Here is a 114564-nt window from a genome sequence, read left to right as displayed (position 1 = left end):
TTCGGGCTGCTGTGGCGGGGGGCGCTGCTGTTTGTGGGGCTCACGCAGCTGCTCACGGCGGGGCTGGAGCTCACCCACATCGGGCACGACAATTACGCGGGCTGGTATCCGGTGGTGCGCAGCTTGGCTTCGGATGCGTTTCTGTACCTGCTGGTGGGCAGCGTGTATTTGCCGTTTCTGTACCAGCAGCACGCCGCCCAGGTGCGAGTGGAGGTGGAGCGGCTGGAGAAGGAAGCCACCCAGGCCCGCCTGCAGGCCCTGCAGCAGCACGTAGACCCGCATTTTCTGTTCAACAACCTCAACATCCTGGCCGCCCTCATCGAGTCCGCCAACTCCGCCGCCCACGACTACGTGGTGCACCTGGCCAACTTGTACCGATACCTGGTGCGCACCCGCCAGCAGGACGCCGTGCCCGTGGCCGAGGAGCTGGCGTTTCTGCGCGACTACCAGTTTCTGCTGCAGCGGCGCTTCGGGGCGGCCTACGTGTTTGAGGAAGACGTGCAGGTGCCAGCCGAGGAGCTGCAGCACCTGCTGGTACCGCCCGGGGTGGGGCAGGAGCTGCTCACCAATGCCCTCAAGCACAACCTGGGCAGCCGCGCCCGGCCCCTGCGCGTGCGTCTCACCCTCACGGCCGATAGTCTGCAGGTGAGCCACGCCCGCCAGCCCCGCCCCGTGCCGGCCCCCGGCGAGGGCAGCGGCCTGGCCGGCCTGCGTGCCCGCTTGGCCCTGCTCCACGACACCCCCGTGCGCATCGACGACACTGCCGAGCACTTCAGCGTCACGCTGCCCCTGGTGCGCCGCGCCCCGGTGCCAGAGTAGGATTTCCGCGACTAGGATTAGCAGCTAGTTCCCCTCCTTTCCAAGGAGGGGAACTAGCTGCTAATCCTAGCTTTGCAGTCCACGGCTTGAGCTATTCGAGCGTTACCACACAGAATGCCTCGGCAGCGCTTCTGCTTGATATTCATATTCCACTGAATATCAACGATTCAGCAAGCATTGCCATTCAATCCGCGTAGCCACTTCTCACTTCTCACTTCTCACTTCTCACTTCTCACTACTCACCCCGATGCTCCGCCTGCTGCTGATTGAAGACGAAGAACCGGCCCTGGACCAGCTGCGGCGTTTTGCGCTGCAGTACGCGCCGGCCGCCACCATTGTGGGGGAGTGCCAGCAGGTGAGCGAGGCCGCGGACTTTCTGCGCCAGCACCCGGCCCCCGATTTGATTCTGTCGGATATCGAGCTGCTGGATGGCAACGTGTTTCAGCTGTTCGGGCAGGTGGCCGTCAGTAGCCCGGTCATCTTCGTGACGGCCTACGACTCGTTTCTGGTGCAGGCCTTCGAGCAGAACGGCATTGCCTACGTGCTTAAGCCGGTGCAATACGCGCAGTTTGCCGCCGCCATGCAGAAGTTCGAGCGGCTGCGGCAGGCGTTTCAGGGGGCGGCGCTGCAGCAGCTGGCCGCCACGCTGGGCCAAACCGCGCCGGCCCCAACTTATAAGCAGCGCCTCGTGAGCAAATCCCGCCAGGGCCTGTACTTGCTCGACGTAGCCGATTTGGCCTACTTCCAGCTGCGCAACGGCGTCGCACACGCCATCGACGCCCAGGGTCGGGCCTACGTGCTCAGCGAAACCCTCAGCCAGCTCGAAGCCCAGCTCGACCCCGCCCGGTTTTTCCGCCTCAACCGCACCGAACTGGTGCAGCTTTCGGCCATCGAGCGGCTGGAGCCCTACTTCAACGATACGCTGGTAGTGCACCTGAAAGGCCACTCCACCACGCTCACCAGCAGTTCCCACCGCACCCCCGAGCTGCGCCGCTGGCTGGGCATGAAGTAAATCGAAACAGCCGCAAACCCGTCATGCAGAGGCGCAGCCGAAGCATCTCGCGTGCTGATGTTGCAGTAGTAAGTCAGCTATCAGCCCCGCATCCACCCACCAAAAAGCCCTCATCCCCGGTTTATCCGAGAATAAGGGCTTGGGCCGATGTCAACCAATACGGTGTTATTCCTCTCGGTTTACGGTGGCGGGGGAAAAGGCCGGCACGCATACCGACCAGTACTCGCACTCGGCATCAAAAGGGTTGGAGTAGCGCACCCGAGCGCCGGCCTTAATCAGCAACGATTCGCCCGCGCCCAATTCCACCACGTCGCCGTCGATTTCAAACCGTTTGCGGCCGCGCACCACAATGGTTACCTCATCGAACTCGGGGCGCTGGTGCGGCTCGCTCCATTGGGGCGGGGCTACCATGTGGGCCACGCTGTACTGGCCCGTGCCGGTGCTGGCCAGCCCGATGTGCTCTTCTATGAGCTTGCCATCGGTGGTGGGCACTACAAAAGGATTCTGTTGGCGGAAATAGCGTTTCTCTGACATACGAAAACGAAAAAACTAGGCGGCCCCCGGCCGCGGTGCAAGCTACATCAGTCGGCTTAAAACTTCGGGGCGGCTACTACTGGCCTGAGCCTGGGCAGGCGCCCTGTGTATAGGTTTTTACGCCCGCGTTGCTGGCCTGGCAGGCGTTGCTGTACGTCTGGTTATTGCAGCCGCACACGGGGGCGTACTCCATGGTGCACATGGCATCCTTGCGGATTTTACTGGGGTCGATGCAGTCAGTAGTAGGGGTGGCTTCGCGCTGGCAGGCCAGTAACAGCAAAGCCGGAGCGGCCCAGGAAAGAAGGCGAATCATGGCAGTGAAAAGTAATAGGTGAGTGGGGAATATACGGGGTCAGGAGAATATGAAGCCGGGTTTCACCCATGCAGTAGGAAGTCGCACCAGCGGGAATCAGTAATATTTTCCGTTGCTAATTTTTACCTTACCGCAAAACCTCGGCCCGCCGGCCGCGTATAGCAGCCCATAATCGGATGTCACTACTTATGGTGCGCCGGTTTTCCTTCTGAACCTATTTTCAACCCATTCTCTCCCCAAGAATCATGTCGTACCACGAAGAAGACAACTCCGGTAAAATTCTCCTCGCTGCTCTGGCTGGTGCCGGTGCTGGTATCATTGCCGGCCTGCTGATGGCCCCCGATAAAGGCAAAGCCACCCGTGAAAAAATCGGCAGCGCTGCTACCAAATACAGCGGCCAACTGGGCGAGCAGCTTTCAAAATACGGCGAAGACCTCGACTCGAAGTTCAAAGGCTATATTGAGAAGCTGGAAGATCTGGGTATCTCGGGCAGCGGTGCCAAACTGAAGCTGAAAGGCAACTGGGACGAGGCCAAAGGCAAGCTGAAGCAGCAATATGCGCAGCTGACCGACGACGACCTGGACTACGCTGAAGGCAAAGGCGACGAGCTGGTAGGCCGCCTGCAGAACAAGCTAGGCAAAGCCAAGCACGAAGTAGTAAAAATGCTGAACGACCTGTAGGTCTTTGCAACCCGTTAAAAAAGCCGCTCTTTCTTCGGAAGGAGTGGCTTTTTTATTTAACCCCCGGCCTAGGGCCTGCGTTATAGCAGCACCGGCCCATACCGGGCTGTATTTCGTCACGTTAACCCTTCTTGATCATGCAAGACACGAAAGGCAAAGTTATTCTTTCCCTGCTGGTAGGCGCTACGGCCGGAGCCGTGGCCGGCTTGCTGTTGGCACCCGAAACCGGCGACGAAACCCGGGCCGGCCTTAAAAAATCGGCATCCAAGCTCGGTGACGACCTCAGCAAGCTGCTGAAAGAAGGCAAGTCGCGCTTGGCTGCGTTGAAAGACCAGGCTCCCGCCGACTCCGAGCAGCGTACCTCTGACCGGGCTGCCGCCGATGATTTGCTCAACTCCCTGAACCAGCCTGCTTACAGCCGCGCCTCGTCCGCCGAATCTGTTGCTTCCGATCCTACGGATAATGACCCTGATTATGACGGCATTGGCGACGATACCCGGCATTTTCCTGGCTACAAAGCCTCCTGATTTTCTGCTGTTTTCGTAACCTATCCCTAATGGCTGCCGTTAAAGAATATACAATCGGCTTAAAAGAAGATTGGAGAAGTTACGGTAAGTAAAATTGCCGACCGTGGAGCTTCTAACAGGATCTGGTCAAACAACCTGCTAGTAAAATCACACGCTGTCCATCGCACGTTTCTTCCGTACACCCCATTTAGAAGGGTAACCCGATTGTGTATTAAGTAGGAAAGCCTCTCGTCCAGTATTTGACGGGAGGCTTTCTTGCTTTTGATGCGTACAGAAAAAACTCTTTATCCAGTAACCTTCTTGCGCAAGCCCCGTTTAAGAATACATAACCGACCAATGAGATGTTGAACGAGCATCTGTTGTAAAATTGCCGGTCGTGGAGCTTCTGCAGGAGAATGGTTAACAAGACCCGGCAGTAAAATCATACGTACCCATCGCAAGCTTCTTCAGAAAACCTCTGGTCAACGAAGTACCCCGGTTAGTTAAAAAGAAAGCCTCCTGCTACATTCAGCAGGAGGCTTTCTGATTTATAGCCAAGTTGGTTTATACTTCCGCGTCCGGTTTGGGGGCGTTTTCCGATTTGGTGTTTTCCGGCTTCATCTGCGGGAAGAACAGCACATCCTGAATGGAGTTGGAGTTAGTCATGATCATGCTCAGGCGGTCAATACCAATGCCCAGGCCGGCTGTAGGTGGCATGCCGTACTCCAAAGCCCGCAGGAAGTCCTCATCAAGCACCATAGCCTCGGTGTCACCGCGCTTACCCAACTCCAGTTGCTCCTCGAAACGGGCACGCTGGTCGATAGGGTCGTTCAACTCGGAGAAGGCGTTACAGATTTCCTTGCCGTTGCAGATGGCCTCGAACCGCTCCACCAGGCCCGGCTTGCTGCGGTGCTTTTTGGCCAGCGGCGACATTTCCACCGGGTAATCGGTGATGAAGGTGGGCTGGATCAGTTTGGGCTCCACATGCTCCCCGAAGATTTCGTCGATGATTTTGGCTTTGCCCATGCTGGGGTCGAGACCTACTTTCAACTCCTTGGCCGCGGCCCGCAGCTCGTCTTCGCTCTTGCCATCAATGTTGAAGCCGGTGAAGTGCTCAATAGATTCGGCCATGGTGAAGCGCTTCCAGGGGCGCTGGAAGTTGATGAGGTTTTCGCCCACCTGTACTTCGGTTTTGCCGTGCAGGGCCAGAGCCACCTTCTCCACCATCTCCTCCACCAGGTCCATCATCCAGTAGTAGTCTTTGTACGCCACGTACAGCTCCATCTGGGTGAACTCGGGGTTGTGGAACCGGCTCATGCCCTCGTTACGGAAGTCCTTGCTGAACTCGTACACCCCATCAAAACCACCCACAATCAGGCGCTTCAGGTACAGCTCGTTGGCAATGCGCAGGTACAGCGTCATGTCCAGCGTGTTGTGGTGCGTTTTGAAGGGGCGCGCGGCAGCACCACCGTATAGGGGCTGCAGGATGGGGGTTTCTACCTCCAGGTAGCCTTTGTTGTTGAGATAGTTGCGCATGGCCTGCACCAGCTGGGTGCGCTTGATGAAGGCCTCGCGCACGTGCGGGTTCACTACCAGGTCCACGTACCGCTGGCGGTAGCGCTGCTCGGGGTCGGAGAAGGCATCGTAGGTAGTTTTCTCGCCGGTGGCTTCATCCACACGCTCCTTCACCACGGGCAACGGACGCAGGCTTTTGCTCAGCACCGTGAGGCCGGTTACGTGAATGGAGGTTTCGCCTACCATCGTGTTGAACACGTAGCCTTTCACGCCCACGAAGTCGCCAAGGTCCAGCAGCTTCTTAAATACGGTGTTATAAAGCTCCTTATCCTCGCCGGGGCAGATTTCATCCCGGTTGATATAAAGCTGAATCCGGCCCGAAGCGTCCTGCAGCTCAGCGAAGGATGCCTTGCCCTTCACCCGGATAGACATCAAGCGTCCCGCCAGACTCACATCCTGGAAGTTGTTGAGCTCGGGGTGGTAGTTATCCTTGATTTCCTGGGCGTAGAAGTTCACGTCGAATAGCTCAGAAGGGTAGGGCTCAATGCCGAGTTTCTGAAGCTCTTCCAGTTTGTTCCGACGGATTATCTCCTGTTCGCTGAGGTGCTGCATGGTACGAAGTCTAAAACAAAGCCCGCTGGGGCCGGTAAAATCAAGCCGCAAAAATAGCGCGGCTTGCACACTTATTCGCATAAACCAGTGAATACTTAGTTAGTTGTCTGCCAACGAACCAGGATAAAGCAAAAAGCGCCGACCCAATGGGTCGGCGCTTACGTGTATATGGAGTGGGAACAAAAGAAGCGGGAAGTAACAGTAGTGCGTTAAGCAGCCATCTGCAGCATGGGCGTCTCGTCGCGTAATACTGGTTCAATGCGGGTACGGAGGCGCTCCTGCACAAAGGAGTTCTGCAGGTGTTTAGGCAGTTCCGCCACCAGCTGCTGGTACCGCTCCAATCCCATGGCCTTGGCCACGTAGGTTTCGTGTACTCCGTTGAGGTAGCTCACAATATTGAGCAGCGACTGATGGAAAAGCTGAAAGTCAATGTCGGCCTCCACAAAGCGTTCAATCTCCCGGCTGGTCTGCGAGATGCGCAGGCGGCCCAGCAAGTCGAAGATGGTGGTGTAGCCCAGCCGCCAGGTAATTTGCTGCCAGTGTGCGGCCGTCCATTTATCCAGCACCTTACCGGTTTTCTGGCTGCGAATGGCCGTGTTAGGATTGGCCTGCACCTGCTGGCGGGTGGACTGGGCCTTGATTTTGCGGGTGGTGCGCAGGAATTGACCAATCTGCGCTTGCGCGTCAATCTCCTTGCCGGCAATGTGCAGACCGGCTTTATAGCCCGCCAACGGTAGCCGATGAATGCTGAAGTCGCCGTAGGCACCGGCAGCGTAGAACGAAATCGGACGTGGATAGGCGTTACGCACCACCAAACGACCCACTTCCCGGCGAACTAACGAAGGATTGTTGCTACGCACCCCGGTAGTGTACAGGAATCCCTGCAGCCCGGCCATAATAGTATGGTAGGCCTGCGGGAACGTCCAGTGCAGCGCGTTGCGCAGGTATTCCTCGTCACCCAACTCGGCCGTAGCCCGCAGCGCGTACTCGGTGCTCCAACTGGCGTGCAGGAGCTTGGTTATGGCCTGCACATCGGCCTCCGTCAACTCAGCCTGATGCGCCCGGAAATAGGGCAGGTGCTGCAAGCCGCCCATAGCGTCGTCGGCCTGCTCAATATGGTAGTTGATGGCAAAGAAGTAGTTCAGGAACACCTGGGCCGGAATCGATTTGCGCCAGGTTTCGTCGGCTTGCTTCTGCTCGTCGGTAATCAGCGGAATGATGGTAGTTTCCATGTCGTTCGTTGTCATGCTTTATAAACCAAGATACTAAGTTTTTGGTTCTGATTTGCTAAAAATATTGTCATAATTATTAGGTATGTAAAATGCTTATTTACAGCGTTTTGAAGAGTTATTAATTTGGTTTTGTATGAGGGTTTTATTTGGGTTATTTGCTAATGAGGATGTAGGGCGCATTCAGGACAACAAAAAAGCCCCCCGCACCAAGTGCGGAGGGCTTCAAAGGAAAAACAAGCGTTAACGAAAAGACTAGATCTGGTCTTTCAGTACGGCTACGGCTTCACGCAGCGTAATATCCTTTTTAAGGGGCTTCACGAAGCGGGAGGCGCGGTTTACCTTCAACGTATCGGTACCCAGCTGGCGCAAATCAAAGGCCAGAGGTGCAATAGTCATCGGCTGAGCGGCATTTTGGATGGCTTCATATTTATCCGATTCAGCTTTGGCCTGTAACTGCTCAGCGCGGTAGTTGGCCAGTTTCAGCGACACTTTGGTGTCATCCTTACGCTTCACCATGCGCTGCACCATATCCGTCAGCTGCTTGAAGCTGGGGCTGGCATTTACGCGGGCCGTGCTGGCCTGCCGCAGTTTGTCGATGGCGGGAGCTCCGTTCCAGGCGCGGTACTTGGCGGGCGTGATTTCGTCCCACTTAAGCGGGTAATCAGTTTCCTTCTCGCCCTGGTCCAGGTAGCTATAGGCATCGGGCAGGATGATATCCGGAATTACACCTTTAAACTGCGTGGAACCACCGTTGATGCGGTAGAACTTCTGGGTAGTCAGCTTCAGCGAGCCGAAAGGCTTGATGCTGTTGAATTCGGCGGGCATGGCATCATCCAGGTCGAAGATGCGCTGCACGGTGCCTTTACCGTAGGTGCTGGCCGAACCCATAATCACGCCGCGCTTGTAGTCCTGAATGGCGGCTGCCAGAATCTCAGAAGCCGAGGCGCTGTACTTGTTCACAAGAATAACCAGCGGACCATTGTACTGCACGCGCGGGTCACGGTCATTGAGGATAGTCGCCGAACCCTGACCACCCCGTACCTGTACTACCGGGCCGCTATCAATGAACAGGCCGGCCATTTCCACGGCGTCCTGCAAAGAGCCGCCCCCGTTAAAGCGCAGGTCGAGCACTACGCCCTGTACATTCTCCTGCTTGAGTTTCTCCAGTTCCTTCTTCACATCAGCAGCCGAGCTGCGGCCACCATTGTCATTGAAGTCGGCGTAGAAGTTCGGTAATTTGATGTAGCCCAGCTTCTTGCCATTCTCATTGATAGTGGCCGATTGTGCGTACGTTTCCTCAATCACCACTACGTCGCGGATGATGGGAATAACCTTGGTGCTGTTGTCAGGCTTGCGAACCGTCAGACGCACTTCCGAGCCTTTCTTGCCCCGAATCAGGCCGATGGCCTTATCCAGGCGCCAGCCTTCCACCGAAACCGGTTCCTCGGCGCCCTGGGCTACCCGAATGATGGCATCACCGGCTTTCAGTTCGCCCTGGCGGTACGAAGCCGAGCCGGGTACGATGTCGGCTACTTTAATCTGGCCGTCTTTCTCCTGCAGCGTGGCACCAATACCTTCGAAACGGCCAGTCATGGCAATATCAAAGTTGTCTTTGTCGCGGGGGGCGAAGTACTCAGTGTGCGGGTCGTAGGTGTTGGCAATGACGTTGGCATACATAGCCAGCCGGTCATTAGCATCCGTCTGCGACAGGTCCTTGAAGTAATCATCAAAGTACTTTAGCACGCGCTTACGGGCCTCAACCTCCATTTGGGCCGGCGTGCGGGTAGGCTCGGAGGTGGTGGCGGCTGAAGGAGTAGCAGTGGTTGAAGCCAGTGGCTTATCCTTTTTCTTAGTCTGCTCATCCATCATTTCCGAAACCCGTACCAGCGTCTGGTACTTCAGAAATTTACGCCACTCCTCACGCTGGGCAGCAGCGTTGGCGGCAAAAGTTGCCTTGTCGGGCTCGGTTTCGAAGCTCTCCTCAGTAGTAAAATCGAATGGCTGAGCCAGAATCTCGCGGTACAGACCCTGCACGTCTTTCACGCGCTGCGTCATGATCTGTGTGCTTTTATCCAGAAACTCGTGCGTACCACGCTGCACCTCATCATCAATATCCTTCTGGTATTGCGAGAGGGCGGCAACATCCGTCTGGAGCAGAAATTTCTTGCTGCCATCCAGCCGCTTGAGATACAAATCGAAAACGCGCTTGGAAAAAGCATCGTCGATACGCTCGGGCTGATAATGCGCAGCACTCAGGCCCTGCAGCATGGCCTTGATGAGCACTTCGTCCTTTTGCGGGGAACTACCGTCGTTGCGCCGATACAGCTTGTAGGAAGCCAGCACAAACACCGCCAGCAACACCGAGGCGTACAAGCCTATTTTGAGTCGGGGGGAAGACATGAACTAACGGGGGGTGAAATGAATAAAACTCTGAACCAAGTGGCAGCCGTTCTGGTAGGCTACGAACACAAAGCGGTACCGGTTGTACTACTCAACGCTGCCACCAACGCAATAAGTGCCCCGAAATGGTAGTAAGCACTACGCTAAGGGCTGAAAACCGGCCGTCAGGTTGCATCCGGTGCATCGGCCGCGTTTCGTGAATATAGCGGTTCAGCAAATAACCGCCCAAAAATGAATAGCCGATGAGGAATATTCGGGTAATGCACAAAAAAAGGCTCTTCCCATTACAGGAAGAGCCTTTTTTAGAAACCCTTGAGGACGTGACTAGTAGCGACGTACTTTGTCGCCGCTGTGGCGACGGAATTCCTCTTCGAAATACTGAGCGTCTTCGGCATTGCGAGGACGTACGCCCATCACAATGTTGCCGTTTTTCACGTCCGATTCGTACTCAGCAGCATGTTCTTCGGGAATGCCCGAGCCTACCAAGGCACCCACCAGGCCGCCCGTGAGGCCACCGGCACCGGCACCGGCCAGAGCTGCAGCAATAGGACCAGCAATGATCAGGCCCAGACCGGGCAGGGCTACCGAAGTACCAATGGCGGCAATGGCACCGATTATAGCACCGGCAGTACCGCCAATGGCCGAACCTACACCAGCACCTTCCATAGCTTTATCGCCGAGGTCGGTATCGGGCGTATTATCACCGAAGTGCGCCTTGCGGGTATCATCCGACATCAGCAGGTTCACATCGTCTTTGGAGTATCCCCGCGACGACAGTGACTCATAAGCACGCTCAGCACTAGCACGGTCACGGAACGTACCGGTAGTGTAGTTGCTACCCGTACCATACGTATGATTCGAGCCGGTTACGGCACGGGCGGCATCACCAGCGGCGTTCTGAGCGGCATCAATACCGGAACCAACTGCAGCGCCTACTGACCCGGCTGCGGCAGCACCTTTCTGCGTGGCGCTGTAGTCGTGATGCGGGTTATTGTCAGTGGAAGAGTTGGTTGGGTAGCTGGGCGAAGTCGAGGAGGGGATGGACGAATCACCGGTGGAGGAGTTCCCCATATTACCGCTGGACGTCGTGTTGGCACCGGTGCCGTAGCCAGTACCAGCCGAGCCGGTACCATAGTTAGCGCCTGAACCAGTACCTGAATTGGTGGGGTTAATCGAATCGTTGGTGTTCATGGGGTGGGGGATTATTTTGAATGAAATAGGAGAGAGTTTCCGTCGGTAATTGGAAAGGAAAGGCCGACGGAGGTTTCGAGGTAGCTTAACGCAGCCCTGTATCAGAGGTTACGCAAAGCACATGGCTCTACTCCAATTTATTCACCCAATAAGCCCAATTTCAGGCCCCAAATGCTCTTTTTCGCTCACGCAAATTTTTCGAAGTTCTCTTCATTCTGCCAAAATGCCCGGCACTCGCGGCGCATGTTCTTCAAAAAATCTTCCTGCTGTTTCAACTCGCGCCACTCGCCCAAGCCCAGCCGCTCACACAACTTATAAAAGTTGTCGCCCTGGCCCTTGGAGCCTTCTACTTTTACCAAGCAGCTAAGGATAGGGCGGCCGGCTCGGTGCTCGTTTTCAGAAATTTCGGCCAGAATCTCATTCAGGCGCGCTTTTTCGTGCGAAATATCCAGGTTGAACCCAAGTTCAGCTTCCTGAACCAGATTCAGGTAGCTGGTAGTGCCTACCTGTGTGCGGGAAAAACGAATTAAATGGCTACGTACTCGGCCGGTCATGGGCAATAAGGATGGGAGATGAAAGCGGAATGTAACAAAAAAAGCCCGTCGTGTCGGCAGCTTTGCCAACACAACGGGCTTAGAAATTTCAAAAACTGTGCCGCTCAGCCAACTATCTTCTGAATTTTATACTTAGCGGGCTTTACGCCGATTCATTTCCTTCTGAATTAATAAAAACTCTCGGCTGGTCTGGCCCGCAATGGCGGTGTTTTCGTCAGCACGCCGCAGCAGGTAGGGCATCACCGAAGCCACCGGGCCATATGGTACATACTTGGCCGTATTATAGCCCGCATGAGCCAGGTTGTAGCTCAGGTTGTCACTCATACCGTAAAGCTGCGCAAACCAAATACGAGGGTCACCGGGCCGTATATCATACTCCTGCATCAGCTCCGTCAGTAGTTTGGAGCTGGCTTCATTGTGCGTGCCGGCGCAGATGCTGATACGATCAGCGTGCTGCACACAGTACCGGAGCGCCTCATTGTATAGGTCGTCGGTGGCGGGCTTGGTGGGGTTGATGGGGTTTTCGCGGCCTTGCTGCGCGGCCACTCGCGCTTCTTTCTCCATGTAAGCGCCCCGCACTAGCTTGCCACCCAGGTAATAACCGCCAGCTACGGCATCATTGTATGCTTTTTTAATGGCATCCAAACGGTCGTGGCGGTACAGCTGGTACGTGTTCCAGACAATAGCCGACTCCCGGTTATAGCGCTGCATCATCTCGTAGGCCAGCTGATCAATAGTGTCCTGAAACCAGCTTTCCTCGGCATCAATGAACACCCGTACTCCATACTGATGGGCGCGGGCGCAAATAGCATTGATGCGTTTTTTGGTTTTTTCGAAGCTGATCTGCTCGGCGGGAGTAAGTGCTTTGCCAGCCTGTACTTTCTCCAGAATGGCCGCGTCGCCAACGCCCGTCACCTTGAATACCGAAAACGGAATATGCTGGGAGCGGTGCGACAAATCAATAGTAGCCAGTATTTCGGTGGTAGTGGCGTCAAAGCTCTTGTCGTCACCTTCTCCTTCTACCGAGTAGTCTAGGATGGTGCCAATGTGGTAGCGGCCCAACTCCTGAATAACCGGCAGACATTCCTGAATGGTTTCGCCCCCGCAGAACTGCTCAAAAATCGATTTCTTGATCAGAAATTTCGTGCCGGGTAAGTGCCATTTTAAAGCCGTCTTCATGAGCCCGCCGCCAGTTTTCACCAGCGCGTTGTTGTTCATAGCGGCAAACAAGGCGTACATCTTACGCAATTCACCATCCGATTTGGAGGCAAAAGCAACGGCAGTGTCCTCAAAGGAGATGGGTGGGGCTTGGGTTACGGGCATAACGGGGGTGGTTGATCGGCAGAAGGGGGTGGCCGTTTACGGGCATAAAGATAGCCGGTAAACATTTTCTGCCAGACGATAGTTGCCTCGTGCCTGCATGCCTTATTGCACTGGGGCTATGTATAGCTCCCACCGAGTGCCACGGCAACCCTGCTAAAGCCGGTAGCTTGTCGCTAGTAGGTCTTATGTGTGGGTAGCTGCGCCGATACTTCAGTAACTACCCGAATATAAGTGTGTGCCAGTAACTTACCGTTGGTGTCCTGCAACTGCAGGCGGTTGCCAATAACCGAGTAGTATTGATTGTTCTGATACCCCCGATACATAATGATGTGCCGCGAAGGCTGTCCTAAGCCGCCCATGTCGCGACGTACTGAAAAAGCAGCGGCGCTGACCAGTGCTCCATCCTGGTAAAAGCGGGCCCGGCCCCGGCGGTCAAACTCCACCACAACCTTATGCCCGGTGTTATCCGGCGTCAACGCTGGTTTGCCATTGGTAGCTGTCTGCTGCCACTCCCAGCGGCCTACTAAGCCCTCTTCAAGAGTTGGCATTGAGTCTTTACTGCACGAGCCAAGGGTGCCGCATACCAGTAGCACTGCCATGACGTATATGCCACGAACAAAAGATTTCATAATCGAATAGAAGGTAAGTTGCGTTTCCATGATCGGAACCTGGGTAGAATAGTTGCATCAAAGCAAGCTATTTTTGTCTGATTTCTTGCAACCGTTTGTCGAAAAGTTTTCTAAAACTCATAATATTTTGAACGAAACGTTGTTTGTGGGCTCAGAAGCCTTGCCTGAACTAGCTAAAATTGCTGTTCGGCCCACTATCAGTCAGGTAATTGTGCTGGTTGATGCCAATACAGCACGGCAGTGTATGCCGCTGGTTGCGCCCTATCTGCCGGCTGGTTACCGGGTGGTGGAAATTCCGGCGGGGGAAGAATACAAGACCCTGCTGACCTGCGAAACACTATGGGCCGATTTGACCACTCACCACGCCGACCGGTATTCATTGGTGATTAACGTGGGAGGGGGCGTCGTAACTGACCTTGGCGGGTTTGCAGCAGCGCTCTATAAGCGAGGCATCGGTTTTGTGCAGGTACCCACTACGTTGCTGGCGCAGGTAGATGCCAGTGTAGGCGGCAAAACCGGAGTTGATTTCCAAGGCTTCAAAAATCAGCTGGGCGTGTTTCAGCAACCACTGGCCGTATGCATTGAGCCGCGCTTTCTGCAAACGCTTGACCCTCGCCAACTGAAGTCAGGCTATGCGGAGGTGGTGAAACACTGGCTGATTGCCGATGCGGAAGCCTTCACCCGTAACCGATACATTGGTGTGCTGGGCATCGATGACTGGACGCCGATTATTAAGGAGTCCGTAGCCCTGAAGCAACAGATTGTGGAGCAGGATCCGCTGGAAAGCGGCTTGCGGAAGCTGCTGAACTTCGGACACACCGTGGGGCACGCGCTGGAAAGCTACCTGCTACAGCAGCCCGGCCGCGAAATCCTGCACGGTGAAGCCGTAGCGGCCGGCATGGTATGCGAAGCTTGGCTGAGTTATCAGAAAGGCTTGCTGCAGGCCGAAGAGCTGGAGCAAATCGAATCCTTTCTGTTTTCGGTATTCGAGAAAGTGCAGTTTGTTGGCCTTGAAACCGAAGCAATTGCTGAGTTTGCACTGCAGGACAAGAAGAATGCCGGTTCGACTATCAACTGCACATTGCTGAACGGTATTGGCCAGGGTGTATATGATCAACCGGTTACTTTGGCGGAAATTGCGCAGGCATTGCAGTATTATCACCGCCTCTGATGCTCGTCGGCTGCCTGCGGCCCCTTTCTCAATTTTTTCAATCGGCGCACTCTGTTGATCTGCGCCTCGTAACCTGCTGTAGCCATCAATTCATCTATTCTCCTGACCGGACCTGTGGGACCAGTGCGCGGCACCGCGCAGGTGCCGGCCTCCAAAAGTGAAAGCAACCGCGCCCTCATCATTCGGGCGCTGGCGGGCGCTGGCGAGTTGCACAACCTCTCCGACGCCAACGATACGCAGCTGATGCAACGCCTGCTGCTCGACCCCACCGCAGCGGAATTCAACGCCGAGGACGCCGGCACCGTGATGCGGTTTCTGACCGCCTACCTGGTCATGACGGGCCGCCAGACGGAGCTGACGGGTACCGCCCGGATGCAGGAGCGGCCCATTCGGGTGCTGGTAGATGCGCTGCGGGAACTGGGGGCGCGTATTGAATACCAAGGGCAAGAAGGCTATCCGCCGCTCCAACTGCTGGGCCGTACACCTGCTCCCGCCACCGAGGAGTCGGCCGACTTTACAGAGTTGAAAGTGCGTGGCGACATCAGCAGCCAGTACATTTCGGCCCTGCTGATGGTGGGTCCCACGCTGCCCCACGGCCTGCGCATCTGGCTGACGGGCAAAGTCGGCTCCCGGCCGTATATCCGGATGACGCTGGCATTGATGCAGCACTTCGGGGCCGTGTGCCGGGATTTGGGCGAGGTGCTGGAAGTGCGCCCTCAGGCCTACACGCCCACCGACTACACGGTGGAAGGCGACTGGTCGGCGGCCAGCTACTGGTACGCGGTGGTGGCCCTGGCTCCCGATGGCTCCCACCTCACGCTGCCTACGCTGCGCCGCTATTCCTGGCAGGGCGACCAGGCTATTGTTGGCATTATGGCGCATTTGGGAGTACACACCGAGTTTCTGGCTGATGAGCAAGTGCGCCTGAGCAAAACAGCCGTCGGATCCGGATTTAGCCAGGATTTCACCGACTGCCCCGACCTCGCTCAAACCGTAGCCGTGGTGGCCGCCGCCTTAGGCGTACCCGTGCTGATGACGGGCCTGGAAAGCCTGCGCATCAAGGAAACCGACCGGATTGCCGCCCTGCAGACGGAGCTGGCTAAGTTTGGCGGCTTCCTGACTGATGAAGGCGATGAGCGTTTCCGGGTGTCGTCCACCGGCTTTCGTGTCAACGGGCAATCGGTGGCCACTTACCACGACCACCGCATGGCTATGGCATTTGCTCCGTTGGCCTTGTTAGGGCCGCTCACTATTGAGGACCCCAAAGTGGTACGCAAGTCATATCCGCAGTTCTGGCGGGAGCTGGAAAAAGCTGGCTTCAACACCGACCCTGCGCCGGCACCGGTGTTCTGATTATCCCCTTAAAACGAAAAGATGCCTGTCCGAAATAGACAGGCATCTTTTCGTTTTAAGGGGACAATATCGACAGAGTGGATTCGACGATAAGGGTAAACCTGTCGTTTTGGAAGTTAAATATCCTGCGTTTATTGGCAGATACATACACCATCCGCTATGACTATTACGCAAAAAATTCTGCTGCTTGGTGCAGTATGCATGTGGGGAATGAGTCAGGTTGGGTATGCCCAGCAGCCGGTGCCCAGTACACACGATGGGGGGGAGCCTATCTTCCTGCTCAATTCCACCACAATTATTAACGGCTTGGTTGCTGATTTCAACCCGGCGGATATTCAGCAAGTGCTAGTGTACCAACCCAGTCTGCGTTCGGCTACAGATTCGTTGCCTTCATGGCAAGCTACGTTGGGTACCGGTGTGATTGTGATTGAGTCGAAGCGACAGATACCGGCGGAGACCTTCCTGGCAATCGGGCAGCGGCTGCAACCGGCAGGACCGTTACAATTTGCACTGAATGGCCACTGGCTTAGCGCAGAAGCAACGGCAAGACTGCGCGTCGCATCCGGAGCTATAGCGCAGCTGTATGTGACCTACCCAACCGCCAGTCAACCCGCAACCCTTGTGGATGTCCGGCTGAAACAGATGCCCAAAAAGGAACATCCGCCCGGCTCAATTTTTATTCGTTAAGTCCGGAGTATCTACGCTACACTTACAGCTCCCGAAAATACGCCGCAGAGTAGCGGAGGCGGCTGCCGTACCAGCTGAACAGTTCCCCATTGACAATGCGGACTTGAGCTGCGGGGCAGATTTCCTGAAACTCGGCCACGTGCTTTTCGCCGAAGGGGTATGGCTCGGAGGAAAGCAGAATCTGCTGCGGAGCGGCCTGGCGGAGCTGGTCGGGCTTGATTTCGGGGTAGCGGCCCAGCTCACCGAACACGTTGCGGAAGCCGGCCCGCGCCAGCAACTCATCAATGAACGTGCCGCCGGCCGCCACCATGTAGGGTTTACGCCAGATAAAATAGGCTGCCGGCACGGGCTCGGCCACCCGCGGCAGGACCGAGAAAGAAGCCTCAATTTCGGCGGCTAGCACCTCAGCGGCTTCTGCGCGTTGCGTTAGCAGTCCTACCCGCCGGATCATACTGAGCGCCTCGGGCAGGGTGCTGATGTCGCTCATCCAGACCGGGTAGCGCTCCGCCAGCCGTTCAATACCTTCCTGGTAGTTTTCCTCCTTATTGCCAATGATGAGGTCGGGCTGCAGGGCGTCGATTTTGTCGAAATCGAAGTTTTTGGTGCCGCCGATGACGGTAGCCGACTGCCGGGCCTCGGTTGGGTGAATGCAGAACTTGGTCACGCCCACCACCCGCGTCCTCAGGCCCAGCGCAAACAGCAGCTCCGTCTGCGACGGTACCAGCGACACAATGCGCTGCGCCGGCAGCGGCACAGCCACCCGCCGCCCCATCTGGTCGGTTACGGAAAGCGGAATCACGGGTTCAAACGGATTCATGAAGGTGCACGAAAGGGTGATATTAAAGCCACAGAAGCCGCAGCAACCCGCTGCGGCTTCTTGGTACAGAGCGTACGAATTATGCGAAAAGACGCTTCTGCCTGATAGTAGTCAGATGGCAGGAGTCGTCCACGAAATCCGATTAATCCGTCTGATCCGAAAAATCCGTGATCAGCTGAAGTACCGGAAATCGTGTTTGTCCTCGATGCGCAGCAGCGTTTCGCAGATGAGCTGGATGACGTTCTGTACGTCATCCTTGTGCACGGTTTCAACGGTGGTGTGCATGTACTTGAGGGGCAGCGAAATCAGGGCTGAGGCCACTCCCGAGTGGGAGTAGGCGAAGGCGTCGGTGTCGGTGCCGGTGGCGCGGGTAGCGGCGGCGCGCTGGAAGGGAATTTCGGCATTCTGGGCCGTTTCAATGATCAGCTCCCGCAGGTTGTTCTGCACCGCCGGGCCGTAGGTAATCACGGGGCCTTTGCCGCAGAACAGGTCGCCGGAGGTTTTCTTCTCGTACATCGGCGACTGGGTGTCGTGAATCACGTCCGTCACGATGGCCACATCGGGTTTAATGCGGTGGGCAATCATTTCGGCCCCCCGAAGGCCAATTTCCTCCTGCACCGCATTCACAATGTAGAGGCCGAAGGGCAGCTTCTTTTTGTTCTCCTTCAGCATGCGGGCCACCTCGGCAATCATGAAGCCGCCGATGCGGTTGTCCAGCGCCCGGCCCACGTAGAACCGGTCGTTGAGCACCGTGAATTCGTCCTCAAACGTCACCACCGAGCCCACGTGAATGCCCATCTGCTCCACTTCCTCTTTGGACGAAGCGCCGCAGTCGAGGAACACGGTTTCGATGGTGGGAGCCTTGTCCTGCTCCACCTTGCGCACGTGAATGGCCGGCCAGCCGAACACCGCCTTCACAATGCCCTTCTTGGTATGGATATTCACCCGTTTGCTGGGAGCCACCAGCGGGTCGGAGCCGCCGTTTTTGCGCAGGTACAGAAAGCCGGATTCCGTGATGAAGTTCACGAAGTAGCTGATTTCGTCAGCGTGGGCTTCAATCACCACTTTGTAGTCGGCCTCCGGATTCACCACGCCCACCACCGTGCCGTAGGTATCCACGAAATACTCGTCGATGTAGGGCTTGAGGTAGTCCAGCCAGATTTTTTGGCCTTCCTTTTCGAAGCCAGTGGGAGAGGGGTTATTGAGGTACTTCTGCAGGAAGTCGAAAGATTCTTGACGCATAAAGCAAAGATTCAAAAAGATACACTACAAACGGGCCGCCAGATGGTTTTGGGCCGCATCCGGCCACTCAGGAGCGTGCCAGGCCATCGGAATATCGGCTTCCAGTCCCTGTGCACCGGCCACCCGGCCCTCAAAGCGGCCTTCCTGACGGAAGCCCAACTGATCGTACAACGCAATGGCGCGGGTGTTGCTTTCGCGCACCAGCAGCTCCACCCGGCGCACCTGCGGAAACTGGGTCTGGGCGCGGCTCAGCAGCTCGGTGAACAGCCGCCGCCCCAGTCCCTGGCCCTGCGCAGCGGGCACAATGGCCACCGTCAGGTCGCCGAGCACGTGGGCAAAAATCTGCAGGCCTGCTTGGTAGGCGTGAATTTCCGCCACCAGCTCACCCGCCTGTTCCGCCACCAGTCCGATGCCCTGGGCCAGGCTGCGCGTCAGGAAGTGCTGTACGTAGTCCTCGGTTATTTCCTCGGGCCGTCGGGCCAGCCCCCCGCTTTCCGCCGACACGCGCTGGTACAGCCGCCGAATGGCGGACGCATCGTGGAGCGTGGAGGGACGGATGGTGATGGACATAGCGGCAGACTACAGCGGAATGTTGCCGTGCTTTTTGCGGGGCAGCGTGTCCACTTTGTTTTCCAGCATCTTGAAGGCGCGGATCAGCTTCTGGCGCGTCTGCGAGGGCAGAATTACCTCGTCTACGAAGCCGCGGTGGGCGGCGCGGTAGGGCGTGGCAAACTTTTGCTGATACTCGTCCACTTTCTCCTGCAGCTTGGCTTCGGGGTCTTCGGCTTGGGCAATTTCGCGCTTGAAGATGATTTCAGCCGCGCCCTTCGCGCCCATTACGGCAATTTCGGCGGTGGGCCAGGCGTAATTCATATCTGCCCCGATGTGCTTGCTGTTCATCACGTCGTAGGCCCCGCCGTAGGCTTTGCGGGTGATGACGGTGATGCGCGGCACGGTGGCTTCGCAGAAGGCGTAGAGCAGTTTGGCCCCGTTGGTGATGATACCACGCCACTCCTGGTCGGTGCCGGGCAGGAAGCCGGGCACGTCTTCCAGCACCAGCAGCGGAATGTTGAACGAGTCGCAGAACCGCACGAAGCGGGCCGCTTTGGTGCTGGCATTGATGTCGAGCACGCCGGCCAGCACGGCTGGCTGGTTGCCCACAATACCGATGCTGCGGCCACCCAGGCGGGCAAAGCCCACCACGATGTTTTCGGCGAAGTTCTGGTGCACCTCCAGGAAGGAGCCGGCGTCGATGATGCCGTCAATCACTTCCCGGATGTCGTAGGGCTGGTTGGGGTTATCGGGGATGATGGTGTCGAGGGCGGCGCGGCTTTCGTCCTGGCCGGCCTCGTAGGGCACCATTGGGGCGGTTTCCTCGCAGTTCTGGGGCATATAGCTCAGCAGCTGCTTGAGGTGGGTGATGCAGGCCACTTCGTTGGCGCACGAAAAGTGCGTTACGCCGCTTTTGGCCGAGTGGGTGCTGGCTCCGCCCAGCTCCTCGCTGGTTACGTTTTCGTGGGTTACGGTTTTCACCACGTTGGGGCCGGTCACGAACATGTAGCTCGTGTCCTCCACCATCAGGATGAAGTCGGTAATGGCCGGCGAGTACACTGCGCCGCCCGCGCACGGCCCCATAATGGCCGACAGCTGCGGCACCACGCCCGAGGCCAGGGTGTTTTTGTAGAAGATATCGGCGTAGCCGCCCAGGCTCACCACGCCTTCCTGAATACGAGCCCCGCCCGAGTCGTTGAGGCCGATAACGGGGGCGCCGTTTTTCATGGCTAGGTCCATAATCTTCACGATTTTCTCGGCGTGGGTTTCGCTCAGCGAGCCGCCAAACACCGTGAAATCCTGCGAAAACGCGTACACCAGTCGGCCGTTTACGGTGCCGTAGCCGGTCACCACGCCGTCGCCGAGGTAATACTCCTTGTCCAGACCGAAGTCTTTGGAGCGGTGCATTACAAACTTGCCGATTTCCTCAAACGAGCCTTCGTCGAACAGCAAATCAATCCGCTCCCGGGCGGTGAGCTTGCCTTTTTTGTGCTGGGCATCAATGCGGGCCTGGCCGCCGCCGAGCAGTGCTTCGGCGTTTTTGCGGGCGAGAATTTCGGTTTTGCTTAGTTGGGCGTCAGCGTGCGGATCAGACATTGTGGGGTGGGAAAGAGTCAGGGTAGTTACTTCGGTAAGAGGTTCAAAGGTAACGCGTGGGTACAGAAAAGCCGCACCATAATTCTGAGGATGCTTTACGAGATTATAGTGTTATTTTACGAAAGATTGAGTCGCAAAAGGAATAGTCACTGTCTTTTGAAACCCGGCTTTTTTCTGAAAATATTCTTGATATCTAATGAGATACATATTCTGTTTGATTTTTTTGACTTTGACTTCTTGTCAAAGCTTGTGGCCTAGTGTTACTACTATGCCTTCAGTTAATCTGATGCCTGAAGAGATTTTTATTGATAGTGTAAGTATTGGAAGGAAGCGAGAAAATAGAATTGATATATTAAAATACAAAACTAGCGACAGTGTGTATGTTGTTATTAATTTCTATTCCAAAAGCAACAGTAAGTGGAAGTTGCTTAATAAGTATAAGTTTGAAAAAGATTATTTATCTGGAATTGACCCAGTAATTACTGATTTTAATGGTGACGGCCTAAATGATGTGACTTATGTTTCCGATGTTGCCGCTAGAGGCTCAAATGAAATTAGGCGTTTATTTATCTATAGAAGAGAAAGCCATGATCTGATGCTGGTGAAAAATTCTGAATTATATCCTAATATGCTATACAATAAAGAGTTAAAGTGTATTGATGCTCTCTTGTTGCACGGAGGATGTACAACAGTATTTCTGAAATTAGTTAACGACAGCTTAAAAGCAACTGCTAGTGTCGAGTTATCAGACAGCGTGTATGTAAAAACGTACGACGAGGGTGGTAGAGAGAAGAGTAAGGTCGTAAGGGCCGCAGGCGATGATGAATTTATAAGGTATAAAAATTTCAATCCTTTAGAAGAGTATCAATAATCTGGTGTAACAACAAAACCGGCCGGCTCCTCTACAGGAACCGGCCGGTTTCAGTTAACGCTCAGGCAAATTATTCGCCCTGCTTTTTCGAATCCGTGGATTCATCATTGTCAGGCTCGGGCGCTTCCTCCGGCCGCTCGTCGCTGGCCAGGTTGGGCGTTTCGCCGCTCTTGCTTACCGAGAAGGTCAGTTCCTCCGCACCGGCCGTATAATCGGCGGTGATGACGTCACCCTGGGCAATTTCGGCCTTCAGGATTTCCTCGGCAATCGGATCCTCGATGTACTTCTGGATGGCCCGGTTGAGCGGACGCGCGCCGTATTTGGGGTCGTAGCCCTTCTCGGCCACGAAGTCCTTGGCGGCTTCGGTCAGCTCCACGCGGTAGCCCAGCGTCTGGATGCGGCCCAGCAGCTTGCTGAGGCTGATGTCGATGATCTTGTGGATGTCCTTTTTCTCCAGGGAGTTGAACACCACCACGTCGTCCAGACGGTTCAGGAACTCGGGCGAGAAGGTTTTGCGCAGGGCGTTGGTGATGGTGCCCTTCGTCATCTCATCCATGTTCTCCTGCCGGGCCTTGGTGCCGAAACCGATACCGGCACCGAAGTCCTGCAGGTCACGCGCCCCGATGTTCGAGGTCATGATAATGATGGTGTTGCGGAAGTCCACCTTGCGGCCCAGGCCGTCGGTCAGGATACCGTCGTCCAGTACCTGCAGCAGCAGATTGTACACGTCCGGGTGTGCCTTCTCAATCTCGTCGAGCAGGATAACCGAGTACGGCTTGCGACGGATTTTCTCCGTCAACTGGCCGCCCTCTTCGTAGCCTACGTAGCCGGGAGGCGCGCCCACCAGGCGCGAGATGCTGAATTTCTCCATGTACTCCGACATGTCGATCCGCACCAGCGAATCTTCCTTGTCGAAGAGGTAGGTGGCCAGCACCTTCGCCAGCTCCGTCTTGCCTACGCCCGTGGGGCCCAGGAATACGAAGGAGCCAATGGGCTTCTTGGGGTCTTTCAGGCCGACGCGGGTCCGCTGGATGGCTTTCACCAGCTGCTGAATGGCCTTGTCCTGACCGATTACCTTGCCTTTCAGCTCTTCACCCATGTTCAGGAGCTTGGAGCTTTCCTTCTGGGCCACGCGCGAAACGGGAATACCGGTCATCATGGCAATAACCTCGGCCACGTTCTCCTCCTTTACGGTATAGCGCTTCTTCTTGGTCTCCTCTTCCCAGTCCTTCTTGGCCTGGTCGAGCTGATCAATGAGCTTCTTCTCCGTGTCGCGGAGCTTGGCGGCTTCCTCGTACTTCTGCGACTTCACCACGCGGTTCTTCTCGCCTTTGATGTTCTCAATCTGTTCTTCGAGCTTGAGAATATCCTCGGGCACCACGATGTTGTTGATGTGCACGCGGGCCCCGGCTTCATCGAGAATGTCGATGGCCTTATCGGGCAGGAACCGGTCCGACATATAGCGGTCCGACAGCTTCACGCAGGCCTCAATGGCTTTGTCGGTGTACACCACATGGTGGTGGTCCTGGTACTTGTCCTTGATGTTGTTCAGGATTTCAATCGTCTCCTCAGGCGTGGTGGGGTCCACCATCACCATCTGGAAACGACGGGCCAGCGCGCCGTCCTTCTCAATATACTGGCGGTACTCGTCGAGCGTAGTCGCGCCAATGCATTGGATTTCGCCGCGGGCCAGAGCCGGCTTGAACATGTTGGAAGCATCCAGCGAGCCGGAGGCACCGCCAGCGCCCACAATCGTGTGCAGCTCGTCGATGAACAGGATAACGTCGGGCGACTTCTCCAGCTCGTTCATCACAGCCTTCATGCGCTCCTCAAACTGGCCGCGGTACTTGGTACCGGCCACTAGCGAGGCAAGGTCGAGAGTAACCACGCGCTTGCCGAACAGCACCCGCGACACTTTCTTCTGGATGATGCGCAGAGCAAGACCTTCGGCAATGGCTGTTTTACCCACGCCGGGCTCACCGATGAGGATGGGGTTGTTCTTCTTGCGGCGCGAAAGGATCTGGGCTACGCGCTCAATCTCCTTCTCGCGGCCCACAATGGGGTCGAGCTTGTCCTCCTCGGCCAGCTTGGTCAGGTCGCGGCCGAAGTTGTCGAGCACCGGGGTGCGCGACTTTTCGTTGCCCTTCTTGGCAGCGGCACCGCTACTGCCTGCGCCGCCGCGGCCGGCTGAGCCCCCGAAGAGGCGGTCGTTGTCGTCGTCATCGGCCTCGGGGCCGGAGGTGGGGTTGTTCGCCGTGTTACCGTGGTAGTCCAGCGAATCACGTACGGATTCGTAGTTCACGTTGAATTTGCTCAGGATTTGGGACGAAATATTATCCTCATCACGCAGAATCGAGAGGAGCAGGTGCTCCGTGCCGATAATTTCGCTCTTGAAGATTTTGGCCTCGAGGTAGGTAATCTTGAGGACCTTCTCGGTCTGTTTGGTCAAAGGGATGGAGCCGGTGATACTCGTGCCCTGAGTGGCCGTATTACGGGTGGCCTGCTCGAGGGCGTATTTCAGCTCCTCCACCGATACGCCCAATTTCTTGAGCAGACCAATGGCGGTGCCTTCCCCTTCGCGGATCATACCCAGCAACAGGTGCTCCGTGCCGATATAGTCGTGCCCGAGCCGGATGGCCTCTTCCCGGCTCAGGGAGATGACCTCCTTGACTCTATTTGAGAATTTAGCTTCCATGCAGATAAGGTAGTGAAGAAAAACGGTACCCCGCAATGCCCCTGTAAGCTAGGGCTGCGGGTTGGGCCGATATAACCTGAAAACAGATTGAGTCGGGCGTTGGTTCGGGGGCGACAGGTACACTACGCAAGAAAACTGCCGGCGGCCGGACCCTGCATAAAGAGCAGGTCTAAGATGCTGAGTCCCGGTACAAAATCTTTACCAAAGCTCTGCGCATACGGCCGGCCGGACGTCCTGTCAGGTCCTACTGTTGTAGGAGCCTTTGGTGTCAGCCAGTCGCGGCGGTCAAGGAGTAGGGCAGAAGGATGAGAGTGTAAGAGGGTAGGCTTGTTGGCAGGTGGTAGGTATTCAGTGGTGAGGTGAATGGGTAGGCGCAGGCGCAGGCAGCGAAAGTAAAACTGCAGCAGCAGCAGGTTTAGCTCGAACAGGCGTTGGGGCTTCTGCAGGTAGATGTCGTGCAGATAATCAGCGTAATACTCAAAGTACGGCGTGCCGCTGTAGGCGGTTTGCAGGGTGCGCCAGTGGCGGTGCACCCAGTTCTGGCGGTAATCTATTTCAATTCCTGATGTAAGCACTTTTTCGCTGCGGTTGCCATCGACTACGGGCACGGTGAGGGCCTGTACGCCCTGCGCGGTGAGAATGAGGCAACGGTTGCGGTAGGTCTGCTTGTGGTAATGGTCGTGGGCTTCCAGCCACAGCGCTTCAGACCCCAGCAGCTCGGCAAAAAAAGCAATGGGCGGGTTATATTGGGATTCGAAAAGAATGGAGGGCATGCGACGGGCCTGGGGCAACAACTGAAAATACTCGGACAAATAAACGGGCTGCCACTTAATGTGTGCGTGTTACAACTGCTTTTTGGGTTTGGTGTTCCAAAAATGGTTGACCGAATTTTCAAAGTAGGATATCCGACATGTAACGCGCAGAGGGCGGGAGGTGTTAAACCCGGAATCAACTAAAAGCCCCACTTTTGCAGAGCTGCGGCTGAAAACTATCCACTGCCATTCGGTTTCGTTTTACCGCCAATCTGACACTATGTTGCTGTCTGCCCGACTTCTGCCCGTTGTTTTTGTGCTTTGCCTAGGTACCGCGCAGGCCCAAACGCATCAGCTGCAGCTGGATGCCGTCCGTTTCCGCAACGATGATGTAGCCATCAAAGGCGGGGTCGTGGAGGTATATGCCACCGTGGCTGGTAAACACCTGACCTATCTGAAGCGCGGACCCAAGATGTATCAGGCCGGCGCTGCTGTAACCCTGGAAGTTATTCGGCCCGATGGATCAGCCGCGTATCAGGAAACCGTAATGCTGCGGCCGCCGGTGCTACGTGACACTACGGCGGCCATCAAAAACCCCATCAGCTTTCAAAAGCGCCTGATTTTACCGGAAGGCCGCTATACCCTGCGTGGCCAGATGAAAGATCAGAACCGCGCCGGCTTCACCGATATTGTGGAGCAGCCGCTGGTAGTGGAGGCCAATACACCAAAACCTGCGCTCAGTGACGTGGTACTGCTGCTGAAACCAGCCAGCCGCTCCTCGGTGGAGGCCAATAACTTCATGCGGCAGGGCCTGAGTCTGACGCGGGCGGCGGGCGGCTTGTACGCCCGGGGACAGGATAAGCTGTTCTTCTACTCAGAGCTGTACAACGCCGCGCCGGGGCAGGCCTATACCGTGCGCTACCGGCTCCGGGCGGCCAAAGAGGCCAAGGATGCAGCCACCGGACAGGCTACCGTGCAGGGAGCCGAAGGGCGGCCCACAATACTGACCGGGGAGTTGGACTTAGCGAAAGTGCCCGCCGGAGCCTATACTTTGACGGTTGAAACCCGCACTGCTAAAAACCAGCTGCTTGCCACGCAAACCGCCACCGTACACCGCAACCCCGATGAATACGCCCCGGCCGGGGCCGTAATGCCCCGATGAGCAGAAGCCTGAACTATGCCTGGTACTATAAGCCGCTGGAGTGGCTGTTGATTGGCTTTTCCTTGCTGCCGCTGCCGGTGTTGTACGCTGTGGCGCGCGGCCTGTATGGGCTGATGGCTTACGGTATCCGTTACCGAGAGCGGGTAGTGCTGGAGAACATGCGCAACTCCTTCCCCGAAAAAACGGATGCCGAAATCCGGCAGTTGGCCAAGGGCTTCTATTGGCACTTCGCGCAGGTAATTGTCGAAATTCTGAAGCTGCGGACGATTTCCGCCACCGAGTTGCGGCGGCGTGTGACGTTTACGAACCCGGCGGTGCTGGGCCGGTTTTTTCCGGAAGGCAAGCAGGTGCTGACGCTGGGCTCGCACGCCGGCAACTGGGAGTGGATTTTGTCGGCGGCGGCGCTGGAATACCCGGGCAAAGCCGGCGGGGTGTACAAGCCGCTGATGAATCCGTTTTTCGAGCAGTTTATGCTTCGGCTACGCAGCCGACTGGGGGCGCACCTCGTGCCCATGCTCAGTACCCTGCGCGACTTAGTGGCGCACCGGGGCCAGGGCCGTACGCTCAGCCTGCTCTCCGACCAGGCTGCTGGCCCCGAAGACCATCCGTACTGGACTGACTTCCTGCATCAGGATACGCCTTTCTACACTGGAGCCGATAAGCTGGCGGCGCAGCTACAGTGCGCGGCTGTGTACGTGGGCATCCGGCGAGTGCGGCGGGGACACTACGCCATTACCTTCACCGAACTACACGACGGCCAGACCATCCTGCCGCCCGTCGAGCACCAGCTCACAGAAGCCTTTGCCCGCCAGTTGGAGCGGGATATTCAGGCCAGTCCTTCTGACTACCTCTGGAGCCACCGCCGCTGGAAGCATAAGCGGTGAAGTTTTGAAAGGATATTCAGTCCTTTCAAAACTTCACCGCTCACCCTTTCACCGTTGCTTACAGATACTGCTCGATGTCGCCGGCACCCTGGCGAATGATATCAAAGTCCTCATTCGTGCAGTCGACGACGGTACTGGCGGTGTTGTTGCCAAAGCCACCATCAATTACCAGGTCTACCAGCGGGCGGTATTTCTCGAAAATCAGGTCCGGGTCGGTGCTGTACTCCAGAATTTCGTCGTCGTCGCGGATAGAGGTGGTGACGATGGGGTTGCCCAGGCCCTGCACCAGCTGAATGCAGATCTGGTTATCGGGCACCCGGATGCCTACCGTTTTGCGCTTCACGCCGCCGTAGCGGGGCGCTTTGGTGCTGGCTTCAAAAATGAATGTGAACGGACCCGGCAGCGCCTTTTTCAGCACTTTATACACCGGCGTGGTAATGCCGTTTGCATAATCCGTAATGTGCGAGAGGTCGGAGCAGATAAAGGACAGGTTCGCCTTTTCGGGGTGTACGCCTTTGATGCGGCACAGCTTTTCCACCGCCTTGGCATTGTGAATGTCGCAGCCCAGCCCGTAAATGGTATCAGTAGGATAGATGATGACGCCTCCTTTGCGCAGCACGTCAACGGCTTGCTGAATGCGGTTTTGGGGCGGATTATTGGGATGAATGCGGAGCAGAGTGGCGGCCATAGCGGAAAGCGAAGGTTGAGTGAGCATTCGGCCCCGGCACCGGCGGGCGTCGGGGGGCGGTCAAGGTACAAGCTGCGGCTATACGGAGCTACTCTTTTCGGGAAAAAGCTGCCTGGGGTTGCCTGCGCTGGCAACTTATCAGTGAGAAGGGTATAAAAAAAAGCTCCGACCGTATGGCCGGAGCTTTCTTAGGAAGCCAAATGCGAATCCGCTTATTGCTTCACGAAGGAGCGGGTTACGCTGCCATCCTTGGTGGTCAGGCGCACAGAATATACACCTGCTTTCAGCGTATTTACATCAATGGCAGCTTCTTCCTGCGCTACGGTGGTAGTTTTTACACGCTGGCCTAGAGCATTGAAGATTTCAACGGAAGCACCGCGGCCCAGGCTGCCTACTACTACCGTGAGGCGGTTGGCGGCAGGGTTCGGATACAACACTACGGCCTTGGCAAATGCCGGCTCACGCTGCTTCAACGTTATATCGGCCAGGCTGCGGGGAGCAATCTGGTAGCCTTCCGTGTACGGCGAAGAGCTGTCGAACTGGCTGCCGATGCCGGTAACCGAGAACGGACCCGCCGGAGCCGGCGTGTTGTACAGCGTGGTACCTCTATAGATACGCAGCTGGTAGGCTACGCCACCCGGACCGGTTACGTCCACATTGTAGCCGGAAGCCGTGGAGGTCGTCGTCCACTGAGCCGGGTCAACCGACGTCAGCGGACCCGGAATGCGGATCAGCTCCGATTCTTCGGCTTCTGTGAGGGCTGTGGTAACGACGCGAGGCGTGTAGGTGCGACGGGCGCGGCCTTTGGGCGTGATGCCAGTGAGGTTGATCTGGGTGAGGCCGTTAAACTGGCCCAGCGTACCGGTTACTTCCACCGAGTCGCCTTCTACCAGCGTGTTGGTGCCGATGTTAGCCGAGGCAAACAGACCCACACCACCGGTGTTGTCGATGAGGGTAATCTGGTAGCCGGCCGTGCGCAGGTTGGTGCCATATACAGTACCTCGGGCTGATACCGTCTGGCCGTTCTGCAGCGGTACCCCGGCCGCGTCATTGGTCGTGAGCGTGGCAATGGGCGTAACGGGGGCTACGTCGTTATCGGTGATAGTGAGCGTGTAAGTACCGGCCCCAATGGTGGCGGCACCGCTGGGCTGCACGTTCTGCAGGCTCAGGATAACTGTTTCGGTGGGCTCAAACACGGCATCATCCACAATGGTGATGGTGGCGTTCTGCGTGGTGGTACCCGCCGGGAACGTCAGCGTCTGGGTGGTGAAGGTGTAGTCAGAAGGGGAGGTGGCCGTGCCGGCCGGCGTGCCCACGGCTACCTGTACAGTAACAGCCTGCGTGCTGGCGGCGCTCAGCGTCACTGGAATCTGCACGGTGCCAGCGTTTTCAGCTACCGTAGCGGTGGCGGAACCGAAGGACACAGTGGGCGCAGCCGGGGCCGTTGCAACGGACAGCGTGAAATCATCCAAAGCCAGCAGCGCATCGGCACCTCCATCGTTGGTATCTTTCCACCGAATCCAGATGGTGGAGTTGTTGGCCCAGCTAACAGGGAAAGTAGCCGTAATAGCGGCCGAGTTAGCGGCGGCGTTTCCATTCAGCGTGGCTGCTGCGGTAGCAGTAGTAGCCAGTTCCCTAATATCAAGTGCTGATACGGCCGTCCAAGTACCAGTGCTCAGACTGGTAGCGTCCGTGCTATATTCAAAAACCAGCGACTCATTTACCGTGGCCAATTCACCCGTACGCCATTGTTCGGCCCGGCCTGCAATAGTGAGTTGGGCAATGGCGGCACCGCTAGTATTGGTGAAAGCTGCCCCAAAAGCTGGAATAGTGCCCGCCGAGGAAAGGCTGCCTAATGCCCGGTCAGAATCACCGGTCGTACCCGCAAGCGGACCAGCGTTATATGCTGCCCCTGCGTTGGATGTCTCGATTTGTATTTGTGGGGTAAGAGTAGCGCCCAGTGGGGTGCTAGTGCCTGCAAAACGAATGGCCGACCAGCCTGCCGGGTACGTAGTGCCGGTAGTGGTGAAGCCGTCGAAATTCTGGGTGTATGCGGTGCCGGAAAATGGTACCGGCGTCTGGGCCTGCGCGGCAGTGCCAAGGCCGCCCAGCGCCGCCAGCAGCGCCATGCGTTGCCACCAGCAAGAGTAAGATTGTTTCATGGAAGGAAAAGTGAGATGATGAAAGGTGAATAAAGACGCAGCCCGAAGGAAAAGGTTGGTGCAGTGGCACAGCCACAGAATCCGCGTACTTTTGAGCTGCAAAGCTACCCGCAAATGTTGGCCCCAACCACGCCGGCATGCGTTGGCAATGTTACCGTTTTGTTACCACTTCCCGCCTCATGGCTAAAACCCGCATCGATTACAAGGCCAATGCCACCCGTCGCCGCAACCGCTTTGCCTACACGGTGGGCATTTTTGGGCTGCTGCTGATTACGTTTTCCTACTACTTCTATCAGGTTTTCTTCACACCAAACGTCGAAACCAAAGGCCGCCCTACCTACATAGTGGTACGGCGCGGCGAGTCGGCCAAAGCAGTGCTGGATTCCATTGATGCCACCGGCGTTATTGTGGATAAGCTCAGCCTGCGGTTCGTGGCCAAGCTGATGAAGTACGAGAAGCTGGTGAAGCCCGGCCGCTACGAGCTGAAGGATGGCTACACCAACCGCCAGCTCATCAACGACCTGCGCACCGGCAGCCACCGCCTTCCCCTGCGCCTCACGTTCCAGAACATCCGGCTGCGTGAGGATCTGGCCCGCAAGCTAGCCACTACCATTGATGCGCGCCCCGGTCAGTTCGACAGCCTGCTCAGCTCGCCTACTTATACCAAGAGCCTGGGCTTCGATACCACCAGCATCCTCACCATGTTCATCCCGAACACGTACGAGCTGCCCTGGAATGCCTCCGCCGAAAACGTAATGCAGCGGATGCAGAAGGAGTACGAGAAGTTCTGGACGCCCGCCCGCGACGCCAAGCGCAAAGCCCTGGGCCTCTCGCGGGCCGAGGTAAGTACGCTGGCCAGCATTGTGGAAGCCGAGCAGCAGCAGCACGCCGACGAGCGGCCCCGCGTGGCGGGCGTGTACCTTAACCGCCTCAAGCGCGGCATGAAGCTCCAGGCCGACCCCACCGTGGTGTACGCCAACCACGACTTCACCATCAAGCGGGTGCTCAACGTGCATCTGGCCAAGGATTCACCTTACAATACGTATAAGTACGCGGGCCTGCCGCCCGGCCCCATCAATCTGCCTAGTATTGCCAGCATTGATGCTGTGCTTAACCCCGAAAGCCACGACTATCTGTACTTCTGCGCCAAAGAGGATTTCAGCGGCTACCACGCCTTTGCCCGCAACGAGCAGGAGCATCTGGTGAATGCCCGCCGCTATCAGGCCGCCCTGAGCCGCGCCGGTATCATGAAGTAAGTTGTCAGTTGTTCGTTGTCGGTTGTTAGGCTGTTCTGTTAGATTTCAGCAACAATCAACTGGCAACCGGCACCTGAGAACTAATAACTGATAATGAGCAACTGACAACTCAACCCAATGTACTCTTCCGACACCCAGATCCGCGTGCGGTACGCCGAAACCGACCAGATGGGCTACGTGTACCACGGCAACTACGCGGCATATTTTGAAGTGTGCCGTACCGAGGCGTTTCGCCACCTGGGCATCAGCTATAAAGCCCTGGAGGCCGACGGCGTGGGCATGCCGGTAGGGGAGATACGCACCCGCTTCCGTCGCCCTGCCCGCTACGACGACCTATTGACGGTACGTCTGCTGTTGAAGCAGCCTACTGAGGGCTCCCGCATTCTGTTCGAGTACGAAATCTATAACGAGGCGCAGGAACTGCTTACTGAAGGCCATACGCTGATGGTGTTCGTGAGCATGGCCACCGGCCGGCCGGTACCGGTGCCGAAAGACATAGCCGCCAAACTGGCCCCCTATTTCACAGACGAGGAAACCGCCGGTCCTCTCACACCGCCCAAAGCCCCATCCGATGCCCCGGCTCCGGCGGCGTTTTTGAAATAAGGATACAGGAGTTGGGAGCCAAAAGGCAGGAGTTAAGTAAGTATCCCGTACGCGGAATGAACTCCTGACTTTTGGCTCCCAGCTCCTACAACTCCTGGCTCCTAACTCCTCCCGCATGCGTATTCCCGTTCGCCGGTATCATTTGCCCGATGTGCGCCGCCGCCGTAGTGTGCGTCGGGCCATTGTGTTCCTGAAGCAGCTGCGGTTTGCGGGGGGCAAGGCATCGGTGTACGATGTGGTGGACCGGCTGCTGCAGGAAATCAAGCTGGATGGTATTGCCAAGCGGGCCTCCTACATGGCCTTTAACCTGACTATTGCCATCTTTCCCACCATCATCTTTCTGTTCACGCTCATCCCGTACATCCGTATTCCTAATCTGAATCTGGACATCCTGCAGTTTCTCGCCGATTTGATTCCGCAGGAAATGTATGTAGCCATTTCCGACACCATCGAGGATATCGTGAATATTCCGCATGGGGGGCTGCTGTCGTTCGGTTTTGCTACTGCGTTGGTATTGAGTTCCAATGGCATAATGGCCCTACTCGATGCTTTTGAAAAGAAGTATCCGTCGTTCAAGAAGCGCACCTACCTTCGCAAGCGAGTAATTGCCACCGTGCTTACGGTAGTGCTGTCGTCAGTGCTATTGTTCGCCGTTATCGGTATTTTCTTCGGCACTTATATCATTGATGTATTGGTGTATCAGGAAATCGTGCCGGAATCCATGACCGAGCAGCTGACCAGCCTGCTGCGTTACGGGTCCGTTACCGGCCTGTTTCTGCTCACTACCTGCCTGGTGTACTATTACGTGCCGCCCGTGCACGACAAATGGCCCTTTATATCGGCCGGGGCGGTAGTGGCTACGCTGCTGATTTTTCTGGTTTCCTTCCTTTTTATTCTTTACGTCAAGATTTTCGACAGCTATAACCACTTCTATGGCTCCATTGGCACGTTGGTGGGCTTTATGGTGTGGCTGGATTTCGTATGCATGACGCTGATTCTGGGCTTTGAAGTGAATGTGAGCATTGATGCCGTTACGGGCCGGCTGAAGCGGCCGGCGGCACTGACCAAGGCGGTGGCCCAATAAGCTAGGAGCGAAGAATTTGTGCCTGAAAATGAGTGGCTAAGCCTGCCGCTCAAGAAATATTTGGCCGGGCTGCTTGTTCATTTCCGAATCGTCTCTACTTTTGCCATCCCAAACCACTCGTTTGGAACCTGTACAGAGAGGTGGCAGAGTGGTCGAATGCGACGGATTCGAAATCCGTTATACCTGCAAGGGTATCGGGGGTTCGAATCCCCCCCTCTCTGCAACTGGCTTTTTCAGTACGTGAAAAAGCCTTTTTTCTTGGCACTCAGAGCGGCAACGCACTTGAAACCTTCTTATATCCAGAGGAGTGGCAGAGTGGTCGATTGCGGCGGTCTTGAAAACCGTTGAGGGTTAAACCTCCGGGGGTTCGAATCCCTCCTCCTCTGCGATGCAGCTCTGGTGCACAGGAACTGAAAACGCCTTCCAAACTATTTGGAAGGCGTTTTTGTTTGCGTCCGGTACTGCTTCATATAAGCAGGCGCAGAAAAGGATGAACAGAAATCGGGGGCCGACCGTTATACCGTTAAGTCTGCTAGCTGGCGCATTATTTGCTTTCGTTGCCCGTTACCTTTGCCCGCATCTATGGCCGAATTACTGTTCGACGTGAACCTGCAACAACTGCCCGACGAGTTCCTGAATGGAAACTGGCGGGTAGCCGACCGAGTACTCAACCACACCGACCCTACCAGTATGCTGGCCTGCGCCGAGCTGTTTGCACTCCAGCCGGGCCGGGTAGAAGTGCAGGCCTCGCACGGGCAGGATGCCGGTCGGTGGCAGATTCAGCGGGATGAGTTGCTGAACCGCCCATATCTGGAGTTGATGCTGGGGCAGGAGAAAACCCGTGCGCTGGTAACTCGTCTGCGCCGCTCCCGTAATGGCGCCGAAAGCCAATTGAACTTATACTTTCAGTCAGGGATGGAAATGCACCTTACGCAACCGTAAGAGGCTATTCATTCACGTATCACTTGTTTTTCATATGGCCGCTGCCACCTCTGAAACTCCGGAATTCACCTCTTCCGCCACCAGCCGTTCCTCCGCCAGTGAAAGCGTGCTGCTGAGCGTTACGGATGCTGTGGGTACCACCTTATATGCCAGTCCGCAACTACTGCAATTCACGGGCTTGTCCTTGGACAGCCTGAATGCCGGGTGGCCCGAGCTGGTGCATCCGCAGGACGGGGCGCGGGTGATGGCGCAGGTAGAAAGTATGAATGAGTCGGCCCAGCAGTACCAGATTGAGTGGCGCATTCGTCGGCACGACGGGCAGTACCGCTGGGTTCGTACCACCGGCTACCCGCAGCTGGATGCCAGCGGGCAGGTGCAGCAGTGGATCATTGGGACTGTAGATATTGAGGAAGCACGCAGCAAGCAGGGCGTTTCCGGGGAGGATTTCAGCTTTCTGGCCGAGTTGATTCCGCAGCTGGTCTGGACGACGGACCCGACGGGCTTCCACACGTATTTCAACCAGCGCTGGACTGATTACACCGGCTACACCCTGGCTGACAGCGTAGGACCGGATATGTGGAACAACCTCCTGCACCCCGACGACCAGCAGCTGGCCCGCCGGGTGTGGGGCCACTCCCTGGCTACCGGCGACTTTTACGAAATTGAATACCGGTTTAAGTCGCGTGAAGGCGGGTACCGCTGGTTTCTGGGCCAGGCCCTGCCCGTGCGGAATGAGGCGGGGGAGATTGAAAAGTGGTTTGGCACCTGCACCGATATTCACGACCAGAAGATGCAGGAACTGGCCCTGCGCAAGCGGGAGCAGGATTTTACGACCCTGGCCAACGCCATTCCGCAGCTAGCCTGGATGGCCGATGAAACCGGCAGTATCTTCTGGTACAACGACCGGTGGTTCGGCTTTACGGGCACCACGCTGGAGGAAATGCAGGGCTGGGGCTGGCAGAAAGTGCATCATCCCGATTATGTAGATGCCGTGCGCGAGAAATTCCGGATGGCAATTGAGGCTGGCGAACTGTGGGAAGATACCTTCCCGCTGCGCCGCTATGACGGGGAATACCGTTGGTTTCTGAGCCGGGCCGTACCCGTGCGCGATGATGAAGGCCGTGTACTACGCTGGTGCGGCACCAACACCGATGTAACCGAGCAAAAGCAGCTGCAGGAGCAACTGGAGCGGGCCTACTCCGACCTGGAGGCCAAGGTGATGTTCCGGACGCTGGACCTGGAGCGTGAGGTGCAGGAACTGCGCCAGCAAATAGGAAAGAAATAGCTAAGCCGCTGGGCCGAATGCCCAGTGCAACCGGCATAGAAAAGCCCTTGGCAACCATTGCCAAGGGCTTTTCTGTGTGCTAGAGTGTTCGTAAAACTACACTTTGCTATTCCTCCGCGTCCTGACCTTTTTTGAGCTCCGCGTCCAGAAAGTATGCGCCCCGCTGCACCAAGTGAGTGGAGTCGGGGAGGGGTTCGAGCAGGCGCAGGGCTACGTCGCCGTTTTCGGTGGCTCCCGGTTTTACCTTGATGCGGCGGAATGTGTCGGGGGCCGTCCGGACGAAGATGTAGCTAAACTCTCCGGCCTGAATAATAGCTTCTTCGGGAAGCGTCCGTTGCCGGGCCGCACCGGTCTGGATGGCGGCGGCCACATACTGACCCGGAATCAGGTCGTCGCGCTCTGGCTCCAGGTGGGCATGCACGTTCACTGTGCGCTTTTCAGGGTCGAAGGACTTGCCCACCAGGTACACGTTGGCCGTCATATCGGAGCCGCGGCGCTGGCCGGGTAGCCGGAACACCACCTGCTGGCCTTTGTGCACTTGGTTTACGTCGCGCTCAAATACCTGCAGCTCCAGGTGCATGTGGCTGGGGTCCACCAGCTCCACCAGCACATCCTGGGGATTTACGTACTGGCCGGGGTTGATGCGCACCATGGCCACGTTACCGCTGATGGGAGCCATGAGCGTAACGGAGGGCGAAATCCGCCCCTGATTTAAGTTGCTGAGGGAAATACCCAGCATGCGGAGCTGCCCGGCGGTAGCCTGCAGGTTGGCTTGTTCCGAGGTGTACTCGCTCTGGGCCTGCTGCAGCTTGCGCTTGGCCCCCACGTCCTCGGCGTCGAGAGTTTGCTGGCGTTTCAGCTCCTGTTGCAGAAACGTGACGCGGGACCGGCTTTGCAGGTATTCCTGCTGCAGCTTCAGGTAATCGGGGTGGCGTAGCACGGCCAGTACGGCCCCGCGCCGCACCTGCTGGCCCGGCAATACGGCCACGCTCTGCACGTAGCCGCCCATTACCGCCGATACGGAGGCCCGGTTCTGGGGCGGCACGTCTACCACGCCGTTGGCCTGCACATCGGCGGCCAGATTTTTCCAGTTAAATCCCCCCAGCTCCAGCCCGGCGGCCCGGGCCTGGGCGGGGCTGATGCGTACCTCGTCGGGGGTAGTGGGCCGGGTAGGGGCGGCGGCTACGGGCGTTTGTTTTTCCGGAGCGTTATTCTGACCGCAGGCGGTCAGCAGCGTTGCCAGCAATAAAAGGGAAGTGGGTTTCATGAAATTGAGTCTAAGAAGTCAGCCAGCTGCTACAAAGCCGCAGTCGGTTATTGGGCATCGGCACCGGTGAGGGCCAGGAGTTGCAGGGCCAGCTCGTTGTAGCGGCTTACCTGGTCGAGGTAGGCGGCGCGTATCTGCCAAGCTGGCTCGGTGTTCACCACGTACTCCACGTACTCGATGTCGCCGGCCCGGAAGCTTTTTTCGGCAGTATCCAGAATCAGGCGGGCCTGGGGCAGGGCGGTTTGCTCGTAGTAGGTGAGTGAGGCCCGGGCCCGCTGCAGCTGGCGGCGCAGGCCGGCCAGCTGCCCGCCCAGTTGGGTAGTGGCGTAGCGCAGCTGGGCTTCGGCGGCCTGCTCACCAATGCGGGCGGCCTGAATCCGGCCCTTCTGCACCCCGCCCAGCAGCGGCACGGCCACCCCGGCCTGGGCCACGTGGAAGCCGGCTTCCTTATTGATGGTTTGGTTAAAGTAGCCCAGGCGCACATCGGGCAGGCGGCGCAGCTGTTCTACCCGGGTCTGGCGGCGGCTTAATTCCACCTCCTGCTCCAGCAAGGCTAGGGTGGGGTTGGAGCCCGCAGATAGCCCGGCCGTATCGGCCGGCGTGAGGGCCAGCACCGGGGCCGTGGTGGTGTCGATGAGGATAAGGCCGGGCTGGTTGAGTAGTACCGCCAGCTGCTGCTGCTGCACCTGCTGCTCGGTGCGCACCGTGGCCAGCCGGTTCTGCAGCTCCAGCCGCCGCGCCTCGGCCGAAACCTGCTCCAGGCGGTTGGTTTCGCCGGTTTGGTAGCGGATGCGGGCGGCCCGGGCGGCTCGTTGGTAGAGGCTATCCTGGCGGCGCAGCAAAGCGGCCCGGCGGTAGCTCAGCAGCAGCTCGTAGTAGCCACTGCGGATGCGGAACGCCAGCTCCCGGCGCTGCTGACGCACCCGCTGTTCGGCCGTGAGCACCTGGCCTTCCAGCAACCGGCGCTGGGCCCCGTACACGCCCGGCAGCGCCGTTTGCTGAATCACGTTGAAGCTCTGGTCGCGCAGGGGGCCGGAAATCTGCCCAACCTGGTAGTCGAGTACGGTGCGGGGCACGTCGTAGCCGGTGCGGGCCAGGGCGCGCTGCCGCTCAATCTCCAGACTGCCGGTTTGTATCAGCAGGCTTTGGCTGAGGCCGGTTTGCAGCGCCTGATTCAGGGTAAGCAGGCTGCCGGGCAATACCACCGGAGCCGGTGCCGCCGCGGGCGGCGGCAGGGTGCGTGGCGTGGTCTGGGCCTGTGCCCATAAGGGCAGCAGGAGCAGGCAAAGGAGATATTTCATATGAGTGAAATTGCTTAGGGCGGGACCTCACCCCCCGGCCCCCTCTCCTCGGGGAGAGGGGGAGCCCGACGTCAGCTTGTGGCCTACGGCTTGCAGCTTGTGGCTTATAGCTGAAAGCTGCAAGCCAGAACGCACCCCCTCTCCCGGAGGAGAGGGGTCCGGGGGGGGAGGTCGGGGGCCGGGGGAAGATTCTACAACTCGTGGTTTTCCTTGATTTCGGCCAGTAACTCGGGCGTGGGCTCGGTAGGGCTGGGCTCACCATCTTTGGTGAAGAAGGTGTAGAGCACCGGCAATACCACCAGCGTGAGCAGGGTAGCCGAAATCAGCCCGCCGATAACGACTGTGGCTAGGGGCTTCTGCACTTCGGCGCCGCCGGAGGTGCTCAGGGCCATCGGCAGGAAGCCTAGGGAGGCCACGGCCGCCGTGAGCAGCACCGGCCGGAACCGCTCGTGGGTGGCTTTCAGCACCCGCTCCCGCACCGAGCCGATGCCAGCCAACGCCAGCTCGTTGATGCTGGCTACCAGTACGATGCCGTTGAGTACGGCTACCCCAAACAGGGCAATGAAGCCCACGCCGGCCGAAATGCTGAACGGCATCCCGCGCAGCCACAGGGCCAGAATGCCGCCAATGGCCGCCAGCGGAATACCCGTGAAAATGAGCCCCGCCTGCTTCACCGAACGGAAAGACAGGTAGAGCAGCACGAAAATCAGGAGAAGCGACACCGGCACGGCTACCGCCAGGCGGGCCTTGGCCTGCTGCAGATTCTCAAACTGGCCGCCGTACTTCAGGGTGTAGCCCTCGGGCAGCTGCAAACCGGTGCTTAGCTTCTGCTGAATTTCCTGCACCAGGCTCTCCACGTCGCGGTTGCGCACGTTCACCCCGATGTTGATGCGGCGGCGGGCATCGTCACGGGAAACCTGGGTGGGGGCGTTGCGGAAGTCCACATCGGCTACTTCTTCCAGCGGCACTTTCTGGCCGCCGGGCACATCCACGTACAGTTGGCGCAAATCCTGCAGGCCGCGGCGGTTGGTGCTGTCCAAACGTACCACTAGGTCGAAGCGCCGCTCACCTTCGTACACCTGCCCGGCCACATCACCGGCGAAGGAGGCGCGCAGCAGCGTGTTCAGGTCCTGCACGCGCAAGCCGTACTGGGCCATCTTCTGGCGGTTGTAGCGCACGCGCAGTTGGGGCAGGGCGGCAATCTGCTCCACCTTCAGGTCGCCCACGCCGGCCAGGGGCCGAATGAGGGTGGCGGCTTCGTTGGCCTTCTCGAACAGCAGGCCCAGGTCGTCGCCGTAAATCTTGATGCTGATATCCGACTTCACGCCCGAAATCAGCTCGTTGAAGCGCATCTGAATGGGTTGCTGGAACTCCAGGTTCACGCCCGGAATGCCGGCCAGCGCGGCACTCATCTTGTTGGCCAGCTCTTCCCGCGAGTGGGCCGAAGTCCACTCGGCATGGGGCTTGAGCACCACAATCTGGTCAGAATCCTCGAACGACATGGGGTCGGTGGGAATTTCGGAGGTGCCGATTTTGCCCACCACCTGCTCCACTTCCGGAAACTGCTTCAGCAGAATTTTCTGCACCTGCGTGGTGGTGGCAATGCTTTGGGCCAGCGAGGAGCCCGGGGCCAGCGTCACGTTCACGGCAAAGTCGCCCTCGTCCAACTGCGGAATAAACTCGCCGCCCATGCTGGCAAACACCACGCCCGCCAGTACCAGCAGCCCCACGGCCGCGCCGGCCACCACCCCGCGCAGGCGCAACGCCCCCCGGATGATGGGCTCGTAGCCGCGGTACAGAAATTTCATGATGCGGTCGGCCACGGTGCCTTCCTCCTTGATATCCTTGCGTAGTGCCCACGCCGACACGGCCGGCACGTAGGTAAGGCACAGGAGCATAGCGCCCACAATGGCGAAGCTTACCGTAAGGGCCATGGGCCGAAACATCTTGCCCTCAATGCCGGTGAGGGCCAAAATGGGCAGGTACACGATGAGGATAATGAGCTGCCCGAACAGCGCAGAGCGCATCATGCGGGTGGCGGCCGTTTCGGCTACCTGGTCCATGGTTTCGCTTTCGGCCTTGGCCCGGAAGTGCACGAGGTGGAAAATCATGGCTTCCACGATAATCACCGCCCCGTCCACAATCAGCCCGAAATCCAGCGCGCCCAGGCTCATCAGGTTGGCCGATACGCCGAAGGTGCGCATCAGGCCCAGGGCAAACAGCATGCACAGCGGAATCATGGAGGCTACCACTAGCCCGGCCCGCCAGTTGCCCAGCAGCACCAGCAGCACCACCATCACAATAATGCCGCCCTCAATAAGGTTTTTGGCCACGGTGTGAATAGCCGTGTCCACCAGCTTGGTGCGGTCCAGAAACGGCTGCACGTACACACCTTGAGGTAGTGCCTGGTTGATTTCGGCCACGCGGGCTTTCACGCCCTTAATGGTTTGCTCCGACGACGCGCCTTTCAGCATGAGCACGATGCCGCCCACGGTTTCGCCGCGGCCGTTGCGCGTCATGGCCCCGTAGCGCACCGAGTGGCCGAAGCGCACGTCGGCCACGTCGCGGACCAGCAAAGGCGCGCCACCGTTCTGTTTGATAACGATACTGCCCACATCCTGCAGGGAGGTAGCGCGGCCTTCGCCCCGGATGAAGTAGGCGTTGCGGCCCCGTTCCAGGTAGCTGCCGCCGGTGTTGGCGTTGCTGGCCTCCAGGGCCGAAAACAGCTCGGGCATGGTTACGCCGCCAGCGTTGAGCCGCTCGGGATTCACGCTCACCTCGTACTGGCGCACGTAGCCGCCGAAGCTGCTCACGTCCACCACGCCGGGTACGCCGGCCAGCTGGCGTTTCACTACCCAGTCCTGCAGCTCGCGCAGGCGGGCCAGGGAGTATTTTTGCTCGAAGCCGGGCTTGATGGCCAGGCTGTACTGAAAAATTTCGCCCAGGCCGGTGGTAATGGGGGCCATTTCGGGGCGGCCCAGGCCGGCTCCCAGGTCGGCTTCGGCGGTGCGCAGCTTCTCGGCCACCAGTTGGCGGGTTTGCAGCGTGGGCACGTCGTCCTCGAACACTACGGTAATCACCGAGAGGCCGAAGCGCGACACAGAGCGCACCTCCGTTACGCCCGGAATGGTGCGCAGCGTGAGCTCCAGCGGAATCGTCAGGAGCTGTTCCACCTCCTGGGCGGCCAGGGCGGGGCTTTGGGTGAGTACCTGAACCTGGTTGTTGGTTACGTCGGGAATGGCATCCAGCGGGAGGGTAGTGGCCGAGTAGCCACCCCACGCCACCAAGGCCAGGAGCAGCAGCACCACGAACAGCTTGTTGTGGATGCTGCCCCGGATAATGCGGGCAAGCATAGGAAAATGGGTTGCCGCCGGGAAAAGGAGCTAGGAGTGAGGAGCCAGGAGAAAAGAAGCCGGCACTAATGAAATTCTCATCGGGCAACTCAATTCCCTTCTCCTCAACTGCTACCTTCTAATTTCTCAGAAAGCCAGCGGAATGAGCGAAAAAACTACGGAAAGCGGCCGGACGCACTGCGGCCGGGGGCTTCGGGTAGCTACGCTCGGGGCGGCTGCAGCAGCGGGTTGCTCACGCTGAAGGCGTAGAGCGGGCCGGGAGCCACGCGGTAGGCGGCGGCGGGCCAGGCCAGGGGGCGCGGAGGCAGCAGCACCCGGCCAATGGGCAGCACGAAGCTCACCATCATGCAGTCGTGGTGGTGCTGTTCCAGCGGGAGTTTGTGGTGGTCCTGGGCGTCGCGCTGAGAGTAGGGGTGGCGGCGGTGGTCGACGCCGTGGGGGCCGTAGTGCAGCGCCAGAAACTGCAGCGGCGAAAGGTTGCCGGCCGCCAGCGCGCGGTGGTAACGGTAATGCTGCGCCAGCTCGGGCAGCTTCCCCAGCTCCGACAGGTCGTTCTGCGGCACTAGGCCGCTCACGAGCATCAGAATTCCCAGAAAGAAGGCTACCACTTGCTTCACAGAGGCAAAGGTACGGCTCAGCCATCAGGTTAGGGTAAGAAAAGTGCAGCAGAACAGAAATTTGGAAGGTTTCTGAATTCAGTCTCCACTAAACCATGACCGTTGTCTTACATTCTGCGGAGGAGATGCTACTAACTCTACATCCGTCGGATTACGCGGATTATACCAGATTGGCAACTCATCCCCTACCAGATACAAGAAGGCATCCGGTGAATCAGGCACGCGTAAATCAACAGTGTGAAGAATGCTTTGCTCGTCATAGTACTGCAGCGTCAGGTTGCAGAAGTAGGCTATTGTCCGGCCTCCTGTTGTGAAGCATTCAGCCCTAGTAATCCGGGCTTGCGTAGCTATGCCACGCTCTTGAAACAGCTGCCGCCGTTGCGTTTCAGCACGCCTGCTCAGATAATTCAATAGAAACGCCGTAGCTATTCCTGCTGCTGTTATTAGGATCAGGGCCATAACGTATATTGAAAGAAGGTTATGGAGCAAGATAATACGGCGCTGGTTGTGTCACATTCATGTACCTACACCGCCACAACAACCACCACGGTAGCGCCACCGTACTCAAGGGGCCCGCGGCCACCTTGTAGTTTCTGCCCGGCCTTCTCCTTATGTACAAATGGCTGCTTGCCCTGGCCCTGGTGCTGGGGCTGACTATTCGCCCGGCTTCGGCTTACTCAGTGCTTACCCACCAGGCCAACGTGGATTCCAGCTGGCAGCGCTGCCTGGTGCCGCTGCTGCAGGCCCGCTACCCCGGTACTACCGAAGAGCAGCTCAAAGAGGCCAAAAGCTACGCCTACGGAGGCTCCATTCTGCAGGACATGGGCTACTATCCGTTCGGCTCGGTGCTGTTCACCAATCTCACGCATTACGTCCGGTCCGGCGATTTTGTGCGCAACCTGCTCAATGAGGCCCATAACCGCAACGAATACGCCTTTGCCCTGGGGGCCCTGGCGCACTATGCGGCCGATATCAACGGCCACCCCGAGGGCACCAACCGGGCCATGCCCAGCGTGTATCCTGAATTGAAGGCAAAATTCGGGAATACCATTACCTACGAAGAAGCCCCCATTCAGCACACCCAGCTGGAGTTTGCCTTCGATGTGGTGCAGGTGGCCGCCGGCCGCTACCGCACGGCCGACTACCAACGCTACATTGGGTTTCAGGTGAGCAAACCGGTGCTGGAGCGGGCCTTCTTGAAAACCTACGGGCTGGAGCTGGGGCAGGTGGTGTTCAATGTGGATCTGGCCATCAGCTCGTTCCGGTTTGCGGTGCGCAGCCTCATTCCCATTGCCAGCCGGGCGGCTTGGCAGAGCCAAAAGAAGGATATCCGTCGGTTAAGCCCCCGGGCCCGCCGCCGTGAGTACGTGTACAAGGAAAGTGAGAGGGAGTATCGTAAGCGGTACGGCACCGATTACGAGCATCCCGGCACTGGTGCCCGGGTGCTGTCGTACTTCGTGCGGGTGCTGCCCAAAATTGGTCCCCTTAAACCGTTTGCTTTCAAGCTGCCCACGCCCGAGGCCCAGGAGCTATTTAAGGCCAGCTTCCGAACGGTGATGCGCAACTACTGCACTTTGCTGGAACAGGAGCCGCGCGATACTACGGCCACATCTCCCCGGTTGGCCAATGCTGATTTCGACACGGGCAAACCGACCAGACTGGGCGAATACTCCCTTACTGATGAAACCTACGGCGAATGGCTGCGCAAGCTGGCCGATAAGAAGTTTGAGCATCTGACGGCCGCGCAGCAGCAGCATATTCTGGCGTTCTTCAGTTCTCCAACCCAGGAGCCGAAGGGGGAGGAAGAGAAAGAGCGGGATAAGCGCAAAAAAACCCTGGAAGCCCTGCAGCAACTGCGTACCCTGAAGCCGGAGTAGCGCATTGCCTGTTAAAAGCCGCTGGCCCCGCATGTTGCCTTGAGCAACACGCGGGGCCAGCGGCTTTCATACTCCTTACCCAGGCGTAGCGCGTAGAGTCGCTGCACCCGGAAAGGAATAAGGCTAGTAGTGTCGATATGCGCGGTACAAGCGGTAGTTGGGGCGATGCGTATGAAAGTAGCCGCGCTGCTTGGCTTTTACCGATGGCAATATGCGGCCGCCAAAAATACCACGGGCTGCAGCCGCGCCGGGCAGGCAAAGCGACAAGGCGAGCAAAACGAGGCTGAGTTTGAGAAGGCGCGGAAACATATGCAGCAGGCGGTTAGGTGTTGGGGCGTATTGTTGAAACAAAGCTAACGGGGCAGTTTCCTTCGTTTTATTTCCTTCGCCCGACCCGCTGGCTTTCTCTCCGAATGCCTGCTTTTTTTAGCTGAATGGAAGCCGCCAAGCCGCAAACGCCCGCGCCCCAGCCTTATGCAGTCCAGGGCGCGAAATATGCCGGTAGGGTAGTTTTGAGAGGCTAGTCGGTGGGGTGTAGCAGCCATTGCACGGCGGGGCCCTCATCCAGAAATGTCCGGAGCCGGTAGGGCTGAGTGGGAGCCTGTGCAGCGGCCGTAACGGCTCGCATTGGAGCATCCTGCTGCAGCACATCGGCCCGGGCCGGCGACAATAGGTACGCCACCTGTAATACAGCCGGGGCCAGTTCGGTAGCGGCGGCGGGCAGCAGAGTGTGCGCTACCCAGGCGGAGGTGGCAGCATCCAGCTCCGTGCGGCGGCGTACATCTACCAGCCAGTGCGTGGCCTGGTAGGCGCGGGCTTGCAGGCGAGCCGCCTCAAAGCCCGCCTGCAACTCTTCCAGACTCACGGCCCGCAGCCACCGTACGGTGAGAATGCGCAGATCGGAGCGGTAGGATAGGTCCAGAAAATCGGAAAAGTCGGAAGGGGAAGAGGAGTTCATGGTGAAAACGGACATCATACAAGGCAGAAAGCCAGCGGCCTAATTTGCCCCCTGCACCAGCCCACTGCTGAGGCGGCGCAGCACAATTTCGGCCTGTTTAGCCTGATAACGGATATCGAGTAGACGTACTTCCGCGTCGAGTTGGGTACGCTGAGCAACCCGTAAATCGAGCGGAGTGAGCAGGCCCAGGCGGTAGCGCTCCAATGCAATGGCTACGTTTTCGCGGGCAAGCAGGATATTGGCTTCCTCCAGCTCCAGCAGCTGCAGCCGGTTCTGGTACTGGGCCCAGGCCTGTTCAGCTTCGGTATCCAGTTGCAGCTGGGTTTGGTCGAGCTGTAGCTGGCTTTGCTCCTCGGCAATACGGGCGTTCTGCTCCAGACGGTTGCGGTTGAACCCATCGAAGATGGGCACCGAAGCCACTACGCCGTAGTTGAGCCCATAGGTGCGTCCGATGTTGGTAACCAGCTGGTTACCGAAGAAAGCGGCCCCGTTGATGTTGCGGTTCAGCCCGTAGCCCGAGGTCAGGCCGATTTGCGGAAAGCGGGAGGCGCGCACCAGCTTTCGGTCGTAGGTGGCCACCTCGGTGTTGGTGCGGGCCTGCTGCAGGCGGGGGTTGTTCTGCCGGATCTGGGCCAGCACCGCATCCCGGTTCAAATCTTGGGTTACTACGATGGAATCCTGGGGCTGGAAGTTGAGGTTGGGGTTGCGGCCCAGCAGGTTGTTGAGCGAGATTTTGGCCGTTTGCAGGGCCTCCTGCTGCTGAATGAGGATGGAGCGGTCGGCGTTGTAATCCACGCGGGCGGTCAGCACCTCCACCTTGGCCGCCACGCCCACATCTACCCGGGCCTGGGTTAAATCAATGCGCGCCTGACCAATTTTCAGCGCCTCTTCAATCGACTTTATCTTGCCCGATTCGCGCACTACCACAAAGTAGGCATCTGTAATATTGGCTACGGTTTCCTCCACGGTGGCCCGCGTCAGCTGCTGCTGGCTTTGCTCCAGGGCCTGCAGCCGGTCGTAGGCAATGAACATCCCAAAACCATCGAAAATCGTCCAGGTGGCGGCCACGTTGGCGTTGAGCAGGTTCGATTTGGCTCCGTTGGCAATGCTGGGCTCAGGCCGACTCGAGGACTCCTGCCGCACGTTGTTGCGGTTGAAGGTGCGGGTAAAGTTGCCATTCACCACCGGCAGCTGGCCGGCGTTGCCGCGGGTCACGTTGTTTTCGGCAATAACGGCATCCTGCCGCGAGAGGCGGATGTTATAATTGTTCTCAACACCGATGCGAATGGCCTCCGCCAGCGTAAGAGGCGGGGCAGGGGCTACTGTTTCGGGCTTTTCCGTTTGGGGCTTGCTCTTGGGCTGGGTGGCCGGTGTGCGGGCAGGTAAAACCGGCTGTTGCGCCAGCAGGGGCAGGGGAGTAGCCAGCAGCAGCGCGAAAAGGAAGGAACGAGGCATGGAGGAAATCAACAGCTGAAAAGGACGCGGCGGAAAAAGCAGGAAACTCCGGCTTTTAGGCGGCCACGGCTTTGTCTTCGGTTTCGGCGTGCTTGTGCTTTTTGGCCGTAGCGAAGTAGGAATACATAACCGGCACTACGTACAGGGTAAGGGCCGTGGCGAAAAACAGGCCGCCCACTACCCCGATGCCCATGGCCCGGCGGCTGAGCGCGCCCGCGCCGGTAGCCACCGCAATAGGCAGAATGCCCAAAATGGCGCACAGCGAGGTCATCAGGATGGGGCGGAAGCGGGCCGTAGCGCCCTCAATCAGGCCGGTCATGTAGTCCTTGCCGTTTTCTACCTGCTGGTTGGCAAATTCCACGATAAGGATACCGTTTTTGGTTACCAGCCCTACCAGCATAATAATGCCGATTTGCGAGAACAGGTTGAGCGTCTGGTTGAAGTACCACAGGCTGAGCAACGCGCCAGAAAGGGCCAGCGGCACCGTCACCATAATAATCACCGGGTCGCGGAAGCTCTCGAACTGGGCGGCCAGCACCAGGTAAATCAGCACCAGGGCCAGCCCGAAGGCAAACACGAGGCTGCTGGAGCTTTCCTGGAAGTCGCGGGAGGAGCCAGCCAACTCGGTGCTGAACGTGTCGTCGAGGTTTTTGTCGGCAATGGCCTGCATGGCGGCAATACCGTCGCCGAGGGTGCGGCCGGGGGCCAGCGAGGCCGAGAAGGTGGCCGAGTTGTAGCGGTTGAAGCGGTAGAGCTGGGGAGGGGTGCTGCTTTCCACCAGCCGAATCACGTTATCCAGCTGAATCAGCTCCCCATCGGCGTTTTTCACTGACAGCAGCCGCACGTCCAGCGGCTGGCTCCGGTCTTCGCGGGCCACCTGCCCGATAATCTGGTACTGCTTGCCCTCCCGGATAAAGTAGCCGTAGCGCTGCCCGCTCAGGCCCGACTGCAAGGTCTGCGAAATGCTCTGCACCGACACGCCCAGGCTCTGGGCCTTTTCCCGGTCGATGTTCACGCGCAGCTCGGGCTTGTTAAACTTCAGGTTCACGTCCACGAACTGGAAGGTGGGGTCTTGGCGGGCGGCATCCAGGAACTTGGGCACGGCCGTGCGCAGCTTGTCGAAGTCCTGCGTCTGGATAACGAACTGCACCGGCAGGCCGCCGCCCCCGCCGCCAATGCTCTGGTCCTGGCTCACGGAAGTGCGGGCGGCGGAAAGCTTCTTCACGCCCGCGCTCAGCTTATCGGCAATGGCGGGCTGGGGCAGGGGGCGCTTATCGGCCTCCAGCAGCAGCACCCGGGCCGTACCCGAGTTGGAGCCGCCCCCAAAGCCCGGCGACGTCACGGCAAACACGCTGCTCAGATTCTGCTCCCCGGCCGAGTCCATAGCCATTTTAGTGAGCTGGGCCATGTAGGCATCCATGAACTCAAACGAGGCGCCCTCGGGGCCAGTGGCGTTCAGGTTGATACGGCTGCGGTCCTCCACCGGGGCCAGTTCCGAGGGAATGGCGCCCATGAAGTACCAGATGCCCACGCCCGTACCCGCCACCACCAGCCAAGCCAGCCATCGGTTGCGCAGGAAGGTTTCGAGGCTCTCTTTGTAGCCGCCAATCATCTTCTCGAAGAATGGCTCGGTTTTGCGGTAAAACCAGTTGTGCTTTTCCTCGCGCTTGAGCAGCACCGAGCACATCATGGGCGTGAGCGTCAGGGACACAAACGCCGAAATCAGCACCGAGCCGGCCACCACAATACCAAACTCGCGGAACAAGCGACCCGTGATGCCCGTGAGGAACACCACCGGCAGGAACACCGCCGCCAGCACAATGGTGGTACTCACAACGGCCATCAGAATTTCCTCGGAGCCCTTAATGGCGGCCGTCTTGGGGTCCTCGCCCTCCTCAATGCGGGAGTAGATGTTCTCCAGCACCACAATAGCGTCGTCCACTACCAGGCCAATGGCCAGCACCACGGCCAGCAGCGTGAGCACGTTGATGGAGAAGTTCATCAGGTACATCACGAAGAAAATACCCACCAACGACACCGGAATGGCCACCACCGGAATGATAGTGGAGCGCCAGTCGCGCAGGAACAGAAAGATAATCACCACCACCAGCACGAAGGCCTCGATGATGGTGTGCTCCACCTCGTTGATGGATTTGCGGATGAACACCGAGTTGTCGAAGCCCGGCTTAAGCACTAGGTCTTTAGGCAAATCCTTGCCGTAGAGCTCGATGCGCTTGTTGAACTCGTCGGCAATATCAATCTGGTTGGAGCCTGGCTGCGGAATAACTGCCAAGCCCACCATCGGCACGCCGTTTACCTTGAAGATGGTCTGGTCGTTTTCGGGGTACAGCTCCGCGTAGCCGATATCCGAGAGCCGCACCAGCGAGGATTCGTCCTTGCGGATAATCAGATTGTTGAAGTCCTCCACCGAACTCAGGCGGCCCATGGTGCGCAGCGTGAGCTGGGTGGCCTGGCCCTGCACCGCGCCGCTGGGCAGCTCCACGTTTTCGCGGGTGAGGGCCTGCTGCACGTCCACGGGGCTTACCCGCAGGGCCGAGAGCTTCACCGGGTCCAGCCACAGGCGCATGGAGTACTTCCGCTCCCCGTACACCCGCACCTCCGATACGCCCGGAATCGTCTGGAGGCGCTCTTTCAGGGTGTTGTTGGCGTAGTCGGTCAGCTCCAGCAGGTTGCGCTGGCTGGAGCTGAGGTAGGTCATGACAATGGGCTGGGAGTCGGCGTTGGCCTTGCTCACGATGGGCGGGTCGATGTCGCGCGGCAGCCGACCTTGCGCCCCCGACACCTTGTCGCGCACGTCGTTGGCGGCGGTTTCCAGGTCGGCGTCGAGGTCAAACTCCACCGTAATCTGGGTGCGGCCGTCGCGGGAGTTGGAGGTCAGGTTTTTGATGCCCTGGATGCCGTTGAGGGCTTCTTCCAGCGGCTCCGTCACCTGGCCCTGCATCACGTCGGCCGAGGCCCCGGTGTAGCTAGCCGATACGGTGATGATGGGCGGGTCCACGCTCGGGTATTCGCGCACACTCAGGTACCGGAAGCCGATGACCCCGAAAATCACAATCACCAGGCTCATCACAATGGCGAGAACCGGGCGGTTGATACTGGTGGAGGATAAGCTCATGGAGTAAAAGTTAAGAGTAGGCGGGAGGCGTCGCGGATAGAGAAGAACCTACCGGGGCAACACATTCACAAAGCGGCGGGATTGAGGCTCGTAGCCCGCCCGCTGGTAAAACCGATGAGCAGCTTCCCGGGGGAAGCCGCTGGTAACCTCAACGCGGCCACAACCCTCGTGCTGAAACTGGTGTTCGGCCGCAGCTAGCAGTTTGGCCCCAATCTGCTGGTTGCGGTAAGCGGCTAATACCCCCAACGTCACAACGCGACCATCGGGGGCACGGTGCAGAAAATGCATCCGATGCAAATGAATCATCCCAATCACCTGGGCCTGATATTCCGCTACCAGCAGTTGGTCACCAGCCGCTGTAAGCTCCTCAAGGCGGGTTTGAATCAGCGCCGGAGCGGTGGGGTAGTCTAGCTCCGCTATCAAGTCTGCCAGTGCCTCAGCATCGGCTGAGCTAGCCGGTCGAATACTTACTTCAGGTAAGGAAACGGACAGAATGGGAGGGGCCATATTCAGTTATCGGCTGCTGGGCTGGACTTTCACGGCATCCCCCGGCTTCACTTGCAGAATGCCGGTACGAATCACGGAATCACCCACGGCCAGGCCGTCGGTAATTTGGATAAGGCGGTCCGAGCGCACCCCGATTTTCACCTTCTTCGGCACCATTTTGCCCTGCTGCACTGTGTATACGCTGTAGCCGCTGGCTTCCGGAATAACGGCCTCGGTAGGCACCTGCAGAGCGTCAGAAGTCTGGCCCAGCTGCAGATTCACCTTCACGAAAGCGCCGGGGCGCAGCTCATTGTTGGTATTGGCGTAGCGGGCCCGCACGGTTTGGGTGCGGCTCACGGGGTCAATCTGCGGGTCGAGGGCGTACACCTTGGCTTCGTACTTCTTGTTCGAGGCCTCATCGGTGATGGTAATCGGGTCGCCGGTGCGCACCAGGCTGGAGAAACGGCTGGGCACCGTGAAGTTGATTTTTACTGGCTTCACCTTGGAAAGCGTGGTGATTTCGGCTCCGGGGCTCACGTAGGTACCTACCGTGGCGGTGGTCAGGCCCAGCACGCCGGCAAACGGAGCCCGCACGTACGCTTTGGCCAGTGAAGCCCGCAACGACTGCAAATCGGCTTGGGCGGTGAGCAGCTGATTGTTGGCCTGCTCATACTCCTGGGCGCTGATGTATTCCTTATCCAGCAACGTGCGCTGGCGCTTTTCCTGGTCGCGGAACAACTTGATGTTGTATTCCTGCTTGCGCAAAGCGGCCTGGATTTCGTCGGCGTTAATGCTCAGCAACAGCTGGCCCTTGCTTACCGGCTGACCTTCCCGGATGTTGAGGCTGGTAATCTTGCCCGAAATTTCACTTTTGATTACCACCGATTCTTCGGCCAGGATGGAGCCTGTGGCGGCAACTTCATCGGCTAGGCTGGTGGCCTTCACCACGTACACCTGCACCGGCAGCTTCTGGCCGCCGCCTTTACCTCCTGGTCCGCCGGGGCCGCCTTTACCACCACCTGCCGCGCCTTTACCACCGCCACCTTTGGCGTCGGGGCTTTGCGAGGGGAAGTATTTTATCTTGATAAACGCCAGCGCACCCACCACGGCCAGCGCCACCAGCAGCCAGAGGATGCGGCGGCCGGTACTACCGGAGCGGGTTTCGGTTACGTCGGGGGTAGGGTGTTCCTGGGTTTGCATGGAGGTACTTCGGGTGGAATCCCATTCGGGAGCAAAAGAATGGGAGCAACTGCCACAACGCGAACCAGCGGGTTTTGGTTGACGCCGCAGCCAGAGGGGAATGATGGGGGTAAGACACAGAAAACACCGCCGGGTTGCGCGGCAGCAAGGGGCAGTGAAATTGTGAGATGATGAAATAGTGAGTTTGCTATTCCGCTTGCGCTACTTGCACATTCAAGTCTGGCAGAACGTTAAACTCACCATCTCACAAACTCACCACTGTGTCCATCCCCCGCAACCCCACCGAAGCGCACCGCAACTTTTTCCAGGACGTGCACGAGGTGGTGCGGCTGGTGCCCGAGGGGCGCGTGACTACCTACGGTGCCATTGCCCATTACCTGGGGGCACGGCACGGCGCGCGCATGGTAGGTTGGGCCATGATGGCCGCTCATACAGCCAACGAGTACGTGCCTGCCCACCGCGTTATCAACCGCAACGGCCTGCTTACCGGTAAGCAGCATTTTGCTACCCCCACGGCCATGCAGGCGGCCCTGGAGGCCGAGGGCGTACCCGTGCAGGACGACCAGGTGCAGGATTTCAAAACCCGCTTCTGGGACCCCAGCACTGAGCTAGGGTAAGGAATTTTCGCGCGGCATCGGCTGTGTGTCTGTCGCAGGCACCTATCTGGCCCGCTGCCTGGCACGAAACTTCTTCAGATAGAAAATACCCTCCTTCGCCGGGACAACTGAGAAAGCAGGGGCATCCTCAGTTCCGCTCGTGAAGCTGCACTCAAGATAAGTTGTAGTAGAGAAATCTGGCACAAATGATTTGCACTGCTCTTTTGGTCCACGGGCACACAGGGTCATTTCGCTGCGCCGGTCCCGCCAGCTCAGAGCCAGGTAGCTGCCCGGGAGCAGCTCACCCACGTTGCGGCCGCCAACCAGCACGGTAATCGGTTGATCTGGCCGACTATCCGGGCGACGGTACACGTACACGGCCGCCGTATCCTCCCGCGCAAATCCATCGGCCCCGATGGTGGGCACGGAGCGGGCTACCACGCGGCCGGTGGTAAGGTGCAGCTCATACCGTTGCGGAGTGCTGCCATCGGGCAGCGTAGCAGCCGCCAACGCGGCCCCGGCCAGGCCAAACGCCGAGCCCATTACCGCCCGGGTCATCATTTCGTCGGGCTCGGGGTTGCGGAAACCGGTAAACGCGTAGTCAGCGCCGGCCGTCTCCAGCGGGAAGTAATGGTTGCGGTAACGGATGTACATCGTCTGTCCGTCGCTGATGCCCCAGGCTTTGGTTATGGGCCGCTTGGGGTGCTGAGCATCCAGGTACAGGTAGTAAGGCTGAATGTCGTCGGTGCCGGCCCACTCTTTTTTGCGCCGGGCGGTTTTCTCAATCTCAAAAGGCCCCTCTGCACCACCGGGCGCATTATTGCGGAACTCCTCAAAGGTGCGATACACACCTTTCTGGGGCGGGCCGGTTTGTACGGCATAGCGCACGGTAGCGGCACCATCCTGTCCGGTCTGCACCTGCTCCCACGTTAGGGTTGGGGTGCCGGTTGGCGGGGCAGCGGGCAGGGTGCTGAGCTGCCGCACGCTCTGCTCCAGCAGCTTCTGAATATTGGCGGCGTGGCGACGGGTAACGTCCACACCTTTGTTTTCCAGCATATCCCCGGTGCTGAGCAGTACCCGGTATCCATCCGGGCCAACAGGTTCCAGAAAGTCCAGCACCAGCTCGGCCTCGGCGGTTTCGGAGGTGGGCCGGATGGTTTCGCCGATGCTCAGCGTATGGATGCGCACCAGCAACGGCCGGGTAGCCGGGCCGGCAGGCAGGGCCTGCCGAAGCAGTGGGGTAAGCTCATCTGATAACGGTTGGCTGAAATTGGCCGATACCGGCCGGTTATCCAGGCCGCGGTACACCTTGCCCAGGCGGCTGCGGTCGGGGCGGGCATCTACCAGACGCTCAAAATGAAACGGTACGGCAACCGGGGCCAAAACCTGGCCGGTCAGGGAAATTTCGACGGTTTGGGCCAGCGTGGCGGAACTGAGCCACAATGTAAGGCCACAGGCAGCTATCAGATAGCGCATAAAAAGTACAGAAGGAAAAGCCGGGCAGGTTGCTCTGGTACCCGGCCGGGGGATAGAAAGGAGGCTGAAAATATCAAAAAATAAGTAGACAAATAACCCGCTCACCCCGCTTACGCACTATCTCTCAAACCCGTACCTTTACACCCTTAATTTCCTTTGCGGGTCGTATTTCCCTTTTTCATGAAGCATTTTTTACTTGCTGGAGTTCTAATGACTACTTCGGTGGGAGCGGTGGCTCAGGCCACGTATTCCATCAAAGGGCGCGTGCTGGACAAACTGACGGGCGAGGCTTTGCCGGGGGCTACCGTGCAGGTAGTCGGGAATGGGGTAAACACCGGGGGCGGTGCCGAGGAAAACGGCTCCTACAGCGTACCCGGTCTGAAATCGGGCACGTACACGGTGCGGGCTTCCTTTATCGGCTACAAAGTGCTGGAGCAGCAGGTAACGGTGAACAACCAGAACACCACGGCCACCTTCAGCCTCACCTCCGACAACGCTACTCTTAACGAGGTGCAGGTAGTTGGCTCGCTGGGGGTAGCCGTAGAGCGCTCCACTCCGGTGGCATTTGCGGCCGTGAATGAGGTGAAGCTGCGCGAAACCCTCTCGAACCGTGACCTGCCGATGATTCTCAACGAGACGCCCGGCGTGTACGCCACCCAGGGCGGCGGCGGCACCGGCGACTCGCGCATCAACATCCGGGGCTTCGACCAGCGCAACGTGGCCGTGCTGGTGAACGGTGTACCCGTCAACGACATGGAAACCGGCCAGGTATTCTGGTCGAACTGGGACCTGGGCGACGTAACCAAGAGCCTGCAGGTGCAGCGCGGCCTCTCGGCTTCTAAAATATCGGTGCCTTCCGTGGGCGGTACCATCAACGTGCTTACCAGGGGCTTCGATGATAAGAAAGCAGCTCTGGCCCGCATCGAAACCGGCTCCAACAACTACCAGAAATACTCCCTGATGCTGAGCAGCGGTATGCGGAAAGGCGACTGGGCCTTCACGTTCTACGGCTCCCGCCGCACTTCCGATGGGTGGGTGGACCACGCCTTCGACGATGCTTGGACGTACTTCGGCAACATCAGCAAGAAGCTGGGCAACCACCGCCTGTCCCTCACCGGGCTGGGCTCCCCGCAAAGCCACGGGCAGCGCATCTTTGCCCAGCAGGTAGGCCTGTTCTCCACCGAGAAGGCGCAGGAAATTGGCGCGGCACCGCTGGCCAACGGCAACAGAGGGTTCCAGTTCAACCCGTACTGGGGAAAGCTGAACCGCTATACTACTGATGCCAGCGGCAATAAGGTGTATCAGGGTGAAGAAACCCTGAACGAGCGGAGCAACTACTACCACAAGCCCCAGATCAACCTCAACGACTACTGGCAGGTGAACAGCAAGCTGTTCATCAGCGCGGTGGCCTATGCCTCGTTTGGCAACGGGGGCGGGGTCAGCGGCCTGACCTCGGCCAACTCTGGGACCATTCTGCAGAATTCCACGACGCTGCAGACGGACTTCCAGCGGATTTACGAGAACAACTACGACCTGAGCAAAAACCCCACGCGGCGCTCTTCGCAGTTTCTGGTAAACAGCGTGAACAGCCACCGCTGGTACGGCGGCGTAGTGGGAGCCGACTACTCACTCGGCGACAAAATTACCCTGTCGGCGGGGGTGGATGGGCGCCTGTACAAGGGCCTGCACTACCGCGAGGTGCGCGACCTGCTGGGCGGCGACCACACCTACCTGAACACCAGCATCACCAACGCGGGTGACCGTAACATCGACCCAACGACCAAGCTGTACAAGGGGGATAAAATCGGCTTCAACTACGATGGCAAAACCCAGTGGCTGGGCGGCTACGCGCAGCTGGAGTACAAAACGCCGGTACTGTCGGCGGTGGTGAGCGGCACTGTATCGGAAATCCGCTACAAGCGCATCGACTACTTCCGGCCCAAGCAGGTAACGGTGGATGGCCAGAGCTACGACGTGGCTTTTAACCAGACCCAGACCATCAACGGGCAGACGTACACGGCCGCCGACGGGCATTTCCTGGAAACGCCCTGGGCCGATTTCACGGGTTACAGCCTGAAAGCCGGTGCCAACTACAACGTAACGGAGCGGAATAACCTGTTCATGAACGTCGGCTACAACAGCAAGGTGCCGTTCTTCAACCAGGTGTATAACGCGCAGGGCGTGCTGTACCGCAATGTGAAGCCCGAAGGTATCACGTCGGTAGAGCTGGGGTACGGCATTAGCTACCCCAGCCTGAAGGCCACGCTGAACGCGTACTACATTCTGTGGGCCAACAAGAGCAGCAACTCTGTCACCAACAACGGCTCCGACATTGTGTACAACACGGTGCGCAACGTGAATGCCCGCCACATGGGCGTGGAAATGAGCGTAGCCCAGGAAATCAGCCGCAGCCTGCAGCTGAATGCCGCCATTGCCATCGGCGACTGGCGCTGGACGGGCAAAGGCCTGCTGAACCAGGTAACGGAAGCCGGCGTTCAGGTGAACCCCGTGGATCAGCCAGTGTACCTGGATGGCGTACACGTGGGGGATGCTGCCCAGAACCAATTCCAGCTGGGCCTGCGCTACGAGCCCATCCGGGGCTTCTACGTGCGGCCTTCCCTGCTGGTATTCTCGAAATACTATGCGGCCTTCAACCCCGAAAGCATCCTGGAGGAAAACTCCCGCACCGATGCCTACCGCCTGCCCACCAGCAAGAACGTGGACATGCACTTTGGTTACGACCTGCGCCCTATGTACCACGAGAAGGTACGCGTAGGTTTCCGGGCTTCCGTGCTGAACGTGCTGAACCAGTACTACTTCACGGATGTATCGAACCGCAACAGCAGCAACGTGGTAGACCCCAACCTGCTGCAGGCTTTCTTCAACAAAGGCCGCACGTTCACCATCGGTATGTCGGTGGGCCTGTAGCCCGGTTGAATAATATGCTACAAAAAAGCCCTTCCCGTGTATGCGGGAAGGGCTTTTTTGTAGTCGCAGGGTAAGTATTGGTTTGTTTGGGTGCCTGGCTAACCGGTCAGAACGAAGCCTTCAGAATGGCCCACGCCGTACCGGAGCCGGGGCTGGTATCAACGGCCTGCTGAATGGCGCCCAGCACTTCTTCGGGGCTGGCATTTTTGAGCAGATAGCCGTGGGCACCTTCGGCCCGCAGGGAGTCAATCAGCTCCGGCTCATCGTGCATGGAAATGATGATAGATCGTACCTGCGGGTACTGAGCCCGCAGCAGCCGTACGGTTTGCAGGCCATCCAGCACCGGCATCTGCAGGTCCATCAGAATCACATCCGGTACGGTGCCCTGATCCAGCCGTTCCAGCAGCTCCTGCCCGTCGCCGGCTTCAAACAGCACTTCCATACCCGGAAAACCGCTGATGAGCGCCCGCAGGCCTTTTCGAAAGAGAATATGGTCGTCGACGACAGCCAAGCGAATGGAAGGAGTGCTCATGCAAAGGAGAGGCTAGTAGCCTGGTTGGTAACAAGATACGGCAGGGGCAAGGAAATCCAAACCTGGGTGCCCTGTCCCGGCGCCGATTCGTGGCGGAGGGTTCCGCGTAATACGCCTACCCGGCTGCGTAGGTTGGTGAGTCCCAGGCCGGTGCGGGTGCCGGGTAGCGGTGGCTGGTCCGGCACGGTGGGGTCAAAGCCCACGCCGTTATCGGAGTAGCGCAGGGCCATAAAATCGGGACCATACTCCACCTCAATACGAATCAGGCTGGCGTGAGCGTGGCGCAGGCCGTTGCCCAGCAGCTCCTGCACCACCCGGTACACAATCAGTTCCTGCTTGGGGTCGAGGCGGCGGGGGGTGCCGTGCTGCTCTACTTCCACGTGGGTGGGGCCATCGGCCGGCATGGTGCGGGCCAGGGCTTCCAGCGCAAACGACAGCCCGAACTTCTGCAGCGCCGCCGGCAGCAGGTTGCGCGAAATACGGCGTACTTCGTTAATAGCCTGGTCCAGCAGAATGGTGGCTTCCCCAGTGAGGTCGGGCTGGTTGAGGGTATTCAGGTGCAGCTTTACAATGGCCAGCGTAGTGCCCACCCCATCGTGCAGGTCGGCGGCAATGCGGCGGCGCTCCTCCTCCTGCGCCAGCAGAGCGGCTTCCAGGGCTTGCTGCTGGGCATTTTCGTGCATCTGGCGCATTTCTTCCTGCTGGCGCAGCAGCCGCCGCTGATAGCGCAGCACAAAGCCCACAATGCCCAGCGCCAGCAAAAGCAGCACCGGCGTAGCCAGCAACACAGGAAACAGCCAACTATTCATCGGGAAGCAGCCGGCGTAGCCGGTAGCGCAGTAAGGATTGTGTTATAGTATTTCAGCAATAAACAAAATAACGCGTAAACACCCAACCGGCTCACCCCGATTACAGGAGCCGTTGCCGCTGGGCAACGTGCCCTTCGTAGTGTAAGGCCAGCATAATAAAGCCATTCAGCAACATGTATAGGGCCGACTGAATAATAAACATTATCCAAAGCTGCAGGGTAGTATGCTGTTTCTGCATGTAGGGCTCCAGCATGAAAATAGTGATGCTGCCGGTGTAATACAGGCAGACTCCCACACTCACCAGAAACATGGGGTCCCGCTCCAGATGAATGTTGGGCAACTCCCGCAGTAGCTGCTCGAAATACGCAAATGCCAGCCCGATGCAGATAAACGTCTGGAGAAAATGGCTGTAATTATTGATGGGCCTGCTGAAATGTACCGATAAGCCCGTCTCTACGCACGCTACCAGCAGGAAAAGCCCGACGGCCCTTTTAAACCACCAGCGTATTCTGGGCGAGTGCAGAGCCCGCGCGTAGGCCCCCGCCAGCAGCACCGTCTCGCAAAGCGTGACAGCAGACAGGATAACCAGATTGTAGCGAAAGACCCAGCGGCCTACCTCAGCCCCGATACCCAGCACTGCGCCGGGCACGATGACAAACCAGGCGATATAGCGTATGGCAGGCGTAAGCTGCTGCCAGCGCCGGATGCCGTACCATGCCGGTATCAGGCTGGTGAATGATGCCGCCACGCCCAGAAGCTTGGAAAACCGGAGGATGAAGTCGGTTGATATTCCCAGATAAAGTAGAGAATGATTCACTGAAGCCGGCGTACACGTGAGGGCAGCGAATATCCGGAAAAATACCCGTTGATAGCAAAAAAGCCTCACCGGGTTCCGATGAGGCTTTCCTGGTTGCGGGCCAGCTCAGGAATAGAGCGGGCTGCTTGTGTCGCAGACACCCGGGCAAACCGGACCGCAGGCCAGTAGCAGCCCGTTGGCGAGGTCGTCGCCGCTGGCGGTAGCGCCTACCAGCACGTAGCAGGTCTGCCCGTTCACAATGGCGTTGTAAATACGAATGCCAACGCAGTCTTCCTGGTCGGTAATGTCTTTCAGGTTGGCAGTGCCGAAGAACTGTGCTTTCGACTGGCCGGAATACGTTTCCCGGAATGATTTGGTGTAGGATTTGGCATCGTTCAGGTCAATGAACTCGCCGTCGGTAGGTGTGAGGGACATGCAGGAATGTAGGTAAAGTGAATAGGTGAGTAAGCTAGGTGAAATATCATAATTATTAGATGTAATGCAAAGTTGAATAAGGGTCATTAAATACTACATAACCAATCATAAAGCGGTTGTTTACTTGTTATTAGGAGCTTTAGTGTAAAAATTAAAAATATAAAATGTTCAAGGTACTGGAAGCGCTACCGTGCAGACAATGTATGTGGTTGAGGTTGCGGCTTGACCAGTATGAAAGCGCGTGAAAACAGTAGCCCCAGCACGAGCACCAGTACCGAGTTGATTAAGTACATGAGCCGGGTGTTATACTCGTCATTGAGCTGAATAAAGTGGTTGGTGGCCAAGTATAATACCACCGTACCCGAGAGGTACAGAATAATGCCGATGGTAGCCACAAACAACGGAACCCTCTGAAGCTGAGTACGACGCCTGCCGATTAAGGTGCGTTCAAAGTAGAGTAGCCCCAGGCTGATGATGATGATACTCTCGGCCAGGTTGGTGTAAGAATTGATGCGCCCAAACCCTTCCAGCCAAAAGGAATCCAGCGCTGCAAACACAAGGAATATTACGGCAATGACGCGGATAGAGCGTTTCGTTTTCTCGTCTACAAACTCATCATGATATACTTTCATATAAAGCAGCGCTTCACCGATAGTATTCAGATGAACCAATGGCAGGTTATACTGCCATAGGGCAATAGCAACCTGCATGAGGCAATAGATAACAAACAGAAACAGTGGCACAAAACGCAACGTAACCAACCCACCCGTAAGCTGCGTACGGCGCCGATGAGCTAAGACGAAAGGCACCAGCAATGTCCAGTATACCAGCAGGTCGGTTACTTTGCAAAAGGTTATGAACCACGTAGGCATTGAGTTGCCTTAACTAGCTGTTCAGTGGGTTGTCAATGCTGCAGCAGGGGGGGCAGGGAGGCGGGTTAACATCAATCTGAAAACTGCTGCCCCCCGTAGCTTCCTGCCTTTCCGCGCCTCGGGCCGCTACCGACGGACCGTCCAGAATGTCGTTGTCGTTGGCATCATAGCCCACCAGAATCAGCTTGGGTGCCCCCGTATCATCGAGGCCGTAGTAAGCGCGTACGCCCGCGCAGTTGGGCTGGCTCAGAATGGCTTGTAGCGTCGCGGCTGACAGGCAGTGGCCCTTTACGCCGCCGGGGTGCTGGTTCCGGTAGTTGCGCGTCCAGGCGCTGGCTTGTTGCAGGTCGTCGTTGGTCATAGGTGTGGGAAGAGAGTAGGGTGCAAGTGAACCCAAATATAAAAGATATCCTACGCCAAGTGAGTTTAATACTCCGCTTCTACTCTGTCGGATATTCTTCGTCCTCCTCTTCTTCCAGGTTTTCAAATACCTGGTCAATGGCCGATTCGGCGGAGCGGAGCTTCTGCTTGCACAAACGAATCAGCTCGGCGGAGCGCTGCACGCGGGCCGTGAGGTCGTCCACGTCCACGGCATCGGTTTCCAGCGCGCGCAGAATGGTTTCCAGCTCTTCGATGGCCTGCCGGTATGTAAGGTTTTGGGGCGACATAGGTACGAGTAAAACTTAAGGAAGAAACAAGGGCAGCTGCCCGCCAATGCGCGCCGGCACCACCGCGTCGGGGAGGCGCAGCAGCACCTCCTGGCCGGGGCGCAGCGGGCCGGCAAAGGGGCGGCCTTTGGGCGTGAGCAGGCGCACAGTGCCCGCGGCCGGCGCTGTTTCCAGCCGGGTGAGGTGCAGCTCAACGCGGTGCAGCAACCGGACTGCGGCCAGCTGAACCACGTGCTGCTGCCGGAGCAGCTGCTCGCGGCGGCGGCGGTGCAGGCGGCGGAAGCGGCCGGCCAGCGCCCGGCCCCGGGTACGCAGCAGCTGCTCCTGCTGCCGCAGGGCTCTGCGGGCGGCGCGGTGCATCTGGTGGCGGCGGCGGGTAAGCTGCTGCTCCTGGTGTCGCAGTTGGGCGCGGGGCGTGGCCGCCGCCACCCGAATGCGCTGGTGCAGCGTGTTGCGGTGGGTTTGCAGCTGGGTCTGGGCGGCCACCTGCGTCTGCCGAAGCACCCGGCTGAGGTGAGCCGTTTCCAGCTGCACCCGGGCCTGCGCCAGCTCCCGGATGCGGCCGCCGTAGCCTTCCAGCGCCGCTTCCAGTCGGGCCAGCCGCTCAATCAGGAAAGCGGCAACGGCCGTAGGGGTTTTCAGGGCAATATGCGCAGTCAGGTCCACCACCGCCTCGTCCCGCTCGTGGCCGATGCCGGTAAGCACGGGCAGCGGAAACGAGCCCACCGCAGCGGCCAGGCCGTAGTCGTCGAAGGCCAGCAAATCGGTTTTGGAGCCCCCGCCCCGGATAATGACCACCGCGTCAAACTCCCGGCGGCGGGGCCGGATGCTGTCCAGCGCCGCCCGGATGCTGGCCGGGGAGTCATCACCCTGCATCAGAGCTGGGAAGAGGGTCAGAGCGAAATCGTAGGGGGCTTCCTGTAGCTGATGCACGAAATCCTGCCAGCCGGCGGCCGTAGGCGAGGAAACAACGGCCACCCGCTGGATACCCAGGGGCAGCGTCAGGCGTTTCTGGCGCTCCAGCAGATCCTGAGCCTGCAGCTTGCGCAGCGTTTCGAGGCGCAGGCGGGCCAGGTCGCCCACGGTGTAGGTGGGGTCGAGGGCCAGTACATCGAGGCTCAGGCCAAACTGCTCGTGAAACTTCACCTGCACGCGCAGCATAATTTTCAGGCCCGTACGCAGCGTCAGGCCCGTGTGCTCCTCAAATGCCGCCGCCAGCTGCTGATAGCGGGCACTCCAGATGGTGGCGCGGGCCTGGGCCTTCAGCTGAGCCCCCCGGCCGGTGGTGTGCTGGTCGGTGAGGGTGAGGTAGCAATGTGCGCCGTAGGAGCGGGGCAGGGTGAGGTCGGCAATTTCAGCCACTACCCAGTACGAGTCGGCAAACCGCTCACTCAGCGTCTGGCGCACCCGGGCCAGCAGCTCGCTCAGGGGCATAGCAGCGGGCGGCAGGTTTTTGGTAGCAGGAAGGCCCGGCTCGGGGCGGCGGTTGTAGAGCGGCATTGCAGATGTAAAGGTAATGGTTGAATGGGTGGTTAGGTGGTTGGACTGTTGTATGGTTGAATTGTTGAACGGTTTTCTACCCGTTCGCTCATTCAGCAACCCAACCACTCATCCTCCCCAACCACCCAACCACCAATCCACCCAGCAGCGGGGAATTTCTTTTACCTTGGCTTTCCGTTTCATGTCCCACCTTCTACTTTCCTGCTAATACCCCCTATGAAAAGTACCACGAATATGAAGCTGGCGGCGCTGGCGGCCGCTGGCCTCTCGCTGGCGGGCTGCGCTTCCAGCAAAACGGCCGCACCTACGGCCGCTGCTACCACCACGCCAACTATGACCACGCCCGCCCCGGCACCCGACCCCGCGGGTACGGGCCTTAACGTCGCTAACATCGATAAATCGGTGAATCCCTGCGACGACTTCTTTCAGTATGCATCCGGCAACTGGCTGAAAAACAACCCTATTCCAGCCGCTGAGGTGCGCTGGGGGGCTTTTAATGAGCTGGCCGATAAGAACAACGCCGTGATGCGGCAGATTCTGGATGAGGCCGCTGCCAACACCACCGCAGCCAAAGGCACCAACGCCCAGAAAGTAGGCGACTACTATGCCTCGGCCATGGACTCGATGGCTATTGAGAAGGCCGGGCTGAAATACCTGCAGCCGGAGCTGGCCCGCGTCAACGCGGTGAAGGATCTGAAAGGCCTGCAGAATGAAATTGTGCACGCCCAGAAAATTGCCACCGGTGCGTTTTACAACGGATACGTAGGCCAGGACGACAAGAAAAGCGACGAATACGCCGTAAACCTGTTTCAGGGCGGCCTGAGCCTGCCCGACCGGGACTACTACCTCAAGGACGATGCCCGCTCCAAAGGCATCCGCGCGGCCTACACCACCTACCTCACCAACACCTTCAAAATGTTGGGGGATAATGAGGCTACGGCGGCCAAAAATGCGGCCACGGTACTGCGCGTGGAAACCCGCTTGGCCAAAGCCAGCAAAAGCCGCGTGGACCTGCGCGACCCCAACGCCAACTACAACAAAATGACGGTGGCCGAAGCCGCCAAGCAGTTCCCCAACCTGGATGTACCCGGCACGCTGCGCAAAATGAATCTGGGAGCCGCCAAAACGGTTATTGTAGGTCAGCCCGCTTTCTTCAAGGAAGTTAGCACCATGCTGAAGCAGGAGCCCATCGGCGACCTGAAAACCTACATGCGCTGGCACCTGGTTACCTCGCTCACCTCGGCGCTGCCAAAAGCTTACGGCGACGAATCGTTCCGGTTTGCGCAGGTGCTCACGGGGGCCAAAAAGCAGCAGCCCCGCTGGAAGCGCATGTTGCGCTCCACCGACGGTGCGCTGGGTGAGGCTTTCGGGCAGGTGTACGTAGAAAAGGCCTTCACGCCGGCTACCAAAGCCAAGGCCATGGAAATGGTGAACAACATCAAGGAAGCCATGGGTGAGCACATCCAGAAGCTGGACTGGATGAGCGACGTAACCAAGGCCGAGGCTCAGAAGAAGCTGGCTGCCTTCACCGTGAAAATCGGCTACCCCGATAAGTGGAAGGACTACTCAGCCCTGACCATTTCGCGGGAGTCGTACCTGAAAAACGTGCTGGCTGCCCGGGAGTGGTCCAGCAACGACAACGCCAGCAAGTTTGGCAAGCCCATCGACCGGCAGGAGTGGGGCATGACGCCGCCCACGGTGAATGCCTACTACAACCCGTCGATGAATGAAATTGTGTTCCCGGCCGGCATCATGCAGCCCCCGTTCTTCGACCCCAACGCCGACGACGCGGTGAACTATGGTGGCATGGGCGCGGTAATCGGCCACGAAATCACCCACGGCTTCGACGACCAGGGCCGCCAGTACGATGCCCAGGGCAACCTGCGCGACTGGTGGACCAAGGAAGATGCCGACAAATTCACGCAGCGCGCCGATATGGTGGGCAAGCAGTACTCGGCCTTCTCGCCGCTGGACTCGGTGTACGTGAACGGTAAGCTGACCATGGGTGAAAACCTGGCCGACTTCGGTGGCCTGGCCCTGGCCTACTCGGCTTTGGAAAAGCAGCTGGCCAAGCAGTACGCTTCCGGTGCCCGCCCCAAGTTTGATGGCTTCACGCCCGAGCAACGCTTCTTCCTGGCCTGGGCCCAGGTGTGGCGCACCAATGCCCGCCCCGAGTACCTGCGTCAGCAGGTAATGACGGACCCCCACTCGCCGGCGCAATACCGCACGGTGGGCCCGCTCATGAATATGCCGGAGTTCTTTGAGGCCTTCGGCTGCAAGGACGACGCCAAAATGGTGCGTGCGCAGGCTGACCGTGCCCGCGTCTGGTAAGCTGTTAGCCACTAGCTTTTAGCAACATCAGCAACGTGAAAAGCCGACCCGGGCATTGCTCGGGTCGGCTTTTTTTGTGGACAGTTGAGCCGGGGCCGGCTATCTTGCGGTATGCTGAACTACGCCCGCTTACTTGGTAGCTGCCTGCTTGCAGCCTTACTGACGGCCTGCCGGCCCAACGTGCAAGAACTGGTAAAGCAACCCCAGGTGGGCGACGTGTATGTGGTACAGTTTCAGTCGCCGGGAAGTGCCAAGCCGCAGTTTTACCTGTACCGCGTGCAACGAGTGCGCCCCGACGCGGTGGAGCTGGCCGCTGCCCGTCAGCCCGTGACTGAGCCGCCTGCCACGCTACCCGCCCCGGGTACTTTCTCTACCACCATCGAAACCTACTCCCGCGCCGAAGCCCTGGAACTCCTCCACGAGCAGCCCGGCGACGTGAACCACGCCCGGCTGATTGAGGTGATGCGGTAAACTACAGGCGTTGCGTGCCCGCGTTTTTATTGCAGCACCTTCACCTTGATGTCCACGTCCTGCACGGGCCAGTTGTCGGTGCCGACGGGCTCATCAGCAATTTTGTCGATGACATCCAGGCCTTCTACCACCTCCCCGAACACGGTGTATTGCCCGTCGAGGCTGGGGGTGCCGCCCTGGGTAGCGTAGGTGCGCAGCTGGGCGGGCGTCAGCTCCCGGTTGGTGCTGGACTGGGCTTCGTAGGGGGTGAGCTTCTTGCCCTGCACAATGTAAAAATCGTGGCTGGAAGACAGACGGCCGGGGTTCTGCTCGTCGTCGTAGCGGGCCATGGCCAGGGCGCCGCGCTTATGGAAATGCCCGGCCCGGATTTCTGGCGGCAGGCGGTACTTATTCAGGCGCGTGGTCAGGTGGTCGGAGGTGCCGCCCTGAATGGCGAAGTCCTTCACTACCCGGTTAAACACCGTCTGGTCGAAATAGCCCTTGCGCGCCAGCAGCAGGAAGTTGGCCGTGTGCAGCGGGGTATCGTCATAGAGCCGGATGCGCATGTTGCCGTGGCGGGTTTGCAGCAGCACCTCGTGGCCCGGGTACTGGCGGCCGTAGGCGGTCAGCAGGGCTACGGCCGTAGTATCGGTCAGGGCTTTGAGGTCGGGGCCCGGTACCGGCGGGGCGGTGGGCGGCGGAGCCGGCGCGGCCGTTTCGGGGGCGCGCTGCCCGCAGGCCGGCAGCAGACACAGGAACGGCAGGCAAAGCAGATACGACTTCATACGGGTAGGGCAGACAGGTAAGGACAGCAGGCAGATAACGCAGACGTGCGGCCCCGCTTCCGCGAAGCCGCACGCCAAATGTACGGTTGCTGCCAGCTTACCGGTTACCAGCCCGAGCCCGAAGGCGTGTCCCAGCCATCGGAAGCGGTTTTTTTCTTGGTCTTGGCAGGCTTGTCGGTTTTGGCCTTTTCCTTTTGCACCGGGCCATCGGCCGGCTTGGTTTTCGTCTTGATTTTGGTAGTGCCAGCCGGTGCGGCCGGGGCACCGGGCACTGCTGCGGCGGGCGTGGGAGCCGCTTTGCTGGCTTCGGCATCGGCGGGCAGCGGGGCCATGTCGCGGGCGGCATTAATCAGGTCGGGGCGGACTTCGGCCTGCATTTTCTGCATCGAAAGGAGCAGGCCCTGCTCTACCAGCAGGTTATCCTTCCAGGCATCCAGCTCCGCGTCCAGCTTTTCCTTTTCCTCCTTGTTCGGGCCCTTTTTCATGAGGGCATCCAGGTCGGGGGAGCCGGCGTCTTTCCAGGCCGTCATCCACATGGAGGCTACCATGGTAGGAGCCAGCTTCAGCCGGAACGCCACTTCGCCGCCCACTTTCTCGTGGTAGGAGTCGGCAAAGGCATCAGAGTAGGAGCGGCGGGTTTTGCCGTACTTGTGGCTGAACACGTACTTGGTTTCGGGCGTGTATTTGCGGGTTACTTCTTCCTCTTTATCGAAGGTGTCGCCCAGGAAGCCGTACGATTCCTGAATCACCTGCCAGATGTCCTTCAGCGGGTCCTTCTCATAGCGGCCAGGCTCATTGTTGAGCTTGTACTTGCCGATGTTGCGCTCCGGCAGCTTGCTTTCCCACAAGGAGTGCAGGCCTTCCTGCTTGGTGAGCTGGCCGTCGTAATTCTCGGTGGTATGCAGCGGCACGTAGGCATCGGCCACGTAATGGCCCAGGTCGGCGGATAAGACCAGAATAGCCGTAGTATCACGCTGCTTAAAGGCTTCCGTGAGCTTTTCCTTGGTTTCCATTACCGCCCAGGGCAGCGTACCGTACTTGCGCAGCGTGTCGGCGGTGTACTTGGCTACGGCTTTCTCCCACACCTTGGGCATCAGGCCAAACGGGTCGTCGCCGTAGTGGTCAATGTCGATGAAGTGCCGGCCAGCTTCCAGCGGGTCCTGGTCACGGCGTTCATCGGCGGCAGTGCTCAGCTTGATGAGCTTGCCCATGTTGCGGTAGTAAAAGCCGCGCATGGACGAAGGCAACGAATACACGGCCAGCTGCGTGATGGTACGGTGACCGAAAAAGCCCCAACCCGGCGACAACACCGGGCACAACAGCACGATAAAAAGGGTGAGTAGCAGTTTTTTCATGACACAGGCCTGACGGTTGGGAAGGCGAAAGACGAAGGTACAAACCGGCTGCTTGACGTGCTGATTTTTTGCGGGTTGCCTACGTCGCTGCTCCTCCGGTGCTACCGGAACGTCGTATTATTGACCACCACCAACTCCGGCTTCCTTCCGTGACGCTCATTTCCAAGAAGAAGATTACCTACGCCATCCGGCCCCGGCTGCGTGAGTACCTGCATCAGTACGACCGGGAAACGCACCTGCCCGTGACGTACCAGGAGCTCACGCGCTTTACGGGTTCCTTCCCGCTGCTCAACCGCCAGGGCCGCGACACGCTCTGGGAAACGGTGTACTACGAGCCCCAGGCCCTGCGGGAGCTGAGCGAAGGCTTGGCCCAGGTGTACGCCCTGCTCAAAACCGCCGGCGACTTATCCTTCACCGACCACCTGGTGGCCGACCGGATTGATTACTGCCGCTTCGGCAACAGCCACCCGTTCCGGGTGCGCATCGTGAACCAGCTCAACGACAACTACGACTACTTCTACGTGAAGCGGGCCGATGCCTCGCGCGTGTACGGCCTGGAGCTGGAGCACCTGCTCAGCCCCAACAGCATGAACTACCTGGTGCACGGCGACTCGCTGATTGAGGAGCACATTGCCGGCATTCCCGGCGACGACTTTATCCGGGAGCATCTGCAGCGGCCCCATCTCAACCAGGTGCGCATTGCCAAGGAATTCGTGAAATTCAATGAGCGGTGCTTTGCCCGCCTGTTGGGTGATATGCGCGCTTACAACTACGTCATCGACGTGACGCCCGATTTTGAGGATGAGCAGTACCGCGTCCGGGCCATCGATTTCGACCAGCAGTGCTACGAGGGGAAAAAGAACATGTACCTGCCTCAGTTTTTCAAGGATAACCGAGCCGTAGTGCTGCTATGCGGCCAGCTGCTTACGCCCGAGAGTATCCGCCAGTACCAGACCGAGGAGCGCACCCTTATGGCCCGCCGGGTACGCTCGGAGCGCCGCCGCCTCAAAGACCTTATCGACTGCCTGCGCCACGACGAAGTGTCGCCCCCGGAGAAAGTGGAGCAGCTGAAGCAGCAGCTCAACCAGCACCATCGCACCCAGCAGTTCAGCCGCTGCCGCAGCATGGGCGACGTGGTGCGCCTCAACCTGAAAATCATGCTCCTGGCCCCGAATAAGGCGCTGGAGGGATAATGGGTGATTGGTGCCCGATCATGCCGAAACAGGGTGCTCCAATGAGCGGATGCACCGGAAAACCGACAATAAGGAAAGAGCAACTGACAACTGATAACGAACAACTAAAAACAAAAAAACGGCCTTCCGCATTGCGGAAGGCCGTTTTTTAATTGCTGCTTCGAGCGAGTTATTCCCGGGTGAAGCGCAGTGAGTGAGTGGTAGTACCGCCGCTGATGCGGATGAAGTACACGCCCCGGGCCCACTGCTGCACGGGCAGCGGCAGCTCGGTGTGGCCGGCCGTGCTGGTACGCAGAACCAGGCGGCCGGTGGCATCCGTTACCTGTACCTGGTAACTGCCCAGGGGCAGGGCCAGCAGGTCGAGGGTCGCAACGGTGGAGGCGGGTACGGGGTACACGCGCACGGCCGTGGCACCGGCAAACCGCACGGTCTGCACCTGGCTGAAGGCGGCCGTGCCGTCGGTATCCACTTGGCGCAGGCGGTAGTAGGCCAGCGCGGCCGGGGCCAAACGGCCGGCACCGGCATCGAGGAAGCTGTAGCTGCGGGCCTGGCTGGTGGTGCCGGCACCGGCTACGCGCCCAATTTCGGTGTAGCTGCTGCCATCGAAGCTACGCTCTACCACGAAGTAGGCGTTGTTCAGCTCCTGGGCGGTCTGCCAGCTCAGGCGCCCATCCTGACCGGCGGCCCGGGCCACAAACTCAGTGAGGGTAACGGGCAGCGGCGTGTTGGGCCGCACCAGAATGTTACCCGAAAACTCCGAGGTTGCCCGGTTGCTGCCCGCGGTGACGGTAGCTGTGGCCGTAATGCGCAGGGTGCCATTGTTGAGTGCCGTTTGCACGTTGGCCGGCAGCGACGATACCGGAATCTGGAATAGGAAGCGGCTGGCGCTGCTTTCTGAGCCGTGGTCCACGCCGTTGATGAGGCCGCTGTAGCCGCTGCTGCCGGTACCCCGGTCGGTGTTAGTGGTATTGCCGCCGGTGCCCTCGGTGCGCGAGAACAGGTAAGTGCGGCCTTCCCCGAATCCGTCGGCGTTGGCATCGGCTATAAAGAACTCAATCAGGGCTCCGGTGGGTGAATAGCCCGTGAGGACCAGGTTACCGTTGCTGGCAGTAGATACCGCCTGCGTGAGCACCGGGAAGTTCAGCAGCGCATTGCCGCCGGTATCCGCATCGGTGTTGTCGTTGCGGCTGACGTAGGGGCTGGAGCCGGCCTGCTGGTTATCGGCGCTGCTGAGCAGGTCGATGCCCAGTGTGCCGTTATCGAAGGTGCTGTTCTGGCTGATGGTGTTCACACTGGTAGTGGCCATGGCCAATACCCCGGCGCCCGTGTTCTGGCTAATCACGTTCTGCAGCACGATATTGGCCGTACCCGCCAGCCGGATGCCCGCCGTAGCCGTTCCGCCTACGCCGTTGCCGCTGATGGTGTTGCCACTGATGGTGCTGCTGCCGGTGCTGCCAGCCAAGTCGATGCCCTGGCCCTGGTTGGCCGCCAGCAGGTTGCCCTGCACCAGCCCACCGTAGTTGCCTAGATGAATCCCGTCGGCGTCGGTGTTGCTTAGGCCGTTGCCGCGCACCTCGTTGTTGCTGATGAGCAGGGTGGAGGGCGAGCCGCTGGCCTGGCTTTCCACGCCGCTGCCGCCGTGGAAACCAATGAGGTTGTTGCTGATGGTAGCGGCCACTGCGCCCACCGTAGCCGAGCTGAAGTTAGCCAGGTAGATGCCGCTGCCCGGGCTGCGGGTGGCGCTGCCGGGGTCCTGGAAGGCGTTGGCAGCCGTACCCAGCACGTTGCCCGTGAGCACCGTACCCGTAATGGCGTTGCCGGTTACGTACACATCGGCTCCAGTTACGTTGCCGGCCGTGTTGCCAAAGCCGTACACGGCCAGGTTGCTCACCGTCAGGTTGGCGGCGGCCAGGGTGAGGCCGTACTCCGAGCCGCTGGTGCCGGGCGCACCCACCACCTGTACCTCGGGGCCGCTCACTTGGCCCAGTGTTGTGGCAGCCGTTGCCGAACCGCCTACCGTGCCCCCGATGCCGAGGGTGGTGGCGTTGGTGTTGCCCACGTTGCGCGTCTGGCTGGCGCCGTCCAGTACCGTGCGCTCGTCGGTGAGGGCTGGTAGCTGGCCGTCGCGGGCCGTGTTGAGGGCAATGCTGGCTACCTGGCTGCCGCCGCCCAGGGCGGTCAGTTGGTTCACGAGGCCGGCGCGTAGGCCGGGGTGGGCCTGGCCGTCGGCAATCATGAAGATGCTGGTTTCCACGCCGGCGGCCGGGTCGTTGCCGGCGGCAGCGGCCTGGTCGAGCAGCAGGTTGGGCAGAGCATTAGTGTTGCGGATAAACTGCCGCAACGAGCCCTGACCCGTGCTGAGCGTGTTCACGATGGTGGAGAAGTTGAAGCCAAAATCCACCCCGTTGATCTGGGCCGAGCTGCCGAAGGTAACCGTGGCTACCGACTGCGGCGTCTGCGTTGTGCTGGTGAGGGCGGCCAGCGACTGGCTGCCGGTGTTGGCGGCGGCGTCAACTAGCTGCGGCGCTTCGCCACCTACCCGAGCGAGGTCATCGGCCTGAGTGCGGAACGTTTGTACCGGCAACAGGCCGGCAGTTTGCGGGCTCCGGGCCGAGCGCACCGTGCTGTTCACCACGCGCACCGTGTAGGTAGTGCCACTGCTGGATACAATGCCCGAGAAGCCATACAGACCATCGGAGCCGCTGGTGGTAGTGGCTACCAGCGTACCGGTGTTGTTATAGAGTTCAACCGTTACCCCGGCCGCGCCGGTGGCCGAGCCGTCGCCGTCCGGCGATACGCCCGAGGCCAGGGCACTAGCTTCGGCCGTGGCGTAGGGGCGACCAGCGCCGCCGCCGTAGTTCACGTCGTCGAAAACACGGCCGGCAATGTCAAACACGGGCTCCACGCGCACGTTGGCGGCGGGTAGCGTGCCGTCGTTGTTGGCCGTCCGCGGGTCACTGTCGCCGTCGGCCGTCGAAATGCTCTTACCCGTAATCGTCTGAGCGGGCATGGAGAACGTAACGGCGTAGGTCAGGGTAGTGCCGCTGGCCAGCGAAGCCGTGGCCGGGAAGGTCACGATGCCGGTGGCGGGGTCGTAGGTACCGCCGCCCAGGCTGCTGAAGGCACCGGCTGGCAGGTTGGGAGCCACCGTGATGGTGGGCACCACGTTCAGGGACGTACCGGGGCCGTTGTTCACCATAGTTAGGGTGAAGGTAATGGGCGTACCGGGGGCTGCCGTGGTGGCGGAGGAAGTAAGTGTGGTCACCACGTCGGCCGGGCAGCCGGCAATCTGGTTGGGCACATCGGCCCGGGTGATGCCCGTCTGGGCCTGTCCCTGGTCGGCCCCACCCACGCCCGAGCCATATGACTCAAAGCCGAAAGTAGTACCGTTGGAAGCCGCGTTGGAAGCCGTAGCCGCGTTGAGGCGGGAGGAAGCGAAGATAGCGCCGCCGGCCCCGCCGCCGCCCGGGCCGTGCGGCGAGCCGCCTCCGGTGTTGCGGCCGCCCTGGCCCCCGTTGGCCAGAATCGTCAGGCCGTCCAGGATGGGGCTGTTCACGTTGCCGTTGGAGGCATTCACCAGCACCACGGCCGAGCCGCCGGCCCCGCCGCCGCCCGAACCATCGTTCTGGGCCACGTAGGGCATATCGGCCCCGTTCACGTTAATGGTACCGGTGCCACTGAAGTTGCCGGCCCGCACCAGCACAATACCCCCGCCGGCTGCGCCGGAGCTGGCAAAGCCGCTGATGTTCACCCCGCTGGCATTGGTAGTGGCCGGACCGGGAATCCCGGCGTTTTCGGGTACTACAGGGTTGGTGGGGGTGCTGCCGGTGCCGGTAGCGCGCTGCACCGTACCGTTGTTGGTAGTGCCGGCCCCGCCGCCGCCGCCCATAATCACGCGGCTGGGCGTGGCCTGGGTGAAGTCGGCCCCACCGTAGCCGCCGAAGGGGTCATTGGAGTTCCAGGCGTTGCCGCCCTGGCCGCCGCGGCCGGCGTTGCCGCCGCCGCCGCCGCCGGTGTTCTGGTCGTTGCTGGCCGGGTTACCATCGGTACCACCGCCGCCGGCGTTGCCGGGGCCGCCGCGGGCCCGGTCGCCGTTGGGGTAGCCATCCGTTACGGAGGCCGGCAGCAGGCCACTGACCTGCGTATCGAGGAAGGGCGTGGTAGCCGTGCCGGCCCGGAAGGCAACAAACTGGTCGGCGTCGTTGAGGTAGCGGGGCGTGCCCGCAGTGCCTTCGCCTTTGTTGGCGCTGGTGGTCAGGGTATTGCTGTGGCGGTAGTCGGAGTCGGTAACGCCGGCGGCACCGGTTAGCTGCTGCCCTGCGCCACCGCGGAAGCCCTTGCCCGCCATGTCAATGGCGTAGCCGTTCATGTTCAGCGTGCCGTTCACATCCAGCACCACCACACCACCGGTGCGGCCGTTCCAGCGCGGACCGGTCACGTTGCCCGAGAGCGTGAGGTTGAAGTTGCGGGGCACCCGAATCACCTGGAAGCGCTGCTGGCCCTGTGAGGCCGTAGCATCGGCGGAAGTGTAGGAGTTGATGAGCGGGTTGCGCAGCGTTACGGTAGAGCCGCTTACGCTGGCTACCACGCCGTACTCATACAGACCCGCCCGGAAGTTGGCGTTCTGCAGGTTGCCGGCCGCCAGCGCGTTGCCGGCAATACCGTCGCCGTAAGCATCCGTGTTAGTGGTGTTCAGCTCCGCGGCCTGCATCTGCATAATTACCACCAGGTCGCCGGCGGCAATGGGTGTTTGGCTGCCCGTGCTCAGCACGGGGCCCAGGGTGAGGGTGGTGCCGCCTTCGGCCGCCGTGCCCACGCCGGGGTAGTAGGTGTTAGGGATAGTCTGGAACGTAGGTGTCGGCGACTCCACATCCACGCACTCGGTGGCCGCAGCCGTGGTGCTGATAACGTCCGTGGTAATCTGGGCCTGGCCGTTGGAGCCGTCGTTATTGCCCGTGGCCGGGTCGCCGTTGGCCGTGGCGCTGGTAGCCGAAGCCGAGGCCGACACCGTGGTGCCAGCCGTGGCCGGGGCGTTAAAGCGTACCGTGTAAGCCAGGAACTGGCCCACGGCCAGGGTATTCACAGTAGGCCAGCTTACCTGGCCCGAGGAGGCGTTGTACACCCCGCCGTTCGACACGACCACGCCCGTCAGGTTGGCCGGCAGGGCGGCGCGCGGGGCTACGCTGGTGGCCGTGCTGGGACCCAGGTTGGTGGTCACAGCCGTGTAGGTAATCGTCTGGTTGGTGATTACCCGGGTCGGTCCGTTCAGGGCCACTGCCACGTCGGCCACCTGCGTCGGTGCCGTGTAGGAGGTGCCCTGGTTGTTGTTGGTATCGGGGTCGGGGAAGTTGGGGTCCGAAGCCGAAGCAGTACCCGTCACGGGCTGGCCCGTCATGGTGAAGGCAATGCTGCGGGTAGTATTGGCCGCGTTATTCAGGGCAAACGCCGGGAACGTGGCCACGCCCGTGCTGGCGTTATAGGTGCCGCTGTTCGACAGCGTTACCCCCGTCAGGCCCGTCGGCAGCTGAATGGTAGCTGTTACGGCCGACGCGTTGGCCGGACCGGCGTTGCTGATGGTGGCCGTAAAGAACACTAAACTGCCCTGTGGCGCGGTGCTGGGTGAGCTGAGCGTTACCCCCAGGTTGGCGGTGGCATCCAACACTGGCAGCGAGTACGTGGCCGTGTTGCCAGCAGCCCCGCTGTTGTCGTTGGCGCGGAACTGGAACGAGTACGTACCTGGAGGAACCGTGTAGGCGGGTGCCACATAAGCCAGTCGTCCCAGATCGGCCGAGGCCACCGTGAAGGGCACGGATACGGGCTGGTAGTTGGCTGCCCCGGTTGCATTCACGTTGTACTGCAACTGGCCTTGGGTGGGCAGCGAGGTAATGGTGTACGACGGAACGGTGCCATCGGGGTCGAAGCCCGTGGCTGCCACAATGCCCGGGTTCAGCGCGGCCCGGGTACCGTTGTTGTACAGGTTACCGTTGGTGACGTTGGATGTGGAAGGAGCTAGGTTTACCGCGTAGTCGCGTCCTGAAGGGCCCGCACACAGGTCAGACGCCGGAATTACGCGGGCCGAGAGGTTGTCAGGACCGCCGGCGTAGGAAAGGCGCAGCTCGCTGTTGCCGTCGCGTTGCTCGTACAGCACCTGCAGGTCATAAAGGCCCGTTACCGGGGCTGTAAATGTCCGGCTAGCGGCGGCAGTGGCAGTGCGCGTGCCCGCTATTTGCAGAAACGCGTTGTTGGGCGTGGGTTGGCTCAGCGTGGCTTCCCGACCCAAAAACACGTAGGCCGCATCATCGGCGCGTAGTGTGAGGGTATAAGTACCGCCGGCTTTTAGGTACACGCTGCCCCGGTGCCGGGCACTGAACTGAGTGGGCACGGTGGCTGTACCGCTGGCGGGCGGCTGGCTGACGCCAAACGCGTTGTAGCCGGTGCCGGTGGCACCGCTGCCGGTGTTCTGAAAGTTCAGCGTGGCATCAATCCGCGACTGGCCCGGCGTGGTAGTGGTGAAAAACGTAACCGGGCTGGTGGCCGCAAAGCCTGTCTGGGTCTGGAACGTGCCGGGGTAGTACTCGCCGAACAAGCCGGAGGAACTGCCCGCATTGACGCCGCTGCTGGTGTAGGTGCCGCTGCAGGGTGGTGCTCCCTGCGCGAGCCCCCCGCGGCTGCCCGCCACCAAGCCGGCCAGCACCAACCAACGCGCCACTGACTGAGGTAGTGGTGTTGTCATATGTAAAATATAATTAAAGAAAGAAAAAATCGCCTGCTTGTTGAGCTTGCCAAAGGTACCTTGCTCATTTTGGAAGTTATATACTGTTTATATTGAATGACCGGATTTATTCTATGTTATTTTATCATTCTCCCGTCAAAGCAATTGTTTACTGGGTGAGTGTAGCGTGTAAATCGTTGAATTTTAACAATTTCATAATGCTTGCTTTTATCTGCGAATCTCAAAATTTGGATATTGGTGTTGAATAAAGAGGCCGAAGTACAGGTAGATGACATGGCAGGGAAGTATATGATCTGTGTCATTTTAAAACTATCTAAACTGTTTTTCCCAATCAGGGATAGTATAATTTTTATGTGCTACATTGATGCGTAATTGGTGCCGTGTTGATATGCTGATGGTATTGCCAACTTTTCCTGCTGGATCAAAGTCTTATGGAAGAGCTCTGGCAGGCGTACTGAGCTTGTCAAGTCCACTCAGTATGACATATCCAAAGCATATCGGCAGCGCAGCAAGCCAAAACGTAGGCCCCACCACGCCAGAGTGCCTTTGAACGGCACGTTTATGCGTAGTGGGGCCTGCATTTTCGGCTTACTGTGCTGCCGAATATGTTTCGACAGAATCATTAGCAGCTTTTCATAGATAAATTCGGTGGCGCGCTGGCGGACGGCGTCGCCGGTGCCGGTGAACTGCTCCCGGTACTCGTGGGCTTTGCCCTGAAACAGGATGGTGACGAAGACCGTGCCCACCGGCTTTTCGGACGTTTCCGATTTGCCGGGGCCGCACAGGCCCGTTACGGCCACGTACACACCGGCGGCGGGTAGCTGGCGGTGCAGGCCCAGGGCCATCTCGTTGGTGGTCTGCTGGCTCTCGGCCGAGTAGGTAGCCAGGGTAGTCTTCTTCACCCCCAGCAGCTGCTGCTTGACCTCGGGGTGGTAGGTTACCACTGAGCCCAGCAGCACCTCGCTCACGCCGGTAGCCGGGGCCAGCTGAGCGGCAGCCCGCCGCAGGTGCAGCTTTCGGCCAGAGCCAGCGTGAGCTTGTGCTTTAGGCAATTCTGGGTTAGCTCGTCAGGAAGCGTCTTCTTTATAGCAGGCAGGAATGTACCCGGTCTATGAAGGCCCTCTTGGGAAGGGTGCAGATGAGTTTGTCGCCGGCTGCTCCCACAGTGCGCTACTCCTGCCGGTACACGGTACCCTGCTTCATCACAAAGCGTACCCGCTGCATGGCGTCTATATCTTGCACCGGGTCGCCCTCCACGGCTACCACGTCGGCCAGCTTGCCAGGTTCCAGGGTACCCAGGCTGCCGGTCTGGCCCAGCAGCTCGGCCGCCGATACAGTGGCGCTGCGCAGGGCCTCATAGGCGGGCATGCCGGCTTCCACCATGTAGCGGAACTCCAGGGCATTCACGCCATGGCGGTACACGGAGGCATCGGTACCAAACGCAATTTTGACGCCCGCCTTGTAAGCCCGCCCAAACGTGCCCTGCAGCTTCGGGCCAATGGCCAGGGCCTTGGGCGTTACCAGCGGCGGGTAGTAGTTGGGAATCTTGGCCGAGTCGGCTACCGATTTGCCGGCCGTGATGGTGGGTACGTACCAGGTGCCGTATTTCTTCATCAGCTTCATGGTCTCGTCGTCCATCAGGGTGCCGTGCTCGATGCTGGTTACGCCGGCCCGGATGGCCCGCTTCATGCCCTCGGCCCCGTGGGCGTGGCAGGCCACGTTCAGCCCCAAATCCCGGGCCGCCTCTACCACGGCCCTGATTTCCTCCTCGGTAAACTGCGGGGCCGAACCGTCCTTGGCTACGCTGAGTACGCCGCCGGTGCTGGCAATCTTGATGAGGTCGGCCCCGCGCTTGTACTGCTCGCGCACGGCCTGGCGGCCCTGGTCGGGGCCGTTGGCCACGCCGTCGGGCGGGCCGGGCATACCCATCAGGTCGAGGCGGTAGCCGTTGGTGGGGTCCATGTGGCCGCCGGTGCCCGATATGGCTTTGCCCGCCGTGAAGATGCGCGGCCCCACCACCTGCCCCCGGTTGATGGCGTTGCGCAGGGCAATGTTCACGCCCGAGCCGCCTAGGTCGCGCACCGTGGTGAAGCCCGCCAACAGGGTTTTGCGGGCGTGCTCTAGGGAGCCAAACGCCACATCGGCCGGATTCTGGGTGAATTCCTTGAGGTAGTTGTCCTTGCTAGTTTCGCCCTCCAGGTGCACATGGCAGTCGATGAGGCCGGGCAGCACGGTGCGGTTTTTCAGGTCCACTACCTTGTCCTGCGCCCCGGTGGGCATGGCGTAACCTGGCTCTACGGCCACAATGCGGCCGTTTTCCACTACCACAGTCATTTCGGAGCGGGCGCGCTCAGTGCGCATATCCAGCAGGCGGCCGCAGTGCAGGTAGGTTTTCTGGGCCTGCGCGGCGGTAGCCAGCAGCAGCGAGCCCGCCAGCAGGGCCAGGCGTACAGGTGAAAGCATAGAATAGGGGATGAAAAATGGGAGATGCGGGAGGAAGATACAGTACAATTAAATGCTGCATGCCTACTAAATTCCGGGCAATCCGTATCTTTTGCCAGCCGTTCGTTTCTCCGGAACGGCTTACTCACCATTTCACCACCTCACCATATGGCCACCATCGAAGAATTTGAAGCCGCTGCCGCCCGCAGCAAGGAGCTGCCCGCCAAACCCGACAACATGACGCTGCTGAAGCTCTACGCCCTCTACAAGCAGGGCAGTGAAGGTGACGTAAGCGGCGACCGGCCCGGCGGGTTCGATTTCAAAGCCATTGCCAAGTACGATGCCTGGGCTGGCCAGCGCGGCAAAACCCAGGACGACGCCCGTCAGGAGTACGTGGACTTCGTGAACTCGCTGTTCTAAGCTTTTTCAGCTTTAAGCCACAAGCCCTCAGCGGCAAGCTGCAAGTTCCTTTTGAGGCTTGCAGCTTGCCGCTGAGGGCTTGTGGCTTATTGGGGCAGGCAGTTACGCCAGCGGGGCCGCGGCGGCATCGGGGGCGGCCGGGGGCGTTACCGGAGCAGCCGGCTTGGGCGCGGGCAGGTCGAAGGCTTCGGCGTTGTGCTCGAAGTGGCCCTTGTGCGAACCGTCGCAGAACGGCTTGTTTTTCGAGAGGCCGCAGCGGCAGATGCTGATTCGCTCCCGGCCGGCCAGGCCGTAGGGCTTGCCCTGGGCGTCTACCAGTTCAAAATCGTTGCCATCAACGCGCAGAGAGCCATTGCTCAGGACGGTAAGTTTGGTTGCCATAGGGCTGGAATAATATGGGTGATGAAGGTGAAAGTTACAGAAGGAATATGCAGCAACGGTAAGCAGGGCAGATTCGCCTACAGGGCCTTCCGCATCACGTAGTCGTTCATCCAGTAGGGGCCGATGGCAATATCCTCTTCCCGCTGCCGCTGGAAACCCAGATGCTCGTAAAAGCTCAGAGCCGGATTATGGCGGTTTACGTTCAGATCCAGAGTGTGAGCCCCTTCCATACGCACCGCCTGTTCTACGGCCATAATCAGCTGCTGGCCGAGGCCCTGACCTTGGTAAGTCGGCAGTACGTATATCTTGTGCAGCTTATACACGCCGGCTTCGGCCTGCTCCGAGAAGGAAGCATAACCGCTGGGCTGGTCATCTACGTACACCAACAGAAACGTGTGGCCCTGCTCCGTCATCTGCCGCTCCAGCGAGGCCGAGGTGTAAATTACCCGGTACATGTAATCAATCTGCTCCCGCGAAATAATGAAGCGGTAAGTAGGTTCCCAGGTGGCTTCCGCCAGCTGCATGATGGTCGGAATATCGGCCAGGGTAGCGGGCTGGATACGGATTGTGGAAGCAGGAATGACGGACATAGCAGGCAAAAAACGGCATTATCTGCGGCAAAACCGAACCCACCTGCCCCTTTTACTCGTTTTTGGGTCGGAAATTGCCTGCATCGGTATACAGGTTCGGAGCGGGGAGCCGTTCCTGTTGCTTTTCTCCTATCACCCACCTTCCCCTAAGCATCTGCCCATGAAACGCTCTTTCGCTTATACACTGTTTACAGCGGCCAGTCTGCTGGCAGCCACGGCCGCCTCGGCACAGCAGACACCCAAAAAAACAACCACCACGACCACCAAATCTTCTACCGGTACAGCTACCTCCGCCGGACTGGAGCGTGACCTGGCTGATTTCAGCGACTGGGTAAACGACAAGGTGGAGCGGGCGGCCACCACGGCCCGCCGCGAGCTGCCCCGCATTACCGATGAGTTTGACCGCCAGAGCCGGCGCATCGACCGGGCCGTGGACAGCCTCACGGTAGAAGGTAAAAAGGAATACACCACCCAGAAGGTGCGCTATCAGCGCTGGGCTACCCGCCAGGATAGTCTGGATGCCGCCGCCCGCCGCCCCGCCACCGCCGACCAAGCCCAGCGCCGCCTGCTGAACGAAGATGTAAACATCAGCAAGGCCCGAGCGACGGAACTGCCCGACCTGTACTTCCGTCTTATTGAAACCATGCGCGGCGACAAGAAGAACTGGACTCAGGCCGACTGGAGCGCTGCCAGCGCCGTGCTTACCCGCCTGAACGCCCGCTATGACCAAGTACGCGATCAACTGCCGCTGGAAGAGCGTCTGCGCATCCGGAGTCTGCAGGGCGAGTTCCGCACCCTGGAAAAAGCCCGCGACGTGAAGGACGTGATGCGCGAATAACAGAAATTTCTCCTGCCTAATGCACAAGGCCTGCCTACAACTGCTGTAGGCAGGCCTTGTACGTTGCGGGCATCATCAGACCTGTGGAGCAGGAGCCAGGGTGGACCGCATTGGGGGCTGCCTTTGCAGCCACTGCCACGCCGAGGGCCTGTCATGAAACATCTGAATGGGGATGTACTGGCGTACCCGCTCAAAAAATTCCATGCTCGCCAGCTGGTTGTGCATATCCGGGGAGAAAACGTAGGCAATGGCCCGCAGGCCCCCGGTCATGATCTGAGGCAGCCACTCATATTCCAGCCATTCCATCGCCTCAACCCAGTCGCCGGTGGCATTGGTCTTGTCGTTGAGCACCAAGGCAAAATGCATTGTGGTTTGTAGCTTCAGCGACTCACGGGCTACATAAATCACTTCGCGTCCGGTGAGGTTACCAAACCAGCGGACGTACAGAAGTTTGCGGGCCGGGTTATGCAGCAGTTCCACCAAAACGGCCCCGTTGGCATCGGGCAGCGTTCCGAGAGGTTCCAGGTTAAGGGTATCCATGGTTATGCAGATGAAATATAGGGCGGGGGCTATTGTTCTACGGTCGGCAGGAAGTAGCGTTGGGTTTCATAGGTATCTGTATTTTTACGCCTCTATTTTTCTTCTGCACTTCGCTCATGCACATTGCAATAGTCGGCAACATTGGGGCTGGCAAAACCACGCTGGCCAATAAACTGGCCCATCACTTCAACTGGGAGGTATTTCTGGAAGATGTGGACCACAATCCGTACCTGAAGGATTTCTACGACGATATGCCGCGCTGGGCATTTCACCTGCAGGTATACTTCCTGAACAGCCGCTTCCAGCAGACGCAGCGCATCAAGCAGCTGCAGAAAACCAACAAGGGCGTTATTCAGGACCGCACTATTTACGAGGATGCGCACATCTTCGCCGCCAACCTGAACCAGTCGGGGCTAATGGCGGAGCGTGACTACCAGAACTACCTCAGCCTGTTTAACTCCATGATCAGCATGGTGAACCCGCCCGACCTGCTGCTTTACCTGCGGGCCGATTTGCCCAAGCTGGTGTCGCAGATTGAAAAGCGCAACCGGGACTACGAAAACAACATCAAAATCGAATACCTCAAGCACCTGAATGAGCACTACGAGGATTGGATCCGGAGCTACGACCACGGCCGTCTGCTGATTGTAGATGTAAACAACCTGGATTACGTAAACAACCCCGAAGATCTGAGCGTCATCATCGAGAAGATTAACAGCACGCTATTCGGGCTGTTTTAGTGCTTAGTTGTTAGTGCTTAGTTGTTAGTGCTTAGTGCCCAGTGCTCAGCTGGTAGTGCTTGATGCTTAGAATCAAAAAAAGCCGCAAAAAAGAGGCCCCGCCGTAACCCGGTGGGGCCTCTTTCATACACACTAAGCACTAAGCACTAAGCACTAAGCACTAAGCACTAAGCACTAAGCACTAAGCACTAAGCACTAAGCACTAAGCACTAAGCACTAAGCACTACTCCTCGGCGCGCATGGCTTCGTTGAGAAACTCAACGAGGGGTTTGGCCGCCTGCCAGCCAGTCAGTACCCGTTCCGTAAAATCGGGGCGGGCTACCTCCGCATCGGTAAATGACTGCCAGACAAAGTAGCTCTTCAGCCGGAGCCATTCAATATCGGGGTCGGTTTTATCATAGCCTTTGGGCGCGGTTTTCAGGCTTTGTGACATGTCCAGGCCCAGCGGAAAGTGCCGTAGCAGGGTCGCATCCTGCCGGATGGCGTGGAAGGCGGGCGCGTTGTAGTGAATTTCCTGGCGGATACGGGCCAGCTGCTGAGGCTCGGGCATCCAGCGGCCCGCCCCAATGTAGGTTTCACCGCCGGGCTCCAGCGCAATAAAGTAGCCGGCCCAAGGGCTGTGCCGCCCGCCCGCCTTCAGCCCCGCGCCCATGTGGCGCTTGTAGGGCTCGTCACTCTGTTGGAACCGGTCGTTTTTATTGATGCGGAACATTACGTCCGAGGGGGTAAGGCCACGCAGGTGGGGCTCAAGGTCAACGGAAGCGTCGCGGAGCAGCTGGGCAATGAAGGTGGTGTACTCGGCGCGGGCCCGCTGGTACATGGCCCGGTGCTCATCCATCCAGGCTTTGTTGTTGTGGGCAGCCAGTTCGCGCAAAAAGTCCAGAACGTAGAGAAGATTCATAGCTTCAATAGGGGAGGTTGGTGTGCAGCCGGAAAAGCCCGCGCCCCACACCGCTAGGCGGTACGGGGCGCGGGTTGGCCAGGTTCCGGATTTTGTATTAGTGCTTGCCCAAAGCCTGGGAGTTGCTCAGACCGGTACGGTCATTCAGAGCCCAGCTGAAGGATAGATACTCCACTTTGGCGGTTGGTAGCACGGGTACGCGGGCGTAGCGATTCACAAACTCCAGCAGCTGTGCTTCGCTGCCAAACTCAGTGCCATAGGCCTCAAACAGCCCCGAAAGCTGCACATGCTGCGGAGTGAGCTGGTTGAAAGTGGGGTCGTTGAGGAAGCGCCGGGCCTGGGCATCCAGCTGCTGGTCCAGGCGTTGCCCATCGTAGGCTTCGGCCAGTACGGCGGGCGAGGAAGCCGCGCCGTTCATCAGCCCGAAGTGTACCCGGGCATCATGAAACTGGTTGCGCAGCATTTCCCGCTCAATCTGATTCAGCGAGTACATCTGGCCGCCTACATTCACCACTGGCGCTTCCCAGGGCGACTTCTGGCCGCCTACTACTTTCACCCGGATATCATTGATGCTGGCTACCGGGTAGTAGCCTACAATCAGGTAGGCTGCTGCCGCGTTGTAGGTGTTCAGCCAGAAGGCCTTCGTATCGTTGGCGCTCCAGGACTGCGGGTCGGGTTTCACTTTGCGCAGACTCTGGAGGTAGCCCAGCAGCTTGTCTTCATCCTCCTGCAGGCCTTCGTAATCCAGGCGTCCATCGGTAGTGACGTGGTGCTGCAACAGCTCATTCCAGGGCTCCTGAAGCAGCTGCAGCGCGTTGTTGTCTTCTGCCTGTGCAAGCACCGGCAACACAAAGGCAAGCAGCAATGCCAGAAAGGACGTGAATAAACGATGTGTTGCGGGCATGAAGCGGGACTGATAGAACGAGCAGAACTACAAGAATACGCCGCTGCCCCAAAACAGACCGTGGGAATAGCAGCTACTATTCATTGAGTTTGTATTAAACAAGATTCAATTGATCCGGTAAAAATATACGATTCTGTTGAGCTTGGCAAAACACAATTATCATTTTGCTAAACTTTAGCTGTTTTGATTGACAGGTGTATAAGATAATGCTTCCGTAAAGGCCTCTCAAGTGCGGAAATAACAATCTGGCTACCTGCGCGTGGACGTAGCTGTAGATAGCAATTGCGGGCTACTGATTTTTTCGGATAATGATATGTACTTGGTCGCCAACACGTAAGGTGCCACGGCCGGGGCCGGTAACATTCTGGCCGAACAGCACTTTGCTGTCCTCGGTGCGGTAACCGGCCAGGGTGCGTAGCGGCTCACCCTGCGGGCTTTTCTGGGCGGTGGCGGGGTCAATGGTGGTGAGGACGCACCGGCCGCAGCCGCGCACGGCCCGGAAGGTTGCGTCGCCGATGGTGAACTGCTCCCAGCCATCTTCGGCAAATGGTTCACCCCCGCTGAACACGAGGTTCGGCCGGAACCGCTCCATGCCCACGGGCGTGGCCAGCCGGGCGTTCAAATCGGCTAGAGACTCCTGCCCGATAAGCAGGAAGGGGTAGCCATCGGCAAAGCTCACCAGCTGGCCCTCGGGGTTACGCTCGGGCTCTACGTCGCGCCGCACCATATCCGACATGTACACCAGCTTGCAGGGCTGACCCAGGGCTTCACTGAGCCATTCGTCACACTCGGGTTTGGCCCGCCAGGCAAATACCATATCATCCCAGATGGTGACAAACAGGGTTTTCTCGGGCGTGGCAGCAAACGGAACGTACAGGGGCAGCAGCTCGGGGCGTTGCTGGTGGCTGAGCAGGAAGCCGTTGTAGGCCGGTGATACTTTCAGGTGAGCCATGGCGGCCGTCTGCCGCTGCGTCATGAACCGGTTTTTCTCATCCACAATCAGCCACCGCCGGTCGTGGCGCAGGCCGCGGGGCTCAATGTGCGCCTCTGTGAGGCGGATGCCGCCGAGGGATTTTACCGGATAGATGTAGAGGTCGGAGAGCAGGAAGGGAGCAGCCATGCTGCAAAGATGGAAAAATGTTGAATGAAGGGATAAGGTGCCGGATGACAGCTGCAGCATCAATGGGTAGTCAACTATTCTCCCATCTCTTCATTCACCCATTCACGGCTAGTGCAAGGGACGTTTCTTGATCATGCCGCCTTTGGTTTCCTTCACGCTGTGCATCACCATGAAGGCGTTGGGGTCCAGAAGCTCTACCTCGGTTTTAAGCTGGGTAAGCTCCAGACGGGTGATGACCGTGAATACAATATCAATGGCATTGGGCTGGTGGCCGTGGGTGCCATAACCGCCTTTGCCGCTGTATACGGTGGCACCCCGGCCCAGCTTCTCGGTAATCATGCGCCGGATGGCATCAGCCTGACCCGACATGATGGTGACGCCGGTGTATTCTTCCAGACCGTCGATTACAAAATCAATGGTTTTGGCGGCAGCCAGGTAGGCCAGAATGGAGTACAGGGCCGTTTCGATGGACAGAATATAGGCCGCTACCCCAAAAATAAGAATGTTGAATACCAGCACGATGTCCCCAATGGTCATGCTGGACTTTTTGCTCAGGTAAATGGCCATGATTTCAGTGCCATCGAGCACGCCGCCGCCGCGCATGGCCATACCAATGCCCGCTCCCAGAAAGAATCCGCCGAATACGGAAACCAGCAGCTTATCCTGGGTGATGATGGGGAAGGGAAACACGGCCAGCACAATGGCCAGCGCAACAATGCCAATGAGCGTCCGGATGGCCACGCCGGGGTCGAGCTGCCGCCAGGCCATAAACACGAAGGGCACATTGAGCACCACAATGAGCACGGGCAGCGGCAGGCCAAACACCTGTACCAGCAGCAGTGAAATACCCGTTACGCCGCCATCCAGGAAGCCACCCGGCAGCAGAAAGCTTTCCAGCCCAAAGCCCGCCGACATTACGCCCGTTACCATCAGCAGCGTATTCACAATCTGCCGCCGCCACCAGCCCCGGTCGTGCACGGGCGGAGGAACGATGGGAGCTGGTGAAGACGTGGGCGGTGTGGTAGCTGGACGCATTTTTCGGAGGAACATGAGTTGGGGTATGAGCATAAGCAGGGCTACGGGTGCAGAAGAACGTACGCCAGCGGCTTCGGATAGTTGAGCCCGGCCGGAACCCCGACCCACGCAACTCTGCCCCCGCCACTGGTCCTGTTTTACGGACTCAGTAACGGGGGCAGAGTTGCGTCGGCAGCGAAAAACAGCGGCTACGGCATGGGTTGCTGGGCCAGCTGCACGGCCCGGTACAGGTTCACGATGCCGCCCGTGCGCGATAGGGTAGAGAAGTCCACGAGCTTGTTGCTGCCGGGCTGCCGCACTTTGGTATGGATGGGCTGGGCCGACTCCAGAATAAGGCGCTTAAGCTGCGCCGCCGTCAGCTGTGGAAAGTACGATTTGAGGGTAGCCGCAATGCCCGTAACCACCGGCGAGGCCATGCTGGTGCCGCTGAGGTTGCCGTATTTGCTGCCGGGCAGGGTAGAGTAAATCTGGTTGCCGGGGGCAAACACATCCACCCGCAGCTTGCCGTAGTTGGAGAAGTCGGCGGCCAGGGTTTCATCGTTGGTGCTGGCCGAGGCTCCTACGGTTATCATGTTCGGAACGGACTGGCCGTTCTGGAAGGTGGGGGAAGGATACTGCGTTACCTGGTCTAGGTTGTTGTTTTCGTTGCCGGCGGAATGGATGAGCAGCACGCCTTTGGTATTGGCATAGCGGATGGCTTCCTCCACGGCCGGGCGCTGGGGCGAGAAGTACTTGCCGAAGCTCATATTGATAATCTGGGCCCCGTTGTCCACGGCGTAGCGGATGGCATTGGCCACGTCCTTGTCCCGCTCATCCCCGTCCGGAATAGCCCGTACCGACATAATCTGCACGTTGGGCGCTACGCCCAGAATGCCCGCGTTGTTTTCCCGGTCGGCCCCGATGATGCCGGCTACGTGGGTGCCGTGCATGGGGTCGGGGCCGGCTACGTCCCGGTTGCCGTAGTCGCGCTGCTTCACGTCGTCTGGCCGGTCACCCACAATGGGGCGAGGGTTGTAGCTCAGGTTGAGGCCGTAGTCCATCTGGTCCTTGGTTTCCTGCAGGCCCTTTTTCATTTCCATCAGCACATCATCCAAGGAAGCAAAGCCCGTCTGGAGGAGCGTCTGGTACAGGCCCCGGGTTACCTGGCGCAGCTCCGCATCCTGGGTGGGCGGGTTGCGCAGGGTGGCCGTATCCAGCCGGGATACGCCCAGGGTTTGCTTAAGGCCTTCAGCGCCCTGCGCATTTTCGGCGTAGGCCTGGCCATACTCCTGCAAGCGTTGGGTATTCTCCTTCACCTTATCATCGTAGGCCTTTTTCACCTTCACATACAGGTCGTACTCCGGGCGCTTGGCTGCCGGTACTGCGGTGCGGGTTTTGCCCTGGTACAACGGTTTCAGGCGGGCCAGCAGGCGGGTTTCTTCCAGGGCTTCCTGGTTGATGTTGCGGCCATCGGGGCCACCCAGGAAGTTCCAGCCCCATACGTCGTCGGTGTAGCCGTTTTTGTCGTCATCTACGCCATTGCCGGCTATTTCCCGGGGGTTGTGCCACATGATGCGCTTCAGGTCGGCGTGGGCCGTGTCGATGCCGGCGTCAATAACGGCTACCAGCACCGGCGTAGATACCTTATCCCGCAGCAGCTCCCGGTACGCCCGGTTTGCGCTGATGCCCATTACCCCGCCATCCTGCTGAGCATCGAGCAGGTACCATTGGGGGGAGGCCGGGGCCGCCGGAGCTGGCGAAGGAGAAGCCGGGGGCGTAGTCTGGGCCGAAACCAGCACCGGAAACAGCAACGAAAGACCCAGCAGCCGCAGCCGGGAGGGGAGGGGAAATGCCATGCGAAAGGAAAATCAGGAGCAGAAACGAGTAAGAAAGCAGAATCGGTCCGCGACAATAAGCACGCCGAAAATGTAGAGTACTGACGAAGGCTACCTAAGAATCGTTGCCGAAGCAGACGAGTTTATCTTGTCAGTGCCGTGCGGATGTGTTGAAATTGTAGTAGGGCTGCAGCGCTGTAGCAGCGCCATTATGCTACATGATGAGATGCTTCAGGCCGCAAGTGCAGGTATGAGTGGGAGGTTGCAGGAGTTTGGCGGTTGTAGCGGCCATGGCCTGCAACCTCCCGCCCAGGCCGCCTATCTTTACCGCCCGGCTCCCTCAACTGCCCTGTTCCATGCCCCTTCGTCCTGCTCTCCGCGCTGCCCTCACGGCACTTTTAATTTTCAATTTTCAATTTTCAATTCCCAAAGCCCACGCCCAGGCCCCCAAAACCTGGTCGTCGTCGGAGATTCTGCTAGGGCTGAAGAAGCTGAACGTGCTGGGCTCGGCCCTGTACGTGGCCGCCCACCCCGATGACGAGAACACCCGCCTGATTGCCTACCTGGCCAACGGCCGCCTGGTGGAAACCGGCTACCTCAGCTGCACCCGCGGCGACGGGGGCCAGAACCTCATCGGCCCGGAGCTGCGCGAGGGGCTGGGCGTCATCCGGACGCAGGAGCTGCTGGCGGCCCGCCGCATCGATGGGGGCCGGCAGTTCTTCACCCGCGCCAACGACTTCGGCTTCAGCAAAACACCTGAGGAAACCTTCACCATCTGGGATAAGGAGCAGGTGCTGGCCGATATGGTGTGGGTGATCCGTCAGCGCCGTCCCGACGTCATGATTACCCGCTTCCCGCCCGATGCCCGGGCCGGCCACGGTCACCACACGGCCTCGGCCATGCTGGCCATCGAGGCCTTCTCGGCCGCCGCCGACCCCAAGCGCTTCCCCGAGCAGCTCCAATACGTGCAGCCCTGGCAGGCCAAGCGCCTGCTGTGGAATACCGGCAGCTTCTTCGTGAAAGCCGGCGAGGACATGAGCCAGTACTTCAAGCTCGATGCCGGTGGCTTCAACCCGCTGCTGGGCCAGAGCTACGGCGAAATTGCCGCCCGCAGCCGCTCCCAGCACCGCAGCCAGGGCTTCGGCAGCAGCGCTCAGCGCGGCGAGGCCCCAGAGTATTTCCAGCTGCTGAAAGGCGAGCCCGCCAAAACCGACCTGTTCGACGGCGTGGATATGACCTGGAACCGGGTGCCCGGCGGCGCAGCCGTGGGCAAGATGATTGACGAGGTAATCCGCAAGTACGATCCAGCTAATCCGTCGGCGAGTGTGGCGGGGCTGCAGGCAATAGAATTGGCGATGAATAAAATACCTTTTCCCTCAAAAGAAGAGGAGCAGCGTTATTTGAACTTCTGGCGACAAGAGAAACTAAAAGCAATAGATGCCTTGATTCAAGCTTGTTTGGGGTTGTATGTGGAAGTTGTTGCCCTTGAGTCTGAAACTTCTCCCGGACAAACCTCCTCTTTGACAGTAAATATTATAAGCCGTAACATAAAGATTGGGTTGTCTTCTCTCGGTGTCTTAACCACAGGTGGTAAAATTGATGCGGATACTACAATCAGTAAGATACTTCTACCTAATCAATTATTTTCCTTTCGTAAAAGGGCTGTATTACCAGTAAGAACACCAATAAGCGCACCATACTGGCTATACGAGAAAGGCTCCGTCGGCATGTATACAGTGGCTAATCAAATTGACCGTGGTCAGCCAGAGCTAAGTGCAGCAACTACTAAAATTCAGCTTACAATTGAAGGTCAGTTATTAACCTTATATATCCCAGTCCAATACAAGAGCACCGACCCGGTGGAAGGGGAGAAGTACCGCCCGCTGACGGTGGTGCCGCCAGTGGCCGTAAACATCGGCGGGCGGGCTTACGTGTTTGCCGATAACCAGCCCAAAACGGTGCCCGTGACGCTGCGGGCCGGCAAGGCGGGCGTGAAAGGCACCCTGGCCCTGAGCCTGCCCAAAGGCTGGACCGCCGAGCCCGCCAGCATCCCCTTCGAGCTGGCTGCCAAAGATGCCGAGCAGACCGTGCAGTTCCGGGTGCAGCCCGGCGCGGGTGCCGCGGAAGGCAAATCGGAGCTGCGGGCCGTGGCTACCGTGGATGGGCAGGCCTACTCGCGCGGCTACCAGACCATTGCCTACTCCCACATTCCCACCCAAACCCTGTTCCCCGAAGCCGTGGCCCCGCTGGTGAAGCTGGACCTGCGGCGCAAAGGCCAGGAAATCGGCTACCTGATGGGGGCTGGCGACGAGGTGCCCGACGCGTTGCGCCAGATTGGCTACACCGTTACCCTGCTCAAGCCCGAGGACATCACCGACCAGAATCTGCGCCGCTTCGATGCCGTGGTGCTGGGCGTGCGCGCCTACAATACCCTGGACCGCCTCAAAACCCTGCAGCCCACGCTGCTGAAGTATGTGGAGCAGGGCGGCAACCTGGTGGTGCAGTACGTGGTGAACCGCGGCACCGTGCTGCCGCAAATTGGCCCGTACCCGCTCACCCTCAGCACCGACCGGGTGACGGTGGAAAACGCCCCCGTCACCTTCCTCAACCCCGGCCAGCCGTTGCTCAACACGCCCAACAAAATCACGAGCAAGGATTTTGAAGGCTGGGTGCAGGAGCAGGGCCTCTACTACCCCAGCCAGTGGGACCCCAAGTACCAAACCGTGCTGAGCAGCCAGGACCCCGGCGAAACAGCCAAGCAAAGCGCCATCCTGGTAGCCGATTACGGCAAAGGCCATTACATCTACACCGGCCTCTCGCTGTTCCGCGAGCTGCCCGCCGGCGTCCCCGGTGCCTACCGCATACTGACCAATATGGTGTCGTTGGGCAAGTAGCGCGCAGCTTTGAAACCAGACTCCCTATTTCAGGCTGCGGGCTAAAGCTAGAAAGCTAGTTCCCCTCCTTGGAAAGGAGGGGCTAGGGGTGGTTGACCTCGCGTTAGAACGGATTTTAGAACTAGCTCTAGTATCGTTCCAGCGTTCATCAACCACCCCTAACCCCTCCTTTCCAAGGAGGGGAACTAGTTTCTGGCTCTAACTCACGTGTCAAGTTACAGTGCTCCTATGCGACTATATCTGCGGTTATTACTCATCACATTGGCCTCAGTGCCGCTCATTCTGCTACTGATCCTAACCGTGGACGAGCCGTTGGCCGGGCTGCTGCACCAGCACGGCGCGCCGCTGCGGCCGTTTTTTGCGGGCTTCATGCAGGCGCACGATGCGGCCACCGCCCCGCTGCTACCATTGTGGCTGTGGCCGGCGCTGCTGCTGCTGTTTGCGGTGGCCCGGCTGCGGCGCTGGCCCCACTGCACCATCTGGCTGGTGGCTTTGCTGACAATGATTAGCAGCCAGGGACTGCGCAACCTGCTGGCTGCGTATTTCCACCGGCCCCGGCCGTGGCAGGTGTTCGGGCACTTAGCTGCCAACGCGGATTTCTGGCAGTCAGCGGGGCAGTTTGATGCGTTTCCTTCGGGGCACGCGGCCGGTACGGCGGGGCTGCTGCTGCCGTGGGCCCTGCGGTTTCCCAGGGCGCGGCCTTGGCTGCTGGGCTGGCTGGGGCTGGTGTGCCTGGGCCGGGTGGTGCTGGAGTATCACTGGCTTAGCGACGTGGTGGCCGGGGCTGCCTTGGGCCTGCTGCTCACCTGCCTCTGGGAACTGGCTACCGGCTGGCTGCGGCCCGGCCGTAGCGCGAAGCCTTTGCTTCGCGCACCGCAGAACGTCAAATAACATGCCTGTTGGCCTCACGCGCGGCACTGGAGCATACAGCCCACGCCGACGCGAAGCAAAGGCTTCGCCCCATGGTTGGGCGGCCGGCGCATTACTGGAAGCTACGCTTTCCTGCGTTATCTTTCGTCCGTAATTCCCTTTCCGCCGTGCCGCACTCTGCAACTTCCGAACCTGAATCTGATTTGCCGCCGCTGCTGCCCTCGTGGCGGGTGTGGTACTGGCTAGTGCTGGGCGCGCTGGCGCTGGAAATCGGGCTGTTCGTGTACCTGACCCGGGCGTTTGCATGAGCGGGCTCGACTGGCTGATTCTGGGCGGAACGCTGCTGTTCATTGTGGGCTACGGCACTTGGCGCACCCGCCGCGCCGGCGAGTCCTTGGACGGCTATTTGCTGGGCGGGCGGCAGGCCTCGTGGTGGGCCATCGGGCTCAGCATCATGGCTACCCAGGCCTCGGCCATTACTTTCCTGAGCACCCCCGGCCAGGCCTACGACGACGGCATGCGCTTCATCCAGTTCTACCTGGGGCTGCCGGTGGCCATGGTGCTCATTGCCATTTTCGTGGTGCCCATCTACCACCGGCTCAAGGTGTTTACGGCCTACGAGTACCTGGAAGGCCGCTTCGACCGGCGCACCCGCACCTTCGCGGCGCTACTGTTTCTGGTGCAGCGCGGGCTTAGTAACGGCCTGAGTTTGTACGCGCCGGCGCTGGTGCTGTCGGCCATTCTGGGCTGGGATATTCAGCTGACGGTGTGGCTGCTGGGCACTGTCATGATTGCCTACACCGTCTCGGGCGGCACCCGGGCCGTGATGGTGACGCAGCAGGGCCAGGTGGCCGTGATATTCGTGGGGCTGCTGGTGGCGGGCTATTTGCTGGTGCACTACATGCCGGCCGAAGTCGGCTTCACCGACGCGCTGCGCGTGGCCGGCCACCAGGGCAAGCTCAACCTCATCGACTTCCATTTCGACCCCACCGACCGGTACAACTTCTGGTCGGGCATGACGGGCGGGCTGTTCCTAGCCCTCTCGTACTTCGGCACCGACCAGAGCCAGGTGCAACGCTACCTCACCGGCCGCAACATCACCGAGAGCCGCCTGGGCCTGCTGATGAACGGTTTGCTCAAGATTCCGATGCAGTTTGGCATTCTGCTGCTGGGCGTGCTGCTGTTCGTATTCTACCAGTTCAACCCGGCCCCGCTTACCTTCAACCGGCCGGTATACATGGAGGTGGCCCACTCCGAGCAATACGGCCCCCGACTGCGGGAGCTGGAGCGGGAGCACGCCACCCTGTTTGAGGTGCGCCGCCACGCTACCAGCCGCCTCGTGCAGGCCCTGCAGGCCCAGGACCCCACGGCCATTGCCGCCGCCGAAACCCACCTGCAGGCCACCCAGGCCGCCAACCTCGGGCTGCGCCAGCAGGCTCAGCAGCTGCTCAAGCAGGCCCGCCCCGCCACCGAAGCCAAGGACACCGACTACGTGTTCCTCACCTTCGTGCTCAATTACCTGCCCCAGGGGCTAGTAGGGCTGCTGGTGGCCGTGGTGCTGAGCGCCGCGCTGGGCTCGGCCGCCGCCGGCCTCAACGCCCTGGCCTCTACCACGGTGGTGGATTTGTACAAACCGCGCCGGCCCCATATGCCCGAACTGCACTACGTGCGGGCCTCCCGGGCGGCGGCCGTGAGCTGGGGCGTGCTGGGTATCGGGTTTGCCACCTTCGCCGCCCGCCTCGAAAACCTGATTCAGGCCGTCAACATCCTGGGCTCGTTGTTCTACGGCACCATTCTGGGCATTTTCATGGTGGCCTTCTTCCTGAAAGCGGTAGGCGGCCGGGCCGTATTCTGGGCCGCCGTGGTAGCCCAGGCCGTGGTGCTCACCCTATTCTTTGCTACCGACATCGGCTACCTCTGGTTCAACATCATCGGCTGCGCCGTGGTGGTGGGCGGGAGTTTGTTGGGAAAATCGGAGGGCTAGAGCTAAAAAGTTAGTTCCCCTCCTTGGAAAGGAGGGGTTAGGGGTGGTTGATTATTCCTGAACAGTGACTAGAACTAGTTCTAAAATCCGTTCTAACGCGAGGTCAACCACCCCTAGCCCCTCCTTTCCAAGGAGGGGAACTAACTTTTTAGACTTGTGCCGTCTTACAGCTTGCCGGCTTTCTTGGCTTCCATGATCAGGTCCTCGTTCATCTTCACGTAGTCGGCGTTTTTGGCGTCGAGGGCCAGTTTCTTGGATTGCTCGGCGGCCGTGATGGTGCCTTTGTAATCCTTCATCTTCATGCGGATTTTGGCTTCCGTAAGCAGGTTCCAGAACTTGGGGTCCTTCTCGTTGGCCTTCTGCATCCAGGCCAGCGCCTGCTTCAGGTCCTTGTTGTTGTCGAGGTAGTACACGGCGGCGGCGGCCAGGTCGCCGTTGCTGGGGCTGGCGTTCTTGATGACTTTCTCGTCAATCTGCGCCATCACCTTGGGCTCCACGTCGGTGGTGATTTTGAACTTGGCCCCGGTCATTTCCCACTGGATGTCCACGTTGGCGGTGGCGGGGGTGAGGTCAGTGAAGTTGATGGTGAAGGTTTCCACCTTGGTGGGCACCTTGTAGGTTTTGATGGTGAAGCGGGCTACGTCCTCATCGTCCTTGAAGGCGTCCACGTCGGCACCCATTTTGGTGCTCTTGTTCAGCACCACAATCCACTCGGTTTTGCCGGGGATGGTGTAGAGGCCGTACTCGCCTGCCGGCACCTTTTTGCCCTCAATGGTTACGTCGTCGGAGAATTTAAGGCTGGTGGTGGCGTTAGCGCCGGTGCGCCACCGCTTGCTGAAGGGCACCAGGTTGCCGAACGCCACGCGGCCGCGCAGGCTGGGGCGGGAGTAGGTGAGGGTAACATCGGTGAGGCCCACGCGCTGCTGGATGGTGCTTTTGGGGCTGGCCTGGGGCGTGCTGATCTGAGCCTCGGCGGCGGCGCTCAGCAGCAGGCCGCTTACCAGCAGGGTGGCGCTCAGGGTGCGGGAACCGGACTTGAGAAAAGTCGAAGTAATCATTCGTAAGGAGAAAAATGGCGTTGGGAATACGGGGCGAAAGTAGGCAAATCTGCCCGGGTAACGGGTGCAGAATGCCGGCCTACAGACGGGCTACTGTCCACTTGGCTGCAGTTACCGGTGTTGCTGCGCAATCTGGTGACGCTCCAGTAGCGCGGCCACATCGGCGGCCGTGGCGGGGGCTTGTAGGCGGCGCAGGTCGAGGTAGTAGCAGGCGGCTTCGGTAGGATAGAGCAGGAGCCAGTGCGGCTGCACCCACACGGCCTGCCGAATCAGCGTCCATTTGCCGGAAAACTGACCCAGCGTATTGCGGCCGATGATTTCGGTGTTGGTAAGCGTAAAATCGGTAGGCTGCTGCAGGGCTTGGTTGCGGGCGTAGCCACGCCGCAGCTGGTAGCGCACCAGCCCAAAGCGCAGGCAGGCGTACAGCACGCCCACGGCCAGCGGTACCAGCGTGGCAGGCTGCGTGAGCCGACCATTCGCGTACCCATCCAACCCCACGCTCACGGCCAGCAGCAGCACGGCCGCGCCCAGAATCCAGTGGTTGAGGCGGGTGCGCGGGCGGGCCCGCCAGAGCCGGAAGTTTACGGCTACAAACTCATCGGCCGTGAGCTGCACGCCGGTCAGCGTAAGTGAAGTGGGTTTCATCAGGAGGCGAAGGTAGCGCCCGGCACGCTCATGTCGCGCCACCCGACGAGGGCCAGCACATCCGCGGTGTTGTACGGCTCCGGTACCCGGCGCAAATCCAGGTAATAGGCAAAATCAGGGCCGGGGTAGAGCAGGAGCCAGTCGCCCACCTGCTGCACGCGGGTAAGGGAGTGCCAGGGTAGAAATTGCCAATTTTGGTGGGGCCATTGCACCGTTATGCCAATAGACTCAATATCGATACTTAACGGCTGAGAAGATGCTTGCTCCCGAAAAGCACGGTAGTACCTCAGGCGACTCCACAATTCGCCTATTGCATTAGCGAAAAGGGTAATGCCCCCAAGCACTACAACAGCAATTAGCGGTTTGCCGGATAAAAGCCAGTCTCGCCATTCGGACCAGTTGAAATTCGAAATCAGGAGTTTGAAAAGCAGAATCGCCAGCATCACACAGCCGAACCATTCGGCCGTTTGGCGAAGTATACTTTTAGCAACTGGTGCCGGAGTTGTATTTCCAGAAATCCGCTGCCGCTCCTGTGTCTGGTGAATCAGCTGGTACTCCTGGAAGGTAGGCGGGGCGGCGGGGAAGGTGATGGAAGGCATCAGGTTGTTTCCCGAAAGAAGTTGAGTACATCGGCCGGCGTGGCCGGGGCCTGCACCTGCCGCAAATCCAGGAAAAAAGCCGTTTGCACCGACGTTTGGAGCAGCAGCCAGTGGCCAAAGTGCTGGAGCTTCACAATGGCTGCCCAATCCAGCCTGGTGTGCGACGACGGGGTAATTACCTGCACTTCGTCATCGTCCAAGACATAGGTAACAGCTTCCTGCAGAAAGGCGCTCCGCCGGTACTGCTGCCACGTGGGCCAGATTAGCAATACGGGCAGGGCCACGGAAAACAGTAAAGCAAACGGGGCACCATGCCAGAGGTCCGCTATTGACTGCCAGCTAAAGCCCGACAACCCCAACGCCGCCAAGGTGCCGGCAACCGGAAGCAGCATGACCAGCATAAGCGGCCGGGTCTGGAAGGTAAAACGCAAGGACAAAAGCAGGTACTGCCAGAACGACAGCCGGACATCGGAAATGGTGAGTTGCATCAATGCTGTACAGTAATCTATTGGATAGTGATGCTATGGCGCTGAAGCAAGGCGCGCAAATCCTGCTCCGTGGCGGGTGATTGAATCAGGCTGCTATCCAGCAGATAGCCTTGCTTGTTTTTATTGGTTACCACGTACCATTTACCAAACCGGCGGGCACTGTGTACAGTAGCCCAGATGGCCTCACTGCTTATGATAGCATTACTGAAATGAATACCCGAATCATCCAGCCGGAAGGTAGTGGGGTGCTAAAAATACGGGGTCTGCTCAAACATGCGCTGCAGCGCAGACCGGGTGCTGTAGATAATGGCACCCGTTACAACAGCTGTCATGAGAAGCGTGGCAATGAGCTTACCAGTAGGGCCGAAGCTACTATCGTTGCCCCCCCAAATGGAATACAGGGGATACAGTAAGGTTAGCGGTACAAGCCACCAGCGTTGCCGCAACATATACCACTGCTGAATCTGGCGGAACTCCGGAAAGGTAATCTGAACGTCGGGGATAATAATAGGCTGCATCAGGCCAAAGATAAAAACCAGCGGTAGAGCCGGTATTTACTTAGATTCAGTGACCAATACCAAATAGTTAATGCCCAGCGCCTGAATCCGCCGGAAAAGCGGCATCACCACTGCGGCCGGTAGCCGGGCATCCAGCCGCAGACACACAATGGCGCGGTGGCGGTGTACGGCATAAGCAGCCCGGTTGGCTACCCGGAGCAACGCCGTCAGCTGGTCGTTTGCGGCGAAGTAATGAATGCCTTGCGTAGGTTTTTTGCGCTGCCAACCCGGGGTAGCCAGCCAGTCCGGTAGTTGACGTACATCGGAGCCCAGATACTGGAGCTGCTGCAGCTGTGTTAGTTGCCCGGTGGATAGCCACAGGCCGTAGTTCTGTGCCAGTAAATCCAGCGCTTTAGTTTGAAGCTCAGTGGTGCTGGCGTGCATGTATAGCCGTTGGTCTGCATCCAGGGAGAAGGTAAACAGCACTTCGGTTAAGCCTCTGGTGCAATACTCAGTACTGCCCGGCAGCTGCACAACGGGTAAATCATCCGCAAACTTAGCCGACGACATAAACAAAGTGCTCAGCAGCAACGACAGCCCGCCCCACAGCCCCAACTCCGGCCGCAGCAGCTCGATACGTGGGAGCCCAATACTATGATAGTAGTGTGTCATATGTTTAACGGTGGTAAACGTAGGTTAGGTACACATGATGAATACCGTGTTCTTTAAGCCGCTGAAACAACTCCATTATGCGGAAAGACGGTGTACACTGGTCAGCTTCTAGGATGAAGGCAGTGTGATAGATTGGGTGAAATTCCGGATAGTAATAAGGGTCACGCATGATTACTTCCTTGTGAGCACGTAACCACCGAGGTAGAAATTTCAGGTCCAGGCCGGGCTGCCGAAAGTGGTTCAGGTTGATAGTGTTCTGCCCAAGTATGGTAGGCAGAGTATAGCCTGCTGTCAGCTGTTGCATGAGCTTGACCTGCGTGAGCGAATCACTTTCCTGCATATAAAAACGCCCCCGATCAGTCAAATAAATAGTTGTAACCGGACCATCCAGCAAATGGCAGGTAAATGGTGTGTATTTCATAACTGGAAGCTGGATACGCGGCTGATTGGAAAAACGTGGCGGGGCAACCATCAACAGCAGGGCCGTGAGAAGCAAAGCCACGCTGGCCAGTGCTGGCATGCCGTATAAAGGCTGAAGACTGAGGCGGCGAGGATATGTTAAAGTGGGCATAGGAGAAAGAATAGAATAAGTAGATAAGATAGAAAATGTCAAATAAAAAACGGGCAACGCTACTGCGTCGCCCGTCTCATGTAATTCAATGAATTCGTCTAACGCCGTGCCTTAGGTCAGCTCGAACTGCAGTTTGAGCAGGTTGGCGTAGAGGCCGTTGTCGTCGTTGCTGAGTTCTTCGTGGGAGCCTTGCTCTACGATACGGCCGCCATCAATCACCAGAATCTTGTCCACTTTGCGGATGGTGCTCAGGCGGTGGGCAATGATGATGCTGGTGCGGTTCTGCATCAGCTCGTCCATGGCCTGCTGCACCAGCTTCTCGCTTTCCGAGTCGAGGGCGGAGGTGGCTTCGTCGAGGAGCAGAATGGCGGGGTTTTTCAGGATGGCGCGGGCAATGGCAATGCGCTGGCGCTGCCCGCCCGAAAGCTTAATGCCCCGCTCACCCACCACCGTATCCAGCCCCTCGGGGAACGACTGGATAAACTGCCAGGCATTGGCCCGGCGGGCAGCGTCCACCACATCGGCTTCGGAAGCACCCGGCCGGCCGTAGAGAATATTCTCGCCGATGGTACCACCGAACAGCAAAGTTTCTTGCGGTACGATGCCGATGTGCTGGCGCAGCTCGGTAAGGTCCAGGTCGTCAATGTTGCGTCCATCCACCGAGATGCTGCCGCTGCTGAGCGGATACAGGTGCATCAGCAGTTGCACGATGGTACTTTTGCCGGCTCCCGAAGGGCCCACCAACGCCACTTTCTCGCCGGCTTTGATGTGGAAGCTGATGTCCTTGAGTACTGCCAGATCGGGGCGGGTAGGGTAGCGGAACTGCACGTTTTGGTAGTCGATTTCCCCGCGTACCTGCAATGGAGCCGCACCAGCCGGCCGGGGCTGGTGTACCGGCTCGGAGGTTTCGTCCAGAATTTCCAGAATCCGCTCCGAAGCGCCCAGGCTGCTCTGAATCTTGCCGTACATCTCGCCCAAACCACCCACGGAGGCCCCAATAAAGACGGTGTAAAGAATGAATTCAATGAGGTCCTTGAGTTCGAGGTGGCGTGAGTCCGATACGGGTAGTTCTACAAACGTAGCTCCGCGCCAGAGCACAAGGAAGATTCCACCGAAAACGGCCACAATAATGAAAGAAACGAAGGCACCACGGTACATCCCTGACTTCAGAGCCAGTTGCACTGCTCGATTTAAGCCGGCACCGTAGCGACTTACCTCATGCTGCTCACTAGTAAAGGCTTTTACGGAGTTAATACCCTGCATTGTCTCTTCCAATACGACATTCGTTTTTGCTAATTCATCTTGAGTTTGCTTGGAAAACGTACGGATGCTGCGGCCGAACAAAAGAGCCAAGAGTACCAGAGGAGGAAAGGTAGCTAACATGAACAATGAGAGCTGCCAGGAATTCCACATGATGAAAGCGACACCAGCAAGCAGCGTCAGAATCTGACGCAGAAACTCGGCAATTGTCAGCGAAAAGGTTTCCTGAATCGTCGTGACATCAGCTGTCAGGCGTGAGGTGATTTCACCTACCCGACGCTGCTCAAAAAATGGAATGGGCAGTGTGACCAGTTTCTTGTACAGGGTGCGGCGAATGTCCCGCACAGTAAATTCGCTGACACGAGTAAAAAAGAAAATTCGCCCGAAAGAAAAGAAACCTTGTAACACTACCACTCCGAACAATACCAGCGCAATACCAGTGACAGTTTTGGGTAAATAGGAAGGTAGCGTATCCGTTTGATGATTGGCAATTGCCACCAAATAGCTGAGTATTTTGGGCATTACCATTGTTGAGGCACTACTCAGCAGCAACAGCAGCAGGCCTGCTATAAAGGCACCTTTGTACGGCAGCACGAAGCGGAAAATCCGCAGGCCCTGTTTAAAATTCTCTTTGGTAAGCTTGACCTTGGGGACGTCAACGCCCGCCTGGCCACTGGTATTCATTCCGCTTCTGGCTGCCATTTTGTTGGTTAAGAGCTAAGAGTGAGGAGACAGAAGCTAGGAGTTGCAGGGCAGAATTCTACGTGAACTTCCTGCCTCCCAACTCCTGGCTTCCATCTCCTCACTTCTTTATTCAAATTTATTCTTGCCCTGCTCTACCTTCAGCCCCTCGGAGTTGCCGAAGGGAATGGGTAGGCGCACCTGGGTGGCCACGGGCTGGCCCTTGCGGGTAGCCGGTTTCCAGGCCGGCATCTGGCCCAGTACCCGGAGTGCTTCCGTGTCGCACTCGGGGCTGAGGGGCTGCACCACCGAGGGATTAGTGAGGTGGCCGTCGGCTTCCACAGTGAAGGTCATCACCACGTTGCCGCTGATTTGCTTGACGCTGGCTGCCTCCGGATACTTTAGATTCTGCTGAAAAAACGTGCTTAACCCCTGCGCCCCGCCCGGAAACTGCGGGGGCGCATCGGGGCGGTTGGCAGCGGGCCTGGCCTGGGCCTGCATTCGGCCCGGCTGCAGCTCAATGGGCTGTTTAGGAGCCGGTGTCGGAGTTTGCTGGGCCTGTGCCGCTCCGGCGGCCAAAACTACAAGCCCGAAGATGAAGAAAGCATGTTTCATAGGGTTGGCGGGTTGGTAGGAGTGGACCAAAAGAACGTCATGCTTCGGCTGCGCTCAGCATGACGTTCTTTGTGGCTTCCCTTATCACAAAAGTACACCTCCCTAAACAACCCCTAGGCTACCGGGTTCAATTCGAGGTTGCGGGGGCGCGAAATTGCCAGCAAACCCAGGAAGGTGATGAGGCCGTTGAGCATCAGAATCTCAAAGCCAAACTCGTAGCCCCACCAGGCTTTGGAGTTGCTGTTGATAAACCATGTGAGCAGCGGAGCCACCACGCACACGGGCAGCACCAGCTTATCGGTAAGGCCGCGGCTGGTGAAGATGCCGAACGAGAACAGGCCCAGCAGCGGCCCGTAGGTGTAGCCCGCCGCCTTAAACACGGAGGTAATTACGCTCTGGTCGTTGATGGCCCGGAAAATCAGGATGATAATAATCAGCACGATGCTGAAGCCGAAGTGCGTGGCCTGGCGCAACTGCTTCTGCTTGGCCTCGTCATACTGCTTGATGTCGAGCATGTCCACGCAGAAGGAGGTGGTCAGGGCCGTCAGGGCCGAGTCGGCGGAAGCGTAGGTGACGGCAATGATGCCCAGGATGAACACGATGCCGGCAAACAGCGAGAAGTGGTTGGTAGCCAGCAGCGGAAACACGTTGTCGCCGATAACCTTGCCGGTGGCTGGGTTCATGGGCAGCTGAATGCCTTTGGCGGCGGCAAACTTATACAGCAGCACCCCCAGCGACAGGAAGAACACGTTCACCACCACAATGGCCAGCGTAAACCAGAACATGTTTTTCTGGGCGTCGGGCAGGGAGCGGCAGCTCAGGTTTTTCTGCATCATGTCCTGGTCGAGGCCGGTCATCACGATGGTGATGAAGGCACCCGAGGCAAACTGCTTCCAGAAGAACTTATCGTCCTTGGGGTCGGAGAAGTAAATCTGCGACATGGTGCTTTCCTTCACCGTTTTCACCAGCCCGGCAAAGCCCAGGTTCAGCTCGTCGGCCATCAGGTAAATGCTCACGGCCACGCACACCAGCATGGCCATGGTCTGGAAAGTATCGGTCCAGAGGATGGTTTTGAGGCCGCCCCGGAAGGTGTAGAGGTAAATGAGGAAGATGCTGACCGTCACCGTCACGGCAAACGGTACGCCCAGTCCATCAAACACGGCAAACTGCAGCACGCCCGCCACCAGAAACAACCGGAACGCCGCGCCCACGGCCCGGGAAATCAGGAAGAACAGCGCCCCGGTTTTGTAGCTCCAGAACCCAAAGCGCTGCTCCAGGTAGGTGTAGATGCTCACCAGCCGCAGGCGGTAGTACAGAGGCATCAGCACGGTGCCGATGACCAGGTAGCCCACAATGTAGCCCAGCACCACGGCCATGTAGCTCCAGCTCTGGGAGGCCACCATGCCGGGAATGGAAATGAACGTGACCCCCGACAGGGAGGTGCCAATCATGGCAAACGCCACCATGTACCAGGGGGCATTGCGGTTGGCAATGAAGAACGACTCACTCGTTGCCTTCCTCGAGGTGAGGTAGGCAATGATGATGAGCACCACGAAGTAGCCCGCAATCAGGCTCAGGATAAGTGTAGGCGACATGGAATAAGCTGATAGCTTTTGGCTGTTAGCTGTTAGCAGCGGCTTTCCGGCCGATGATGTGGAAAAGAACATCAAAGCTAACAGCTAATAGCCAAAAGCTATCAGCTTACTTCCGGTGGCCTACTCGGGGCGCACGGTACGGGTGCCGGCGTAGTAGTACAGCTCGGCCAGGGCTTTCTCGTAGCTGGCGCGCATGCTTTCCTGCTTCAGGCGCAGGTCGATGAGCTTGGTTTCGCGGGCGTTGACGAGGAAGATGGTGCTTTCGCCCAGCTCAAACTTCTGCGACTCGGCGGCCAGCAGAACGCGCTGGTTGGCAATGGCCTGGGCCTGCACGGCCAGCTGCCGCTCGTAGGCTTTCAGGGTGTTGTACTTGGTGCCTACCTGGTTGGCAATCTGGCGGCGGCTGTTCTGCTGCTCCAGGTTGGCATCCTGCACCTTCAGGCGGGTTTGCCAGAGCTTGCCCCGCTCCTTGCGCAGAAACAGAGGGAAGGCGAAATCCACGCCCACCTTGTAGTTGTCCCGGCCGAAATCGTAGTAGGCGGGCACCTCGGGGCGGTAAAAGTCGCCGCGGCTGAGCAGGTAGCCGCTCACGTTGATGGTGGGCTTTAGCAGCTCGCGGCGGTAGCGCTCCTCCACGCCTAGCTGCCGGATTTTGGCGTCGAGCTTGAGCAGGGTGGGGTGGCGGTTGGTGGCAAAATCCAGCAGTTGCTCATAGCCGGCCGAGTCGAGCGGGGTGAGGGGCGGGGTTTGGGGCACGGCGTAGGCGGGCAGTTCCACGGGCTGGCCATCCTTGTTCCAGAGGTGGTTGGACAGCAGCAGGCGGGCGTTCTGCAGCTCCACGCGCAGCTGCTCAAACTGCACCTGCCGGTCCTGCACCGTAATCTGGGCCTCCACCGAGTCGATGGGGGCCTGGTCGCCGAGCTGGGCGCGGCGGCTGGTGCCCCGAAACCGGGTTTCAGCCAGCTCAATGCCTTCCTGAATCAGCAGCATCTGCTGGTAGGTGTTGTACCAATTCCAGTAGTCCTGGGCGGCGCGCAGCCACACTTCGTTGATTTGCTTCACGCGCTCGGCCTCGGCGGCATCCACCATGATGCGGGCCTGCCGCAGGGTGCTGCGGCGCTCATCAATGAGCAAGCCCTGCCCCAGCGGCACCGACAGCCCCGCCACGGCCAGGCCTTTCTGCGGGGTGCGGTACTCGGGGTTCACGTAGGTGCCCACCATCCGGTCGTAGCCTACCTTCAAATCAATGCCCCCGGGCCAGATGGGTACTTTCAGCTCGTTGGACCAGTTGTTATAGTAATCGGTGCCCCCGAAGTATTTCCGGTCGAAGCCGGAGCCCAGCTTGGGGTCGAAACCGCCCCGGGCCTGCTGCACCTGGGCGCGGGCGTCGTCGCTAAGCAGGGCGGCTTGCTTCACTACCGGGTGATGGAGGAACACGAGGTCGGCCAGATCCTGCAGCGAGAAAACCCGGGCCGTATCCGTTGGAGGACGGTCCTGTGCCAGCTGGCGGGTTTGCAAAGGCGCAGGCTCCAGACCGGGCTTCTGCGCGGGCAGCCTGGGGTCCTGGGCAAGCGTGGCGGTGCTGATAGCCAGCCCGCACAGCAGCAGCCAGGCTGCGCGGCCGGAGGAAAAAGAGGGGAGCACCACGGCGGCGAAACGCCGGAGTTTAGGCAGGAGCGGCATACACACTATTTCTTGTCCTTCGAGGCAGTCTCTTTGATGGGTGCTTCGTCGGGGGCAGCCTGCAGGCTGGGCGGGAAGCCGTTGAGCTGCCGCCAGATTTCATACCATACGGGCACCGAGTCCAGAATCACCCAGCCGTACACGCCCGAACCCAGCCGCAGCTGAGCCGGCCACTGGTGGTCCTGGTCGCCGGGCTGCTCGGGGTGGCGGTCGGGGCGCACCAGCAGGCGGTATTTGCCGTTGGTGCTGCTCACCACGTCAATCACCGAGACGGTGCCGCCAAACGTGCCCACCGCTACGGAGGGCCAGCCCGAAAACTGCACGGCCGGCCAGCCATCAAACTGCAGCCGCACCTGGCGGCCCCGCTGAATCAGGGGCACGTCCATAGCCCGTACGTACATCTCCACGGCCAACACGGGCGCGTCGGGCTGCAGAGTGGCAATGGATTCGCCCTCCTTGATGGTTTCGCCGATGCCGGCTTTGAGCGTGCGCACCACGTAGCCGCTCTGGGGGGCGCGCACCACGTACAGGCCGCGGCGCACTTCCACGTTGCTGAGCTTGTTGCGCATGGCTGCCACTTCACCTTCCGAGGTAGACTTGGCCGACTCGGTGGAGCTCCGGTCGGAGCGGGCTTTGGCCACGTCCTGCTCGTACTTGGCGCGCAGGTTGCTCAGCTCGATGCGGGCGTTGGCCAGGGCCTGCTGGCTGCTGGCCACTTTGTTGCGGGCGGCCGTTACCTTGGCCAGGTCCTCCTGCAGCTTCAGGCGACGGGTTTCAATGTCGGTGAGGGAGAACAGGCCGTTTTTGTAACCTTCCTCGTAGCGAGCCAGGCGGGACTGAGCCGTTTGGTAGAAGTTGGTGGCGGCCACCAGGTCGGCCCGGTCGATGTTCAGGTAGTTTTCGGCCTGCTCCACCTTGTTGCGGGCCGATTGCAGCTGGACTTCCAGCGTAGCGGTGAGGGCCGCAATCTGCTGGTCGGTGGCGTTGATTTTGGCCTGGTAGGCTTCCACCGCGCCCCGCTTGGCGGTCAGTTGCTCGCGCAGACGCTGGGGCAGGTTGGGGTCGAAATACTCGTCCTTGATTTCCGAAATGGTGAGGATGGTATCCCCGCGCTTCACCAGCTGGCCCTCGCGCACGTTCCAGTGCTCAATACGGCCGGCAATCTGGTTCTGCACGGTTTGGGGGCGGTCCTGGGGGCGCAGGGTAGTGAGCGTGCCGCTGCCCTCAATGGTCTGGCGCCAGGGCAGAAACAGCACAATCAGAAACACCAGCCCAACGGCCAGCAGAATCCGCCCCAGCCGGCGGCTGTCCTTGGGGTCGAGCAGCTCACGGTGGGAAAGCTTCAGCTCCTCATCCCACACGGTATCATCTATGTCCTGATTCGACAGGTTAAGCATGGGTTTCGTCGGTTGTATGCTCGTCAATGGGTAAATCCGTCACTACGGCCAGCTTCTCCACGCCGGTCAGCATGTCGAATACCGTGCTTACCCCGGTCATCAGTTTTTCAATAGAAGCGCTGATCTGCACAATCAGCACCTCGGCGGCTACAAACTGGCCCAGCGTCATCTGCCGGGACACCACGAACAGCGTACCGGCAATAAGCAGGGCGGCTGTGAGAATGGTACGCAGGGCAATGGCCCAGCCGAAATACGACTTCAATACCCCAAAGTGGCCATTGCGGGCCCGCAGGTAGTCAGCCGTCAGCTCGTCAGTGCGCAGCAGGGCCCGCTGCTGTTCCTGCGCATTGTGCCGGAACTGAGGCAGGTTGCCGGCTACCTTCTCCAGCCAGGCCACCGTCTTGTATTTGTACGACGATTCCTCCAGGCTGGTGCGCAGGGCCCGGCGGTAGTTCACCACGTAAATCAGTCCCAGCATGAGCAGCGTCACCACGCCAAACCCAATAAAAACGGGGTGGTAGAAGGACAGCACAATCACGGCAAACAGAATCTGAAAGCCGGCAAACATCAGATCAATCAACAGCTTGGTGAGGCCCTTCTGCACCGTCAGGATATCGAAAAAGCGGTTCACCAGCTCCGGTGGGTTTTCGCCTTCCAGCGCCTTGGGCTCGATGCGCGGCAGGCGGTAGGCAAACTCGATGGCGGCCTTGGCAAACAGGCGCTGCTCAATGGCTTCCACCAGGGTAAGCTGCCCTACCAGCAGCAGCCCGCCCAGCAGCACGCCCAGCACCACCACCCCAATCAGGATGTAGGTGGAGCTGAACACCGCACCCGTGGATACCAGGTTGAATACGGCCTGGGTGCCCAGCGGCAGCGTCAGGCTGATGAGGCCTGTCACAATGGCGTAGTACAGGATGTAGCGGATGGCCCGCCGCTCGGTGTCGAGCATGCGGGTAAGGCGTTGCCACGGGGTAGGCGGCGGTAAATTGAGGGTTTTGGAGGCCATACGGGCGAATAAAGAACGAGGGCAATCGGGCAAACTACCAGCCGGAGGCAGTACCATCCGGATGTGAGTTGACACGGCGGAAGGACAACAGAAGGGGTGCGTATCGGAAAGCCATCAGATAGCCCGGCCCTTTTACTGTCAGCTCTTCCGCCTGGGTTTCTTTCCAACCACAAAAATACGGCCCAGGTTGTGGGGTTAGGATTTAATTGTGGTTAAAATGGTATTAAATTAATTTAATGTCACTCCGTTAAGCAATAGTAAACTACTCTTATTCATCCATTCACCTCATTTGAAGAGTATAAAAACAGCCCGTCAACTCTGGGCTGACGGGCTTGAAAAAGAGCACCTTCTGTGCGGGCAGGCCCCGGGCGAGAGTTATTCCCAGTCCTGCCAGTGCAGCACTTCGCCCACGGCTGGCACGTGCAGGTCACCGCGCAGCATACCGCCGGCGGCCACCATCTGCAGCTCCCGGATGGGCTCGGATGCTGGCTCGTCGCTGAGGTCGAAGGTACCGTAGTGCATGGGCACCACGTGGCCAGCGCGCAGCTGGTTGGCCGCTTTGGCCGCTTCGTGCGGGTTAACGTGGCTCATCTGCATCATATAGGGCGGCTTATAGGCTCCAATCGGCATCAGCACGATATCCAGGGGGCCAAACTGCCGCTCAATCTCCTCGAAATGGCCCGCCATGGAGGTGTCGCCGGCGAAGTAGATGGTGCGGCCATCGGGCAGGCGCAGCAGGAAGGAGCCCCAGAGCACCGTGTTCAGATCCAGCAGGCCCCGGCGGTGCCAGTGCGAGGCGGGCAGGTAAAATAGCTCAAACGGGGCATCCGGGCCCAAATTGAACTGCTGCCACCAGCCGGCTTCCTGCACGGCCAGCTGCGGAGCCATACCGCGCAGCAGCCCGGCCATGCCCAGCGGTCCGAAAGCCCGCAGCGGCGGATTCTGCTGGGCCAGCTGCCGCACCGATTTCTCGTCCAGATGGTCGCGGTGGCCGTGGCTGAGCAGCAGGAAATCAATATTGATGATGTCTTCGGGCCGGCAAGGCAGGGCGTGGCGGCGGCGCAGTCGCAGGGAGGAAAACAGCACTGGGTCGAACAGCAGGGTTGTACAGCTCACCCGCAGCACAAACGAGGCATGTCCCAGCCACACCAGTCCATCTTCCTGGCCGGCCAGGAAGGCCGAGCAATCTACTACTTCGGGTACCCAGGTGTCAGCCTTCTTCTCCTCTTTCTGCGGGTTTTTGCTGAGTTGCCACTTGAATACGGTGCCGAAGCTGGGCTCGTACAGCTCCTCGCCGTTGCAGTATTCGCGCCCGATCATCTTGTTGCCGGGGTAGTTGGGCTTGATGATGGGCAATTGCGGGTTGTGAACGAAATGGGGAGCAGAGGCCATGAAAACAGGGAAGCGGCGGAAAATCAGCCCAAAGAAACACCAAAACAAACGGGCAATCCGAAGGAAGTTCAGATTGCCCGTGGCAGTTTATTGTCCGTAAAATCTAGTATCCGATGGGGCTGCCCGGTCCGAACAGGGGCGAGTAGCTGCCCGGGTAGGCCGTAGCGCCGTTGCTGACCCGTACCCCACCCGAGACCGAAAAGTTCTCGGTGATGTGGTAGTCGGCGCGCAGGTTTACGCCGGTACCCATGTTACCCCCGAAACCGGCGTAAGGGCTCACCAACGGGCCGGTAGCAGGGGAGAGGTCTTTCCAGGCAGAGCCACTAAGAGTTACGCGGGGCGAAAGAGCATACTGGCCGCCGCCCTGGATGAGGTAATGATTGGTAGCCATTGGTAATGAACGGCCGGCCTCCCCGAACGGCGCATACGCCAGACCCGGCATGGCCCGCAGGTACGTAACGCCCCCAAATACTGAGAACCGCTGCGTAACCGGCACCGAAACCATCGGGCTCAGATACGTGGCCGAGCCATAGCGCCCGGCAAATGTGGCTCCGGCCTGCAGGCTGTAGTGGGGCCGCAACCCCAGGCGGGGCTTTACCGGAGAGGTCTGAGCCTGGGCAGCAGTAGCCAGCAAGAGGACGGCCGCACCTGAAAAAGAAAGGTGTGAAAGCATACGGAAAATACTGCCGGGCAGTGTGAAGGATAGACAGCTAAGGTACGAACGCACAGCGGCACGCGCTAGTGCGCTTATGGATACAAGAACCCCACTAAGGCTAATAAGTTGCTCGAAGCATGGGCAGGTGGCCCTGCGCTATTGCAGACACTGGTATCCTTCGTACTTTGGATGCTCTCAATCTCTTTCTTCATTTTATCCCTGTCCATTACTTCATGGAAAATCTTTTACCCGAAGAACCAAGTGCCCAGCCTGTTATTCAGATTAGTGCTGAAGAAGCCTCCCAGATTCAGAGTGCCTTTATGCGGCAGGTGTACGGCTGGATGGCGGCGGCCCTGGCCCTGACGGGCGGGGTAGCACTGCTTGTTAGCGGAACCCCCGAAATCGTGGAGCTGGTAGTGGGCAACCGCCTGGTCTTTTTTGCGTTGTTGCTGCTGGAAATGTTTGTAGTCGGCTACATTTCCGCCCGGGCGTTTGACATGGAATCCGGTACCGTAACCAGAGCTTTCCTGGCGTATTCCGTGCTGAACGGCATTACGCTCAGTATTATCTTCTTGGTGTTCACCGCCGATTCTATTGCGTCCACGTTCTTCGTATCGGCGGCTACGTTTGGGGTGATGAGCCTGTACGGCTATTTCACGCGCACTAATCTTGCACGCTGGGGCAATATCCTGATGATGGGGGTAGTGGGCCTCATCATTGCTTCCGTAGTAAACCTGTTCTGGCTGAACTCGCTGCTGTACACCATTACCTCGTTTGTAGGGGTGGTGCTGTTCGTGGCTCTTACTGCTTATGACACGCAGAAAATGAAAGCCCTAGCCTTTGTGGGCATCCATGATGATGAAACGGACCGGAAAGCGGCCGTGCTGGGAGCCCTTACGCTCTACCTTGATTTCGTCAATCTGTTCCTGTTTCTGCTGCGCATTTTCGGCCGTCGGCGCTAACGGGTAGAGCTTCTTCGTCTCAATTCACAACAGGTCCCCGGCGTTAATCGTCGGGGGCCTGTTGCGTTACTGCTGAAGCGAGTAACCTCATTTCTGACTGGCCGGAAGTTTTTTAGACTGCATGACCGTCTGAGTTACAGCCTAGCAAAGACACTGGAAGTGGTGCGCGTCCGGGCAAAAAACGCAAACTTGGGCGGCCATATCCTTTTATCATGAGCGAATTTCAATCATATCAGCGTTTTCCGAACGTGGAAGTGGCCCAGCCGCTACTGCAACTGTTGCACCAGCATGGTATTCTCTACGAAACGCTACTGGACCAGCCGCGCATCGACCCATCTTTTGCGTTTAATCCTACCAACTCCTACTTCGTGGTGAAAGTACGGCCGGCGGACGTGGAAGCTGTGCGGGCCCTGGAAATGGCCGCCGATGAGGAGCTGACGGCCACCGCCCCGGCCGACCACTACCTGTTTCGCTTTACCGACGAGGAGCTGCTGGATGTGCTGCTGAAGGCTGATGAGTGGAGCAGCTTCGATGTGGCCCTGGCCCGCCGTATCCTGCGTCAGCGCGGGCAGGAAGTCAGCCCCCTGCTACTGGAGCAACTGCGGCAGCAACGGTTACAGGACTTAGCCCAGCCCGAGCCTTCCCAGAAAGCCTGGGTGCTGTTCGGCTATGCAGTGGCACTGCTGGGCGGGCTGGTGGCCATCTTCATCGGCTGGCATTTGCGCACGCATACCAAGCAGCTGCCCGACGGCCGCAAGGTACCGGCCTTTAACACTCAGGACCGGGTACACGGTCTGCGGATTCTGATTCTGGGCGTGGTGTGCTTCGTGGGCTCTGTGGTGCTGCGATTGATGCAGAGCGAATAAGCGCCGGTAAGTACCGGTAGTTTCGGCGGTTGCCGTGGGAGCTACGTAAGCAGAGGACTGTATCTGACTGACGTAGCCGCTCATGCAAACTCCCGTTCTCAACCAGGCCCGAGGTACCCGCCTGCACGGCCAGAAAGTGCTGGTATTGGTGCTGGCCGGGGGCAAAGGCTCCCGGATGGGGCTGCTTACCCAGCGCCGTGCCAAGCCGGTGTTGCCCATTGCGGGCACCTACCGGCTCATCGACTTTGCTCTGTCCAACTGCGTAAACTCGGGGCTGACGGATGTGTGGGTGCTGGAATCCTACGAGCTGCATACCCTTAACGACCACCTGGGCGGGGGCCGACCCTGGGACCTGGACCGCACCTACGGCGGCCTGCGCGTGCTGCCCCCGGTTACGGGTCCGGAAGGCGCGGGCTTTGCCGGGGGCAACGCCGCCGCTCTGTATCAGCAGCTGCCCTTAATCCGGCAATTCGCCCCCGACCTGCTGCTGGTACTGTCCGCTGACCACCTCTACACGCTGGATTTCGGGCCGATAATAGCCGAACACCTGCGCCGCCGGGCTCAGGTAACGATGGTTACCACCGCCGTGCCACCCCAGGACCACGCCACCCGCTTTGGCAACGTGGTGCTCACCCGGGCCGGGCGCGTGCGGCGCTTTGCCTACAAGCCAGCCCGGCCGCTGTCGGATACCATTACCACCGAGGTATTTCTCTACGATATGACCACGCTGGATAGCACGCTCACGGCACTGGCCGAGCAGCACACCAACCTCAAGGATTTTGGCGACTTCCTGCTGCCCACGCTGGTAAAAGGTGGAAAAGCTTACGCATTTCCGTTTCAAGGCTACTGGCGCGACGTGGGCATTCCGCAAGCGTACTGGCAGGCCCACATGGACTTACTCGATAACCAGGGCGTACCTCTTGACCACCCCGACTGGCCCCTCTATACCCTGGCGCTGCCCCGGCCCCCGGCTCGGCTGGCAGCCGGCGTGCAGGTAGCGGATAGCCTGATTGCCCCCGGCTGCCACGTAGCCGGCACCGTGCGCCGCAGCGTGCTCGGCCCCGATGTGACCGTGGAAGCCGGGGCGGTGCTTGAGGAATGTGTGGTGCTGGCCGGCTGCCACGTTGCCGTCGGTGCGCACCTGCGCCGGGTAATCGTAGATGCCGGCTACCAGGTAGCGGCAGGCCGCAGGTGGTGGGGCGAGCAGGTAAAAGTGTTGGGCGAAAAAGAGGACGAGGAATAGAACACCCCGAAGAGCGAAACGACAACAGCCCCCAACACGATGAAATGTCGGGGGCTGTTGTCGGTGTGAGCCGGTGCTGTTTCGGCGAAGTGCTTAGCCTTTGGCTTTCCCGTTCAGCCAGTCAGCGCGGAATTTCTTCTGGGCTTTGCTGACTGGGCGCTTGGCCTGCTCGTAAGTAACTACTTCCAGCGTGTTATCCTCCTGCAGGGTTACAGAGGCGGTGCGCACCAGGCCGCGGGAGCGAACTTCTACCGGCAGCACGTCGCCGGGCTTATGCGCAGCCAGCAGGGTCTGCATTTCCTTGGCGTTGGTGGGTTTGCGGCCATCTATTTTTAGCACCACATCTTCCCGGTCGAGGCCGGCCTGGTAGAGGGGGCTGCCCAGCAGAGTGGTGCCGAGGGTAGCAGTGCTGTCGGGGTTGAATTGCAGGCGGGCGCCCAAGGTGGCCTGGCCGGCGCGGGCCGGACGAACCAGCATGCCCGCCGGGGCCAGCAGCGCATCGTACTTAGGCAGTTCATGGCCCATGATGTGCTGGCGGAAAAACTGCCCCGCAAAGGCGGTATCCTTGCTCACGGTGCCCAGCACCCGCTGCAGGTCGCGCAGGGTGTAGGGTTTGGCGGGGGCGTAGTTCTGCTGCTCGCCGTGCTCTTTCCAGAGAGCCCGCATATAGGTGTCGAGGTCGGTTTTGAAACGGCTGCGCAGCTCCAGATCCAGTGCCAAAGCGTTGGCTGCCCCAATGTAGTAGTAGCTCAGATAGGTGTTGGAGCGGTTATTCGGGTCAATGGCGGCGGCCGCATCCACGAAGGGGGCCTGCTGACTCATGTACACCGGCGAGTACCGCTTGGGTCCGGGCATGGTCAGCATCGCATCCACCATACCGCTGAGGGTTTGCTGGCTGAACTGGTCGTCGGTTTGCAGACCGGCGCGGCGCATCAGCAGCATGCCATAGTACTGCGTGAAGCCCTCAGCAAACCACAGGTTGCTGCTCATATTGGCCCGCTGAAAATCGAACGGCTCCAGATCCTGGGGCCGCAGGCGTTCCACGTTCCAGCTATGGAAGAATTCGTGAGCCACGGTGCTCAGGTTGGCCATAGCCTCGTTGCCGCGCAGGGGGCGGTTGCTGGTGACGGAGGTGGAGTTGCGGTGCTCCATCCCGTCGCCGCTGGTCTGGGGCAGGTAGTTGGCAATGAAGGTGTAGCGGCCGAAATCATATTCGGGCAGGCCCCCGAAAATTGCGGCGGCTTCCTTCACAATCTTCTTGGTGTTGGCCACGTAGGCATCCAGCTCAGCCGGCGTGCCATCGTGCAGCACCTGCATTTCAATGGTGCGGCCGGCTTCCTGCCAGGTCCGCATCTGTTGAGGACCCAGCGAGGTAGGGGAGTCCATGAGGTATTGCAGGTGCGGAGCCGTCCAGGTGCCGCCCGCTTCGGGCTTCAGCTGCGAAGCCACCGTCCAGCCCTCGGGTAGCTGAAACTGCACGGCAGCGGGGCGCTGCTCCAGACCCTGGGCATAGGCCAGCGTGGCCGGCATATTCAGGTGGGCGTGGCGGCTGTCGATACCGGCGTAGGTGCCGTCCGTTCGGTCGCCGAACAGCGTGTAGGTGAATACCACCGTGCCATCGTGGCCGGCCACCGTCCACCCATACGGGTCGGGTTTGCCCACAGCCAGCGCGTTGCCTTTAGAGTCCGTAGCCTGCACATCATATACGTTTTTGGCAAACTCGTGCAGGGCATACCGGCCCGGCGAGGAACGGGCCATGCGCACCTGCAGCGGCCCGGCCGGCAGCTCCCGGAACGTCACCGTTATGCGGGCTTCGTGGTGCACGGCATTCGGAAACGCCACATTGTATTGAACGGGGGCCTGAGCAAGTGCCGGGCGGCTCAGGGCCAGAGGCAAGCTCAGAAGTAATAAGGCGGCAGATTTCCGCATCATAATCAAAGAAACAGGTAGAGGATGGATACAGACGCGAACCTACGGCTTTCCGTTGCTAATTGTCAGTTGTCAGTTGCCTGTTGTCGATGGATAAGTTTTACTGACAACTGACAACTGATAACGGACAACGAACAGCTACTGCCTCAGCGCCACACACTGGCTTCCACCATACCTCCAAAAAAAATGCCTGCCGGAGTGGGTGCCAGCTCGGTCCGGCGCAGCTCTGCTTCGATGGGAGGCCGCTGTCGGGCGCTAATGCCCGTGCTCAGGCCGAAGAAACGATACATCAGCCACAGCAGCGCGCGGTGCCACCAGCGGCGGGGCTCGGCGAAATCGGCTAGTAGCCACACTCCGCCGGGGACCAAGGCCATCCGCAGATGCTTCACAATGGCGCGTAGGCGTACCGGCTCAAACAGATCCAGGAAAAAGAACGTCAGCACTACCTTAAACCGCTCATGTGGCAACAGCGTCGCTTCCGTACCCAGCCGAAACTCTACCTGCGCCAGGTGCTGCGGCAGATGCTGATGCAGCCACGCCTGGCTGAGAGCCAGCATGCGGGGCGAGGCCTCCAGATATACAATGCGGGCCGTAGGGCTGCGCCGCAATACCTCGCCCAGCACCCAGCCGGTACCGCCCCCAATTATTAATATCTGAACGGAGCCCGTAGGCAGACCCGCATCCAGCGCCGCCTGCTGGGCCCGCCGCAGCGCCGGACCATATACCAGCCGGGCCAGCGCATCGTAAAATGCGGCCACGCTATCAAAACCGGAGTCGGGCAGGGGCATCGGGAGTCGGGAAGGGCAAAAGGCGTACAGTTTCAACGAAAGTAGCTGCCGACGGTTTCTGCCGCCTGCATAGCGGTGGCGGCCCGCTTTCCGTATCAGGGGAATATGACGGGTACTTTTCGCCGGCTGCTGGCCGGAACTACGCTGTTTCTGACGGAGTTTGCCGTGGCCCTGCTGCTGGGTACGCTGGGCGTGGTGGCATTTCTGGCCCTGAGCCGGGAAGTATTTGATCAGGACGCGGCCACCTTCGATGCGGAGGCATTCCGCTGGACGCGCCAGCTGCTGGGGCCCGATCGGCAAAACTGGGTGGAGGCCGTCACGTTTCTGGCTTCCCGCAACTTCATCACGGCGGCGGGCTGCCTCCTCATTAACTGGTTTCTGCTGATGCGCCGGCACCGATGGTACTCCCTGCTGGTGCCGGTAGTAGCCCTGGGCAGCATCACGCTGAATCTGGTGCTGAAACAGCTGTATAACCGACCTCGGCCGCTGCTGCCGCTGGTATCGGCCTCGGGCCTGAGCTTTCCCAGTGGCCACGCCATGATTTCGGCCTCATTCTACGGGCTGCTGATTTACCTGGTCTGGACCAACGTGCGCCGCCCGGCTTGGCGCTACGGGGTAGCTGCTGCCCTGAGCCTGCTCATTCTGCTCATCGGCCTTACCCGGGTGTACCTCAGAGTGCACTACGCCACCGACGTGCTGGCGGGCTTCACGGCCGGGCTGGGGTGGCTGGTGGTAGCCATTCCGGTGCTGAAGCAACTGGAAATCCAGGCAAAAAAACGATTTAAAAATCGACTGCAATTGGCTGAAAAACAGCCTATATAGCGTAGAAACGAAATTTTTTACGAAAAATAATCTGACTTTTTTTGGGTCAAAGCTTGACACGCGTCGAAAAACACCCCTATCTTTGCAGCATCAAATGACACTCACACGGAGGTCAGACGATAAAAAGAGTGCTGCGCTTGTGGCGAAATTGGTAGACGCGCTGTCTTCAGGCGGCAGTTCCTAACGGTGTGAGAGTTCGAGTCTCTCCGAGCGCACGAAAGCCGATCCAGTAATGGGTCGGCTTTTTTGTTTGCCACAGGTTTTGGCTGCAGATGATTACGCAGCTTGTCAGGAGGGCCGGGGGATACCCCATCCTGGGGCCTGAAATCTGCGTAACCACCTTCGTCAGCGAAAATCTGTGCTTACATGAAGAACCTTACGGCCCGGTTGGCGGCCCTGCTTAGCCTGCTTACTCTGGAAGTGCTGATGGTGGCCGGTGTGTTTGTGGGCGTAGCACTGCTGTTCTTCTATCTCACGCGGGTGGTGTTCGTGGAGCACTCCATGCAATTCGATAACTGGGCATTTACGCAGATGGATACGTTACGCGCCGCCTGCCCCGGCCTTACGGGCCCGGTGCGGGGACTCACGTTCTTTGCCTCGCTGCCGTGGCTGGTGGCGGCGGGGGCGGGTATCCCGGTGCTGCTGCGGTGGCGCGGACACCACCGCGAGGCGCTGGAGGTACTGCTGGCCGTGGCAGGAGCCACGGTGCTCAACCAGTTGCTCAAAACCCACTTTCACCGGATGCGGCCGTCTTCCGCCCTCATCTTCCAGCCCGGCCTGAGCTTTCCCAGCGGCCACGCCATGATTGGACTGGCCTTGTACGGCTGCCTGGCCTGGCTGCTGTGGCAGCACCGAAGGCACCCGGCCTGGGCAGCGCTGCTGCTGACGTTTGCCATGTGCATCGGCCTCACCCGCGTGTACCTGCACGTACACTACGCCACCGATGTACTGGCGGGCTTCGCCGGGGCCATTTTCTGGCTGATCCTGCTCCGCACCGCTCTGCGGGTTTGGTGGCGGGAGAAGAAGGAAATAGAGTAATTTACGTCGTTAACAAATGATACAACAGTATGATGAAAATAACGGTATTTCTATTGTTTATAGCAGTTGTATACTTTCTATCATCGTATGCACATACTGCTGATTACAGAATATATCAGAATGAAATAAAAGCAGAATACAGAGGTGTCGTTAAGAATAAATATTTTAAGAAAGTGACTCACATACAAATAGATATTAACGGAGTTCAAAAGGATTTGGCAGTGATGAGTCCTGAATTGCGGAGTAAAGTACAGATGGGAGACACTATATATATAGCGGATTCGTGAACGGTTCGTCCGTTCATTTAGCTGGTTGAGTGTGATACCCACAGTGGTCAAACCAGTTGCGCGCATCTTGGCTAGTAATCCAACCGATGGCCTCGTGCAGAGCCGCTTCCA

The 114564-nt window shown here is 59.1% G+C and carries 100 protein-coding genes and 3 tRNA genes (1 of these 103 only partly in view); 36 read left to right on the top strand and 67 right to left on the bottom strand.

Going from position 1 to position 114564, the window contains the following annotated elements; all coding sequences use genetic code 11:
- Positions 1-819, top strand: partial view of a sensor histidine kinase gene (locus EI291_RS11415; protein WP_125419953.1) — the 3' portion only. 222 nt of this gene lie to the left of the window's left edge; the window shows 819 of its 1041 coding nt (coding positions 223-1041); its start codon lies beyond the left edge, outside the window; its stop codon occupies positions 817-819.
- Positions 820-1066: 247 nt separating this feature from the next.
- On the top strand, positions 1067-1831 hold the full coding sequence (locus tag EI291_RS11410; protein WP_125419952.1) for a LytR/AlgR family response regulator transcription factor: 765 nt from the start codon (positions 1067-1069) through the stop codon (positions 1829-1831).
- A 165-nt stretch (positions 1832-1996) separates the two neighbouring features.
- Here the strand turns inward: EI291_RS11410 and EI291_RS11405 are convergent, their stop codons facing one another.
- A complete protein-coding gene (locus EI291_RS11405; RefSeq protein WP_125419951.1) occupies positions 1997-2365 on the bottom strand; it encodes a cupin domain-containing protein in 369 nt (122 codons plus the stop codon).
- 76 nt (positions 2366-2441) lie between these two features.
- Entirely contained in the window at positions 2442-2678 is a 237-nt protein-coding gene (locus tag EI291_RS11400; RefSeq protein WP_125419950.1) for a Kazal-type serine protease inhibitor family protein, read from the bottom strand.
- A gap of 245 nt (positions 2679-2923) precedes the next feature.
- Here EI291_RS11400 and EI291_RS23435 point away from each other — a divergent pair, with 245 nt between their 5' ends.
- Both EI291_RS23435 and EI291_RS11390 read left to right on the top strand, forming a co-directional pair.
- Positions 2924-3358 carry a CsbD family protein gene (locus EI291_RS23435; RefSeq protein ID WP_125419949.1) on the top strand — a complete coding sequence of 145 codons (435 nt, stop codon included), beginning with the start codon at positions 2924-2926 and terminating at the stop codon, positions 3356-3358.
- A 137-nt stretch (positions 3359-3495) separates the two neighbouring features.
- Positions 3496-3885: a YtxH domain-containing protein gene (locus EI291_RS11390; RefSeq protein WP_125419948.1), complete on the top strand. Its 390-nt coding sequence runs from the start codon at positions 3496-3498 to the stop codon at positions 3883-3885.
- 543 nt (positions 3886-4428) lie between these two features.
- Here EI291_RS11390 and lysS read toward each other — a convergent pair.
- The 7 genes from lysS to EI291_RS11355 all read right to left on the bottom strand — a co-directional run bounded on the left by lysS (position 4429) and on the right by EI291_RS11355 (position 13350).
- Positions 4429-5991, bottom strand: a complete 1563-nt coding sequence (gene lysS / locus EI291_RS11385; protein ID WP_125419947.1) for a lysine--tRNA ligase — start codon at positions 5989-5991, stop codon at positions 4429-4431.
- Positions 5992-6200: 209 nt separating this feature from the next.
- Complete coding sequence (locus EI291_RS11380; protein WP_240635518.1) at positions 6201-7238, bottom strand: hypothetical protein; 1038 nt, start codon at positions 7236-7238, stop codon at positions 6201-6203.
- Positions 7239-7475: 237 nt separating this feature from the next.
- Complete coding sequence (locus EI291_RS11375; RefSeq protein WP_125419946.1) at positions 7476-9623, bottom strand: carboxy terminal-processing peptidase; 2148 nt, start codon at positions 9621-9623, stop codon at positions 7476-7478.
- Positions 9624-9947: 324 nt separating this feature from the next.
- The gene (locus tag EI291_RS23430; RefSeq protein WP_317127648.1) at positions 9948-10814 is read right to left on the bottom strand and encodes a hypothetical protein; all 867 of its coding nucleotides are present in this window, start codon (positions 10812-10814) and stop codon (positions 9948-9950) included.
- 185 nt (positions 10815-10999) lie between these two features.
- Positions 11000-11437, bottom strand: coding sequence for a hypothetical protein (locus tag EI291_RS11365; RefSeq protein WP_240635517.1), 438 nt, complete (start codon positions 11435-11437; stop codon positions 11000-11002).
- A gap of 63 nt (positions 11438-11500) precedes the next feature.
- Entirely contained in the window at positions 11501-12691 is a 1191-nt protein-coding gene (locus tag EI291_RS11360) for a proline dehydrogenase family protein (protein WP_125419945.1), read from the bottom strand.
- Positions 12692-12864: 173 nt separating this feature from the next.
- Positions 12865-13350, bottom strand: coding sequence for a hypothetical protein (locus EI291_RS11355; RefSeq protein ID WP_148103403.1), 486 nt, complete (start codon positions 13348-13350; stop codon positions 12865-12867).
- A 97-nt stretch (positions 13351-13447) separates the two neighbouring features.
- On the opposite strand from EI291_RS11355, the gene aroB reads away from it, so the two are divergent.
- The 3 genes from aroB (at position 13448) to EI291_RS11340 (ending at position 16531) form a co-directional block, all read left to right on the top strand.
- Positions 13448-14491, top strand: coding sequence for a 3-dehydroquinate synthase (aroB, locus tag EI291_RS11350; RefSeq protein WP_240635516.1), 1044 nt, complete (start codon positions 13448-13450; stop codon positions 14489-14491).
- A 123-nt stretch (positions 14492-14614) separates the two neighbouring features.
- Positions 14615-15844: a 3-phosphoshikimate 1-carboxyvinyltransferase gene (locus EI291_RS11345; protein ID WP_125420416.1), complete on the top strand. Its 1230-nt coding sequence runs from the start codon at positions 14615-14617 to the stop codon at positions 15842-15844.
- Positions 15845-16003: 159 nt separating this feature from the next.
- Positions 16004-16531 (top strand): hypothetical protein, encoded by a 528-nt coding sequence (locus EI291_RS11340; protein ID WP_125419943.1) that lies wholly within the window; start codon positions 16004-16006, stop codon positions 16529-16531.
- Positions 16532-16553: 22 nt separating this feature from the next.
- Here the strand turns inward: EI291_RS11340 and EI291_RS11335 are convergent, their stop codons facing one another.
- From EI291_RS11335 to EI291_RS11320, 4 genes are all read right to left on the bottom strand, one after another.
- The gene (locus EI291_RS11335; protein WP_240635515.1) at positions 16554-17348 is read right to left on the bottom strand and encodes a helical backbone metal receptor; all 795 of its coding nucleotides are present in this window, start codon (positions 17346-17348) and stop codon (positions 16554-16556) included.
- A gap of 171 nt (positions 17349-17519) precedes the next feature.
- A complete protein-coding gene (locus EI291_RS11330) occupies positions 17520-18590 on the bottom strand; it encodes a M42 family metallopeptidase (protein WP_125419942.1) in 1071 nt (356 codons plus the stop codon).
- Between the two features lie 24 nt (positions 18591-18614).
- Entirely contained in the window at positions 18615-19160 is a 546-nt protein-coding gene (locus tag EI291_RS11325; RefSeq protein ID WP_125419941.1) for a GNAT family N-acetyltransferase, read from the bottom strand.
- A 9-nt stretch (positions 19161-19169) separates the two neighbouring features.
- Positions 19170-20738, bottom strand: a complete 1569-nt coding sequence (locus tag EI291_RS11320) for an acyl-CoA carboxylase subunit beta (protein WP_125419940.1) — start codon at positions 20736-20738, stop codon at positions 19170-19172.
- 268 nt (positions 20739-21006) lie between these two features.
- On the opposite strand from EI291_RS11320, the gene EI291_RS11315 reads away from it, so the two are divergent.
- Positions 21007-21609: a hypothetical protein gene (locus tag EI291_RS11315; protein ID WP_170172605.1), complete on the top strand. Its 603-nt coding sequence runs from the start codon at positions 21007-21009 to the stop codon at positions 21607-21609.
- Between the two features lie 70 nt (positions 21610-21679).
- Here the strand turns inward: EI291_RS11315 and EI291_RS11310 are convergent, their stop codons facing one another.
- The gene (locus EI291_RS11310; protein WP_125419938.1) at positions 21680-24304 is read right to left on the bottom strand and encodes an ATP-dependent Clp protease ATP-binding subunit; all 2625 of its coding nucleotides are present in this window, start codon (positions 24302-24304) and stop codon (positions 21680-21682) included.
- A 122-nt stretch (positions 24305-24426) separates the two neighbouring features.
- A complete protein-coding gene (locus EI291_RS11305; protein WP_125419937.1) occupies positions 24427-25077 on the bottom strand; it encodes a WbqC family protein in 651 nt (216 codons plus the stop codon).
- A 259-nt stretch (positions 25078-25336) separates the two neighbouring features.
- Between EI291_RS11305 and EI291_RS11300 the strand changes: the two genes are divergently transcribed.
- Entirely contained in the window at positions 25337-26218 is an 882-nt protein-coding gene (locus tag EI291_RS11300; RefSeq protein WP_125419936.1) for a hypothetical protein, read from the top strand.
- Entirely contained in the window at positions 26215-27102 is an 888-nt protein-coding gene (locus EI291_RS11295; protein ID WP_240635514.1) for a lysophospholipid acyltransferase family protein, read from the top strand. The genes EI291_RS11300 and EI291_RS11295 overlap by 4 nt, the downstream gene beginning before the upstream one ends.
- 58 nt (positions 27103-27160) lie before the next feature.
- Here EI291_RS11295 and EI291_RS11290 read toward each other — a convergent pair whose 3' ends face one another.
- A complete protein-coding gene (locus EI291_RS11290) occupies positions 27161-27790 on the bottom strand; it encodes an L-threonylcarbamoyladenylate synthase (RefSeq protein WP_125419935.1) in 630 nt (209 codons plus the stop codon).
- Positions 27791-28002: 212 nt separating this feature from the next.
- Entirely contained in the window at positions 28003-29952 is a 1950-nt protein-coding gene (locus EI291_RS11285) for a Calx-beta domain-containing protein (RefSeq protein ID WP_125419934.1), read from the bottom strand.
- A 179-nt stretch (positions 29953-30131) separates the two neighbouring features.
- On the opposite strand from EI291_RS11285, the gene mltG reads away from it, so the two are divergent.
- From mltG to EI291_RS11250, 7 genes are all read left to right on the top strand, one after another.
- Complete coding sequence (mltG, locus tag EI291_RS11280; protein WP_125419933.1) at positions 30132-31208, top strand: endolytic transglycosylase MltG; 1077 nt, start codon at positions 30132-30134, stop codon at positions 31206-31208.
- A gap of 117 nt (positions 31209-31325) precedes the next feature.
- Positions 31326-31811, top strand: a complete 486-nt coding sequence (locus EI291_RS11275; protein ID WP_125419932.1) for an acyl-CoA thioesterase — start codon at positions 31326-31328, stop codon at positions 31809-31811.
- Positions 31812-31926: 115 nt separating this feature from the next.
- Complete coding sequence (locus tag EI291_RS11270) at positions 31927-32895, top strand: YihY/virulence factor BrkB family protein (RefSeq protein ID WP_125419931.1); 969 nt, start codon at positions 31927-31929, stop codon at positions 32893-32895.
- Positions 32896-33029: 134 nt separating this feature from the next.
- Positions 33030-33116 (top strand) — tRNA-Ser (locus EI291_RS11265).
- A gap of 80 nt (positions 33117-33196) precedes the next feature.
- A tRNA-Ser gene (locus EI291_RS11260) sits at positions 33197-33281 on the top strand.
- 196 nt (positions 33282-33477) lie between these two features.
- The gene (locus EI291_RS11255; protein WP_125419930.1) at positions 33478-33837 is read left to right on the top strand and encodes a hypothetical protein; all 360 of its coding nucleotides are present in this window, start codon (positions 33478-33480) and stop codon (positions 33835-33837) included.
- A 34-nt stretch (positions 33838-33871) separates the two neighbouring features.
- Positions 33872-35122, top strand: a complete 1251-nt coding sequence (locus EI291_RS11250) for a PAS domain-containing protein (RefSeq protein WP_125419929.1) — start codon at positions 33872-33874, stop codon at positions 35120-35122.
- A 106-nt stretch (positions 35123-35228) separates the two neighbouring features.
- Here EI291_RS11250 and EI291_RS11245 read toward each other — a convergent pair whose 3' ends face one another.
- From EI291_RS11245 to EI291_RS11225, 5 genes are all read right to left on the bottom strand, one after another.
- Positions 35229-36389, bottom strand: a complete 1161-nt coding sequence (locus EI291_RS11245; protein ID WP_125419928.1) for an efflux RND transporter periplasmic adaptor subunit — start codon at positions 36387-36389, stop codon at positions 35229-35231.
- 47 nt (positions 36390-36436) lie between these two features.
- Positions 36437-37690, bottom strand: a complete 1254-nt coding sequence (locus EI291_RS11240; RefSeq protein WP_125419927.1) for a TolC family protein — start codon at positions 37688-37690, stop codon at positions 36437-36439.
- A gap of 191 nt (positions 37691-37881) precedes the next feature.
- Entirely contained in the window at positions 37882-41043 is a 3162-nt protein-coding gene (locus tag EI291_RS11235) for an efflux RND transporter permease subunit (RefSeq protein ID WP_125419926.1), read from the bottom strand.
- Positions 41044-41243: 200 nt separating this feature from the next.
- On the bottom strand, positions 41244-41660 hold the full coding sequence (locus EI291_RS11230) for a hypothetical protein (RefSeq protein ID WP_125419925.1): 417 nt from the start codon (positions 41658-41660) through the stop codon (positions 41244-41246).
- Positions 41661-41738: 78 nt separating this feature from the next.
- Positions 41739-42119, bottom strand: coding sequence for a DUF3592 domain-containing protein (locus tag EI291_RS11225; RefSeq protein WP_125419924.1), 381 nt, complete (start codon positions 42117-42119; stop codon positions 41739-41741).
- Between the two features lie 152 nt (positions 42120-42271).
- Between EI291_RS11225 and EI291_RS11220 the strand changes: the two genes are divergently transcribed.
- Positions 42272-43537 (top strand): zinc dependent phospholipase C family protein, encoded by a 1266-nt coding sequence (locus EI291_RS11220; protein ID WP_125419923.1) that lies wholly within the window; start codon positions 42272-42274, stop codon positions 43535-43537.
- Between the two features lie 123 nt (positions 43538-43660).
- Here EI291_RS11220 and EI291_RS22625 read toward each other — a convergent pair whose 3' ends face one another.
- The 6 genes from EI291_RS22625 to EI291_RS11190 form a co-directional block, all read right to left on the bottom strand.
- A complete protein-coding gene (locus tag EI291_RS22625; RefSeq protein ID WP_148103402.1) occupies positions 43661-43846 on the bottom strand; it encodes a hypothetical protein in 186 nt (61 codons plus the stop codon).
- A gap of 211 nt (positions 43847-44057) precedes the next feature.
- Positions 44058-44513, bottom strand: a complete 456-nt coding sequence (locus tag EI291_RS11210; protein ID WP_125419921.1) for a hypothetical protein — start codon at positions 44511-44513, stop codon at positions 44058-44060.
- 21 nt (positions 44514-44534) lie between these two features.
- Positions 44535-45950, bottom strand: coding sequence for a TolC family protein (locus EI291_RS11205; RefSeq protein ID WP_125419920.1), 1416 nt, complete (start codon positions 45948-45950; stop codon positions 44535-44537).
- A 55-nt stretch (positions 45951-46005) separates the two neighbouring features.
- Positions 46006-49086: an efflux RND transporter permease subunit gene (locus tag EI291_RS11200; protein ID WP_125419919.1), complete on the bottom strand. Its 3081-nt coding sequence runs from the start codon at positions 49084-49086 to the stop codon at positions 46006-46008.
- Between the two features lie 48 nt (positions 49087-49134).
- A complete protein-coding gene (locus EI291_RS11195; RefSeq protein WP_125419918.1) occupies positions 49135-49593 on the bottom strand; it encodes a GNAT family N-acetyltransferase in 459 nt (152 codons plus the stop codon).
- A gap of 6 nt (positions 49594-49599) precedes the next feature.
- The gene (locus tag EI291_RS11190; protein WP_125419917.1) at positions 49600-50772 is read right to left on the bottom strand and encodes an efflux RND transporter periplasmic adaptor subunit; all 1173 of its coding nucleotides are present in this window, start codon (positions 50770-50772) and stop codon (positions 49600-49602) included.
- A gap of 260 nt (positions 50773-51032) precedes the next feature.
- Here EI291_RS11190 and EI291_RS11185 point away from each other — a divergent pair, with 260 nt between their 5' ends.
- Positions 51033-51389: an MGMT family protein gene (locus tag EI291_RS11185; RefSeq protein ID WP_240635513.1), complete on the top strand. Its 357-nt coding sequence runs from the start codon at positions 51033-51035 to the stop codon at positions 51387-51389.
- Positions 51390-51431: 42 nt separating this feature from the next.
- Here the strand turns inward: EI291_RS11185 and EI291_RS11180 are convergent, their stop codons facing one another.
- Complete coding sequence (locus tag EI291_RS11180; protein ID WP_125419916.1) at positions 51432-52844, bottom strand: hypothetical protein; 1413 nt, start codon at positions 52842-52844, stop codon at positions 51432-51434.
- A 210-nt stretch (positions 52845-53054) separates the two neighbouring features.
- Here EI291_RS11180 and EI291_RS11175 point away from each other — a divergent pair, with 210 nt between their 5' ends.
- The gene (locus EI291_RS11175) at positions 53055-55772 is read left to right on the top strand and encodes a TonB-dependent receptor (RefSeq protein WP_170172604.1); all 2718 of its coding nucleotides are present in this window, start codon (positions 53055-53057) and stop codon (positions 55770-55772) included.
- A 106-nt stretch (positions 55773-55878) separates the two neighbouring features.
- Here the strand turns inward: EI291_RS11175 and EI291_RS11170 are convergent, their stop codons facing one another.
- The 8 genes from EI291_RS11170 to xseA all read right to left on the bottom strand — a co-directional run bounded on the left by EI291_RS11170 (position 55879) and on the right by xseA (position 61384).
- A complete protein-coding gene (locus EI291_RS11170) occupies positions 55879-56304 on the bottom strand; it encodes a response regulator (RefSeq protein ID WP_125419914.1) in 426 nt (141 codons plus the stop codon).
- Positions 56301-57113: a sensor histidine kinase gene (locus tag EI291_RS11165; protein ID WP_125419913.1), complete on the bottom strand. Its 813-nt coding sequence runs from the start codon at positions 57111-57113 to the stop codon at positions 56301-56303. The genes EI291_RS11170 and EI291_RS11165 overlap by 4 nt, the downstream gene beginning before the upstream one ends.
- Before the next feature lie 100 nt (positions 57114-57213).
- Entirely contained in the window at positions 57214-57930 is a 717-nt protein-coding gene (locus EI291_RS11160; RefSeq protein ID WP_148103401.1) for a hypothetical protein, read from the bottom strand.
- Positions 57931-58035: 105 nt separating this feature from the next.
- Positions 58036-58344 carry a hypothetical protein gene (locus tag EI291_RS11155; RefSeq protein ID WP_125419911.1) on the bottom strand — a complete coding sequence of 103 codons (309 nt, stop codon included), beginning with the start codon at positions 58342-58344 and terminating at the stop codon, positions 58036-58038.
- A 185-nt stretch (positions 58345-58529) separates the two neighbouring features.
- Positions 58530-59054, bottom strand: a complete 525-nt coding sequence (locus EI291_RS11150; RefSeq protein WP_125419910.1) for a hypothetical protein — start codon at positions 59052-59054, stop codon at positions 58530-58532.
- 175 nt (positions 59055-59229) lie between these two features.
- Positions 59230-59577 (bottom strand): hypothetical protein, encoded by a 348-nt coding sequence (locus EI291_RS11145; protein WP_125419909.1) that lies wholly within the window; start codon positions 59575-59577, stop codon positions 59230-59232.
- 79 nt (positions 59578-59656) lie between these two features.
- Positions 59657-59884 carry an exodeoxyribonuclease VII small subunit gene (gene xseB / locus EI291_RS11140; protein ID WP_125419908.1) on the bottom strand — a complete coding sequence of 76 codons (228 nt, stop codon included), beginning with the start codon at positions 59882-59884 and terminating at the stop codon, positions 59657-59659.
- A gap of 15 nt (positions 59885-59899) precedes the next feature.
- On the bottom strand, positions 59900-61384 hold the full coding sequence (gene xseA / locus EI291_RS11135) for an exodeoxyribonuclease VII large subunit (protein WP_125419907.1): 1485 nt from the start codon (positions 61382-61384) through the stop codon (positions 59900-59902).
- 216 nt (positions 61385-61600) lie between these two features.
- On the opposite strand from xseA, the gene EI291_RS11130 reads away from it, so the two are divergent.
- On the top strand, positions 61601-63715 hold the full coding sequence (locus EI291_RS11130; RefSeq protein ID WP_240635512.1) for a M13 family metallopeptidase: 2115 nt from the start codon (positions 61601-61603) through the stop codon (positions 63713-63715).
- Positions 63716-63826: 111 nt separating this feature from the next.
- On the top strand, positions 63827-64186 hold the full coding sequence (locus EI291_RS11125) for a hypothetical protein (protein WP_125419906.1): 360 nt from the start codon (positions 63827-63829) through the stop codon (positions 64184-64186).
- Between the two features lie 26 nt (positions 64187-64212).
- On the opposite strand, the gene EI291_RS11120 is transcribed toward EI291_RS11125, so the two are convergent.
- Entirely contained in the window at positions 64213-64950 is a 738-nt protein-coding gene (locus EI291_RS11120; protein WP_125419905.1) for a peptidylprolyl isomerase, read from the bottom strand.
- Positions 64951-65054: 104 nt separating this feature from the next.
- Positions 65055-66305 carry a zinc dependent phospholipase C family protein gene (locus EI291_RS11115; protein ID WP_125419904.1) on the bottom strand — a complete coding sequence of 417 codons (1251 nt, stop codon included), beginning with the start codon at positions 66303-66305 and terminating at the stop codon, positions 65055-65057.
- A 149-nt stretch (positions 66306-66454) separates the two neighbouring features.
- On the opposite strand from EI291_RS11115, the gene EI291_RS11110 reads away from it, so the two are divergent.
- Complete coding sequence (locus EI291_RS11110) at positions 66455-67498, top strand: hypothetical protein (RefSeq protein ID WP_125419903.1); 1044 nt, start codon at positions 66455-66457, stop codon at positions 67496-67498.
- A 169-nt stretch (positions 67499-67667) separates the two neighbouring features.
- Here the strand turns inward: EI291_RS11110 and EI291_RS23350 are convergent, their stop codons facing one another.
- The 3 genes from EI291_RS23350 to EI291_RS11095 all read right to left on the bottom strand — a co-directional run bounded on the left by EI291_RS23350 (position 67668) and on the right by EI291_RS11095 (position 76694).
- Positions 67668-74231, bottom strand: a complete 6564-nt coding sequence (locus tag EI291_RS23350) for a T9SS type A sorting domain-containing protein (RefSeq protein ID WP_125419902.1) — start codon at positions 74229-74231, stop codon at positions 67668-67670.
- 473 nt (positions 74232-74704) lie between these two features.
- Positions 74705-75283 carry a CinA family protein gene (locus EI291_RS11100; RefSeq protein ID WP_240635511.1) on the bottom strand — a complete coding sequence of 193 codons (579 nt, stop codon included), beginning with the start codon at positions 75281-75283 and terminating at the stop codon, positions 74705-74707.
- Between the two features lie 118 nt (positions 75284-75401).
- A complete protein-coding gene (locus EI291_RS11095; protein ID WP_125419901.1) occupies positions 75402-76694 on the bottom strand; it encodes an amidohydrolase family protein in 1293 nt (430 codons plus the stop codon).
- Positions 76695-76841: 147 nt separating this feature from the next.
- Between EI291_RS11095 and EI291_RS11090 the strand changes: the two genes are divergently transcribed.
- Positions 76842-77093: an acyl-CoA-binding protein gene (locus tag EI291_RS11090; protein WP_125419900.1), complete on the top strand. Its 252-nt coding sequence runs from the start codon at positions 76842-76844 to the stop codon at positions 77091-77093.
- A gap of 102 nt (positions 77094-77195) precedes the next feature.
- Here EI291_RS11090 and EI291_RS11085 read toward each other — a convergent pair whose 3' ends face one another.
- Positions 77196-77474, bottom strand: a complete 279-nt coding sequence (locus EI291_RS11085) for a CDGSH iron-sulfur domain-containing protein (protein WP_125419899.1) — start codon at positions 77472-77474, stop codon at positions 77196-77198.
- Between the two features lie 77 nt (positions 77475-77551).
- Positions 77552-78064 (bottom strand): GNAT family N-acetyltransferase, encoded by a 513-nt coding sequence (locus tag EI291_RS11080; RefSeq protein ID WP_125419898.1) that lies wholly within the window; start codon positions 78062-78064, stop codon positions 77552-77554.
- Between the two features lie 160 nt (positions 78065-78224).
- Here EI291_RS11080 and EI291_RS11075 point away from each other — a divergent pair, with 160 nt between their 5' ends.
- Positions 78225-78902 carry a DUF6565 domain-containing protein gene (locus EI291_RS11075; RefSeq protein WP_125419897.1) on the top strand — a complete coding sequence of 226 codons (678 nt, stop codon included), beginning with the start codon at positions 78225-78227 and terminating at the stop codon, positions 78900-78902.
- A gap of 75 nt (positions 78903-78977) precedes the next feature.
- Here the strand turns inward: EI291_RS11075 and EI291_RS11070 are convergent, their stop codons facing one another.
- Positions 78978-79442: an STAS/SEC14 domain-containing protein gene (locus EI291_RS11070; RefSeq protein ID WP_125419896.1), complete on the bottom strand. Its 465-nt coding sequence runs from the start codon at positions 79440-79442 to the stop codon at positions 78978-78980.
- A 116-nt stretch (positions 79443-79558) separates the two neighbouring features.
- Between EI291_RS11070 and EI291_RS11065 the strand changes: the two genes are divergently transcribed.
- Complete coding sequence (locus tag EI291_RS11065; RefSeq protein ID WP_125419895.1) at positions 79559-80182, top strand: deoxynucleoside kinase; 624 nt, start codon at positions 79559-79561, stop codon at positions 80180-80182.
- A 223-nt stretch (positions 80183-80405) separates the two neighbouring features.
- On the opposite strand, the gene EI291_RS11060 is transcribed toward EI291_RS11065, so the two are convergent.
- The 5 genes from EI291_RS11060 to EI291_RS11040 form a co-directional block, all read right to left on the bottom strand.
- Positions 80406-81083, bottom strand: coding sequence for a DUF2461 domain-containing protein (locus tag EI291_RS11060; RefSeq protein WP_125419894.1), 678 nt, complete (start codon positions 81081-81083; stop codon positions 80406-80408).
- A 97-nt stretch (positions 81084-81180) separates the two neighbouring features.
- Entirely contained in the window at positions 81181-81987 is an 807-nt protein-coding gene (locus EI291_RS11055) for a DUF547 domain-containing protein (RefSeq protein ID WP_125419893.1), read from the bottom strand.
- Positions 81988-82276: 289 nt separating this feature from the next.
- The gene (locus EI291_RS11050) at positions 82277-83107 is read right to left on the bottom strand and encodes an MOSC domain-containing protein (RefSeq protein WP_125419892.1); all 831 of its coding nucleotides are present in this window, start codon (positions 83105-83107) and stop codon (positions 82277-82279) included.
- A 108-nt stretch (positions 83108-83215) separates the two neighbouring features.
- Positions 83216-84142 carry a YitT family protein gene (locus EI291_RS11045; protein WP_240635509.1) on the bottom strand — a complete coding sequence of 309 codons (927 nt, stop codon included), beginning with the start codon at positions 84140-84142 and terminating at the stop codon, positions 83216-83218.
- A 188-nt stretch (positions 84143-84330) separates the two neighbouring features.
- Positions 84331-85977, bottom strand: a complete 1647-nt coding sequence (locus EI291_RS11040; protein ID WP_125419890.1) for a S8 family peptidase — start codon at positions 85975-85977, stop codon at positions 84331-84333.
- A gap of 335 nt (positions 85978-86312) precedes the next feature.
- On the opposite strand from EI291_RS11040, the gene EI291_RS11035 reads away from it, so the two are divergent.
- The 4 genes from EI291_RS11035 to EI291_RS11025 all read left to right on the top strand — a co-directional run bounded on the left by EI291_RS11035 (position 86313) and on the right by EI291_RS11025 (position 91704).
- Entirely contained in the window at positions 86313-88850 is a 2538-nt protein-coding gene (locus EI291_RS11035; protein ID WP_125419889.1) for a PIG-L family deacetylase, read from the top strand.
- Positions 88851-89078: 228 nt separating this feature from the next.
- Positions 89079-89741 carry a phosphatase PAP2 family protein gene (locus tag EI291_RS11030; protein ID WP_125419888.1) on the top strand — a complete coding sequence of 221 codons (663 nt, stop codon included), beginning with the start codon at positions 89079-89081 and terminating at the stop codon, positions 89739-89741.
- Positions 89742-89887: 146 nt separating this feature from the next.
- Positions 89888-90028: a hypothetical protein gene (locus tag EI291_RS22865; RefSeq protein ID WP_170172603.1), complete on the top strand. Its 141-nt coding sequence runs from the start codon at positions 89888-89890 to the stop codon at positions 90026-90028.
- Entirely contained in the window at positions 90025-91704 is a 1680-nt protein-coding gene (locus tag EI291_RS11025; RefSeq protein WP_125419887.1) for a sodium:solute symporter, read from the top strand. Before EI291_RS22865 ends, EI291_RS11025 begins: the two co-directional genes overlap by 4 nt.
- Positions 91705-91868: 164 nt before the next feature.
- Here the strand turns inward: EI291_RS11025 and EI291_RS11020 are convergent, their stop codons facing one another.
- From EI291_RS11020 to EI291_RS10950, 15 genes are all read right to left on the bottom strand, one after another.
- Positions 91869-92762, bottom strand: a complete 894-nt coding sequence (locus EI291_RS11020; protein WP_125419886.1) for a DUF2911 domain-containing protein — start codon at positions 92760-92762, stop codon at positions 91869-91871.
- 111 nt (positions 92763-92873) lie between these two features.
- The gene (locus EI291_RS11015) at positions 92874-93407 is read right to left on the bottom strand and encodes a hypothetical protein (protein WP_125419885.1); all 534 of its coding nucleotides are present in this window, start codon (positions 93405-93407) and stop codon (positions 92874-92876) included.
- Positions 93407-94006 (bottom strand): hypothetical protein, encoded by a 600-nt coding sequence (locus tag EI291_RS11010; RefSeq protein ID WP_125419884.1) that lies wholly within the window; start codon positions 94004-94006, stop codon positions 93407-93409. The genes EI291_RS11015 and EI291_RS11010 overlap by 1 nt, the downstream gene beginning before the upstream one ends.
- Positions 94006-94494: a YcxB family protein gene (locus tag EI291_RS11005; protein ID WP_125419883.1), complete on the bottom strand. Its 489-nt coding sequence runs from the start codon at positions 94492-94494 to the stop codon at positions 94006-94008. The genes EI291_RS11010 and EI291_RS11005 overlap by 1 nt, the downstream gene beginning before the upstream one ends.
- A 248-nt stretch (positions 94495-94742) precedes the next feature.
- Entirely contained in the window at positions 94743-95012 is a 270-nt protein-coding gene (locus EI291_RS11000; RefSeq protein ID WP_125419882.1) for a hypothetical protein, read from the bottom strand.
- 36 nt (positions 95013-95048) lie between these two features.
- Entirely contained in the window at positions 95049-95663 is a 615-nt protein-coding gene (locus tag EI291_RS10995; RefSeq protein ID WP_125419881.1) for a hypothetical protein, read from the bottom strand.
- A gap of 4 nt (positions 95664-95667) precedes the next feature.
- Positions 95668-96234, bottom strand: coding sequence for a hypothetical protein (locus tag EI291_RS10990; RefSeq protein ID WP_125419880.1), 567 nt, complete (start codon positions 96232-96234; stop codon positions 95668-95670).
- A 111-nt stretch (positions 96235-96345) separates the two neighbouring features.
- Positions 96346-98178 (bottom strand): ABC transporter ATP-binding protein, encoded by a 1833-nt coding sequence (locus EI291_RS10985; RefSeq protein WP_125419879.1) that lies wholly within the window; start codon positions 98176-98178, stop codon positions 96346-96348.
- A 126-nt stretch (positions 98179-98304) separates the two neighbouring features.
- On the bottom strand, positions 98305-98790 hold the full coding sequence (locus EI291_RS10980; protein WP_125419878.1) for an energy transducer TonB: 486 nt from the start codon (positions 98788-98790) through the stop codon (positions 98305-98307).
- A 113-nt stretch (positions 98791-98903) separates the two neighbouring features.
- Entirely contained in the window at positions 98904-100385 is a 1482-nt protein-coding gene (locus EI291_RS10975; RefSeq protein ID WP_170172602.1) for a sodium:solute symporter, read from the bottom strand.
- A 120-nt stretch (positions 100386-100505) separates the two neighbouring features.
- The gene (locus EI291_RS10970) at positions 100506-102068 is read right to left on the bottom strand and encodes a TolC family protein (protein ID WP_125419877.1); all 1563 of its coding nucleotides are present in this window, start codon (positions 102066-102068) and stop codon (positions 100506-100508) included.
- Positions 102069-102073: 5 nt separating this feature from the next.
- Positions 102074-103465, bottom strand: a complete 1392-nt coding sequence (locus EI291_RS10965) for an HlyD family secretion protein (RefSeq protein WP_125419876.1) — start codon at positions 103463-103465, stop codon at positions 102074-102076.
- Positions 103458-104471 carry an ABC transporter transmembrane domain-containing protein gene (locus EI291_RS10960; protein ID WP_125419875.1) on the bottom strand — a complete coding sequence of 338 codons (1014 nt, stop codon included), beginning with the start codon at positions 104469-104471 and terminating at the stop codon, positions 103458-103460. Before EI291_RS10960 ends, EI291_RS10965 begins: the two co-directional genes overlap by 8 nt.
- A gap of 375 nt (positions 104472-104846) precedes the next feature.
- Positions 104847-105863, bottom strand: coding sequence for an MBL fold metallo-hydrolase (locus EI291_RS10955; protein ID WP_125419874.1), 1017 nt, complete (start codon positions 105861-105863; stop codon positions 104847-104849).
- Between the two features lie 103 nt (positions 105864-105966).
- The gene (locus EI291_RS10950) at positions 105967-106536 is read right to left on the bottom strand and encodes a hypothetical protein (protein ID WP_125419873.1); all 570 of its coding nucleotides are present in this window, start codon (positions 106534-106536) and stop codon (positions 105967-105969) included.
- Positions 106537-106751: 215 nt separating this feature from the next.
- Between EI291_RS10950 and EI291_RS10945 the strand changes: the two genes are divergently transcribed.
- The 3 genes from EI291_RS10945 to EI291_RS10935 all read left to right on the top strand — a co-directional run bounded on the left by EI291_RS10945 (position 106752) and on the right by EI291_RS10935 (position 109589).
- On the top strand, positions 106752-107480 hold the full coding sequence (locus tag EI291_RS10945) for a Bax inhibitor-1/YccA family protein (RefSeq protein WP_125419872.1): 729 nt from the start codon (positions 106752-106754) through the stop codon (positions 107478-107480).
- Between the two features lie 212 nt (positions 107481-107692).
- Positions 107693-108346, top strand: a complete 654-nt coding sequence (locus tag EI291_RS10940) for a hypothetical protein (RefSeq protein ID WP_125419871.1) — start codon at positions 107693-107695, stop codon at positions 108344-108346.
- Between the two features lie 82 nt (positions 108347-108428).
- Positions 108429-109589, top strand: coding sequence for a glucose-1-phosphate adenylyltransferase family protein (locus EI291_RS10935; protein WP_125419870.1), 1161 nt, complete (start codon positions 108429-108431; stop codon positions 109587-109589).
- Positions 109590-109682: 93 nt separating this feature from the next.
- On the opposite strand, the gene EI291_RS10930 is transcribed toward EI291_RS10935, so the two are convergent.
- Both EI291_RS10930 and EI291_RS10925 read right to left on the bottom strand, forming a co-directional pair.
- Entirely contained in the window at positions 109683-111521 is a 1839-nt protein-coding gene (locus EI291_RS10930) for a M61 family metallopeptidase (protein WP_125419869.1), read from the bottom strand.
- A gap of 143 nt (positions 111522-111664) precedes the next feature.
- Positions 111665-112306, bottom strand: a complete 642-nt coding sequence (locus EI291_RS10925; RefSeq protein WP_125419868.1) for a class I SAM-dependent methyltransferase — start codon at positions 112304-112306, stop codon at positions 111665-111667.
- 105 nt (positions 112307-112411) lie between these two features.
- Between EI291_RS10925 and EI291_RS10920 the strand changes: the two genes are divergently transcribed.
- The 3 genes from EI291_RS10920 (at position 112412) to EI291_RS10910 (ending at position 114166) form a co-directional block, all read left to right on the top strand.
- Entirely contained in the window at positions 112412-113128 is a 717-nt protein-coding gene (locus EI291_RS10920; protein WP_125419867.1) for a phosphatase PAP2 family protein, read from the top strand.
- Positions 113129-113261: 133 nt separating this feature from the next.
- Positions 113262-113343: transfer RNA gene (locus EI291_RS10915), tRNA-Leu, on the top strand.
- A gap of 151 nt (positions 113344-113494) precedes the next feature.
- A complete protein-coding gene (locus tag EI291_RS10910; protein WP_125419866.1) occupies positions 113495-114166 on the top strand; it encodes a phosphatase PAP2 family protein in 672 nt (223 codons plus the stop codon).
- The last annotated feature ends 398 nt before the right edge of the window (positions 114167-114564 follow it).

The sequence above is a fragment of the Hymenobacter rigui genome, assembly GCF_003944715.1.
In the GTDB taxonomy this organism is placed as follows: domain Bacteria; phylum Bacteroidota; class Bacteroidia; order Cytophagales; family Hymenobacteraceae; genus Hymenobacter; species Hymenobacter rigui.
This window is presented reverse-complemented; position numbering and strand designations above follow the sequence as displayed.

What these genes read in the sequence shown, in the direction of transcription:
- EI291_RS11250 (WP_125419929.1), top strand. Translation starts at nt 33,872, where the DNA reads ATGGCCGCTGCCACCTCTGAAACTCCGGAATTCACCTCTTCCGCCACC.
- EI291_RS11165 (WP_125419913.1), bottom strand. Translation starts at nt 57,113, where the DNA reads ATGAATAGTTGGCTGTTTCCTGTGTTGCTGGCTACGCCGGTGCTGCTT.
- EI291_RS11090 (WP_125419900.1), top strand. Translation starts at nt 76,842, where the DNA reads ATGGCCACCATCGAAGAATTTGAAGCCGCTGCCGCCCGCAGCAAGGAG.
- EI291_RS11155 (WP_125419911.1), bottom strand. Translation starts at nt 58,344, where the DNA reads ATGTCCCTCACACCTACCGACGGCGAGTTCATTGACCTGAACGATGCC.
- EI291_RS11120 (WP_125419905.1), bottom strand. Translation starts at nt 64,950, where the DNA reads ATGAAGTCGTATCTGCTTTGCCTGCCGTTCCTGTGTCTGCTGCCGGCC.
- EI291_RS11285 (WP_125419934.1), bottom strand. Translation starts at nt 29,952, where the DNA reads ATGAAACAATCTTACTCTTGCTGGTGGCAACGCATGGCGCTGCTGGCG.
- xseB (WP_125419908.1), bottom strand. Translation starts at nt 59,884, where the DNA reads ATGTCGCCCCAAAACCTTACATACCGGCAGGCCATCGAAGAGCTGGAA.
- EI291_RS11045 (WP_240635509.1), bottom strand. Translation starts at nt 84,142, where the DNA reads ATGCGTCCAGCTACCACACCGCCCACGTCTTCACCAGCTCCCATCGTT.
- EI291_RS11245 (WP_125419928.1), bottom strand. Translation starts at nt 36,389, where the DNA reads ATGAAACCCACTTCCCTTTTATTGCTGGCAACGCTGCTGACCGCCTGC.
- EI291_RS11055 (WP_125419893.1), bottom strand. Translation starts at nt 81,987, where the DNA reads ATGCCCGCAACACATCGTTTATTCACGTCCTTTCTGGCATTGCTGCTT.
- EI291_RS11335 (WP_240635515.1), bottom strand. Translation starts at nt 17,348, where the DNA reads ATGAATCCGTTTGAACCCGTGATTCCGCTTTCCGTAACCGACCAGATG.
- EI291_RS11270 (WP_125419931.1), top strand. Translation starts at nt 31,927, where the DNA reads ATGCGTATTCCCGTTCGCCGGTATCATTTGCCCGATGTGCGCCGCCGC.
- EI291_RS10970 (WP_125419877.1), bottom strand. Translation starts at nt 102,068, where the DNA reads ATGCCGCTCCTGCCTAAACTCCGGCGTTTCGCCGCCGTGGTGCTCCCC.
- EI291_RS10960 (WP_125419875.1), bottom strand. Translation starts at nt 104,471, where the DNA reads ATGGCCTCCAAAACCCTCAATTTACCGCCGCCTACCCCGTGGCAACGC.
- EI291_RS23430 (WP_317127648.1), bottom strand. Translation starts at nt 10,814, where the DNA reads ATGAACACCAACGATTCGATTAACCCCACCAATTCAGGTACTGGTTCA.
- EI291_RS23435 (WP_125419949.1), top strand. Translation starts at nt 2,924, where the DNA reads ATGTCGTACCACGAAGAAGACAACTCCGGTAAAATTCTCCTCGCTGCT.
- EI291_RS11010 (WP_125419884.1), bottom strand. Translation starts at nt 94,006, where the DNA reads ATGCCTTCCATCACCTTCCCCGCCGCCCCGCCTACCTTCCAGGAGTAC.
- EI291_RS11000 (WP_125419882.1), bottom strand. Translation starts at nt 95,012, where the DNA reads ATGCAGCCTATTATTATCCCCGACGTTCAGATTACCTTTCCGGAGTTC.
- EI291_RS11020 (WP_125419886.1), bottom strand. Translation starts at nt 92,762, where the DNA reads ATGATTACTTCGACTTTTCTCAAGTCCGGTTCCCGCACCCTGAGCGCC.
- EI291_RS11325 (WP_125419941.1), bottom strand. Translation starts at nt 19,160, where the DNA reads ATGTCCATCACCATCCGTCCCTCCACGCTCCACGATGCGTCCGCCATT.
- EI291_RS11310 (WP_125419938.1), bottom strand. Translation starts at nt 24,304, where the DNA reads ATGGAAGCTAAATTCTCAAATAGAGTCAAGGAGGTCATCTCCCTGAGC.
- EI291_RS11070 (WP_125419896.1), bottom strand. Translation starts at nt 79,442, where the DNA reads ATGGATACCCTTAACCTGGAACCTCTCGGAACGCTGCCCGATGCCAAC.
- EI291_RS10980 (WP_125419878.1), bottom strand. Translation starts at nt 98,790, where the DNA reads ATGAAACATGCTTTCTTCATCTTCGGGCTTGTAGTTTTGGCCGCCGGA.
- EI291_RS11040 (WP_125419890.1), bottom strand. Translation starts at nt 85,977, where the DNA reads ATGGCATTTCCCCTCCCCTCCCGGCTGCGGCTGCTGGGTCTTTCGTTG.
- EI291_RS11190 (WP_125419917.1), bottom strand. Translation starts at nt 50,772, where the DNA reads ATGCAAACCCAGGAACACCCTACCCCCGACGTAACCGAAACCCGCTCC.
- EI291_RS11145 (WP_125419909.1), bottom strand. Translation starts at nt 59,577, where the DNA reads ATGACCAACGACGACCTGCAACAAGCCAGCGCCTGGACGCGCAACTAC.
- EI291_RS10930 (WP_125419869.1), bottom strand. Translation starts at nt 111,521, where the DNA reads ATGATGCGGAAATCTGCCGCCTTATTACTTCTGAGCTTGCCTCTGGCC.
- EI291_RS11275 (WP_125419932.1), top strand. Translation starts at nt 31,326, where the DNA reads ATGTACTCTTCCGACACCCAGATCCGCGTGCGGTACGCCGAAACCGAC.
- EI291_RS11015 (WP_125419885.1), bottom strand. Translation starts at nt 93,407, where the DNA reads ATGAAACCCACTTCACTTACGCTGACCGGCGTGCAGCTCACGGCCGAT.
- xseA (WP_125419907.1), bottom strand. Translation starts at nt 61,384, where the DNA reads ATGCCGCTCTACAACCGCCGCCCCGAGCCGGGCCTTCCTGCTACCAAA.
- EI291_RS10920 (WP_125419867.1), top strand. Translation starts at nt 112,412, where the DNA reads ATGACGGGTACTTTTCGCCGGCTGCTGGCCGGAACTACGCTGTTTCTG.
- EI291_RS11065 (WP_125419895.1), top strand. Translation starts at nt 79,559, where the DNA reads ATGCACATTGCAATAGTCGGCAACATTGGGGCTGGCAAAACCACGCTG.
- EI291_RS10940 (WP_125419871.1), top strand. Translation starts at nt 107,693, where the DNA reads ATGAGCGAATTTCAATCATATCAGCGTTTTCCGAACGTGGAAGTGGCC.
- EI291_RS11050 (WP_125419892.1), bottom strand. Translation starts at nt 83,107, where the DNA reads ATGGCTGCTCCCTTCCTGCTCTCCGACCTCTACATCTATCCGGTAAAA.
- EI291_RS11085 (WP_125419899.1), bottom strand. Translation starts at nt 77,474, where the DNA reads ATGGCAACCAAACTTACCGTCCTGAGCAATGGCTCTCTGCGCGTTGAT.
- EI291_RS11035 (WP_125419889.1), top strand. Translation starts at nt 86,313, where the DNA reads ATGCCCCTTCGTCCTGCTCTCCGCGCTGCCCTCACGGCACTTTTAATT.
- EI291_RS11355 (WP_148103403.1), bottom strand. Translation starts at nt 13,350, where the DNA reads ATGGAAACGCAACTTACCTTCTATTCGATTATGAAATCTTTTGTTCGT.
- EI291_RS10945 (WP_125419872.1), top strand. Translation starts at nt 106,752, where the DNA reads ATGGAAAATCTTTTACCCGAAGAACCAAGTGCCCAGCCTGTTATTCAG.
- EI291_RS11170 (WP_125419914.1), bottom strand. Translation starts at nt 56,304, where the DNA reads ATGAGCACTCCTTCCATTCGCTTGGCTGTCGTCGACGACCATATTCTC.
- EI291_RS11320 (WP_125419940.1), bottom strand. Translation starts at nt 20,738, where the DNA reads ATGTCTGATCCGCACGCTGACGCCCAACTAAGCAAAACCGAAATTCTC.
- EI291_RS11315 (WP_170172605.1), top strand. Translation starts at nt 21,007, where the DNA reads ATGCCTTCAGTTAATCTGATGCCTGAAGAGATTTTTATTGATAGTGTA.
- EI291_RS11300 (WP_125419936.1), top strand. Translation starts at nt 25,337, where the DNA reads ATGTTGCTGTCTGCCCGACTTCTGCCCGTTGTTTTTGTGCTTTGCCTA.
- EI291_RS11240 (WP_125419927.1), bottom strand. Translation starts at nt 37,690, where the DNA reads ATGAAATATCTCCTTTGCCTGCTCCTGCTGCCCTTATGGGCACAGGCC.
- EI291_RS11175 (WP_170172604.1), top strand. Translation starts at nt 53,055, where the DNA reads ATGACTACTTCGGTGGGAGCGGTGGCTCAGGCCACGTATTCCATCAAA.
- EI291_RS11200 (WP_125419919.1), bottom strand. Translation starts at nt 49,086, where the DNA reads ATGAGCTTATCCTCCACCAGTATCAACCGCCCGGTTCTCGCCATTGTG.
- EI291_RS11030 (WP_125419888.1), top strand. Translation starts at nt 89,079, where the DNA reads ATGCGACTATATCTGCGGTTATTACTCATCACATTGGCCTCAGTGCCG.
- EI291_RS11025 (WP_125419887.1), top strand. Translation starts at nt 90,025, where the DNA reads ATGAGCGGGCTCGACTGGCTGATTCTGGGCGGAACGCTGCTGTTCATT.
- EI291_RS11340 (WP_125419943.1), top strand. Translation starts at nt 16,004, where the DNA reads ATGACTATTACGCAAAAAATTCTGCTGCTTGGTGCAGTATGCATGTGG.
- EI291_RS10990 (WP_125419880.1), bottom strand. Translation starts at nt 96,234, where the DNA reads ATGCCCACTTTAACATATCCTCGCCGCCTCAGTCTTCAGCCTTTATAC.
- EI291_RS11375 (WP_125419946.1), bottom strand. Translation starts at nt 9,623, where the DNA reads ATGTCTTCCCCCCGACTCAAAATAGGCTTGTACGCCTCGGTGTTGCTG.
- EI291_RS11205 (WP_125419920.1), bottom strand. Translation starts at nt 45,950, where the DNA reads ATGCCTCGTTCCTTCCTTTTCGCGCTGCTGCTGGCTACTCCCCTGCCC.
- EI291_RS11210 (WP_125419921.1), bottom strand. Translation starts at nt 44,513, where the DNA reads ATGATGTCCGTTTTCACCATGAACTCCTCTTCCCCTTCCGACTTTTCC.
- EI291_RS11235 (WP_125419926.1), bottom strand. Translation starts at nt 41,043, where the DNA reads ATGCTTGCCCGCATTATCCGGGGCAGCATCCACAACAAGCTGTTCGTG.
- EI291_RS11125 (WP_125419906.1), top strand. Translation starts at nt 63,827, where the DNA reads ATGCTGAACTACGCCCGCTTACTTGGTAGCTGCCTGCTTGCAGCCTTA.
- EI291_RS11380 (WP_240635518.1), bottom strand. Translation starts at nt 7,238, where the DNA reads ATGACAACGAACGACATGGAAACTACCATCATTCCGCTGATTACCGAC.
- EI291_RS11290 (WP_125419935.1), bottom strand. Translation starts at nt 27,790, where the DNA reads ATGGCCGCCACTCTGCTCCGCATTCATCCCAATAATCCGCCCCAAAAC.
- EI291_RS10965 (WP_125419876.1), bottom strand. Translation starts at nt 103,465, where the DNA reads ATGCTTAACCTGTCGAATCAGGACATAGATGATACCGTGTGGGATGAG.
- EI291_RS11115 (WP_125419904.1), bottom strand. Translation starts at nt 66,305, where the DNA reads ATGAAAAAACTGCTACTCACCCTTTTTATCGTGCTGTTGTGCCCGGTG.
- EI291_RS11405 (WP_125419951.1), bottom strand. Translation starts at nt 2,365, where the DNA reads ATGTCAGAGAAACGCTATTTCCGCCAACAGAATCCTTTTGTAGTGCCC.
- EI291_RS10935 (WP_125419870.1), top strand. Translation starts at nt 108,429, where the DNA reads ATGCAAACTCCCGTTCTCAACCAGGCCCGAGGTACCCGCCTGCACGGC.
- EI291_RS11075 (WP_125419897.1), top strand. Translation starts at nt 78,225, where the DNA reads ATGAAACGCTCTTTCGCTTATACACTGTTTACAGCGGCCAGTCTGCTG.
- EI291_RS11150 (WP_125419910.1), bottom strand. Translation starts at nt 59,054, where the DNA reads ATGCAGGTTGCTATTGCCCTATGGCAGTATAACCTGCCATTGGTTCAT.
- EI291_RS11295 (WP_240635514.1), top strand. Translation starts at nt 26,215, where the DNA reads ATGAGCAGAAGCCTGAACTATGCCTGGTACTATAAGCCGCTGGAGTGG.
- EI291_RS11400 (WP_125419950.1), bottom strand. Translation starts at nt 2,678, where the DNA reads ATGATTCGCCTTCTTTCCTGGGCCGCTCCGGCTTTGCTGTTACTGGCC.
- EI291_RS11060 (WP_125419894.1), bottom strand. Translation starts at nt 81,083, where the DNA reads ATGAATCTTCTCTACGTTCTGGACTTTTTGCGCGAACTGGCTGCCCAC.
- EI291_RS11220 (WP_125419923.1), top strand. Translation starts at nt 42,272, where the DNA reads ATGTACAAATGGCTGCTTGCCCTGGCCCTGGTGCTGGGGCTGACTATT.
- EI291_RS11095 (WP_125419901.1), bottom strand. Translation starts at nt 76,694, where the DNA reads ATGCTTTCACCTGTACGCCTGGCCCTGCTGGCGGGCTCGCTGCTGCTG.
- EI291_RS11195 (WP_125419918.1), bottom strand. Translation starts at nt 49,593, where the DNA reads ATGGCCCCTCCCATTCTGTCCGTTTCCTTACCTGAAGTAAGTATTCGA.
- EI291_RS11255 (WP_125419930.1), top strand. Translation starts at nt 33,478, where the DNA reads ATGGCCGAATTACTGTTCGACGTGAACCTGCAACAACTGCCCGACGAG.
- EI291_RS11360 (WP_125419945.1), bottom strand. Translation starts at nt 12,691, where the DNA reads ATGCCCGTAACCCAAGCCCCACCCATCTCCTTTGAGGACACTGCCGTT.
- EI291_RS11080 (WP_125419898.1), bottom strand. Translation starts at nt 78,064, where the DNA reads ATGTCCGTCATTCCTGCTTCCACAATCCGTATCCAGCCCGCTACCCTG.
- mltG (WP_125419933.1), top strand. Translation starts at nt 30,132, where the DNA reads ATGGCTAAAACCCGCATCGATTACAAGGCCAATGCCACCCGTCGCCGC.
- EI291_RS11390 (WP_125419948.1), top strand. Translation starts at nt 3,496, where the DNA reads ATGCAAGACACGAAAGGCAAAGTTATTCTTTCCCTGCTGGTAGGCGCT.
- EI291_RS11180 (WP_125419916.1), bottom strand. Translation starts at nt 52,844, where the DNA reads ATGCGCTATCTGATAGCTGCCTGTGGCCTTACATTGTGGCTCAGTTCC.
- EI291_RS11410 (WP_125419952.1), top strand. Translation starts at nt 1,067, where the DNA reads ATGCTCCGCCTGCTGCTGATTGAAGACGAAGAACCGGCCCTGGACCAG.
- EI291_RS10985 (WP_125419879.1), bottom strand. Translation starts at nt 98,178, where the DNA reads ATGAATACCAGTGGCCAGGCGGGCGTTGACGTCCCCAAGGTCAAGCTT.
- EI291_RS10950 (WP_125419873.1), bottom strand. Translation starts at nt 106,536, where the DNA reads ATGCTTTCACACCTTTCTTTTTCAGGTGCGGCCGTCCTCTTGCTGGCT.
- EI291_RS11330 (WP_125419942.1), bottom strand. Translation starts at nt 18,590, where the DNA reads ATGCGTCAAGAATCTTTCGACTTCCTGCAGAAGTACCTCAATAACCCC.
- EI291_RS10925 (WP_125419868.1), bottom strand. Translation starts at nt 112,306, where the DNA reads ATGCCCCTGCCCGACTCCGGTTTTGATAGCGTGGCCGCATTTTACGAT.
- EI291_RS23350 (WP_125419902.1), bottom strand. Translation starts at nt 74,231, where the DNA reads ATGACAACACCACTACCTCAGTCAGTGGCGCGTTGGTTGGTGCTGGCC.
- EI291_RS11305 (WP_125419937.1), bottom strand. Translation starts at nt 25,077, where the DNA reads ATGCCCTCCATTCTTTTCGAATCCCAATATAACCCGCCCATTGCTTTT.
- EI291_RS10955 (WP_125419874.1), bottom strand. Translation starts at nt 105,863, where the DNA reads ATGGCCTCTGCTCCCCATTTCGTTCACAACCCGCAATTGCCCATCATC.
- EI291_RS11130 (WP_240635512.1), top strand. Translation starts at nt 61,601, where the DNA reads ATGAAAAGTACCACGAATATGAAGCTGGCGGCGCTGGCGGCCGCTGGC.
- EI291_RS10910 (WP_125419866.1), top strand. Translation starts at nt 113,495, where the DNA reads ATGAAGAACCTTACGGCCCGGTTGGCGGCCCTGCTTAGCCTGCTTACT.
- EI291_RS10975 (WP_170172602.1), bottom strand. Translation starts at nt 100,385, where the DNA reads ATGTCGCCTACACTTATCCTGAGCCTGATTGCGGGCTACTTCGTGGTG.
- lysS (WP_125419947.1), bottom strand. Translation starts at nt 5,991, where the DNA reads ATGCAGCACCTCAGCGAACAGGAGATAATCCGTCGGAACAAACTGGAA.
- EI291_RS22625 (WP_148103402.1), bottom strand. Translation starts at nt 43,846, where the DNA reads ATGTTTCCGCGCCTTCTCAAACTCAGCCTCGTTTTGCTCGCCTTGTCG.
- EI291_RS10995 (WP_125419881.1), bottom strand. Translation starts at nt 95,663, where the DNA reads ATGACACACTACTATCATAGTATTGGGCTCCCACGTATCGAGCTGCTG.
- EI291_RS11005 (WP_125419883.1), bottom strand. Translation starts at nt 94,494, where the DNA reads ATGCAACTCACCATTTCCGATGTCCGGCTGTCGTTCTGGCAGTACCTG.
- EI291_RS11225 (WP_125419924.1), bottom strand. Translation starts at nt 42,119, where the DNA reads ATGGCCCTGATCCTAATAACAGCAGCAGGAATAGCTACGGCGTTTCTA.